The sequence below is a fragment of the Luminiphilus syltensis NOR5-1B genome (genome assembly GCF_000158175.1).
GTDB lineage: Bacteria > Pseudomonadota > Gammaproteobacteria > Pseudomonadales > Halieaceae > Luminiphilus > Luminiphilus syltensis.
This window is the reverse complement of the sequence record NZ_DS999411.1, coordinates 774,267-889,609: the sequence shown is the minus strand read 5'-3', so window position 1 is coordinate 889,609 and position 115,343 is coordinate 774,267. Positions and strand designations below refer to the sequence as shown.

General features: G+C 56.5%; 90 protein-coding genes (2 of these 90 cut by a window edge). 48 read left to right on the top strand and 42 right to left on the bottom strand.

Annotated features, from left to right (window positions below; translation table 11 throughout):
• Positions 1 to 872, bottom strand: the 5' portion of a protein-coding gene (locus tag NOR51B_RS03940; RefSeq protein WP_009019504.1) for an alpha/beta hydrolase. It extends 73 nt beyond the left edge of the window; the window shows 872 of its 945 coding nt (coding positions 1-872); its start codon is at positions 870 to 872; the stop codon falls past the left edge of the window.
• Positions 847 to 1,956, bottom strand: a complete 1,110-nt coding sequence (locus NOR51B_RS03935; protein ID WP_009019486.1) for an MBL fold metallo-hydrolase — start codon at positions 1,954 to 1,956, stop codon at positions 847 to 849. The genes NOR51B_RS03940 and NOR51B_RS03935 overlap by 26 nt, the downstream gene beginning before the upstream one ends.
• Positions 1,957 to 2,032: 76 nt before the next feature.
• Here NOR51B_RS03935 and NOR51B_RS03930 point away from each other — a divergent pair, with 76 nt between their 5' ends.
• The 5 genes from NOR51B_RS03930 (at position 2,033) to NOR51B_RS03910 (ending at position 7,768) form a co-directional block, all read left to right on the top strand.
• Positions 2,033 to 3,640 (top strand): glycerol-3-phosphate dehydrogenase/oxidase, encoded by a 1,608-nt coding sequence (locus NOR51B_RS03930; protein WP_009020212.1) that lies wholly within the window; start codon positions 2,033 to 2,035, stop codon positions 3,638 to 3,640.
• Between the two features lie 312 nt (positions 3,641 to 3,952).
• Positions 3,953 to 4,471, top strand: coding sequence for a diaminobutyrate acetyltransferase (ectA, locus tag NOR51B_RS03925; RefSeq protein ID WP_230198397.1), 519 nt, complete (start codon positions 3,953 to 3,955; stop codon positions 4,469 to 4,471).
• A gap of 59 nt (positions 4,472 to 4,530) precedes the next feature.
• The gene (ectB, locus tag NOR51B_RS03920) at positions 4,531 to 5,832 is read left to right on the top strand and encodes a diaminobutyrate--2-oxoglutarate transaminase (RefSeq protein ID WP_009019881.1); all 1,302 of its coding nucleotides are present in this window, start codon (positions 4,531 to 4,533) and stop codon (positions 5,830 to 5,832) included.
• Between the two features lie 29 nt (positions 5,833 to 5,861).
• Positions 5,862 to 6,251: an ectoine synthase gene (locus NOR51B_RS03915; protein WP_009020913.1), complete on the top strand. Its 390-nt coding sequence runs from the start codon at positions 5,862 to 5,864 to the stop codon at positions 6,249 to 6,251.
• 11 nt (positions 6,252 to 6,262) lie between these two features.
• Complete coding sequence (locus tag NOR51B_RS03910) at positions 6,263 to 7,768, top strand: aspartate kinase (protein ID WP_009019083.1); 1,506 nt, start codon at positions 6,263 to 6,265, stop codon at positions 7,766 to 7,768.
• A gap of 3 nt (positions 7,769 to 7,771) precedes the next feature.
• Here NOR51B_RS03910 and NOR51B_RS03905 read toward each other — a convergent pair whose 3' ends face one another.
• From NOR51B_RS03905 to NOR51B_RS03890, 4 genes are all read right to left on the bottom strand, one after another.
• Positions 7,772 to 8,326 (bottom strand): chalcone isomerase family protein, encoded by a 555-nt coding sequence (locus NOR51B_RS03905; protein WP_050759412.1) that lies wholly within the window; start codon positions 8,324 to 8,326, stop codon positions 7,772 to 7,774.
• Positions 8,323 to 8,862 (bottom strand): DUF2878 domain-containing protein, encoded by a 540-nt coding sequence (locus NOR51B_RS03900; protein ID WP_009020375.1) that lies wholly within the window; start codon positions 8,860 to 8,862, stop codon positions 8,323 to 8,325. The genes NOR51B_RS03905 and NOR51B_RS03900 overlap by 4 nt, the downstream gene beginning before the upstream one ends.
• A 77-nt stretch (positions 8,863 to 8,939) precedes the next feature.
• Positions 8,940 to 10,307 (bottom strand): aminotransferase, encoded by a 1,368-nt coding sequence (locus tag NOR51B_RS03895; protein ID WP_009021657.1) that lies wholly within the window; start codon positions 10,305 to 10,307, stop codon positions 8,940 to 8,942.
• 131 nt (positions 10,308 to 10,438) lie between these two features.
• Complete coding sequence (locus NOR51B_RS03890) at positions 10,439 to 11,275, bottom strand: LuxR C-terminal-related transcriptional regulator (protein ID WP_009021594.1); 837 nt, start codon at positions 11,273 to 11,275, stop codon at positions 10,439 to 10,441.
• Between the two features lie 191 nt (positions 11,276 to 11,466).
• On the opposite strand from NOR51B_RS03890, the gene NOR51B_RS03885 reads away from it, so the two are divergent.
• Positions 11,467 to 12,654 (top strand): acyl-CoA dehydrogenase, encoded by a 1,188-nt coding sequence (locus tag NOR51B_RS03885; protein ID WP_009020776.1) that lies wholly within the window; start codon positions 11,467 to 11,469, stop codon positions 12,652 to 12,654.
• A gap of 69 nt (positions 12,655 to 12,723) precedes the next feature.
• On the opposite strand, the gene NOR51B_RS14815 is transcribed toward NOR51B_RS03885, so the two are convergent.
• From NOR51B_RS14815 to NOR51B_RS03845, 8 genes are all read right to left on the bottom strand, one after another.
• On the bottom strand, positions 12,724 to 14,679 hold the full coding sequence (locus NOR51B_RS14815; RefSeq protein ID WP_009019561.1) for an acyltransferase family protein: 1,956 nt from the start codon (positions 14,677 to 14,679) through the stop codon (positions 12,724 to 12,726).
• Positions 14,680 to 14,710: 31 nt separating this feature from the next.
• Entirely contained in the window at positions 14,711 to 15,190 is a 480-nt protein-coding gene (locus tag NOR51B_RS03875; protein WP_009021595.1) for a MarR family winged helix-turn-helix transcriptional regulator, read from the bottom strand.
• A gap of 5 nt (positions 15,191 to 15,195) precedes the next feature.
• Positions 15,196 to 17,202, bottom strand: coding sequence for a tetratricopeptide repeat-containing sulfotransferase family protein (locus tag NOR51B_RS03870; protein ID WP_009021198.1), 2,007 nt, complete (start codon positions 17,200 to 17,202; stop codon positions 15,196 to 15,198).
• Positions 17,203 to 17,271: 69 nt separating this feature from the next.
• A complete protein-coding gene (locus tag NOR51B_RS03865) occupies positions 17,272 to 19,941 on the bottom strand; it encodes a TonB-dependent receptor (protein ID WP_009020395.1) in 2,670 nt (889 codons plus the stop codon).
• Between the two features lie 294 nt (positions 19,942 to 20,235).
• A complete protein-coding gene (locus NOR51B_RS03860) occupies positions 20,236 to 21,069 on the bottom strand; it encodes a M48 family metallopeptidase (RefSeq protein WP_009020872.1) in 834 nt (277 codons plus the stop codon).
• Positions 21,070 to 21,136: 67 nt separating this feature from the next.
• Positions 21,137 to 22,141: an NAD(P)H-dependent glycerol-3-phosphate dehydrogenase gene (locus NOR51B_RS03855; RefSeq protein ID WP_009020871.1), complete on the bottom strand. Its 1,005-nt coding sequence runs from the start codon at positions 22,139 to 22,141 to the stop codon at positions 21,137 to 21,139.
• Positions 22,128 to 24,494 carry a glycerol-3-phosphate 1-O-acyltransferase gene (locus NOR51B_RS03850; RefSeq protein WP_009020337.1) on the bottom strand — a complete coding sequence of 789 codons (2,367 nt, stop codon included), beginning with the start codon at positions 24,492 to 24,494 and terminating at the stop codon, positions 22,128 to 22,130. Before NOR51B_RS03850 ends, NOR51B_RS03855 begins: the two co-directional genes overlap by 14 nt.
• 15 nt (positions 24,495 to 24,509) lie before the next feature.
• Positions 24,510 to 26,516, bottom strand: coding sequence for an HAD-IB family hydrolase (locus NOR51B_RS03845; RefSeq protein ID WP_009020715.1), 2,007 nt, complete (start codon positions 26,514 to 26,516; stop codon positions 24,510 to 24,512).
• A 188-nt stretch (positions 26,517 to 26,704) separates the two neighbouring features.
• On the opposite strand from NOR51B_RS03845, the gene NOR51B_RS03840 reads away from it, so the two are divergent.
• From NOR51B_RS03840 to NOR51B_RS03820, 5 genes are all read left to right on the top strand, one after another.
• Positions 26,705 to 28,045, top strand: coding sequence for a Na+/H+ antiporter NhaC family protein (locus tag NOR51B_RS03840; protein ID WP_009019505.1), 1,341 nt, complete (start codon positions 26,705 to 26,707; stop codon positions 28,043 to 28,045).
• A 95-nt stretch (positions 28,046 to 28,140) separates the two neighbouring features.
• Positions 28,141 to 29,076: a hypothetical protein gene (locus NOR51B_RS03835; protein WP_009019550.1), complete on the top strand. Its 936-nt coding sequence runs from the start codon at positions 28,141 to 28,143 to the stop codon at positions 29,074 to 29,076.
• Positions 29,073 to 29,918, top strand: coding sequence for an HAD-IIB family hydrolase (locus NOR51B_RS03830; RefSeq protein ID WP_009018880.1), 846 nt, complete (start codon positions 29,073 to 29,075; stop codon positions 29,916 to 29,918). The genes NOR51B_RS03835 and NOR51B_RS03830 overlap by 4 nt, the downstream gene beginning before the upstream one ends.
• A complete protein-coding gene (locus tag NOR51B_RS03825) occupies positions 29,911 to 31,131 on the top strand; it encodes a glycosyltransferase family protein (protein WP_009020838.1) in 1,221 nt (406 codons plus the stop codon). The genes NOR51B_RS03830 and NOR51B_RS03825 overlap by 8 nt, the downstream gene beginning before the upstream one ends.
• An 18-nt stretch (positions 31,132 to 31,149) precedes the next feature.
• Entirely contained in the window at positions 31,150 to 32,886 is a 1,737-nt protein-coding gene (locus NOR51B_RS03820) for a sugar phosphorylase (RefSeq protein ID WP_009019588.1), read from the top strand.
• Between the two features lie 31 nt (positions 32,887 to 32,917).
• Here NOR51B_RS03820 and NOR51B_RS03815 read toward each other — a convergent pair whose 3' ends face one another.
• Positions 32,918 to 33,703, bottom strand: coding sequence for an NRDE family protein (locus NOR51B_RS03815; protein ID WP_009019677.1), 786 nt, complete (start codon positions 33,701 to 33,703; stop codon positions 32,918 to 32,920).
• Between the two features lie 124 nt (positions 33,704 to 33,827).
• Positions 33,828 to 34,751, bottom strand: a complete 924-nt coding sequence (locus NOR51B_RS03810) for a GGDEF domain-containing protein (RefSeq protein WP_009020157.1) — start codon at positions 34,749 to 34,751, stop codon at positions 33,828 to 33,830.
• Between the two features lie 407 nt (positions 34,752 to 35,158).
• Between NOR51B_RS03810 and NOR51B_RS03805 the strand changes: the two genes are divergently transcribed.
• Positions 35,159 to 35,515, top strand: coding sequence for a putative quinol monooxygenase (locus tag NOR51B_RS03805; RefSeq protein ID WP_040481739.1), 357 nt, complete (start codon positions 35,159 to 35,161; stop codon positions 35,513 to 35,515).
• Positions 35,516 to 35,522: 7 nt separating this feature from the next.
• Here the strand turns inward: NOR51B_RS03805 and NOR51B_RS03800 are convergent, their stop codons facing one another.
• Positions 35,523 to 35,927, bottom strand: a complete 405-nt coding sequence (locus NOR51B_RS03800; protein WP_009020378.1) for a RidA family protein — start codon at positions 35,925 to 35,927, stop codon at positions 35,523 to 35,525.
• 177 nt (positions 35,928 to 36,104) lie between these two features.
• Here NOR51B_RS03800 and NOR51B_RS03795 point away from each other — a divergent pair, with 177 nt between their 5' ends.
• A complete protein-coding gene (locus NOR51B_RS03795) occupies positions 36,105 to 36,491 on the top strand; it encodes a diacylglycerol kinase (RefSeq protein WP_009018934.1) in 387 nt (128 codons plus the stop codon).
• Positions 36,492 to 36,573: 82 nt separating this feature from the next.
• The gene (locus NOR51B_RS14810; RefSeq protein WP_009020895.1) at positions 36,574 to 40,134 is read left to right on the top strand and encodes a sulfatase-like hydrolase/transferase; all 3,561 of its coding nucleotides are present in this window, start codon (positions 36,574 to 36,576) and stop codon (positions 40,132 to 40,134) included.
• A 142-nt stretch (positions 40,135 to 40,276) separates the two neighbouring features.
• Here the strand turns inward: NOR51B_RS14810 and NOR51B_RS03785 are convergent, their stop codons facing one another.
• Entirely contained in the window at positions 40,277 to 41,788 is a 1,512-nt protein-coding gene (locus tag NOR51B_RS03785; RefSeq protein WP_230198396.1) for a sulfatase-like hydrolase/transferase, read from the bottom strand.
• A gap of 79 nt (positions 41,789 to 41,867) precedes the next feature.
• Here NOR51B_RS03785 and NOR51B_RS03780 point away from each other — a divergent pair, with 79 nt between their 5' ends.
• From NOR51B_RS03780 to NOR51B_RS03750, 7 genes are all read left to right on the top strand, one after another.
• On the top strand, positions 41,868 to 43,310 hold the full coding sequence (locus NOR51B_RS03780) for an amidohydrolase family protein (RefSeq protein WP_230198395.1): 1,443 nt from the start codon (positions 41,868 to 41,870) through the stop codon (positions 43,308 to 43,310).
• Between the two features lie 87 nt (positions 43,311 to 43,397).
• Positions 43,398 to 43,973 carry a 1-acyl-sn-glycerol-3-phosphate acyltransferase gene (locus NOR51B_RS03775; RefSeq protein WP_009019441.1) on the top strand — a complete coding sequence of 192 codons (576 nt, stop codon included), beginning with the start codon at positions 43,398 to 43,400 and terminating at the stop codon, positions 43,971 to 43,973.
• Positions 43,974 to 44,193: 220 nt separating this feature from the next.
• Positions 44,194 to 45,567 (top strand): MmgE/PrpD family protein, encoded by a 1,374-nt coding sequence (locus NOR51B_RS03770; RefSeq protein ID WP_009019855.1) that lies wholly within the window; start codon positions 44,194 to 44,196, stop codon positions 45,565 to 45,567.
• Positions 45,568 to 45,646: 79 nt separating this feature from the next.
• On the top strand, positions 45,647 to 46,315 hold the full coding sequence (locus tag NOR51B_RS03765) for a nitroreductase (protein ID WP_009020717.1): 669 nt from the start codon (positions 45,647 to 45,649) through the stop codon (positions 46,313 to 46,315).
• A gap of 158 nt (positions 46,316 to 46,473) precedes the next feature.
• Positions 46,474 to 47,229 (top strand): SDR family NAD(P)-dependent oxidoreductase, encoded by a 756-nt coding sequence (locus NOR51B_RS03760; RefSeq protein ID WP_009021043.1) that lies wholly within the window; start codon positions 46,474 to 46,476, stop codon positions 47,227 to 47,229.
• A gap of 374 nt (positions 47,230 to 47,603) precedes the next feature.
• On the top strand, positions 47,604 to 48,917 hold the full coding sequence (locus NOR51B_RS03755) for an SLC5/6 family protein (protein WP_009021000.1): 1,314 nt from the start codon (positions 47,604 to 47,606) through the stop codon (positions 48,915 to 48,917).
• Between the two features lie 58 nt (positions 48,918 to 48,975).
• Complete coding sequence (locus NOR51B_RS03750; protein ID WP_009019478.1) at positions 48,976 to 50,358, top strand: MmgE/PrpD family protein; 1,383 nt, start codon at positions 48,976 to 48,978, stop codon at positions 50,356 to 50,358.
• Positions 50,359 to 50,419: 61 nt separating this feature from the next.
• Here the strand turns inward: NOR51B_RS03750 and NOR51B_RS03745 are convergent, their stop codons facing one another.
• The 4 genes from NOR51B_RS03745 to NOR51B_RS03730 form a co-directional block, all read right to left on the bottom strand.
• The gene (locus NOR51B_RS03745) at positions 50,420 to 51,679 is read right to left on the bottom strand and encodes a cytochrome P450 (RefSeq protein ID WP_009019845.1); all 1,260 of its coding nucleotides are present in this window, start codon (positions 51,677 to 51,679) and stop codon (positions 50,420 to 50,422) included.
• 44 nt (positions 51,680 to 51,723) lie between these two features.
• Complete coding sequence (locus tag NOR51B_RS03740) at positions 51,724 to 52,323, bottom strand: OmpA family protein (protein ID WP_009020774.1); 600 nt, start codon at positions 52,321 to 52,323, stop codon at positions 51,724 to 51,726.
• A 173-nt stretch (positions 52,324 to 52,496) separates the two neighbouring features.
• A complete protein-coding gene (locus tag NOR51B_RS03735; protein WP_230198394.1) occupies positions 52,497 to 54,107 on the bottom strand; it encodes an EAL domain-containing protein in 1,611 nt (536 codons plus the stop codon).
• Positions 54,108 to 54,280: 173 nt separating this feature from the next.
• Positions 54,281 to 55,873, bottom strand: a complete 1,593-nt coding sequence (locus NOR51B_RS03730) for a phytoene desaturase family protein (RefSeq protein WP_230198393.1) — start codon at positions 55,871 to 55,873, stop codon at positions 54,281 to 54,283.
• A gap of 275 nt (positions 55,874 to 56,148) precedes the next feature.
• On the opposite strand from NOR51B_RS03730, the gene NOR51B_RS03725 reads away from it, so the two are divergent.
• Complete coding sequence (locus tag NOR51B_RS03725) at positions 56,149 to 56,403, top strand: hypothetical protein (protein ID WP_009019844.1); 255 nt, start codon at positions 56,149 to 56,151, stop codon at positions 56,401 to 56,403.
• 314 nt (positions 56,404 to 56,717) lie between these two features.
• Here NOR51B_RS03725 and NOR51B_RS03720 read toward each other — a convergent pair whose 3' ends face one another.
• The gene (locus NOR51B_RS03720) at positions 56,718 to 57,785 is read right to left on the bottom strand and encodes an LLM class flavin-dependent oxidoreductase (RefSeq protein WP_009021405.1); all 1,068 of its coding nucleotides are present in this window, start codon (positions 57,783 to 57,785) and stop codon (positions 56,718 to 56,720) included.
• A gap of 190 nt (positions 57,786 to 57,975) precedes the next feature.
• On the opposite strand from NOR51B_RS03720, the gene NOR51B_RS03715 reads away from it, so the two are divergent.
• Entirely contained in the window at positions 57,976 to 58,476 is a 501-nt protein-coding gene (locus NOR51B_RS03715) for a low molecular weight protein-tyrosine-phosphatase (RefSeq protein ID WP_009021734.1), read from the top strand.
• Positions 58,477 to 58,648: 172 nt separating this feature from the next.
• Here NOR51B_RS03715 and NOR51B_RS03710 read toward each other — a convergent pair whose 3' ends face one another.
• On the bottom strand, positions 58,649 to 59,056 hold the full coding sequence (locus NOR51B_RS03710; protein ID WP_040481737.1) for a cysteine rich repeat-containing protein: 408 nt from the start codon (positions 59,054 to 59,056) through the stop codon (positions 58,649 to 58,651).
• A 644-nt stretch (positions 59,057 to 59,700) separates the two neighbouring features.
• On the opposite strand from NOR51B_RS03710, the gene NOR51B_RS03705 reads away from it, so the two are divergent.
• The 15 genes from NOR51B_RS03705 (at position 59,701) to NOR51B_RS03635 (ending at position 76,164) form a co-directional block, all read left to right on the top strand.
• Positions 59,701 to 60,126 carry an NADH-quinone oxidoreductase subunit A gene (locus NOR51B_RS03705; protein WP_009019267.1) on the top strand — a complete coding sequence of 142 codons (426 nt, stop codon included), beginning with the start codon at positions 59,701 to 59,703 and terminating at the stop codon, positions 60,124 to 60,126.
• The gene (locus NOR51B_RS03700) at positions 60,126 to 60,770 is read left to right on the top strand and encodes a NuoB/complex I 20 kDa subunit family protein (RefSeq protein ID WP_009020460.1); all 645 of its coding nucleotides are present in this window, start codon (positions 60,126 to 60,128) and stop codon (positions 60,768 to 60,770) included. The genes NOR51B_RS03705 and NOR51B_RS03700 overlap by 1 nt, the downstream gene beginning before the upstream one ends.
• Positions 60,771 to 60,865: 95 nt before the next feature.
• A complete protein-coding gene (gene nuoC / locus NOR51B_RS03695) occupies positions 60,866 to 62,614 on the top strand; it encodes an NADH-quinone oxidoreductase subunit C/D (RefSeq protein ID WP_154647591.1) in 1,749 nt (582 codons plus the stop codon).
• Between the two features lie 26 nt (positions 62,615 to 62,640).
• Positions 62,641 to 63,132 carry an NADH-quinone oxidoreductase subunit NuoE gene (gene nuoE / locus NOR51B_RS03690; protein WP_040481736.1) on the top strand — a complete coding sequence of 164 codons (492 nt, stop codon included), beginning with the start codon at positions 62,641 to 62,643 and terminating at the stop codon, positions 63,130 to 63,132.
• On the top strand, positions 63,125 to 64,441 hold the full coding sequence (nuoF, locus tag NOR51B_RS03685; RefSeq protein ID WP_040481735.1) for an NADH-quinone oxidoreductase subunit NuoF: 1,317 nt from the start codon (positions 63,125 to 63,127) through the stop codon (positions 64,439 to 64,441). Before nuoE ends, nuoF begins: the two co-directional genes overlap by 8 nt.
• Positions 64,441 to 67,194, top strand: coding sequence for an NADH-quinone oxidoreductase subunit NuoG (gene nuoG, locus NOR51B_RS03680; RefSeq protein ID WP_040481733.1), 2,754 nt, complete (start codon positions 64,441 to 64,443; stop codon positions 67,192 to 67,194). The genes nuoF and nuoG overlap by 1 nt, the downstream gene beginning before the upstream one ends.
• Entirely contained in the window at positions 67,191 to 68,144 is a 954-nt protein-coding gene (gene nuoH, locus NOR51B_RS03675) for an NADH-quinone oxidoreductase subunit NuoH (protein WP_009019495.1), read from the top strand. The genes nuoG and nuoH overlap by 4 nt, the downstream gene beginning before the upstream one ends.
• A 3-nt stretch (positions 68,145 to 68,147) precedes the next feature.
• The gene (nuoI, locus tag NOR51B_RS03670) at positions 68,148 to 68,675 is read left to right on the top strand and encodes an NADH-quinone oxidoreductase subunit NuoI (RefSeq protein WP_009021012.1); all 528 of its coding nucleotides are present in this window, start codon (positions 68,148 to 68,150) and stop codon (positions 68,673 to 68,675) included.
• The gene (gene nuoJ, locus NOR51B_RS03665) at positions 68,672 to 69,181 is read left to right on the top strand and encodes an NADH-quinone oxidoreductase subunit J (protein ID WP_009019750.1); all 510 of its coding nucleotides are present in this window, start codon (positions 68,672 to 68,674) and stop codon (positions 69,179 to 69,181) included. The genes nuoI and nuoJ overlap by 4 nt, the downstream gene beginning before the upstream one ends.
• Positions 69,181 to 69,495, top strand: coding sequence for an NADH-quinone oxidoreductase subunit NuoK (gene nuoK, locus NOR51B_RS03660; protein WP_009021510.1), 315 nt, complete (start codon positions 69,181 to 69,183; stop codon positions 69,493 to 69,495). The genes nuoJ and nuoK overlap by 1 nt, the downstream gene beginning before the upstream one ends.
• The gene (gene nuoL, locus NOR51B_RS03655; RefSeq protein ID WP_009019252.1) at positions 69,492 to 71,327 is read left to right on the top strand and encodes an NADH-quinone oxidoreductase subunit L; all 1,836 of its coding nucleotides are present in this window, start codon (positions 69,492 to 69,494) and stop codon (positions 71,325 to 71,327) included. The genes nuoK and nuoL overlap by 4 nt, the downstream gene beginning before the upstream one ends.
• Positions 71,324 to 72,823, top strand: coding sequence for an NADH-quinone oxidoreductase subunit M (gene nuoM, locus NOR51B_RS03650; RefSeq protein ID WP_009020840.1), 1,500 nt, complete (start codon positions 71,324 to 71,326; stop codon positions 72,821 to 72,823). Before nuoL ends, nuoM begins: the two co-directional genes overlap by 4 nt.
• Positions 72,820 to 74,271 carry an NADH-quinone oxidoreductase subunit N gene (locus NOR51B_RS03645; protein ID WP_009019749.1) on the top strand — a complete coding sequence of 484 codons (1,452 nt, stop codon included), beginning with the start codon at positions 72,820 to 72,822 and terminating at the stop codon, positions 74,269 to 74,271. Before nuoM ends, NOR51B_RS03645 begins: the two co-directional genes overlap by 4 nt.
• Positions 74,272 to 74,303: 32 nt before the next feature.
• Positions 74,304 to 74,720 (top strand): CBS domain-containing protein, encoded by a 417-nt coding sequence (locus NOR51B_RS03640; RefSeq protein WP_009020311.1) that lies wholly within the window; start codon positions 74,304 to 74,306, stop codon positions 74,718 to 74,720.
• Between the two features lie 49 nt (positions 74,721 to 74,769).
• Complete coding sequence (locus tag NOR51B_RS03635; RefSeq protein WP_040481730.1) at positions 74,770 to 76,164, top strand: dicarboxylate/amino acid:cation symporter; 1,395 nt, start codon at positions 74,770 to 74,772, stop codon at positions 76,162 to 76,164.
• A 71-nt stretch (positions 76,165 to 76,235) separates the two neighbouring features.
• On the opposite strand, the gene NOR51B_RS03630 is transcribed toward NOR51B_RS03635, so the two are convergent.
• From NOR51B_RS03630 to NOR51B_RS03615, 4 genes are all read right to left on the bottom strand, one after another.
• On the bottom strand, positions 76,236 to 76,610 hold the full coding sequence (locus NOR51B_RS03630; RefSeq protein ID WP_009020672.1) for a response regulator: 375 nt from the start codon (positions 76,608 to 76,610) through the stop codon (positions 76,236 to 76,238).
• A gap of 89 nt (positions 76,611 to 76,699) precedes the next feature.
• Positions 76,700 to 82,528 carry a response regulator gene (locus NOR51B_RS14805; RefSeq protein WP_050759411.1) on the bottom strand — a complete coding sequence of 1,943 codons (5,829 nt, stop codon included), beginning with the start codon at positions 82,526 to 82,528 and terminating at the stop codon, positions 76,700 to 76,702.
• A gap of 11 nt (positions 82,529 to 82,539) precedes the next feature.
• Positions 82,540 to 83,334 (bottom strand): substrate-binding periplasmic protein, encoded by a 795-nt coding sequence (locus tag NOR51B_RS03620; RefSeq protein WP_195891464.1) that lies wholly within the window; start codon positions 83,332 to 83,334, stop codon positions 82,540 to 82,542.
• Between the two features lie 5 nt (positions 83,335 to 83,339).
• On the bottom strand, positions 83,340 to 84,368 hold the full coding sequence (locus NOR51B_RS03615) for an HD domain-containing phosphohydrolase (protein ID WP_009019946.1): 1,029 nt from the start codon (positions 84,366 to 84,368) through the stop codon (positions 83,340 to 83,342).
• Positions 84,369 to 84,842: 474 nt separating this feature from the next.
• On the opposite strand from NOR51B_RS03615, the gene NOR51B_RS03610 reads away from it, so the two are divergent.
• The gene (locus NOR51B_RS03610; RefSeq protein ID WP_009019583.1) at positions 84,843 to 86,414 is read left to right on the top strand and encodes a cation:proton antiporter domain-containing protein; all 1,572 of its coding nucleotides are present in this window, start codon (positions 84,843 to 84,845) and stop codon (positions 86,412 to 86,414) included.
• A 95-nt stretch (positions 86,415 to 86,509) separates the two neighbouring features.
• Here the strand turns inward: NOR51B_RS03610 and NOR51B_RS03605 are convergent, their stop codons facing one another.
• The 7 genes from NOR51B_RS03605 to NOR51B_RS15895 form a co-directional block, all read right to left on the bottom strand.
• Positions 86,510 to 88,201: a serine hydrolase domain-containing protein gene (locus NOR51B_RS03605; protein ID WP_050759410.1), complete on the bottom strand. Its 1,692-nt coding sequence runs from the start codon at positions 88,199 to 88,201 to the stop codon at positions 86,510 to 86,512.
• Positions 88,202 to 88,286: 85 nt separating this feature from the next.
• A complete protein-coding gene (locus NOR51B_RS03600) occupies positions 88,287 to 89,894 on the bottom strand; it encodes a tetratricopeptide repeat-containing sulfotransferase family protein (RefSeq protein WP_154647589.1) in 1,608 nt (535 codons plus the stop codon).
• A gap of 97 nt (positions 89,895 to 89,991) precedes the next feature.
• Positions 89,992 to 92,517, bottom strand: a complete 2,526-nt coding sequence (locus NOR51B_RS03595; RefSeq protein ID WP_009021112.1) for a TonB-dependent receptor — start codon at positions 92,515 to 92,517, stop codon at positions 89,992 to 89,994.
• A gap of 83 nt (positions 92,518 to 92,600) precedes the next feature.
• A complete protein-coding gene (locus tag NOR51B_RS03590) occupies positions 92,601 to 93,812 on the bottom strand; it encodes an MFS transporter (protein ID WP_230198392.1) in 1,212 nt (403 codons plus the stop codon).
• Between the two features lie 2 nt (positions 93,813 to 93,814).
• Positions 93,815 to 94,687 carry a carbon-nitrogen hydrolase family protein gene (locus tag NOR51B_RS03585; RefSeq protein ID WP_009021028.1) on the bottom strand — a complete coding sequence of 291 codons (873 nt, stop codon included), beginning with the start codon at positions 94,685 to 94,687 and terminating at the stop codon, positions 93,815 to 93,817.
• Between the two features lie 46 nt (positions 94,688 to 94,733).
• A complete protein-coding gene (gene pdxR / locus NOR51B_RS03580) occupies positions 94,734 to 96,614 on the bottom strand; it encodes a MocR-like pyridoxine biosynthesis transcription factor PdxR (protein WP_009020220.1) in 1,881 nt (626 codons plus the stop codon).
• A 120-nt stretch (positions 96,615 to 96,734) separates the two neighbouring features.
• Positions 96,735 to 96,833, bottom strand: a complete 99-nt coding sequence (locus NOR51B_RS15895; protein WP_230198492.1) for a hypothetical protein — start codon at positions 96,831 to 96,833, stop codon at positions 96,735 to 96,737.
• A gap of 238 nt (positions 96,834 to 97,071) precedes the next feature.
• Between NOR51B_RS15895 and truD the strand changes: the two genes are divergently transcribed.
• Entirely contained in the window at positions 97,072 to 98,046 is a 975-nt protein-coding gene (gene truD, locus NOR51B_RS03570) for a tRNA pseudouridine(13) synthase TruD (RefSeq protein ID WP_040482302.1), read from the top strand.
• Positions 98,047 to 98,067: 21 nt separating this feature from the next.
• On the opposite strand, the gene NOR51B_RS03565 is transcribed toward truD, so the two are convergent.
• Both NOR51B_RS03565 and NOR51B_RS03560 read right to left on the bottom strand, forming a co-directional pair.
• The gene (locus NOR51B_RS03565) at positions 98,068 to 98,781 is read right to left on the bottom strand and encodes a DNA-3-methyladenine glycosylase I (RefSeq protein WP_009020008.1); all 714 of its coding nucleotides are present in this window, start codon (positions 98,779 to 98,781) and stop codon (positions 98,068 to 98,070) included.
• 45 nt (positions 98,782 to 98,826) lie between these two features.
• Complete coding sequence (locus NOR51B_RS03560; RefSeq protein ID WP_081443885.1) at positions 98,827 to 99,435, bottom strand: pseudouridine synthase; 609 nt, start codon at positions 99,433 to 99,435, stop codon at positions 98,827 to 98,829.
• A 325-nt stretch (positions 99,436 to 99,760) separates the two neighbouring features.
• On the opposite strand from NOR51B_RS03560, the gene NOR51B_RS03555 reads away from it, so the two are divergent.
• Positions 99,761 to 100,597 (top strand): putative RNA methyltransferase, encoded by an 837-nt coding sequence (locus tag NOR51B_RS03555; protein WP_009020562.1) that lies wholly within the window; start codon positions 99,761 to 99,763, stop codon positions 100,595 to 100,597.
• A 286-nt stretch (positions 100,598 to 100,883) separates the two neighbouring features.
• Entirely contained in the window at positions 100,884 to 101,645 is a 762-nt protein-coding gene (locus NOR51B_RS03550; RefSeq protein WP_009020697.1) for an SDR family NAD(P)-dependent oxidoreductase, read from the top strand.
• Between the two features lie 382 nt (positions 101,646 to 102,027).
• On the opposite strand, the gene NOR51B_RS03545 is transcribed toward NOR51B_RS03550, so the two are convergent.
• On the bottom strand, positions 102,028 to 102,735 hold the full coding sequence (locus NOR51B_RS03545; protein WP_009020497.1) for an HAD-IA family hydrolase: 708 nt from the start codon (positions 102,733 to 102,735) through the stop codon (positions 102,028 to 102,030).
• A gap of 16 nt (positions 102,736 to 102,751) precedes the next feature.
• A complete protein-coding gene (locus tag NOR51B_RS03540) occupies positions 102,752 to 103,066 on the bottom strand; it encodes a high-potential iron-sulfur protein (protein WP_009020455.1) in 315 nt (104 codons plus the stop codon).
• Positions 103,067 to 103,378: 312 nt separating this feature from the next.
• Here NOR51B_RS03540 and NOR51B_RS15765 point away from each other — a divergent pair, with 312 nt between their 5' ends.
• Together NOR51B_RS15765 and NOR51B_RS03535 are read left to right on the top strand one after the other, a co-directional pair.
• Complete coding sequence (locus NOR51B_RS15765) at positions 103,379 to 103,504, top strand: hypothetical protein (protein WP_009019342.1); 126 nt, start codon at positions 103,379 to 103,381, stop codon at positions 103,502 to 103,504.
• 739 nt (positions 103,505 to 104,243) lie between these two features.
• Positions 104,244 to 107,393: a TonB-dependent receptor plug domain-containing protein gene (locus NOR51B_RS03535; RefSeq protein ID WP_081443883.1), complete on the top strand. Its 3,150-nt coding sequence runs from the start codon at positions 104,244 to 104,246 to the stop codon at positions 107,391 to 107,393.
• Between the two features lie 102 nt (positions 107,394 to 107,495).
• Here the strand turns inward: NOR51B_RS03535 and NOR51B_RS03530 are convergent, their stop codons facing one another.
• The gene (locus NOR51B_RS03530; RefSeq protein ID WP_154647588.1) at positions 107,496 to 108,152 is read right to left on the bottom strand and encodes a hypothetical protein; all 657 of its coding nucleotides are present in this window, start codon (positions 108,150 to 108,152) and stop codon (positions 107,496 to 107,498) included.
• Positions 108,145 to 109,617 (bottom strand): M28 family peptidase, encoded by a 1,473-nt coding sequence (locus tag NOR51B_RS03525; RefSeq protein WP_009021573.1) that lies wholly within the window; start codon positions 109,615 to 109,617, stop codon positions 108,145 to 108,147. The genes NOR51B_RS03530 and NOR51B_RS03525 overlap by 8 nt, the downstream gene beginning before the upstream one ends.
• Before the next feature lie 420 nt (positions 109,618 to 110,037).
• On the opposite strand from NOR51B_RS03525, the gene NOR51B_RS03520 reads away from it, so the two are divergent.
• From NOR51B_RS03520 to NOR51B_RS03510, 3 genes are all read left to right on the top strand, one after another.
• Entirely contained in the window at positions 110,038 to 110,697 is a 660-nt protein-coding gene (locus NOR51B_RS03520; RefSeq protein WP_009021127.1) for an alpha/beta hydrolase, read from the top strand.
• A gap of 470 nt (positions 110,698 to 111,167) precedes the next feature.
• Positions 111,168 to 111,371, top strand: coding sequence for a hypothetical protein (locus tag NOR51B_RS03515; protein WP_009021294.1), 204 nt, complete (start codon positions 111,168 to 111,170; stop codon positions 111,369 to 111,371).
• Positions 111,372 to 111,540: 169 nt separating this feature from the next.
• Positions 111,541 to 111,981 (top strand): c-type cytochrome, encoded by a 441-nt coding sequence (locus tag NOR51B_RS03510; RefSeq protein ID WP_009019595.1) that lies wholly within the window; start codon positions 111,541 to 111,543, stop codon positions 111,979 to 111,981.
• A gap of 125 nt (positions 111,982 to 112,106) precedes the next feature.
• On the opposite strand, the gene NOR51B_RS03505 is transcribed toward NOR51B_RS03510, so the two are convergent.
• Positions 112,107 to 112,298: a hypothetical protein gene (locus NOR51B_RS03505; RefSeq protein WP_009021225.1), complete on the bottom strand. Its 192-nt coding sequence runs from the start codon at positions 112,296 to 112,298 to the stop codon at positions 112,107 to 112,109.
• Between the two features lie 1,983 nt (positions 112,299 to 114,281).
• Here NOR51B_RS03505 and NOR51B_RS03495 point away from each other — a divergent pair.
• Positions 114,282 to 115,343, top strand: partial view of a hypothetical protein gene (locus NOR51B_RS03495; RefSeq protein ID WP_009019637.1) — the 5' portion only. 720 nt of this gene lie beyond the right edge of the window; only the first 1,062 of its 1,782 coding nucleotides appear in the window; its start codon is at positions 114,282 to 114,284; its stop codon lies beyond the right edge, outside the window.

The following is a 115,343-nucleotide window of genomic DNA, read 5'->3' as shown; positions in this document are numbered from 1 at the left end:
AGGGTATCCAGCCAGTCAGTGACTTGTTGAAGAGCGCGTTGGAAAGCCTCGGTTGGGCCCTCCGAAACCGCAAAACCATGGGCTTCATCGCTGTAGTGATGGCTGCTTATTGCCACGCCGGACTGGCGTAGGGATTGTGCCAGCCGTTTACCGTCATCGCGGATGGGGTCCCGCTCTGCTGTAATAATCAGCGTGGGTGCAAACCCTCGCCAGTCGCGGCGCTTGCCGAAGAACAGTGTATCGAGTGACGGGTCGGCGGGTGCGGTGCCCGCCAGGTACATATCGACGAACCAGCGCATTACGGGCGCCGTCAGTGGGCGGCTCCGTGCGTGTTCCCTGTAGGAAGGCAGTCCCGCCGAGTAGTGCTCGCAGGCCGGATAAATCAGGAGGTTACCGGCGAGCCTGGGGTCTCTTCCAATACGAATGGCGGTACTTCCGGCAAGATTGCCGCCGGCGCTGTCACCGGCGAGAACGAGGCGACCGTTATTGGGTGCCAGCTTGTTCAGGTTGTCGATGATCCATCGGGTCGCCGCGTAGCAATCGTCGTGTGCTGCGGGCCAGGGGTGTTCGGGTGCAAGACGGTAGTCGATGGACATCACCGTGCACCCGGTAGTGTGGCTCAGCCGGGCGCAGTAGGGGTGGTGAGTATCCAGATCACCGATTACCCAACCGCCGCCATGAAAGAACACAATCAGAGGTTTGTCCGCAGAGCCGTGGTACATGCGAGCGGTGATCGGCGCTGGATCTGCCGGTATTACAAGCGTGCTGGTGTTAATCGCAGGGTTGATATGGCCACGCCACGCTCTTTCGTTGGTGTGCCGGTAATACAGCCTGACAATCCTGGCTTCAAGTCGCTTGAGGAGCTTTGTCATCAGTTTCGCTGCTTATGATCCGGGACTCGGGAATTTGTCGATACCAGTGCACACCGTCTTCGTCGGTGTGCTTGCTGATGTTGCCTCGATGCAGCAGCAGATTGAGGTGGGCCAGTGCCTCCCCCGCTGCCATGACGTTGACGCTGTCTGGCAACGCCCGACCGAACAGGCACTCGAAACAGTCAACCGCCCGGCTGGGTTCCTCGAGCAGTTCGTACAGTGACTGCAAACTCGTGCGGTGGAAAGCAATCAGTTGACTCAGCCGGATATGCAGACCTTTAAAAGGTGACTGATGCGAGGGGAGCACCAACAGATCATCGGGCAGTAAATCGGTCAGCCGGCGACAAGAGGCCATCCATTCGCTCAGGGGATTACCCTCGGGCTCGGTGGGAAACACCGATACGTTGGAGGTGATACGCGGCAGGATCTGGTCGCCGGAGATCAATAGCTTTAATGCGGGACAGTAGAGACAGGCGTGTTCCGGTGAGTGGCCGGAGCCTACGATCACCTGCCAGTAACGACCGCCAATCGTCAGTGTTTCGCGGTCAACAATACGTTGATAGCTGTGGGGTAGCGAGCCAATCATTTTGCCGAAGCCGCCAAAACGGCGCCGATAGTCATTCAGGGCAGCATCGTCGAAACCGGCACCGCGGTAAAAGTTGACCGCGGTTGCGGGAGCCTCCTGGCCAGTGTAGCTGATCAGATTCCAGCAGGTCAGGTATTCCTCCCGGGTCATAAGCAGTGGGCAATCGAACCGATCACATAACCAACCCGCCAGGCCCACATGGTCCGGGTGCATGTGGGTACAGATCACACGCTTGATCGGCCTGCCCCCCATTACACCTGAAAACAGATTCTCCCAGTGTTCCCGGGCTTCGGGTGTATCGAGACAGGTGTCAACCACCGTCCAGCCGTCCTCGTCCTCCAGCAGCCAGATATTGATGTGATCTAGCTCCATTGGCATGGGTAGCCGAACCCACCAGATACCATCGGCAACCTCGAAAGGCGCGCCCTCTTCCGGATGCAGATTGTAGCCCCAGGGGTACTGGAGACCGCGGTACTTTTCATTGGTTATGGTCAGCATGGCGCTATTCTACACGTCGCGGATGCGATTAGAGCCCATCTCGTTAAGCTAAACTGTTGGTCCGAAGGAGGGGGTAATGACAAGCGAACGCGATGCCATGCTGTCACGCCTCGCAGGTGGATCGGTAGACGTACTGGTCGTCGGCGGGGGTATTAACGGAGCGGTGGCTGCTGCAGCCCTCGCGGGACACGGTGTCCAAGTGGCGCTGGTTGATCGCGCTGATTTTGCCAGTGGCGTCAGCTCCCACTCCAGTAATCTGGCCTGGGGGGGAATAAAGTATCTTGAGTCCGGTGAATGGAGGCTGGTGCGAAAGCTCTGTCTCTCCCGTAACCGGCTGATGGACGCGTTTCCCTCTACGGTACGGGAAATCCGGTTTTTCACCAGCATCCAGCGCGGTTTCAGGATGTGGTCGGTGCTGGTTTGGCTGGGCGCCCTGCTCTACTGGTTGATGGGCAATTGCCGTATGTCGGCCCCGCGATTTCTCCGGCGCAAAACCATTATCGCTGAGGCCCCGGTGATTAATGCGAGCGAGGTCGTCGGCGGTCTGGAGTACTCGGATTGCTATCTGTTCGACAATGATTCCCGCTTTGTATTCAATTTCATTCGCAGGGCCATGGATGCCGGTGCTACTGCGGCCAACTATACCGAGGTCACCGCACTGGAGTTCTCCAGTGACCAGCAACACTGGCAAGTCTCGCTTCGGGATTGCGAGGCGAACCGGGATTTGCAGCTCACCGCCAAAGTGGTCATCAATGCCACGGGCCCCAATGTGGATAGGCTCAACGCAACGGTCGGGGTCGACACCGAGCATCATCATTTATTGTCAAAAGGCGTTCATCTAATCGTCGATCGAGTGACGCCGCTGGCAAAAGTACTGACTTTCTTCGCCAGTGATGGGCGATTGTTTTTCGTCATCCCGATGGGGCCCAAGACCTGCATTGGTACTACCGATACCCAAGTGGCGCGGGCCGAGGTATCGGTAAGCAATGAGGATCGGGATTTTGTCCTGGCCAATGCCAACGCGTTGCTGGAGCTGCCCGAGCCGCTGACTCGTGACGACATCATCGCCGAGCGTGTGGGTGTTAGGCCGCTGGCCATTGCGGGTGCCGACACGAGCCGTGACTGGGTTCAGCTTTCCCGGAAGCATCAGCTCGAGATCGACGACGATCGCCACTTTATCAGTATATTTGGCGGCAAACTGACCGACTGCCTGAATGTGGGTGAGGAGCTCGTGGCCGCGGTGTCGCAGCTGGGTGTTATCACCCGGTCGCCGGAGCAGCGTTGGTACGGCGAGCCTGACGCCACCGACCGGCGGCGATTCCTCGAGCGAGCGCAGCACCTGGCGCTGGATGAACTCACGGAAGATGGGGTTTCCGAGCCGCTTTCGCTCCGGTTTTGGCGCCGCTACGGGAATTACGCCAATGAACTGCTCGATACCATTGGTGAGCATCCTGACAAGGCGAAACTGGTCATCCCCGAGGCCGAATACACCCATGCCGAATTGGAACTCATGTCCCGTCGAGAAATGATCGTGCATTTCGATGATTTTCTGCGCCGGCGCTCAAAGATCGCGCTGGTGGTCCCGGGCCGTTCCCTGCGCAAGGAAAGCACGTTGCGGGGCGCGGCTCGATTGCTGTTTGGCGATAGCGCTGCAGCGAAGCTTGCTGAGTACCTCGAGGGCTGATACTTCGGCCAGCACCGCAAAACCACGTTTTTTATCCGAGGGCCGGGTTGACGCTGCTCCCGTTCGCTATCCACGCCTGCGACCAGACCTTCCGCGATTACTGATACCTCGAAATCACCGATAAAAGTAGTTTTTGGGCGAATAATTCACTTTGAAGGTAGTTTATAGACCGTCATCCGAAATTTTGCTGCTATAAGCACGAATATTGCGTATTTTTGAACCAAAATTGACTCGTTGAAGTAACAAGCACAGTTGATTTTTTTTGTTAATTCGCTATTATGCGCAACCGAAATAATTTGGAGACAAACTATTTTGTCGTCTGGTACCGCCAGTCTAGACATTGAATTTAGGCAGCCCACCGCAGAAGACGGTGCGGCGCTTCACAGGCTTATTGCGGCCTGCCCGCCCCTGGATACGAATTCGACGTACTGCAATCTGATTCAATGCAGTCATTTCGCAGGTTCGTCCGTGGTGGCGCAGAGCGGCGATGGGCGCCTGCTGGGGGCGATAACCGGGCATCTGATACCCGAGCGCCCCAACACACTGTTCGTGTGGCAGGTGGCGGTGCATACGGACGCCCGCGGTCACGGTCTGGGGGTGCGCATGTTGGAAGCGCTCGTTAAGCGGCTGCAGCCCCACGGCGTCGAGTACATGGAGACGACGGTCACCGACGATAATCATGCGTCGTGGGCCATGTTTGGTCGTCTGGCAGACAATGCGGGTGCCGAGTTGCACCGAAGCGTGTTCTTTGATCGCGACCGGCATTTCGAGGGCGCTCACGACACCGAGTTCCTGGCGCGTATAGGGCCTTTGACGGCGACCGCACCCTAAAACAGTCTCACCACATCCCGCAAGCACTTATTTATCAGTCCCAAGACAGGAGAGTCACTATGGGTATTTTCAAGGAAATGGAATCAGAAGTACGCAGCTATTCACGAGCGTTTCCGGTCATTTTTGACCGCGCGCAGGGTGAATTGATATACGACCGCGAGGGCAAGACCTATCTGGATTTCCTCGGCGGGGCCGGAACCCTCAACTACGGGCACAACAACCCCCGCTTCAAGGACGCGCTGCTTCGCTATATCGAAGACGATGGCATCACCCATGGCCTCGATATGCATACCCGTGCCAAGGCGGAATTCCTCGAGGCCCTGCAGAAGCATATTCTTGAGCCGCGCGACCTCGATTACGTGGTCCAGTTCACCGGACCCACCGGCACCAACTGTGTTGAAGCAGCGCTGAAGATCGCCCGCAAAGTGACCGGCCGTGAAAATGTCATCAGCTTCACCAATGGTTTCCACGGCGTCAGTATGGGGGCGCTCGCCACTACGGGTAATTCCCATCATCGTGGTGCAGCAGGCACCACCCTCGGTGGCGTGACCTTTATGCCGTTTGATGGCTACCTCGGTGAGGGCATCGATACCACCGAGTACCTCGACAAAGTATTGAGCGATGGCAGCAGTGGCATCGATTACCCCGCGGCGGTGCTGGTCGAAGCGGTACAGGGCGAGGGTGGCATTAACGCGGCCAGCCTCGACTGGCTGCGCAACCTGAGCGAAGTCTGCAAGCGCCACGAGGTACTTCTCATTCTTGACGACATTCAGGCCGGATGCGGTCGAACCGGTCAGTTCTTCAGCTTTGAAGCCGCCGGCATCAAGCCCGACATTGTGACGCTGTCAAAGTCCCTCTCGGGCTATGGCCTTCCTTTCGCGATCACCTTGCTCGCGCCTGAGCTTGACCAATGGAAGCCCGGTGAACATAACGGGACCTTCCGCGGCAATAACCTTGCCTTTGTCACCGCGCGTGCGGCTATCGAGCACTACTGGACCGACGACGCGTTCGAGCAGTCGATCCAGAAAAAAGGCGAGTACATCCGCCAGCGCTTCGACGCCATCAACAAAAAGTATGCCGGCGGTCAATTTGAGTTGCGTGGCCGCGGCATGATGCGCGGTTTGGCCTGCGATTCGGGCGACCGCGCCGGTGCGATCTGTAAGGCCGCCTTCGAGCGCGGTCTGATCATTGAGACCAGTGGTGCCGACGACGAGGTGGTCAAAACCTTGTGTCCGTTGACGATCAGCGATGCCAACTTGCGTCGCGGCCTCGACATCCTCGAGGCTTCGTTTGCCGAGGCGTGCGCCGATATGGCCATCACCGAGTCCGATGCCGGCGATAGCAAGGCCGACGCGGCGTAACCGGGTAGCCAGCAGGGAGGAGCAAAACAATGATCGTTCGACATTTGAAGGAAGCACAGGCCACCGATCGTCGCGTGGTTGATCCCAAGGGCAACTGGGAAAGCACGCGCTTGCTGCTAAAGGACGACGGCATGGGCTTTTCGTTTCACATGACCACCATCTATGCGGGTAAATCATTCCGCATGCACTATGTGAATCACCTGGAGTCGGTCTATTGCGTCCGGGGCAAGGGCAACATTAAAACCCTGGATGACAATGTGGTCTATGAGATTGCGCCGGGCACCGTCTATGCCCTCGACAAGCACGATGAACACATTCTTACCGCCGAAACCGAGCTGGAACTGGCTTGTGTCTTCAATCCACCGGTGACGGGTCGAGAGGTTCATAACGCCGATGGCGCTTACGAGCTCGAGGAGTAAAGGTTACCGTTATGACACGTAAAGACAGCGTTGATGCTGTGGTCGATCGCACCCGTTTTTCACCGGAAAAGGGCTGGGGTGCTCACACGGTCGAAAAAATCGGCGGCACCTCGATGAGTGAATACGCGTCCGTCCGCGACAACGTGATTTGCGCGGGTGGTGGTCCTGAGCAGGCCATTGGTCGGATGTTCGTGGTATCGGCCTATGGCGGAGTGACGGATCGTCTGCTGGAACACAAGAAAACCGAAGAGCCCGGTGTTTTCGCCAGCTTCCGCGAGGCCAGTGACGGCAGCACATGGCGCCAGTCGCTTGACGCCGCCAAAGTCTATCTGGACCAGATCAATCGGGAGTTGTTTCAGACCGCATCAGGCCTTGCCGATGCCAATGCGTTTATCGACAAGCGCATTGAAACCCTGCGGGGTTGCCTCGAAAATGTAGAAACCCTGTGTCGCCACGGGCACTTTTCGCTGGATAACCAGCTCGACGCGTTGCGCGAGATGCTGGCGAGCCTGGGAGAGGCCCACAGCGCCTGGAACACGGTTCAGCTGTTGCGTCGCGACGGTATCCCCGCCGAGCTGGTGGATTTGTCCGGCTGGACTGATGAAGGGGATTGCGACCTCGATAAGCGGATTGTGGACGCACTTGCGCCACTCGACATTACCCAGTGTGTCCCCATCATTACCGGCTATGCCCAGTGCGCCGAAGGGCTGATGGATCGTTTCGACCGCGGCTACAGTGAAATGACGTTTAGCCGGGTCGCGGTGCTTACCGGTGCCCGGGAGGCGATTATCCACAAGGAATATCATCTCAGCAGTGCCGATCCGAAGGTGGTCGGTGCCGACGTTGTGGTTCCGATTGGGCGCACCAATTATGACGTGGCGGACCAGTTATCAAGTTTGGGAATGGAAGCGATCCACCCCCAGGCGGCGCGAGGCCTCAGGGAGCAGGATATTCCCCTGCGAATCAAAAATACCTTTGAACCCGAACATACGGGCACGCTGATTACCGCTGACTATGTGAGCGCGACGCCCCGTGTGGAAATCGTGGCCGGTAGGCGTGGGGTCTATGCGCTGGAGGTGTTTGACCAGGATATGGTCGGTGCCATTACCAAGTACGATCAGGCCATCCTGAAGGTACTCGAGCGCTATCGCGTCCGAGTGGTTTCCAAGGACATCAATGCCAACACCATTACCCACTTTGTCGCCTGTAATCTGAAGACGCTTAAACGGGTGGTACTTGAGCTCAACGAGGTATTGCCCGGCGCTGAAATTGATCAACAGCAGGTGGCTATTGTGTCTGCGATCGGCAGCGATATGAAGATCAAAGGCGTTCTGGCGCGAACTACACTGGCGCTGGCGGAGGCAGGTGTCACGGTGAGTGCGGTGCACCAGTCCCGACGGCAGGTTGATATGCAGTTTGTTGTTGCCGAGAAGGACTACGACGCTGCGGTGTCGGCGCTACACGCCAAGCTGGTGGAGGTTGAGGATCACGGCCGGGCTATTGCCCTGGCGTCGTAGGCTTCAGGACGCTTTGCCTAACAGGGCGGCCCGGATTTCAGGGCGAGAGGTATCGGGCGACAGCCATATGGCGGTGAAATGCTCCGCAAATAGTGGGTCGTCGATGGATCCTATCGGCTGTTCGTTGAGATAAAACACACTCACCTGATCTTCATTGACCCTCAACGTCAGGCGATCACCATCGGTGACGTCGGGAAAGAAGGTGCGCAGCGACTCGATCCAGTCGAGCTGTTTGGGATGGCTCAGATTCTGGCTGGCCCACTCTTTCTGCGTTCGTTGTAGCAGGTCGGCGCCCGATACCTTCCTGAGATATTCGATGTCGAGGACCAGTGGGCGAGTCCCGCGTTCATACGTGCCATCAGCAGTAAACAGACGACTGTCGTAGACATCAAACAGAAAGACCGAAAGCCTGGCCTCGCCGACCTGGGTAAGACCTGCGGCAGGATCTGACACGTCGTTGGGTTCGCTGGTGTCGGCGGCGAGGACGAACGATACCTGCATTCCGACACCGGCGATTGCCAGGCTGAATACAAGTCCAAGGTATTTGCGGATATTCACAGATAATCTCCTGTTAACGCGCTTCGTCGACTAATCCAAAACAACAGCGGCAGAAGCGCCGCCCACACCGGGACCAGAATCCACAGGGTCGTGGCCGTGCCCAGTGGTAACGCAACGGCCCCTGCCTGGCTACCCACCCAGTAATTGAAGGGGACGGCCGCTGCCCCGGCCACCGCTGCCAGCCAGAGGTGTTTGCCAAGGTAGGCGAGGCTGCGGCTCAACGTGGTGGCAAAAGCGAACCAGACGAGCATCAGCCACAACGGCAGCACCACACCATCGCCGAAATCAAAGACGCCGCTAACACTGAGCGCGGTATCGACCGTGACACCTATCAATATGACCGGTGCCAGGCGCCGCAGTTCCCTGACGGTACTTTTCACAAGTAGCAGGTGCAGGGCGACGAGCAGCAATGCCAGCGGCAACCACACGTCGCGGCCCAGAACACAGGCAAACCAGAGCGTCTGAAACCAGACCGCATTGAACACCACGCGGTCGGTCAGGTCCCTGTTTCGTATTACAGAAATGAATTCATTCACGACGCAGTTTACGCAGCGGCGTCCCGGGCGGATCCACCCTTGCCGCTGGGTCCCGTCGTGACTGGCAGGGCTATCGCTCAGCTGATTCCGAACTGCCTGGCGGTCTTATCCAGTGCTACCGTCAGCTTTGCCACCAGGTTGTCGATTTCGTGGCGCTCGGTGACAAACGGTGGCGCCATAATCATCGCGTCGCCGGTCTGGCGTACCATCAGCCCATCTTCGATGGCGACGTCGCGACAGTACACCGCGGCGGCAGAGTCCGGCGCGATTCGGGTGCGTGCCGCTTTATCGTCGGTGAGCTCTACGGCGGCGAACAGCCCCTTGCTGCGGACCTGTCCGACAATCGGGTGATCGACCAGCGATTGCAATTGCGCATTGAAGTGTGGTGCCAGATCCCGGGCGGAAGACTCAATAATACCCGTGTCCTCATAAACGGCCATCGTCGCCAGCCCCGCGGCGCAGGACGCCGGGTGCCCGGAATAGGTCAGGCCGTGGGCAAAGTCGCCGGCACCGTTGAGCAGGACGTTGCTCACCTTGTCGGCAACCAGACAGCCGCCGAGTGGCATGAATCCGTTGGTCACGGCCTTGGCAAAGGTAACCAGATCGGGCTCGATATCGTAGGTCTCAAAGCCAAACCAGTTACCCGTGCGCCCAAAACCGCAAATGACTTCGTCGGCGATAAACAGGATATCGCGTTCTTCAAGAATCTTTTTCACCGCCGGCCAGTAGCTGTCGGGGGGGATAATGACGCCGCCCGCACCCTGAACAGGTTCGGCGATAAACGCGGCGATATTCTCCTCACCGAGCTCGTCGATCTTGTCGGCCAGCGCCTGGGCAGCGTGGAGACCAAATTCCGCTTCGGACATATCCCCACCGCACTCGTACCAGTGGGGCTGCTCGATGTGATGGACATAATTGAGGCCCATGGTCTGCTCGTGCATAGACTTCATACCGCCCAGCGAGCTCGCGGCGATAGTGCTGCCGTGGTAGGCGTTATTGCGGCTGATAATGTGTTTTTTGTTGGGTTTGCCCAAAAGGTCGAAGTAGCGATGGACCAGCTTGATTTGAGTATCGTTGGCTTCAGAACCTGAATTGGTGAAAAACACGTGCTGGAAACGCTCGGGTGTCAGTTCACACAGCTTTGATGCCAGTTCTACCGCGGGCTGGTTGGAGCACCGAAAGAAGTTGTTGTAGTAGGGGAGCTCCTGCAACTGATCGAATACGGCCTGCTTGATTGAGTCCTGGTCATAACCGAGATTGCAGCACCACAACCCCGACATGGCATCCTGAATCTTGTTGCCATCAGAATCGTAAAGGTAAATATGCTCCGCACGACTGATGATTTTGCCACCGTGGGCCGCATAGTCCTTGAAGTCCGTGAATGGATGCAGGTGGTGAGCCTGGTCAAGGTTTCGCAGGGTCTGGGTATCAAGCTTTGCAGTCACGGTTTTCTCCTCACTTCATCACGCTAAAAGCGCATGGTTTCATAGATGCTCGGCATCGCCACTTACCCATCAGGGGTGGCGGGCGGGTAACATTCCAGGTATCGGCGGTCAGTGACAGGCTGAGGGAGCGATCATGGCTTGCTGGGTTTGGCGTGATAAGCCACCAGAGGGTCGGGGTCGCCCCCTTCCGGATTATTGGCCAGTGCATCCATGAATAAATAGAACAGCTCCGCCTGGGATCCCACGTCGAGCTTGGCGTAGGCGTGCTTGCGATGCAGCTTGACCGTTTCCGACGAAATGCCCAGTTTCTCGGCAATCACACGGGTGCTGTTACCCAAAAGCACAAGCTCGGTGACCTGCTGTTCCCGGCGGGTCAGGACGCTGGAGCCGAATGCAGCCAGAGAATCATGCAGATGCTGGCGCAGGTCGCGCGCGCGCCCGGGGCCGCTGTCAGTAGCCCAATGCTGTTGGCACAGGGCAGTTACCGCCGGGTAAATAGCCGTCAGGAGGTCGGCGTCGCGCTTTCGAAAACGCCTCGCTTTAGAGGTCATGCCCAGGGCAATACTGACAAAGCCGCTACCCAGCAATGGTACGTTCAGGCCGCACTCGTCCTGGTAGCCGCAATTGCGGTACCAGGTCTTATAGTATTCGCTGTCTTTAAAGCCCCGAGGCGCGAGCTCGCCCAGGCGAAAAACACCAAAATGACCTTCGATGGCCGTCACCCGATAAAAGGGGTCGAGCAGGAACGGCCCACGGATATACGTGTCCAGCGTGGTCTTGCCCAGCGCCTCTACGGGCTGGGCGAATTCGACGATCGGTAACTGCCCCTCGCGATAAAACAGCAAGGATCCGTCATCCGCGCCCGACAACTGCTTGAGCATGCCAACCAATGCTGCAGAGAAGGGCTCGTGGCCCAATGTGGGCACAACCTGGGCAATTTGCTCGGCGAATTTCGCTAATGTCGACATAGAACACGCAATGACTATCGATTCGTAGCTCTAGTGTACGACATGGGCCGGCTAACGCCATGGCAATTCCCCGCATTCGGTTTTTGTGCGAGAGACGGCGCTTTTGCAGGATGGGACGGGGCAGATATTTCAGGATTAAAATATCTGCTAATATTGTTTTTTTTGATCAGCATCAATGACAGGAGCGGGCAATGGGCGCAGGCAAGCGTGTTTGGCAGAAATTAGACTGGCAGGACCCGTTTCTGCTCGAAGCACAGCTCACCGATGAGCAACGCATGGTCCGGGATTCCGCGCATCAGTATGCCCAGAGCAAGTTATTGCCCCGGGTAAAAGATGCCTTCCAGAAGGAGCTTACCGACCCTGAGATCTTTCGCGAGATGGGCGAAATGGGCCTGTTGGGCAGCACTATCGACGGTTATGGCTGTCCGGGTGTCGATTATATTTCCTACGGTCTTGTGGCCCGGGAAGTGGAGCGCGTCGATTCCGGGTACCGCTCGATGTTGAGTGTGCAGTCCTCGCTGGTGATGTACCCGATTTACGCCTTCGGTACCGAGGCCCAGCGCGAAAAGTACCTACCCAAGCTGGCGACCGGGGAGTGGATCGGCTGTTTCGGTCTGACTGAGCCCGATTACGGCTCAGACCCCGGCGGCATGGTTACCCGGGCTCGAACGGTCGATGGCGGCTACTCCTTGAGCGGCGCCAAAATGTGGATTAGCAACAGCCCGATCGCCGACGTTTTCGTCGTCTGGGCCAAGACCGATGACGGTGTTATCCGCGGTTTTGTGCTTGAAAAGGGCATGCCCGGTCTGTCCGCGCCCAAAATTGAAGGCAAATTGTCGCTGCGCGCCTCCATTACCGGTGAAATCGTGATGGAGGACGTCGTGGTCGGAGAGGACGCCCTCTTACCGGATGTTGAGGGCCTAAAAGGGCCGTTTAGCTGCCTGAACAACGCCCGCTACGGCATTGCCTGGGGCGCACTCGGTGCTGCGGAAACCTGCTGGCATGCGGCGCGTGATTACACCATGGAGCGCAAGCAGTTCAATCGGCCGCTGGCGGCGAATCAGCTGGTGCAATTGAAGCTCGCGGATATGCAGACCGAGATTTCGCTGGCGTTGCAGGGCTGTCATCGGGCCGGTGTGTTGATGGATGCCGGTCAGATTGCCCCGGAGCTGATCTCGCTGATCAAGCGCAACTCCTGCGGCAAGTCGCTGGACGTGGCGCGCAAAGCCCGAGACATGCTCGGTGGTAATGGTATTTCGGACGAATACCCGGTCATGCGGCACATGATGAACCTCGAGGTGGTGAATACCTATGAGGGAACCCATGATATCCACGCGTTGATTCTGGGTCGTACGCAGACCGACATTCCCGCCTTTTGATGGATGTTGCCGCTTAGAGCGGTCCTGGTAGCAACGCATATTCCTCCCCGACCACTCGGTCCGGGGCAGTTACTTCGCGGTTAAATCGCGATACCAATCGGGATAGCGTTCGAGATAGCGCCGGCCCAGCAGTTGCGCGTAAGGGAGCGTCAGGTGATGCCGGTCGACAAACATCGGGTGGCCCTCCGGCGTTTCTGTTTCACAGGACTGTACGTCGACTGGAGAGGTGCACACCAGCCCCGCCTTATCGATATACAAGTCGCCAAGCGCCATGAAGTCTTCGTAGTACACGGCGCCGCCATCATTCTTCGGGTCAGCGTAATATTTTGATAACGCTCCGGGTCTGATGCAGGCACGACTATTACCGAACCGGTTAATAAAGAAGGCGCATTCCCGCGTGGTGCTGATCAGGCCGCCCATGAGCGCAATCTTTACCGAGGGTTGCCGCGTCTTAATGGTCTGCAAGATGTGCAGGATGTCGGTCTTATTCCTCGCAAATGGGGATTTGGAGCTGTAGAGCACCATCGACCACTCCACAGATTCCAGCGATTCCCAAAGCGCATCTATGCGTTTCTGGCAGCTATCGCTCGCGGCCACCACCCAATCTTCCTCCCGGGTGAACACGCCCTCCGGCGTCATCTTGCCGCACCCGCCGACGCCACCGAAATAGACGATGCTCGGCGATCGACTCGCAGGTAGCGCCGTGGTCAGGAAGTTGAAAGCATCCTTCTCATGGGAATTACCAAACACCAGGATGGGTTCGACAAGTGAAGCCGGGCAGCGGCTGGGATCATCGAGCTGATCGATGCGGCATCCGGCATCGATGAGGCTGTCGCGCTCGCGTTTATAGTGTTTGATCGCTGCCGCATCCAGCTGCACCTCCTGATAGCCGAAGCGCGCGGGTTGGAATGCGATGAAGGTGAGGCAGGCGGCCAGTAACACCGCGATGACAATACTGCCGTAAACCGTCAACCGGCCGTTATCGGATTGGTACGAGTGGCGCTGATAAAAGCGTCGCTCGACACCGTAGTACAGCACCAGGGTAGCGAGCGTAATGATAGCGGCAAGCGCCAGTCGGCTGGGCGTGGTGAGAGGCGTCAGATACCAGCTGCTTAACAGGGCTATCGGCGGCCAGTGGGCGAGGTACAGCGAGAACGAAATTTGCCCCACCCAGCGTGCCGGTCGATTGGATAGCAGCGGGCTGGGCTCGTCGGCATTGGCTGCGACCAGAACCAGGGCGGCGCCGATGCTGGGGATCAGTGCCTGCCAACCGGGAAAACTGCTGCCATCCTCCAGGACCACAAAGCCAATGCAACACAGCGCCAGACCCGCGGAGCGCACCAGCTGCTGAGAAAACAGGCTGATGTGCAGCCGTTGCCAGAGTTCCAGTGCCACGGCGCCAAGGCAGAACTGCCAGGCGCGGAAGGGCAGCAGGTAAAACGCGGCGGGCTGATCGCGGTCGGTAAAATAAACACTGAGTCCAAAGCTCAGCAACAACAAGGCGACCAGGGTGGTTATGTAGGCATTTGATGACGGTCTACAACTTCTGAACAGCAGCCAGAGCAGCGCAGGCCACAACAGATAGAATTGCTCTTCGACACCCAGCGACCACAGATGAAGCAAGGGCTTCAGTGCGGAATCGGCGTCCCAGTAGCCCGCCTCGAGATAAAACAGAATATTCGCGCCACTGGCGATCGCCGCCACGCCGGATTTTGCAAAGGCCTCCAGCTCGAGTGGCTGAAGCACAAACAGCGCGGCCAATGTGGTTGCGAACACCGTCGCCAGTATCGCGGGAAAGAGTCGTCGAACCCGGCGGCCATAAAAGGCACCGAAACTGAACTCGCCGCTGATGAGTTGGTCTTTGAGAATCCCGGTGATCAAAAATCCGGAGATAACAAAAAAGATATCGACGCCAACATAGCCACCGGCGAAGCCTGATACCTGCAAATGAAACAACACCACACCGAGGACAGCAATAGCCCGCAGCCCGTCGATGTCGGTCAGGTTGGTACGGGGTTTAACCAATTCGCTCAGGTCCTTTCAGCTTTTTTGCGAGTCAGAGAACCTCATCACCTTCGGTGAGTAGCGGTGAAGCGTCCAGATCCTCGGCATCCATCATGGTGGCGATGCGCTCAAGTGCGGCCATAATCAGGTGCTGTTCCCAGGCCTCAATGTCGGAAAAGCGATCGTTAAAGCTGTCCTGCAACGGCTTGGGTGCAGCATCCAGCTTTTTCTGTCCCACCTCGGTGAGGGTGACAATGACCCGGCGCCGATCTATGGTGCTGCGCTCGCGATGCACCATTCCCTGCTTTTCCAGACGATTGAGCAGCGTGGTGACGGTCGCCAGGCTCAGGCTGACCGATTTGGCGATATCCGAGACCGTCGGCTCCTTGAGGTCGTCGATAGTCCGCAGGGCCATTAACTGGGGGGTGGTCAGTCCGGTTTTTTTCTCCAGTTTTCTGGAGTGCAAATAAGTCGCGCGAATAATCCGTCGCAACAAAATCAAAACCTGATCCTGTAAGTCCATTTCCGTCATGGTGTTTAACTCTCTTCGGATAATCGAACCAGATGGGATCCCAGCGCCTCACGCAAAGGATCCAGCCAGGGTGAGTAGTTTCGCCACTGGTGCTGGCCTTTATCCGAGACCGGTTGGCGAACCTGCTCTGAACTCGGTGTTTTTACTGCGCGCTCGGTTTCCCAATAGTGCAGGCACTGCTCTTCGAAAGGCAGGCCGCAAAACTCCAGTAATCGCGCGACCTGCCCCGGTAAATCCTCAATAACGTCTTCGTTGTTCACCTGGAGAATCTGCCCGGGCAGCACTGACTGCCAGTGCGACATCAATTCAACGTAGTCGCGATAATAGCGCCCAATATCAGCAAGCTGGTAGCTGAATTCCTGCCCCTCCGCGAATAGCTGCTTAAAGCCGCTGAAGCAGCACGCCATGGGATGCCGGCGGGCGTCAATAATCTTGGCGTTGGGCAGAATCAGCTTGATCAGACCGATGTGCCGGAAGTTATTGGGCATTTTGTCAATAAAGAACGGTGCGTTGCCGCGGTGGATACGGGTGTCGGCGATGAAGCGTGTTCCCATAGCGCGCAGTTCGTCGGCATCGATGTCCGCCAGAATTTCCGGGTATGTGGTGTCCTCTGAGCGACGACGCAACTGCTGCGCCATCGAAAGGATATTGGGTAATTCCTGGGTGCCGTCGACCTGGCTGTGTGACGATAGGATCTGTTCGAGAAGTGTGGAGCCTGCGCGGGGCAGGCCAACAATAAAAATCGGGGCCGGATCGGCGTCGCCGCTGCCTGCTTTTTGTTCAAATAGAGCCCTGTCAAAAAACGTGGCCATTGACTGCATATCAGCGTGCATATCGTCGGCGTCGTAATAGGATTGTTGCCGTTTGGCCGCATTGCCCGCGGCATACTGGGTAAAAGACTCGGCGTATTCACTCCGGTCCTCATAGGCTTTACCCAGTGCAAAGCGCACAAAGGGTATGTGGCCTGGATCGAGTTCATCGCCGCGACATAAAGCTTCCATCGCATTGATGTCTGCGTCGTCAAAGCGGTAGGTCTTGAGATTGGACAGGGCGTACCACCCCTCGCCATGACCGCTGCGGACGGCGGTTGCCTTTCGATACCGGTTGATGGCCTCCTCGGCACGTCCAATCGTTTTTAGCGTGTGACCGAGCGAGGTCAATGTCGCCGGGTCGTTGGGCTGTTTCTCAAGAATCCGCTCAAACCCCGCCAATGCAGCCTCAAAATCACTCACCTGTAACGCTTCTATGGCAGCCAGAGATTGAAACTGAAGATTTTCCGGATCGCTGTTAGCGAGCTTGTTGGCCCTGCGACGCGCTTCATCGTGATTGTTTTGACGCCTTGCAAGCTGAACGCAATCCAACTGTACACGCTGGTTCGCGGGCGCGATTTTTTCCGCGGTAGTCAACAGCAGCGCCGCCTCATCGAGTGCTCCCATTTCAAGCGCGATCCCGGCGAGCAAACGCATGCCCTCGATATGCCGCGGGTTCTTCTGCATGAAACGTTTGCAAAGTTCTTCGGCTTGCAATCGCTTGCCGCGTGCTTGCAGATCCATCACTGCCAGCAGCGGGGGTGGCAGCGCCCTCAAATAGTCGATTTGTTCGGCTATTTGGTTTAGGCCATTGCGTTGGCCCAGTTTTTGAAGCGCATGGAGCTGTCCTTGCCAGCTTGCGATCAATGAGGCGTTCATTCTGGTGGCACGTTGATAGTACTTAAGCGAGAGTGCTGTAGCTCCCATTTGCCGTTGGCAGTGCCCGAGTTCTTGAACCGCTCGGCTGTGTTCGGGCTGGATTTTCAGTAGCTCGGCAAGGGTTTGCATAGCGGAGTCAGGTTGGCCGTCGGTCCGTTGAATCACGGCGTAGAAATACAGTGCCTCCGGATGCTTGGGCTGATCGGAAAGCCAGGCCTTGACCGCATTCCGCGCCTTGTCCCGATCCCCGGCCCGCAGCAGGTTTTGGATCGCCGCAAGACGTTCGCTTTCAGAATCCATGGCGGCAATGGGATCTGTGGTCATGATTGTTCTCCGATGCAAAAAAAATGCCCCGCGCGGGGGCATTGATCATTGCACTATGTGTCGTCGCAGTTAGAAGTTGTACGACACGCGTAGACCCATGGTGCGTGGTCGAGCGTACGTTGCCCGGCCTCTGTCGTTGACATAGTTGCGCGACAGTTCCGCACGTTCATCGGTGAGGTTATCGACAAACGCTGTTGCGCTCCAATCGTCGGCGCGCAAACCCGCGGTGACCCCCATCATCGTCCAGCTGTCAATCTTGTCGCGGTTGATGCGAATGATGTCACTGTAAGACTCGTCCGAATAAGACACATTGCCCATCACGTGAGCGGTGTAGTCGCCCATTGGCCACTCGTAACGCGCGGTCAGCGTGCCCTGAAATTCCGGGGCGAACGCCATGGTATCTCCGGCTCTGACGTCATCGGTTGGCACGAGCACTTCGGTGATCTCGGTATCAAGGAAGGAGAACGCCCCCGAGATCGTCAACCCCGCAACCTTCGGCAGCCAGGTAATATCGCCTTCGAGACCGCGAACCTCGGAATCTGCCGCATTGTCGGAGAAGAACAGGTTGACAATACTGGTATCGAAAATAGTCGTTTGCAGACCGGAAATCTCTGACTGGAACAGCGCCCCATTAAAGCGCAGCGTGCCGCCCATCAAATCGGTTTTCCAACCCAGCTCGTAGTTTTTCAGCTCATCGGAGCCAACGCCATAGGGCACGGTGTATTCGCCGCTGGGGTTGGTCTGACCACCGGGCCGGTTGAGTATGCCGGGACGGAAGCCTTCGGAGTAGGTGGCGTAAAACAGCATATCCGCGTTGGGCGTCCACTGTCCGGTCAGTTTGTAAATGGTGCCGTTGTTTTCTGATTCGCCCGGCGCCAACAGCGCGCCTCGCACGTAGTCAGGTACCTCGACATCGGGGTTATCGAGATCCGCGAGGGTGTAGACCGGCTGGTCGTCACGGCACAGGAAAACGGCGGTGTCACGGTATACACCATCGCCGTCATACAGATCTGAGATATTGGTACCCCCGCGCTGGCAGTCGATCTGGTAGAACGGGTTGCCAAAGCTGCCATTGGCGCTGCCGTCCAGGTCGCTGGTTACCTCATAACGTCGCGCACCGACAATGACTGCAAATTCGTTGCCGATATCGAAGGTGACTTCACCAAAGAAGCCCAACTGCTCATCGGTTCTCAGGATGTCATTACGGAAAACAGCCGCCTCGGGGAACGGGTCATTGGTTGACAAGAATCCGTCGGGATACGAGAAGTTTTCCGGAAAGGCGTCCCCGGGATTCCCATAGAGGGTTGGGAAGACATTGCTGGGGTACGAAAAATCTACCCGCTCTTCCAGGTCAAGCTCGCTGTAAAAAACGCCGACGGTTGCGCGAATCGGCTTGGTGGCGTCTGTCGACACGCGGAATTCGTGGGTCTGGATTTCGAGCTCGGAGTCCATGGTCGTGAACAGGTTTGGCGCGTAGCAGGTACCGGTGGGTGTCGGGTTGTAAGCGGGATAACTCACCTCGGTATCGCAAAGGTAGTAGGGGATGTACTGGCTCACGTAAAGGTAGTCGGTGTAATCGATTCGGCTGGAGACTTCCCGCTTGGTGAACGCTCCGGTATAGACCAGCTCGAGCTCATTAATGGCGCCGGTTAGTGTCCAGGCGGTATTCTGGAGGTCGTCCTCGAGAAACGACTCTTCATAACTACGAATTTCCATCTCACCAAGACTGGGGTCGGCGTAAAACACACCTTCGGTTTCCAGTTCCTGTTGTGTGTGGGCAACCAGCAGATTCCAGGTCGGGGTGATGTCAAAGGATGCGCTGATGCGCCCGCCGGTGTAGGTGGCGTCGTTGAAATCGTCCTCAACCAGGTCGCTGTTGTCAGCAGCCCGGAAATCAACATTGCTGAGATCTGCGCCCGCCTGGAATCCGCCTCTGGCGTCACTGACGGGCACACCATTGGAACGCACCGTGCCAGCCGGGCGGAACCGAGCGGACTCGCGTTGATCAATCGTACCCGGGACGTTGTCGATGTAACCGCCCATATCGTCGCGGTATACCACCGCGCGCATGGCGAAACGCTCATTAACCGCCCAGTTGAACACGGCCTCACCGTTGTAGCTGGCTTCGCCGTCTTTCATGGTCGACGCCTCAGCCTTGATCTTGCCGTAGGTCTCGGTGAAATCCGGCTTGTTGGTGATCATCCGCACGGTGCCGGATTGGGAGCTGGCGCCGAAAAGCGTGCCCTGCGGTCCGGCCAATACCTCCACTCGCTGCAGGTCGGCGGCGTAGATATCGAGGTTGCGACCGGGCTGTGCCAGAGGCTGTTCGTCGAGGTAGAAGGCGACGTTGGGTGCGAGGCCCGCGACACCCGCGGTACTAAGGTTCGGCGTAGTGGAGGCGACACCCCGGATATAGATGGTGTTCTGGCCGGGGCCGCTGCCGCCGGCGGTGACGCCTGGGAGCTGGATCAGGTAATCCTCAAAATTCTGTACGCCGAGCTGTTCGAGCTTCTCGCCGGAGACGGCCGAGACGGTAACGGCGATGTCCTGGGTGCTGGCGGAGCGCTTGGTGGCAGTCACTACCACTTCTTCAAGTTGCTGCGCGACCGCTTCATTGGTAATCAATGCGGGGGCAAGAACCGCGCTCAGTGCTGAGGCGAGTCGACGTGGGCGAGAGGGGAAAGAGAGCATGGTTAGCGGGTCCTTGGTCAGAATACGGTTAGCACCAAAAATTTGCATGCAAACGGCAAATTTCCAGCGAAAAGAGTAATTTGCCGGATTATACAGGGGTTGATGGCGGTTAGATCAACCTGGAATAGTTTTGGCACTAATTACTATGGGCGTTTTTCATAGCCATTGGAGCTATTTCGGGGCGAATGACTTTTCCGGTTTAAGTCGACTATCGATAGGGCAGGCCAGGGTTCTGGATCAACGGATCTATAACGCGCAAAGCCCCGATGCTGTTGGGTTTGCGGCCACTTCAGGTTTTATTGGCGGGGGGCTGAGGCGGAGAGGCCGCCTCAGCGTGAACCACTAATTGGCGGTTTGCCGAACAATATCCACCGGATGTACCGCAGCCTTGGTGCGAGTCGTATTTAGCGCCCGCATCTCGGGAATCATCCCGTCAAGGGCCGCCTGGCGGTTCTCCGGGGCTGGGTGGGTACTCAGGAACTCGGGCGGGCGCTCTTCACTGAGATCGCCCATTTTTTGCCACAGGGTGACTGCTGCCTCGGGGTCATAGCCTGCTTCAGTAGCGAGACGCATACCGATCGTGTCAGCTTCTGACTCGGCGGTGCGGCTGTTGGGTAATTCGAGCGCGTATTTGGCCGCCAGCGCCGCCCCTGTCATCGCCAGACCGCCATTGTCGGAGCTGACCCCCACGGCGACCACGCCAAGGCTTGTGGCCATTGCTCGAGACATGCGCTCGGCGGTGTGGTTGGCGAGGGCGTGGGCTATCTCATGCCCCATGATTTGCGCGAATTCATCGTCGGTTAGCTTGAGCTTTTCAAACAGCCCTGTGTAGGCGGCCATTCGTCCACCCGCCATGCACCAGGCGTTGACGGTCTCCGGATCGTCGATTATGGCGACACTCCACTTCCAGTCGGCGCTGTGGGGAAACGCTTCGATCGCCGTCGTCACCACCCGCCCGGTAATCCGGGCCACCCGATCGACCATCGCGGGGTCGTCTACCAGCTTGGCGTCTTTGGCCAGCTCCCCTACCGTCGACAAATAGGCGGCTTCTGACTGCACAATGGCCGCCTCTGGCGATATCAGCATCAGCTGGCTGCGCCCGGTGGGACTGGTGCTGCACCCCATTAGGGTGGCGATAAAGAGTGCCAGCGCAATAATCCGTTGCCTGTAACGCATTCCAGTGCTCTCCTTGTTTAAAGCTCTTGTTAGTCTAACGCTTTGGCCAATGGTGGTGCCCAGGGATCTAACCGGGTGCATGCTCGGCGCCGGCGGTGGTCCTGAGCAGTCCCCGGTAAGCGGACTTGGCGTTGGACTCCCCGATAATGACTTTGTAGACGTCTTCACTGATGGGCATGGAAATGTTGCGCTCGCGGGCAATCTCAATCACCGTTGGCGCGCTTTTCACGCCTTCGGCAACCATATGCATGGAGTCGATAATGTCGTCGATGGCGCGGCCTTTGGCCAGCTCGACCCCAACGTGCCGATTCCGGCTCTGGGCACTTGTGCAGGTTGCAATCATATCACCCATTCCCGCGAGACCGGCGAAGGTAAGCGGCTCTCCGCCCAGCGCCGTGCCCAGTCGTCCCATCTCAGCGAGGCCCCGGGTTATCAGCGCGGCGCGAGTATTGTCTCCGGCCCCAAGCCCGTCCCCCATTCCCACGGCAATGGCAATGAGATTTTTGAGAACACCACCGAGCTCGCAGCCGATGACATCCCGGTTGCTGTAAACCCGGAAAAGACCGCCATTGAAGAGTTCACGCAGGTACTCCGTGACGTCGCTATTGTCGGTAGAAATCACACTGGCCGCGGCTTGTCCGGCGAGAATTTCCTTTGCGAGATTGGGTCCGGTTAGTACCCCGGCGGTGTGCCCTGGCGCGACCAGTTTGCAGATCTCGGTCATCCGCAGTCGCGTTCCCTTTTCCAGCCCCTTGGTCAGACTGACCAGCGGTACCTCCGGTTTCAGGTAGCCGCTGATCGATTCCAGGACACTGCGGAAGCTGTTGGACGGCACGCCCATGACCACAACGTCGGCATTGGCAACCGCCTCCTCAAGATCTGCGGTGGCGGACAGCTTGGGGTTGAGGGGCAGCTCGCCCAGATAGCGCGAGTTTCGGTGCTCGCGATTGATCTCATCGACGGTTTGGCTATCCCGCGCCCAGATCACTGTTTTGGTATTGCGACTGACCAGCGATGCGACGGTGGTCCCCCAGGACCCGCCCCCGATAACGGCAACATTACAGTCTTTCATGGACAGAATCCCTTAGGGTGAGCGCACCTCGGCTGGCAATACTGGAGGCGCGAATGTACTCGATACGACGCATCAGCTCATCGAGTCGTGCCGCGTGTTGTTTTCTCGCCTCGATAACGTCGGGTCGACTGGCATTCACCAACTCCCGAGACTGGAGTACCTTAAAGGCGGTGCTGAACAATAGCTTACCCACCGAGGCGTCGCTACTGATGCGGCGTTGAAGAAAAGCCTGTTTACCAAAACTCATACAGTGTTCGACACAATCCTGCTCCGAAAATTCATCTTTCGGCCACTCCGCCAGTACGGTTGCCGCAATGGCATAGGCCTCGATGAACATCTGTAGTGAGCGATGGGCCACCAATGGGGTAAAGCGTCCAAGCAATTCCCGTAAACCGGTTTTTCCCTGCTCGAACAATGACTGCCAGTCGGGTGCGATACGCTCAAGTTCCCCTGCAATTTCCCGGCGGAAGACATCGCTGGGTGGGTAAAAGAACTCAAACTTGAACAGATCGCGCAAGTTATCCACTTCCGCCCAGAATACCGCTTCAAGATTGGCACCGTCGTTGGCGGCATCAATCGCGGCCTGCAAGGCCAGCTCGGTAATCGCCTGATTGACGAAATAATGAACAATGGTATTGCGGTAATAACTGGCCACCGGTGCCTGACCGTCGACAATGCCGTAGACCACCTGGCGCCCCCCATCGAACCGGCTGATGATGCCCTCGTCGATCATGAGTTGCAGCTGGGTCTCCATGTTTTCCGCGTACTGTTTATCAAAATCAGGCGAGTGTCTGAGTTCGCGCGCTGCACACCAGGACACCAGCTGGTCGACGTCTGCGATGACCTCTTCCTCGGTCAATGCGCGGGGAAATACAGCGAGTAGACTCATGCTGATGAGCGCCGGCAGGGTGATGGGTGTCACCCGGTTGACTTCTACCGCGACCTGGAAGGCGACTTTGGATAGCGCCAGTTTGTCGTCGGGGTCTGGCGCCTCCGGTAATATCACTGGTTCGCCGAAATCAACGTAGATTTTGCCCATGGGCTTCGCAAGACTGCGGATATAACCCACCATCCAGCTAAGTGATTCAGGCGCCTTGGGTACCCCACTCTGTTCGCGGGCATATTCCTCCGCATCGCGCAGCAGATCGTAGGTCACCGCAACCGGAATAATATGGATATTGCGCGCCCCCGAATGGCTACAGCCCTCGAGTACGTATTTGAGAATGCCAAATTTCGGTGGCATCAGCTTGCCCAGACGCGAACGCGTGCCTTCAAAGGACCAGGTCAGCGGGAATCGCTTCTCCATCAGGTAGCCGATGTATTGACGCAGGGTGGCTTTATAAACCTCGTTGTCGGCGAAACTGCGTTTTATAAAAATGCCCCCAGATCGGCGAAGCAGGAAACCGAGGCCGGGAAAATTAAGGTTGGCACCGCCGAACATGTGCGGCATGGGAAAGTCATTTTCAAACATGATTTTTGGGACCGCAAACCCATCGAGATAGGTTTTGTGGGTCCACAGCAGCGCCGAGGGATATTCGCGCACCATGGCCCGTATTCGCTCGAGGTCGCTTTTGTCGTAGCGCAGTTCGGGTTCGTAACCGAGGCTCAGGCAGAGATTGCTAATCTTGGCAAAAACATCGAGCCAAAAATGATTGGGCACGGAAATCATCTCGCCAAAATAGTCATTGACCTCCCGCTGCACCTCCGCGAGCGGCACCTGCCGCTCATCGGCAATGGCGCGTAGTTTTTCCTGAAAATCGGGGTTGTTGCGAAGGCTATGAACCACATAACGTGGAACCTTATAGCGGCCACCGCGTAGCTTTCGCTCGCCCATATCGAGCACAATCGCCGCCTGACGGGCAACGAAAATCGAAAAATCGGCGGGCCTCGCGGCGGGCTCTTGCTGATATTTATTTTTAAATCGCGCACTCAGATCATCGAGCGATCCAGGCTCACCCAGCACGAGACGCATTCGCTCTGGACGCTTTTCGGCGAGGTATTTTTGCCGCCATAGCGAGGGTCGGTAGTCACTGCCGCGAAGAAAGTCGACCAGTCGCGGTCCGGACTGGATCGAGCGCCTACTGTGTACCCAGGCAATACGCAGCGGGGCCACGACCGCATTGGGCAGTCGCACGATGGCTCGGTCCAGCGCGCCCACATTGAGCGGCTTACGATCATCGCCGAGCTCAAGGGGTATGACTTTGCTCGGGACGCCGGACTTATCATGACGGCTGATCCAATCTTCGAGAATGCTTCGTTCGAAGCTGGACCGGGCATCGATGATGAAAATGACGGCTTCGGCCCCCTTTGGCCACGGCGATTCAGCCAGTTTTGCTTCGGGGAACTTCGGCATTATCTGCTAGAACTCCTAGCGATTCTTGGGTTTCACCTTCGCGGCTGTTTTTTTCCGCGGCGCCTTAGCCGGCGTCGATTTTCGCGCGCTGGACTTCGATTTTACAGCTGAACGGCTTCGGGTGTTACCTGCTTTTGCTTTCGCCGGCTTTTTGACGCTGGTTTTCTGCGCCGGTGACTTTTTGGCAGCCGCCTTCTTTTTCACAGGCGATGCGGCAGCACTCGAGGACTTTGCCTTTGCTTTTGTCTTGCGTTTAACGGGAGCCTTTTTTACTTTTTGTGCCGATTTTTTATTAACAGTCGCTTTCTTGGCAGTCTTTTTTCGGGTTGCCGCTTTTGAACTGGCTTTGCGTTTTTCTGGTGAAACGGTCTTCCGGGATTTAGGCGCCGCTTTATTGCTCGCTGCTGGCACCTCTTCCATCAGTGCGTTCTCGTCGGTGTCTGCGGGAGTACCGCGACTGCGTTTAAGTGCAGTTCCCGCACTTTTTATCAGGCCAACTGCCCCGCTCAATCTAGGCTTACGCGCCGGCTTTTCAGGTTTTTGATCGGTCCGGCGTTTGCTGGCCTTCATTTCAGCAATGGTTTCGACGACCGACAGTTCGGGTTGTCCCAGAGCGTGCAGGAATTGATTGCGAACCTCGGTCAGGTGTCGGTTGATCGACCCCGGCTTCCAGTCAGCGGTGGGGATGGCTGGCAGTATCTCTACTTTTACTTTCCCGGGGTGGAATAGGAAGTCGCCTTTGGGCGCGATGTCGCCTGCATTATGGATGACGACCGGAACCACGGGTACACCGGCCTGCATTGCCATATGAAACCCACCTTTTTTGAAAGGTGCTAATTTTGGGGTGGGTGTTCTCGTGCCCTCGGGGGCTATGACGACGGAGCGCCCTTCATCGTGTAGCGCCGTAATTAGCGGTTTCATCGCTTCGATGGCACCCGCAGCGTCGCTGCGGTCGATAAAGACAAGGCCGCTGTACTGCATAGCGGCGCCAATCAGGGGCATATCCTTGATTTCTTTCTTGCCGATTCCAGAAAAATCCCGGCGCAAGAGACTCGCCATGATGATGACATCGGTCTTGCTTTGATGATTGAACATGAAAACCGCCGGTCGATGGGTCCACAGGTTTTCCTCGCCCGAGACATCGAGTTCAAGCCCGATAATCGCACTGGCGGTATCGGCAAACAGTGAGGCGGAAAAGTTGAAACCATCACGCTTTTTACCGGAAAGCGCGGCAATGGGTAACCCGGCGACCACACTGGAAATCAACGATCCGGTGGCTGCCATCGAGCGCACGACCTGACCGGGTTTTACTCCTCCCCGGCTATCAAAAGTCGCCAGTGGCCAGCCTCGCTCCCGCGCAACCCGCTCCAGTTTTGATTTTGGGTTGAGCGCGACGGGTCGGCCGACGCGCTCGAGCAGCTGAATATCATCGGTACTGTCGGAATAAAAGAAACTGCGGTCGAGGTCCGCGCCCGTCTTGGCGGCAAAGTCCTCAGCGGCGATGACCTTGCCCTCGCCAAAACACGTCGGTCGAATCACCCTGCCGGTGAATTTGCCGTCTTCCACTTCGAGGCGGGTGGCATAAAGATGCTCTATATCGAGATCCCGTGCTGAGGCCTCGACCTGATACGGGGTCGCAGAGCTGACGATGGCAATCGAGTGGCCTTTGCGCCGATGCGCATCGATCAGGCGGCGGGACTCGGGGTAGATCAATCGTGCGATGCCTTTCTCGAACAGGCGTTCTCCGGTTGCACGATAGTCATCTTCCGTGCTTCCCACCATGAACTGGGCATGGACGGCCATCATTGCAGAAAAGCCCATATTACCCATCCCAAAGCTGACCAGGGCGCGGGAGAGTTCGACGAACTCGCGATAGCTGAGATGGCCGTTGGATAATTGATCGCGAAGAAAAACCATGGCCGAGTAGCCCGCGATAATGGTGCCGTCGAAATCAAAAATTGCCCCTACCTCGGGTCCCGAGCCAACGGCATCTATCTCCTCCAGCAGTTCTTCAACACTCAAAACCCTAAGCTCCTGTTACTGATCAGCCGACAGCGGGTTGGTATCCGCGCAGACGGCCTTTGAAAATACACCGCGGGCTTGGTGGCGGCAAATAATCCTTGCACCGAGCCGCCAATCCCAGTGTTATAGCCACTGGCGTGTCGAATCCCGGCACTGGTTAACGCGGCGCTCTATTGGGGACTGTCAAAATGGATTACGGGATAATCAGCCTGGTGCCCACAGCACTGGTGTTGTTTCTGGCGATTTGGAGCCATCGCACCCTGGAATCGGTTATTGCGGGATCGCTTCTGGCGTTTCTGATCATGGACGGCATCAACTTTATTGAATCGCTGTCGAGCACGATCATGACGGTGGTTGGAGACGAGGTGACCGTCTGGATCGTACTGGTGTGTGGACTTTACGGACCCTTTATTGCGCTGCTGGTAAAGGGCGGCGGTTCTTATGCCTTTGGCCAAATGCTCACCCGCCGGATTCACAGTAAAAAAGCCAGCCTGCTTACCACCTGGGTATTGGGTCTTTCCATTTTTCTCGATGATTACCTCAATTCCCTCACCGTGGGTGCCACCATGAAGTCGGTGACCGACCGTTTTCGGGTCTCACGGGAAATGCTGGCCTATGTGGTCGACTCCACGGCGGCGCCGATGTGCCTTCTGGTGCCCATCTCGAGCTGGGGTGTTTATTTTGCGGGCTTGCTTGAAAAAAACGAGGTTGCCGCTCCGGGTGAGGGTATTGCCCAGTTTGTCGCCGCCATCCCCTACATGTTTTACCCGATAGTGGCGATTATTGTTGTGCCGCTGGCGGTCACTCGCGTGATTCCCCTGCTCGGCCGTATGCGGACCGTGGAGTTGCGGGCCGAAGAGACGGGGGATCTCGGCATTGTGGAGGATGTAGCGTTGACTGTTGAGCCCTCCGAGCGCGGTGGCGTGAGTGTGTTTTTCGTCCCGATTTTTGCCCTGCTGTTTTTTACCGTAGTCCCCGAAGTCGATCTTCTCCGCGGGGTGATTATCGGAATTCTGGTGACGCTGGTGCAGTACACGGTAATGCGGATTATGCCGCTGGGAGAGCTGCTGGATACCTGTATGGACGGGCTCAAGTCGATGATTCCCGTACTGAGCATGCTGATTGCACTGTTTGTGTTTGTGGAGGCCAATATGGCCATCGGCATGACCGAGTATGTGATCAATGGCGTGCGTCCCTACCTGACCGCCGAGCTGTTACCGGTGCTGATTTTTATCACCATGTCGGTGGTGTCCTACACCACCGGTTCCAACTGGGGCGTTATTGCGATTGCCATGCCGATTGCGTTTCCGCTGGCGCATGCTCTGGACGTCAACATGGCCCTGGTCATCGGTGCCTTGTTGTCCGCCAGCGGCTTTGGCAGTCACGCCTGTTTTTATTCCGATTCCACGGTGCTTTCGGCACAGGGGGCGGGCTGTAGAACCTATGACCACGCCATCACCCAGCTGCCTTACGCGCTACTCGCCGCCGGTATTGCCGCCGTGTTTTATCTGATAGCCCCTCTCGTCTGAGTGATGGCCCGTATCAGTGCGCATCGGCTTGCAGTGGATTGGCGTGACCGCGGTTACCGTAATAGCATGGTTCAACGTGATACGTAGCGAGTGCCATGACAGCGGTCGGTGAGAAGCAGGACGGCAATCTCGAATTGATCTTCGAGCAGTTTTTGCAGAAGGAAGACTTGCCCGAACGTTATGCCGCCACGGCGCGGCAATGGTTTCTTCCGCTGGCAAGTCAGATCGCCGCCGCGCAACTCAAGGCGGGTAAAACACTGCTGGTCGGTGTCAATGGCAGTCAGGGGTCAGGCAAGAGCACCCTGTGTGCGCTGCTTCGCGAGGTGCTTCAGTCCCAATACGGGCTTTCCGTCGCAGATTTGTCGATCGATGATTTCTATTTGACCCACGCAGAGCGTCAAACCCTCGCCAGGGACATTCACCCGTTACTGGCGACCCGCGGGGTGCCGGGAACACACGATGTCGACTTGCTCACCACCGTGCTCGAGCAACTGATATCACACGAGGGTCCTGTACGTGTTCCCCGTTTTGACAAGGCCACCGACGATCGCGTTGCGCCCGACCACTGGTCGCTTTTTACGGCGCCGCTCGATGTGGTGCTTGTTGAAGGCTGGTGCATGGGTATCACGCATCAGTCGCCTGTGGAGCTGGCGACGCCGGTCAATGCACTGGAAGCCGATGACGACGGCGATGCGGTGTGGCGACACTGGGTCAACGAACAACTCCTGGCACAGTACGAACCCCTGTATGGGCGCTTCGACTTTTGGGTGATGCTGCAAGCCCCGGGATTTGACTGTATCCATCGATGGCGGCTGGAGCAGGAAAACAAGCTGCGGGACCGTCTCGGTAAGCAGGCGGGCAGCCCCCACATTATGTCCGAGGCTGCCATCGCCCGTTTTATTCAGCACTATCAGCGTCTCACCGAGCACGGGCTACGAACCTTGCCGGATCGGGTCAATGTTCTGTTCAGGCTGGATGAAGAGCGCGAGATTATGGATGCCCGCCACTTCCGCGAGCGGACACCCGGATGACGCCACTGGTGATCTATACCGATCTCGATGGTTCATTGCTCGATCATCACACCTATTCGTTCGCCGCTGCGGAACCCTTGCTTGGCGAACTCGCGGCATCATCGATTCCCGTTGTACCCTGCACCAGCAAAACACGTGCCGAGTTATCGGTTTTCAGACACCGACTTGGCAATGCCTACCCTTTCATCATTGAAAATGGCTCTGCCGTCTATTGGGAGGCAGCCGATGGCTCGCGTACTGCTGCCGATTCTGAACGCATCGATACCCTGTATCGCCACCGCTTTGTACCGGCTCGGGAGCACTGGCGGCCGATACTGGAACAGCTCGGTCGTGACCTCGATGGTTGCTTTACACCCTTTAGCGCGATGCAGGTCGCCGATGTGGTCGAGTTGACCGGTCTTTCCGCTGAAGAGGCGGCGGCGGCCATGCAGCGCGAGTTCGGTGAGGCGGTACACTGGCGGGGTAGTGATGAACAGTTGCAGGCGTTTTCGAAGGCGCTCCGTGAGCACGGTGCCGCCGTGCATCGCGGGGGGCGATTCATTCACGTCATGGGTCCTTCCGACAAGGGTAGGGCCCTGCAATGGCTGAATGATCATTACAATGATCCGGGTGGATCGGCGCCAATCAGTATTGCCATTGGCGATGGTAACAACGATGTGCCCATGCTCGAGGTCGCCGACTACGCATTGCTGATTCGCTCGCCGGTCAATCCATTGCCCGCGGTAGACCGGGACTCGGGTCTCTTTGTCAGTCAGGAACCCGGGCCTGCCGGTTGGCAGCAGGGACTGCGCGATATTTTTGCGCACATCAATTTTAGCCTTGGAGGCATAGTCGATGGCTGATTTCCATCAGAACGGCACGATCACCACGCTGCACAATCTGAATACACGCCCGTTGCACGAGATGGAACGTGAAATGACCCAGTTCAGTATTCGCAGGCCATTGGGGCTTATCCTGCCGTCGCTTTACTCGGAGCTGCAAACCGAGGCACTCCCGAATATTGTGCAGCAGCTCAGCGACGTGCCCTATCTGTCCCAGGTGGTTATCGGCCTCGACCGCGCGAACGAAGACGAGTACCGCCATGCCCTCGAGTTCTTTTCGGTTCTCCCACAACACCATCGCGTGTTGTGGAACGACGGGCCGCGACTGCGGGAAATCGATGGGGAACTGAAGGAATTGGGGCTGGCACCGAGGGAGGCCGGGAAAGGCCGCAACGTCTGGTACTGCATGGGCTACGCCCTGGCCACCGGTCGCGCTGAATCGATCGCGCTGCATGACTGCGACATTATCACCTACGATCGCGCCATGCTCGCGCGGCTCCTCTATCCCGTTGCCAATCCGATGTTTAACTACGAGTTTTGTAAAGGCTTTTACGCGCGTGTTTCGGACAATAAACTCAACGGTCGTGTCTCCCGTTTGTTGGTCACTCCGCTGATTCGCGCCTTTAAGCGCGTGATCGGCAATACCGCTTACCTCGATTATCTCGATAGCTTTCGCTACATTCTCGCCGGAGAGTTCGCTTTCCGTCGTGATGCCATGAACGATCTGCGTATTCCCAGTGACTGGGGATTGGAGATTGGTGTGCTGTCAGAGGTTTATCGTAACTACAACAACAATCGTCTGTGTCAGGTCGACATCGCCGATAATTACGATCATAAACACCAGAATCTGTCCGTCGATGATAAGGCTGCAGGGCTGTCGCGGATGTCTACCGATATCACCAAAGCCATGTTCCGCAAGCTGGCGACCCAGGGTCACGTCTTTGAGCAGGAGGCCTTCCGTACCATCAAGGCGACTTACCTGCGAATTGCCCTGGATTTTGTTGAGACCTATCGCAACGATGCGATCATGAATGGACTGTCCTACGACATCCATAACGAAGAGAAGGCCGTGGAACTGTTCGCCAACAATATTATGGAAGCGGGGCAGGTATTTCTGGAACGACCCATGGAGCGCCCGTTTATTCCCAGCTGGGGGCGAGTGCGCAGCGCCATTCCCGATATCTATGATCGTCTGGTCAAGGCCGTAGAAGCCGATGTCCGCGAATTTTCATAGCCTTCCAGGAGCCGGCTGATGTTACCGAATTTGCAACAACGCGTACTGCGACACCTCGAGAAGATCTATGAGACGGTATCGCTCGAAGCCAGTTTGCCGTCGATTGCCCTCGACCTGATTGCTGAGATGCGCCTCGATCCCGGATCGGAGGCACCGGAGGCGCACCGTAACCTGTGGAATCAGACCGATATCGCCACCATCACTTATGGCGATACCTTTGTATCAAAGCATGAGGCACCACTGAAAACCCTGCATCGATTCCTCAAGCAGCACCTCGAGGGCGCGGTGAACGTGGTGCACATACTGCCCTTCTTCCCCTGGACTTCTGACGATGGCTTCGCGGTCAAGGATTACACCGAGGTCAATAAAAAACTGGGTAATTGGGACAACGTGCGCCTGATCGGCCAGGATTTTCGCCTGATGGGCGACCTGGTGATCAACCACGGTTCCGGCGAGAGCGAATGGTTCGATAATTTCATCAACGATAAGGATCCCGGTCGGGATTATTATTTTACCGCGTCCCCCAATGACGACCTGAGTGAGGTGGTCAGGCCGCGGACCTCACCGCTGCTTCGCCCGGTCGATACGGTCAAGGGAAAGCAATGGGTGTGGTGTACTTTCAGTCACGATCAGGTCGATTTTGATTTTCGTAACCCCAAGGTGCTTCAGGAGTTCGTTCGTATCATCCGCTTGCATCTCGACAAAAACGTCGAAATTTTCAGGCTCGATGCGGTCGCTTTTTTGTGGAAAGTTGCGGGTACAACGTCGATTAACCTCGAGGAAACCCACGAAATCATCCGCCTGTTACGCACCTTGATTGAACATGCGTCGCCCAATTCGATGGTAATTACCGAGACCAACATCCCCAATCGTGAAAATCTCTCCTATTTCGGTAACGCCAACGAGGCCCACGCGATTTACAACTTCTCGCTGCCGCCGCTTCTGGTTTATACCCTGCTCAGCGGCAACAGTCGTTACCTCTCCCAGTGGTTGATGACATTGCCACCGGCGCAGTTTGGTACCACCTATTTCAACTTCATCGCCTCCCACGATGGTATCGGCCTGCGGCCCGCCGAGGGGCTGCTCAACGACGATGAACTCGATGGCTTTATCCACGCCATGCAATCCTTTGGCGGTGTGGTGTCCTGGCGCGCCGGTGGCGGTGGCATGCGCAAGGCGTATGAAATCAATATTGCACTGTTTGATGCGCTGCAGGGTACCCTGGAAGGCCGTGATGAGCTCGGCTTTGAGCGGTTTATCTGTGCCCACGCGGTGATGCTTGGCCTCGAGGGCATTCCCGCGTTTTACATTCATAGTCTGTTGGGCACGCGCAACGACCACAAGCGACTCGAGCAACTGGGCTACAACCGGGCAATCAATCGGCATCAGTGGCATCTCGAGGAACTGGAAGTCCTGCTGGATAATGAGGACACCGAAACCCGGCGGGTCTTCGATCGCCTCCAGGAGTTAATCAGGCTGCGCACCCAGCAGTCGGCGTTTCACCCCAACGCCACCCAATACACGCTGCAGCTTGGCGGCGCCCTGTTTGGCTTCTGGCGCCACAGCAATGATCGGCGTCAAAGTATCTTCTGCATTTACAACATCTCGAATCAGCCGCAGCCGCTGTTTATGACCGACCTTAATATGGTGGTCGGGGATAGCTGGCGGGACCTTATTTCCGGACGTGTGGTTGAGGAGTCGGAGCCGGAGTGGACACTGACGCCCTATCAGGCGGTGTGGATTACCAACCGGTAATTTTAATTTGGAAATTGCTTGGCAGATAAGCCTAGATGTCGTTTGGAACCTGCCAGTCCAGCGCTGAAGTCTCGGGCGGCGAGCATTCTCCACTTTGCGGGTAGCGATATTCACTGAACCGGATCTCGCGCCCGCGGTTGACAATCACGATGCTACTCGAGCGCGTGCCATACCCCTCTGAGACGATAAATCGAGGCGCCAGTAGTCGCTCAAGATCGAGGCCGACCCCGGTGTCGGGTAGGTTGCCGTCTTCGGGTTGGGTGCGATCTACCAGCAGCGGCTGCAAACGTGGTGCTTCCAGTGTGGTCTCAGTCGCCAGGATCCGAGTCAGCCCCTCACACAGCCCGCGAACCTTGGGCCAGTCATCGTTCAGGCTGCCATTGGATAGGCCATGAACCCCGGGGGATACGGTTTCGAGCGTACCCAGTCGATTGCTGGTGAAATAAAGTCCCTCGTCTAGACTGCCAAACAGCAGATTAAAACCCTGAAACTGATCAAATTGATCGCGGTATGACGCCAGCCAGACTGCGGGGCTCTGCGCGCTCGTCAAAAAGTCGGTGACAATGTCGCCGCGGGAGCGTGGTCCGGATACCCGGGGCGGGGGTTCGCGAACATTGGTCAGGGCGGCGAAGCGCCCTCCCCGGGTCACTCCCAACCAGGTCCCCCCGGCATCGAGGTCGCGGCCGGCTGCGATTCCCGGGTGATCGTCCCAAAAATGCAAGGGTGCTGTCGGTCGGTCGTAAAATTCGTCCCGATTGGCGAGCAGCACCAACGGGAAATCAGGATTTGCGCGGTAGGCGATAGCGATCAGACACATTGGGGAACGCTAGCACAGAAAAGCCCTTCGCTTTGAGCGTCTTACCCGCGATGAGGCGGTTAAGACGGCCTGTACCGATATAACGACAGGCAGGATTAGTGGCGCTGGGACCCGCGTATGATTTTTATTCCACCCGTCCTGTTCCCTTGGCTTTGGCGCGGTACATCTGCGCATCGGCCTCATTGATCAAGGATTCTTTAGAGGGATGTGCAGGGTCGAGTTCTGCCACACCAATGCTGAATCGCGGCGGTTGCCTGACAATAAAACCTTCATCCTCGGCATCGAGGAAATAGCTACTCGCCGGCTGATGCGCAAGCCGATTGCGGAGACGCCGTGCGGCGAAAATCGCCTGATCCCGACCCGTTTCGGGCAGCAAAATAACGAATTCATCGCCACCCAGACGATAAACTGCGTCCGTCTCCCGGCACTCTGCCCGCATCAGGTCGGCCAGCGTACGGAGAACGTGATCGCCCACCAAATGGCCGAGCTGATCATTGATTTCCTTAAAGTTATCAGCGTCGAGTAGCATAAGCGACAAGCGAGAGCCGTGCCGTAGCGCGCGAGCAATTTCTCGGTCGAGGTGTTCATCGAGCGCCGTCCGGTTCAGTAGCCCGGTCAGGGGATCGTGACTACTGCTGGCTTCAAGCTTATCCAGTCGATCGAACAACCTGAGTCCCTTGGAGACGCATAAAGCCGCGCGCTCAAGAATGGCCAGTTCCGAAGCGCCGTAGTGCTCTTGACGTGACAGCGTCACGGTTCCCAGCATAACGCCCTGCACTACCAATTGGTGGCTGCTGCTGTGCTGGCACTGTGTTCCCGCCGTCCAGTGGGGTTTTTCGCCAGGACCACTATAGTGCGCGCCATCGGCCAGCTTGAGCTGATGTGCCCAGGAGTAGAACTGGTTCAGCAACTGGTTTCTATTATCGGCGGTCGCTGTATTCTCATGGAGGTCAAGCAATTGCGCCATCGCTTTGGCACCCAGATCTTCTACCGCTATACCGCAACCGACGCTATCGGGACTGCCCTCTATGGATACAATGTTTTTCATGTTGCTGCCTCATCTGTGACGTGCATACGGCTAGCAATCCCTCTGAAATAATCGAACCTTTTGCCACAATAAACTCATAATGCACCAGGATATCGGCCTGTTCAACGAGTTCATTGCCGCCGGAATCCGTGGCTAATAAACTCGTCATCACGTGTGTCTTTTTAGTCGTTGATTAACTTACCGGCGATTGGCCGGCGCGCAAGTTGTCTTGCAGTGAATTGGTTAATGCTGTTAGTTCAGACCCTGGAGGAGTGCGTCGCCGCTATCCAGCCTGCTGCTGTAATGGGTTCTGATAAATGTGGGCCCGTGGCCAGCGATCGTATTTGAATTCACTCCGCTCAGGCGGTGATACGATGCACAACGTCGGGGATATTCTCTGGCCTGAGTCCTTTCGATGGAGAGTAGCGATGACCGTCATAATCTCGGGATACCTCGATTTTGAAAACCCCGAGGATGTTCCCAAGTTAATTGCAAGCGCGCGACCCCATATCGAAGGCGCTCTGAGTGAAGAGGGCTGCATCGCTTATTCCTGGACCGAAGATCACCTGACTCGCGGCAGAATTTGGGTGTACGAGGAATGGTCTTCTTCCGAAACTTTATCGGCACACCTGAAAAGCCATTGGTATACCGATATGGCCGGGCATTTGGCCAGCTACTCCATGAAGCCCGGTGCCGTGGTCAAAAAATACCGCGTTGATCTTGAAGAGCCGGTATATGACGAGGATGGCAACCCGAGAGGTGACTTCTTCACCGCCGATGGTTAGTCGCGTACTAACTATTTACGGTCTTTCCGTCAACAAGCGCCGTTGCCTCTATCTCAATCTCCAGCTCTGGTAGTGCCAGCGAAGACACCTCGACAATCGTATCCGCCGGATAGGGTGCCGAAAAATACTTTTGCCTGAGGGCGATGATGTCCTCAAAATGCGACATGTCGGTGAGGTAGATGGTGACCTTGACGACCTGGTCGAGACTCGACCCCGCGGCTTCAAGTACCTCCTCCAGGTTGGCAAAGGTCTGCTCGGCCTGGCGGTGGAAATCTCCCACACCGGCGAGCTCGCCTTCTTTGGTGATGGCAGCTTGACCGGAGACCATGACCATATCGCCAATACGAAACGCCTGGGACAGGCAGAAAGGCTCCATGGGATCGGGCGTGGTTTTGATTCGGACTGCATCCATTGTTGATTCTCCGCATTTTGATAAGTAGTCGTTGAGAATAGACCTTTTTGGCGATGAATAAGAGCCTCCTTTTGGCCCTGTGTCGTTGCAAACCGTGGCGTTCTGATAAATCGCGTTTGTTGCCGGATCGCCGCCTTCGCAGCTTCTATCGATTGATAATGATGTTAATCTTCAAAGATGGAGCAGGATTCAGAAAGCGGCGCGGGGTCTTTAAAGGGCAAGCGGGGCCTTTCACGCCTGATCAACGCCAGTCGTTATTCGCTAATGGGATTGCGAACGGCATTTGTCAACGAGGATGCTTTTCGCCAGGTCGTATTTATCAACATGCTTCTTCAGCCGCTGGCGCTCTGGCTGGATGTGAGCCGTGCGGAGCGCGCTTTATTGATGTTGGCCCCGTTGCTGTCACTGGTCATAGAGCTTCTGAATACCGCCATTGAAAATACCGTTGATCGTATTTCCATGGAACTGCACCCGCTGTCGAAGGCGGCCAAGGACGTTGGCAGCGCGGCGCAGATGATTGGTCTCTTGATCATCGTTGTCGTCTGGTCGGTAATTTTGCTGTGAACCCTTAGCTACACTGGTTTTAAAACCTGCTCACTGCCGTCATCGGTCCCGCGAGCCACCTGAATCGTCGAATCACAAATTTATGTCACTTATTCTTACCGTTGCCACCCTAGCCTTAGCTGCCGTTGCGTTGTGTTACCGGGCACTCGGTAGTCGCTGGCTCGCCGCCCTACTGGCAGGAACGGTATTTTCATCGTTGTTGCTGGTGCTCGTTTATCTGGCGGCGGATCAGCTCTCGGGCGATGGCATCAACGAAGCGGTTATCTACCATCTCGACGTCGATATCCTCTCAGCAGGTCTCGGTGCATTTATCGGCCCGATGGCCATTGCTCTGGTCGCGATGGTCACGATTGTTCTGCTAAGCCTCCTCAGTTATCGCCTGATGCGGACTGACGCTACCTTGGGCCGACACAAGTTTCAGGTCGCTGCGGCGTTTGGTCTGGTCGGCCTGTCCTTTTACCTGAATCCTGCCAGCGCTGATCTCTACCGCCTTTATGAATCGCGGAATATCGTAGCGACGGCGGTTGTCCCGCCTGAGTTCGTTCAGGAGGTGAAGTTAGGGAGCGCAGGTCCGCAGAAAAACATTGTCCATATTTATCTCGAGTCGGTGGAGCGCACCTACTTTGACGAAACCATTTTTCCGGGTCTGGTGCCTAATTTAAAAAGACTGGAAAAGGAGGCCATCAGCTTTACCGCGATCGATCAGGTCATTGGCACCGAGTGGACGATTGCTGGCATGACCGCTGCGCAGTGCGGGATACCCCTGCTCGCCGGTGGCAATACCATGTCGGGCGCGGATCAGTTTTTACCGGGGGCGAACTGTATGGGTGACATGCTTCACGAGCAGGGCTATCACCTCAACTATCTCGGCGGTGCTGCGCTGGATTTTGCGGGTAAGGGCAATTTTTATACATCGCACCAGTTTGATGATGTCCAGGGGCGAGAGGAGCTCGTCGGCACACTAGACGACCCGGAATACCTGTCATCCTGGGGCCTTTACGACGACAGCCTGTTCGCCATTGCGGAAGAGAAATTTGATGCGCTCGCCGCTGCCGATGCTCCCTTTGTCTTTTTTATGCTGACGCTCGACACGCATAACCCTATCGGCCACGTCTCAGAGCGGTGTGAGGAGGTCGTATATGGCGATGGCAGCAACCCTATCCTCAACGCCGTACATTGTGCCGACCAGATGGCAGCCGAGTTTATCGAACGGATTCGTGGCAGCGACATCTTTGACAACACATTACTCGTGGTCAGCTCCGATCATCTGGCGATGACCAACAGCGCGACCGAGCTGCTGGAGACCGGTGATCGCAAGAATCTGCTGATGTTTTTTGGCAACGACCTAACGCCCGCCAGTGTAAACACCCGCGGTTCAACCATCGATGTGGGCCCCACCATGCTCACGCTTGCGGGCTACGATGTGGAGGCGCTGGGATTTGGTCGTGATTTGCTTCGCTCAGGCCCGAAGCTTTTTCAAAAAAAATCCCGCTTCAATAACTTCCTCAGCAGAGCTCGCGGATACTTCCTCTCCTTGTGGTCGTTCCCCGGGGTAAGCGATGGCGTAACGCTTGATTCAGCGAGCGAAATGCTGGTGCTGGGCGACCGCGAGGTCCGCTATCCGGCGCTATTCCTGTTAAACGAAGATCTGAGCGTTTCCCAGATTCTCTTCGATTTCAATGGCCGCCAGTCGCTGCAGCAGTCGGTATCACTGCTCGAATACGACCAGCCGTTGGTATGGGTGGATGACTGCCATATCAATGCCTGGTTCGCCGATGGTGAATTTGGCTCCCGAGGCCAGATTTGCGCGGTTTACGGCAGTCTTGGCAGCCGCAAGAAAGGCTTCTCGATTCTCGCCGATGGGGAGACCATCCCCTTTGATACCTTCGAGACCTTTTTCGATCGCACCTCTATGACCGGTGGGCTCTCTGATGCACGGCGCGTTGAGCTGGAGCACTTGAGAGAGTACTCAACGACCAAGTTCAATACCGCGGTACCCGACACCAACCTCCTCGGTAGTTACATCATCAAGTCGGCGGGCGGACATCGGGCGGGAAGCTCCTATCTGCAGAATACGGCGTCGAAGCTGAAAACCCTGGTGCCTCGGGGCGTTTCACTGCTCGGGATCAACAGCCCTGGCGAGCCTGTGTTGCTCGCCAATGTGGATACCTGCTCGGGCGCCACGACCACCCAATGGGGTGGTCGTGGTGACTTTGGTTCGGTGATGAGTGAGATGGGTGGCCTGTTTGGTGCGTTCGTCGTAATCGCCCACGACAGCGCGCTGTGCTCCCCTTTCGATTTTGAGTTTCTGTTCCAACGTACGGGTTTGAGCCGGTGGAATGAAATTGGTTGGCGGGAGCCCTATATCGGCATTATCTCTGGCAACGGTGCGATCACCGAGTACGTCGAGACGCTGGAGCAGGGAATGGTTGTGGAAATCGAGGATTTTGTTCGGCCGGTACCCCTGCACCGGCAGCAAGATCACCAATATCTCCCCATGGTGTTACATGCCGATGGCTGGTTTGAAGATCAGACCTATCGTGCCCCGAGCGACACCTTGACTCATTTCAGCGATGAGCATGAGTTGTTTGAGATCACGCTGTCCCGGGACGACTCCGGTGCGCTGGCCTGCGTTGCTGACCCTGCGACCAGTTATCACCGCGTTTTTGGACATGAGGCTGGCAGCGGGGCGCTGGCTGACGTTGTCGCCGAACCCGAATCGGTTGTCGCTTCCCGTTGCTCTCTATCACTACTTGAGAGTTGGCTTGCAGCGCATCCCGATAAGAAATTGGTGCTTGATGTCCCTGAAGATCGGGTCGCGATTCTGGAGCAGGTATCCGAGCAGCATGCCCACTGGCTGCCGCAGGTGATTCCAATGGTCCATACGCCCCTGGAATACCATCAGGCGACCGGCATGGGCTTTGACCAGGTGATATGGACGCTATCGAGTTACGAGTACGCTAACCGGCATGTGCTGGGCCATATCAAAGGCATGAATCTTTACGGACTGGCGATTCCGTCTGACCGCGGTGGTAAAAATCTGGCTACAAGAGCGCGTGAGGACGCAGGGGTGTTGTCCTGGGTCCGCACGGTAAATAAACGCAAGGCGATTGAGCGGCGTCAGGCCGCTGGCGTGGCTTCGGTATTTACGGATTGGGCCATCGAGAAGGAATGGGTCACCTTCGAGCTCCGTTCTGCGGGTTACGAGATGGGACGATCCTACGCACAGCCGAATGGGGGCGCAGAGCCTACCTATCTTAAGCGCGGCCTGACGTTGATCGGTTTCTCCATAGCCGGGACGCTTGAAAAAGTGGCCTACATCGACTCCTGTAATTACAGGATGACCGACACCGTTGCACTCGATGAGTCTTTCGCCAAAGCGATGGCCGAGCGCGCTGGGGACTTTGAGACGTTCGCGATACTGGCGCATGACAGTGCCCTCTGCGCGGAGACCGATCTTGATAGCCTCTTCGGGGATTCACCGCTGGCTCTATGGCCGCAGATCGACTTCCGGGAGCCCTATATTGGAATCGTACCCACCGAGGGAGAGGTGGAAGAGTTGTTCGGCGGGGAATCGCGAGCCATTACCCGAACGCTGGTGGTCAGGAGTGCCGATTACGGCACTTTGGACGCATTGCAGTAGCGAGCTGAGACCTATTATGCTCCGCCTCACCACGGTGTGGTGTCTTTTAGCGGCGCCTTGGCACAGCGCAGCATGTGAATGGGGTGATGGGGAGTCCGAGGTGCTGGTATGCCGTTTGCAAGACAGCGTAGAGCGCGGTGAGTCAGTCGTCGGGAGCGCCGGTATCGGCCTCCAGTGAGGCCTCAAAGTCTTCCACCACTTGATACAGCGGTGCATCAACCCAGGTATCCGGTAGGTAATTGCCCTCGGGGACTTCCTCCTTGGGGTCGACGATCAGATTGTAAATGGATGGGTACGCGAGATCACGAATCGCGTAGCTATCAGTGTCCATGTCCTTGAAAAGAATTTTCCAGTTACGCCATTTGGCGCCAAAGAGTTCGTTGCCCACGTAGACCATCACCGATTCCCTCGGAGAGTTTTCGGTCTCGCCAAGAAAAAAGGGCAGCTGGTCTAAACCATCCAGGATTCGATCATCAGGGAGTTCGCTGTGGGTGGCGGCGGCGAAGGTTGGCATCAAGTCGACCAGATGCACGATATCATTGGATACGGTTCCAGACGGTATCTTTCCAGGCCAGCGAATCAGAAAGGGAACCCGCAGTGAGCCTTCCCAGGGGGAAAACATGCCGCCCCGCCAGGGCCCGGTGAACCCCCAGGAGCCGGGTATCCCCTCGCGACCGTTGTCAGCCGTAAATATAAACAGCGTATCTTCCGCGATATCGAGCGCATCAATGGTGTCGAGCAGGTCGCCGACATAATCATCGGTTTGCGCCAGGACATCTGCAAAGTCGCCATGCCCCGTACGGCCGCGATAATCCGGATGTGGCTCCACCGGTTCGTGGGTTTGGGTGTAGGAAACCAGGGTAAAAAAAGGTTTCTTGGCGGCGGCCTTGCGTTGGATAAAATCGATGGTTTTGTCGGTTATCTCGCGATCAATCAGGCGGCGCTTGGCCCGATCATAAACTGCGAGCTCTTTGGGTTTCTCGCCCCGGGTCGACTCCATGACATAGTTGAAGCGTGCCCCTGGAAAGCCTTCACCGTCATACTGCGTGCTATCTGGCCAGAAGGCACGATCCGACGAACGAGGAATGCCATACCATTCGTCGAACCCCTGGCCGGTAGGGTAGCGACCCTCGGTATCACCCAGATGCCACTTGCCAAACCAGCCCGTTGCATACTCGGTTTCGGTGAGCATTTCCGCGATTGTGACTTCCCATTTGGTGATGCCGTACCAGACACTGCGATAGGTCCCATCGGTGCGCAGGCGGGTTCGTGCGGCATAACGCCCCGTCATTAATGATGAGCGCGAGGGGGTGCATTCCGGCTCGACGTTGAAATTGGTGAGCCTGAGCCCTTCTTCTGCAAGGCTGTAGATATGGGGTGTCGGTGCACCCCGCAGCGCACCACCGCCATAGGCGCCAACCTCACCCCAGCCAAAGTTGTCCATGAGCACCAGTACGATGTTCGGATGTTGGCTCGCGGCCGCCGATGGGACGGCGACGGCTGCTGGGAAAATAGTAAAACAGCCCAGTGCCAGGCCTCGAAGCGCTTGCGGCGTCCACATCATTCCAGTCGTCTCTGCACAAGGGATATTGATGATAAGGTTACGCTGTGTACCCATGAAATCAAGGCGACGACCTGCCGACGAAACCTTCACGCTGTGGCAAACTCATAGCTGCCTTCGCCGGGATGTCTCTGCGTCTGGGCGTGGTGTTTTCAGCAGATAGGATCAGTCAGTGAATAAAATAGTCACCAGAGTCATGTGTATTTTGCTCGCCACACTGGCGGGTGTATCGCTACCTGCGTGGGCCCAATGGGAGGCGAGTAATCGCGCCGATCTCGTTATCCGCGGTGGCTGGCTATTTGACAGCCAATTAGGCGCACGCCGCGCGAACCCGGGAATCTCGATTCGGGACGGCAGATTTGTATCGGTGAATAGCGTCGGTGGCTCGGTCAGTAATGCCATGGTCCTTGAACTGGAAGACGATGACACGCTGATTCCGGGCATGATCGATTTGCATGCCCACTACAACCTCGACCTCGTCGATAAAGGACGCGTAGAAGAGGTCGCGAACAACGCTACGGTGTTGTTGGCCAACGGCGTGACCGCGACATGGTCGGCCGGTGAATACTATCCAGAGCGCGTTATTGCGCAGCGTGATCGTATTGATGCGGGGGAGGCCATCGGGCCGCGCCTGTTCGCCTCCGGACCGTATTTTGGCTCTTTTCGGTGTGAATACAATGTGGGTGTCCATGAGGACGAATGCATCGGCTGGCCCAACGACATCACCGACGCTGAAATCCGTAGCGAGGTCGATTATTGGGCCGAGCAGGGCGTCATCAGTATCAAGATCAAACAGGCGTCTCCGGGAGAGATGGCGGTGTTGATTGATCAGGCGAAACGACACCGCATGACCACGGCGGCCCACCTCGCCAATTATGAGGTGGAGTACGACGTCGAGTTGCGCGATGCAATCCTGATGGGGCTTGATCGTGTTGAACACCAGTTGACGTTGGGTAGTGGTGGCGAGCGCAGTGCGGAAATGCCGCAAATGATTGAGATGATGCTCACTCATCAGGTTTATTACGATGCCAATCTACAAATGTATGGCGGTATTCTGGAGCGCAGAAAGTACCCGGAAATGATCTGGGCGGATGAGGCGAGGTATTTCACGCCTTATGCGCGCGAGCTACTTGAAAAGCGTGGCGAACCGCCACCCGAATCCGACGCTGAAGAATACGCACAGCGCGTTCGGGAGGTAAAAGCGCTCTACGATGCTGGCGGCGAGGACCTGCTTATTATTGGTACTGATGAGCCGGTTTATACCAGTCTGCTACCCGGGTTTGCCTACCATCGCGAGCTGCTGGCCATGTCTTATGCCGGCATCCCGAATGCCGCCATTCTAAAAGCCGCCACGATTAACGGTGCACGTGCGCTGGGCATAGACGACCGGGTGGGGTCGATCGAGGTGGGCAAGCTCGCCGATCTTTTTGTGGCGAAAGGAGACCCGCTCGCGGACATCAAACGTGCGCGGGATATCCGCTGGGTGATCAAATCCGGAACGGTTTACGATCCCAGCGAGTTGCTCGACTCCGCGGAGGACAGCATTGGCCCCGCGGGTCCCGATGACCACGCTGCCTGGGAGCTGAAGTTACGCGCCCTGCGAGAAGCCAATTAACCTTGCGTAGCGCCTATCTGCCCATGCGGCATCGGCGACCCCGTTTCGTGCTTTAATGCCCGTGACTTCATAGAGGTATGACACATCGTGAAATGGCAGACGCTGGGTGAGGCGCTGCCTCGAACCCGTAATCCGCTGACCCGGTTTATCGGACGCGGGGTTTTCCGGTTGTTGGGTTGGCGGATAGAGGGCGAGGTTCCCAACCGCTCGAAAATGGTCGTCGCGCTCGTACCCCATACCTCCAACATGGATTTTATCGTCACCATTGCGGTGCTCTGGGGTCTGGGATTGCAATCCGCGTTCATGATGAAACGGTCATTGTTCTGGTTTCCGCTGGGTCGTGTCCTTTCAGCCCTGGGTGGCATGCCTGTCGATAGAAGCGCCGCCAATGGGCTCGTACAACACATGAGTACCGAGTTTGCCCGTCGTTCGCAGCTGATTTTGGGTATTACCCCTGAGGGTACGCGCGGAGCCGTCTCTGACTTCAAGTTGGGTTTTGCCAGAATTGCGCAATCGGCACGGGTGCCGGTTCTTCCTGCGGTGCTCAACTACGAGACCTGCGTGGTGAGGTTTGGTGAGTTGATCGAGGATGTATCCGATGTCGCGATCACGGTCGTCAAGATTCGCGACGCGGCGATGCTGGGTATGCCGAAAAATCGGTGATCGTCGCTGCGATCGATAAGACTATCCGAATCCCTAGTGTTTGTAGGCCCGACCTTTCGCGGTAATCCGCCGTGGCCGCTGCTCGTCTACTACTTTGAAAATAGTTTTCGTGTCAGGCCGCTATAACGACCAAAACACCGTCAAGATGCTATCTGGATTTGCGTCCAGGGCCGCAGACAGGCATAACAACACTCTTATTTTTTGAAAGGCGGTCCAGACCATGGGTGTGACAAGCGATTTGGCGAAATTTGCGGTGGACATAACTTACGAAAGCCTGCCGGATGATGTTGTCGAAACCATTAAGTGCGGCACGCTCAATATTCTCGGTACCTGTCTTGGTGGTCTTGAGACGCGTAACGGTGGCCTGCACGTAGAGCTTGCCAAGGAACTGGGTGTTGCGCCCGAGTCTTCCTCAATCATCGGTGACGGTACGAAGGTGTCGGTACCTTTTGCAGCCTACGCGAACGGCAGTCTGGGATTCGCCCTCGATTACGAAGATATGCTTTATTACATCTACCACCCGGGCTACATCTGTTTTGCGGCCGCCTGCGCCGTTGGCGAACCCAAAAATATTACGGGCAAGGATTTTATTACGGCAATGGCCGTGGGCTATGAGGTGGGTGGCCGTATTGGTATCGCGATGCAGCCGTCGGCAGAGCGATCTGCTGAGGTCTGGGGAGAACAGTACACGCCGATCGGTGCGGCGGTGACCGCCGGAAAAATTCTGGGCCTAAGCGCTGAAGAAATGGAAGTCGCAATGGGTATTGCCGGCACCTACAGCACCGTACCTTCGGTACATAAATATTTTGGCATGGTTTCCGAGACCCGGCCCATGCGGGAAGTCAAAATGGGTTGGGGTTGGATGTGTATGGCGGGTGTTATGGCCGCGCTTTCTGCCAAAAAAGGGTTTGCCGGGGGTAAAGGTATCCTGGACGGTGAACAGGGTTTCTGGGTGATGGCGGGCAGCGATCGCTGCGATTTCGACCGGATGGTGGAAGGACTCGGGTCGCACTGGATGACACCCGATACCGAGTACAAGATTCATCCATCGATTGGCTTTAATCATCCCGCCTACTGGGCGACGGTGGAGCTGGTTGATGGGCACTCGATAACGCCCGAGGATGTTGCCTCGGTAGAGATTCAAACCTTCTGGTCCGCGTCGATCGGTGATACCGACCCAAGGCGCGAAGTAGACGCCATGTTTTCTATTCCCTACACCGTCTGCTCGACGATTATGCGTCTGCCGCTAACTCCAGACCTTTACTCGGAAGACACCATCAATAATCCTGAGTTAAGGCGACTGCTCAGTGTTACCGAGGTCCAGTCGGATCCCGAGGCCGATGTTTTATTTTCCGACGAGCAGCGGCTTAAGCAACGTGTTGCGATCACGATGAATAACGGTGACTGCCATGAGCGGGTGATCATCTTTCCCGACGACAAACCCGAGTACGGAAGAAACGAGATTATCGGAAAGTTCAGATTGCTCGCCTCAACGCGGTTGAGTGAGGCTGTTATTTCCGAGGCAGAGAAGAGAGTATTGGAACTGGAGTTGGAGAGCGATGTGGCCGAGCTGATCAAGTTGACCAGCGGATAAAGGTCGAACTTCGGTGAGGTGTCAGGCAATGCCATAGGTTTGGCATTAAATTTTCTGGTTAATCAGGTGTTGTTGAACTATGGGTAAACAGTATTTCGAAGATGTTGTGCAGTCGCGCCATTGCGTGCGTGCGTTTAAAAAGCAGGCGGTACCGCTGGAGGTGTTGAGGGAGGCGCTGGCCCTGGCGGGTAAGGCACCCTCCAATTACAACATCCAGCCATGGCATGTGGTGCTTTGCGAGGGGGACGCCTGTGAAGACTTACGCCAGGCCGTCAGTGAGGCGGGTGCGCGAGCAGACTTCACCCTGGATTTTCCGTTTGAAGGCGATTATTCCGGTGTTTACGAGGCTCGCCAGGCCGACCATCTGCAGAAACTTCAAGAGTGTTTCGGTATCGACCGGCTCGACGATGAAGGCCGTAACGAGATTTATATGAGAAATTTTCGGTTTTTTGATGCACCGAATGTTGCCTTGTTTTTTATCGACCCCAAGTACTCGCTGCGCGAGGCGATCGATGTAGGTATGTTTGCCCAAACCTTCATGCTGGCGCTGGAAAGTCTTGGCGTTGGCTCCTGCCCGCAAACCGCGCTGGGTTTCCACTCACAGTTGATTCGCGAGAAGACCGGCGTGGGTGACAACCTGAAATTGTTATTTGGTATGTCGATTGGTTACTCGGATGAGGAGTCTTCAGCGTACGACATCAATATGGGTCGCGCTGAAATCGACGATTTCTGCACCTTCCTCAAGTAATCAGGATTTTGACGGTTGATAGTCTGGCGCGACTATCCTCGGTATCAAAGCTCCTTCAGGAGTTTCCACCAATCAGCTGATGCGGGAGCTGACGCTAGCAGAAGTTAGTCATTTGCGCTGATGACTTTTCACTGATCCGTAGTTAACCGAGGTGAGCGATGCGACTTAAAAATAAAGTAGCGATTATTACCGGAGGTACGGAAGGTATTGGCTTGGCGTCAACCCGTCGGTTCCTCGAGGAAGGTGCCAAAGTGGTCATCGCGGCGCGAGACCAGGAAAAAGGAGACCGCGTTGTCGGGCAACTTGCCAGCAGTGACGCAGAGATCAGCTTTTTCAGGACCGATATCACCGTCGCTGCCGATGTTCGGGCGCTTATTGATTCGACGGTTGCAAAGCATGGCAAGCTGGATGTGCTCTACAACAACGCGGCGGTATTCTGGCCGGCAGAGGATGGCGCCCTCGCTGATTTGGATGAAGCCATCTGGGACGAGGTGATCGCCATCGATCTCACCGGTACTTTTCTCTGCACTAAATATGCGGTGCGGGCGATGAGGGAAAGCGGTGGCGGCTCGATTATCAGTACGTCTTCCACGGGTGGGATCCTGGGTTTGGGTAATACGGCTTATGGCGCTGCAAAAGCCGGGGTTATCAGCCTGATGAAGAACGTCGCCACCCAATGTGGCGGCGACAACATCAGGGCGAATACCATTGTTCCCGGTGTGACGGAAACGCCTATGGTCGCAGGTCTTTTCTCCGATCCCGAGGCCAAGCGCCAATGGACAGCATTAACGCCGGTTGGCCGGTTCGGCATGCCCGAAGAAATCGCAGCTCTGGCCGTCTTTTTGGCGTCGGACGAGGCGGGTTACGTGACCGGTGCCGAATACGTCATCGATGGTGGGTTTTCCGCGCAATAGGGATTTATTGTGGCTAGTGTCATGAGCCTATGTCGGGCTCTCGATGCCCTTTCGGACTCGATGCATGATTTCTGATACCAGGATGGTGATTGGTTTTTTTATGCACTGAGCCAGTATGTTGCCAGTGGCCTGGGCTAACGCTTTTGTTACGCCTGTCTTGAAAAAGGCTATGAAGCATGGTGTGGTGCAGGCTCAAGGTTGAGACCGTTGACGCTTCGGGATCGTGGATGCCCGCGGTGCCGTGAAGCCGAATTCTTATCCGGCGCGCAGGTTTTACTTTGGGAAACGTTTTACGATTGACAGGTTCTGCGATCAAAAGGTCGCTTGGCGAATCATCAAGCTTATGGCGCGAATTCTGAGAGGATGTAATCACGATGAGTGAAGATCAGGTACAGGTACTCAATCAGGCCCAGGCGGCGGTTTCAGACCCTGATGATCCGCTGTCACCGGTTTCGCCAGAGCACAAGCAAAACGCGTTACCGCTGCTGATTACGGCCTTTTGTTGGGGCTTTCTCGCCACGGGAATGATTGTTGGTGGCAACCTGATCACGAAAACCGATACCGCCTCGTTTCTTTGGATTACCTTTTTCGGCAATTTAACCAGCCTCGCTATCGGTTGTGGCGTGGGTTATGTCGGCTATAAAACGGCGCTAAATAGTGGCCTGATGTTCCAGTTGACCTATGGTCGGCTTGGCGCCTGGCTGCCGGTGGTTATGATTGTTTTGATGGCTTCCGGATGGCACGCCGTTGTTGCCGGTGCGATCGGTTATACCTGGACGAATGAGAACGCGGGGACACTGTATCTACTGGCGGCATCCGCTGCGGGCCTGCTGATCACCTTCAGCACTTATTTTGGTATTAAGGGGATCGAAAAGATTAGCGTGCCAGCGGCCGTCGCGCTGTTGGTCACGGGTGTTTACAGCCTTTTCGGCCAGATCGCTGATGCCGGTGGCTGGGGTGAATTTTCCGCTGCCGCAGATGCCGCGTCGGATGGCTCGATTACCAACCTCGAAGGGCTCAGTCTGGTCGTTGGCTCCTGGATCGTGGGTGCCGTGGTGATGTCCGAATACACGCGTTTCGCCAAGCGCACCTGGGTGGCATTGGCCTTCCCCTTTGTCGCTCTCATGCTTGCGCAATGGTTTATGCAGATTCTCGGAGCGGTAAGCACCATCGTCATGCAAAGTTATGACTTCACCGTGTTTCTCAAGCAGCAAGGCGCATTGTTTGGTGCAATGGGTATTATCGCCATGACCCTGGCGCTCTGGACCTCTGGAAACGCCAATCTGTACTTCCCGGTAATACAGTCCGCAGTGGTTTCGCAGCGATCGCCACGGGTTATGACGCTGGTGCTGGGTCTCTTTGGAACGCTGCTGGCCTTCGGGGTATACGCCTACTTCGAATCGTTTATTAGCTTGCTGGCCAATATCGTGCCACCACTGGTCGGGCCCGTGCTGGCGAAGTTCTATTTATGCCAACGCATGGATGTGTCGCGCTTCTCTGATCCGACTGCCGCAGCACCCGGCTGGGTCGCGGTGCTGGCTTATTTTCTCGGTGCAGGGTCAACCCTGGTATCCCCCGATTTCATGATGCCTTCGCTCACAGGCTTGCTGGTGGCGATGTTTGTCTATTGGTTGCTGGCTCAGTTCACAACGCCGAAACAGGCAGCCCAGGAATCGAGCGTTCTGTGAGATCGAGATAACTCACAAGTGTACTCAGCACCGACATAACACACGATAAGAGGTGACTATGAATAGCACGGGAACCCTTGCCGAATTTGCGGCCGGTATTCAGTTCAAGGACCTGCCACCAGAGGTGGTGGATCGGCTTAAGTTACTCACCCTCAATATTGTAGGAAAGGCGTTTGCGGGATCGGCGACCAGTCTGGGTGCGAAGTATTTAAAGCTCGGTCAGGCCATGGGAGGCGGGAGCAGCGATGCCCGCGTGATTGCCTCTGACATCACCCTCAGCTGTCCCGCCGCGACCTACGTCAACAGCGGCTATGCCACGGCGCTGGATTATGACGACACACTGCATTGGGCGTTAATTCATCCCGGGAACGCAGCGGTGACGTCAGGGCTGGCGGTGGGTAGCGCCCATAATCGATCGGGGAAAGATTTTCTCACGGCATTGGTGCTCGGGTATGAAGTGGGAGGACGCATCGCGCTTGCAGCGCAACCGTCTGTGGAACGTTTCAAGGATGTGTGGGGTCTGGGTAATCAATCATTTACGTCCGCGCCTGTGGTTGGCCGATTACTGAATCTCAGTGCCGACCAGATGTACAGCGCGCTGGGGATTACCGGGGTTTACTCGGTAGTGCCCTCAGCCTGGACTTACCTGGGACCAGGCACCCGGCCCATGCGCGAGGTGAAAATGGCCTGGGGTTGGAGTGCCATGGTGGGTGTTACCGGCGCTACTGCGGCCTCCCTTGATCTCACCATGCAGCAGGAGCTGAGTATTTTCGACAGCGAGGAGGGCTGGCACCTCATGCACGGCGCCGACAAGATGGAGTCGGAGAAGATGACCGATGGATTGGGTGAGCGCTGGGACGTGCTCACAACGGCCTACAAGGCTTATTCTGCCTGTTACCTGATCTTTGGTGTATGCGATGCGGTTCAGGTCGCGATCGGCGATCGTAGCATTGGTCCAGAGGATGTTGAAAAAGTCGTTGTCAGTGGTGGTGAATGGATTACTAAACGATTGTCGGACACGTCACCGGTGGGTCCGGTAGACGCCCAGTTTTCAACCGAGTGGTGCGTATCGATGATCATCATGCAAATACCACCGGGACCCGAATGGTGCTCCGATGAAACCATGGCGAATCCGGTTGCGCGAGCGCTTACAAAACGGGTGGAGGTAGCGTTCGATGAGCACGCCGACGCGGCCTGGCTGGATGATGGCAAATCACTCAACTCGGTAACGATTGTTCTCAAGAACGGCGAAGAATTAACCGGCGCGGTGGATGAGCCCAAAGGCGAACCGGGTAATCCCATTACCGAGAGCGAAGTTCGTGAGACTTTTCATCGTCTCGCGGCCTACGCTGTTGATGCTGATCGCGCGGCGAAAATTGAGCAGGTGATCGATCGCCTGGATACGCTGGAGAATATTTCCGAGCTGACCGAATTGCTATGAGGCGTTGCGATCACTAAGCCTTGCGCGCAGCGCACTTAACCCTTCGCTGTGCCAGATCGGTTCATCGCCTGTCAAAGTCGATGACAATTCTTTTGTAACCCCGGGACGCGAAGCTGGGTAGGTGAGACAAGTCGCTCGCGGCGTCGTCCAGCCGTAGGTTGGTCAATCGGCTGAGTAACACCTCAAAGGCGATCTTGGCCTCCAGGCGGGCGAGCTCCGCTCCGGCGCAAAAGTGAGGACCAAAGCCGAAACCCATGTGGGGTTTGGCCATTGGTCGATCGATATCGAAGGTCTCCGGGCTGGGGAAGACATTGCCGTCCCAGTTGGCGCCTGCCCATAGAGGGACCACCATCTCGCCTTGCTCGATGGGAAGATCACCGACCGAGGTCGATTCAGTAGCGCGCCGGAACGTGCATTGGATCGGAGGGTCCCAGCGCAGCGCTTCTTCGACCATCGCCGGAATATCTCCGGGGTTTTCCTGCAGCCGTTGCATCAGAGCCGTGTCGTTCAGCAAAACGACCAATGCATTACCGATCAGGTTGGTGGTGGTTTCGTGTCCGGCGAGCAGGATCTGGTCAATGATCGGTAGCAGCTCTTCGGTACTTAGCGGTTTTTCGCCGTCGAGTTCAGTATTAACCATGACGCTCAGCAGGTCATCGGTGGGGTGGGTTCGACGCTCCTCAATGCGCGGCACGAAGTAGTTGTGCAGTTCTACCACGGCATGGGCCACTTCCCGCCGTCGATCGTGACTCAGCACGTCGATGTTGCCGGAGATCATCAGGTCACCCCAGTTCTTGAAGGTCCAGATATCAGCGCGGTCTACCCCGAGAATATCGGCAATCACAGTCACCGGGAGCGGTACCGCGAAGTCGGGTAATAGATCGAGCTTACCTTTATCGATGAATTTATCGATAAGGTCATCGGTGATCTGGCGAATCTCGGGTTCGAGTCGACGCACGCTCCGCGGGCTCAGCGCTTTACTGATGAGTTTGCGATGACGGGTATGGGCGGGGGGGTCGGCGGTAAACAGCGCGTTAACAATGGGGTGGGCGTGGGACAGTATTTCCTCAACATCATCCTGAACGGGATCACTACCGACACCCATGTGTCGCGGCCCATGGCCATCTTCACTGATACTGGACGAGAACGTTTGGGTATTTCGTGCAAGTGCAGCAAGGTCATCGTAGCCTGCCACAACCTTGCCAATAGCATCATCGGCAGCGACAGACCCACCCTCATGCAGGCGTCGATACAGCGTGTAGGGGCACTCGATGTGTTCCGGATCAGAGAGGTTGACGGTAGGTATCGATGGCTTTGTCATGGGCTTCTCTTATTGCTATCGGCACGCGAGTGCCGGGTTTGAAACTACTTCATGGCGATTTGGGTCGCAACATTGGATGGCTGGGTAACCGCCACATCTTCGGCCACCAGTGGCCAGACCGTTAACTCGATGCGACGATTACCGGCCCGGCCCGACTCCGTATCATTGGTCGCGATCGGTTTGGCGTCGCCAAAGCCCCGCACGACGAGTCGCCAGGAATCTATGCCCACTTTTGAAAGATGCGTTCCCACCGCCAACGCGCGCTGTCGCGACAGGTACAGGTTGTAACCGGAGTCACCGAGGCTGTCGCTGTGACCGCCAATAAAGATCAGGCTTTTGTTGAATTCCTGCAAAACGGTGGATAGATCGTCAAGTAAACCAAGCATGTTGGACTTGAGCAGAGCACTATCGCTGGCAAAGGAGGCGGTACCGGGCATCACAATGAGCAAGTGGTCATCCCGTCGCTCCACACTGACGCCCTCACGCGCCAAAGCCTGCAGGCGTGCGGTTTGGACATCGAGGTAGTAGCCGATCGAATCCGTATCGACAGGGGAATGTTTCGCAGCCGTCTTACGGCGAACCGCGGTCAGTTCGCTATCGCTTTCGATGACCCGAATACCCGCCTGCGAAAAAATACCCTGCATGCCCTCCGGTAATCTCAGCGATGAACAAGCCCCAAGGCTGAGCACTAAGACGAATGTGAGAGCCACTTGGGCGATAAAATCAGGATGCGAAGGGGAACGTGGCAAAGCGAAATCCAGTGAAGGCAGTGGTGCCTATCTTACGGCAAATGTGTCGTTTGATAAGACTGAAATCGTTACCCGCTCGTTTTGAGATAGGCCTTGAAGTCGGCGGCGCTGAGGGGTTTGCTGTACAGGTAGCCTTGACCCATTTGAACCCCCTGTTCTCTCAACCACTGGGCCTGATGCTCGGATTCAATGCCTTCGGCAACCATGTCCAACTCAAGGGAGCGGGCCATCTCGATGACGTGGGGAATAACCGAACTGGTTACCGCTCGGGTCTCAATGGCATCCACAAACGCCTTGTCGAGTTTGAGGGTGTCGAGTTCGAAACTTTCCAAATAGGACAGGCTGGAGTACCCGGTGCCAAAGTCATCGATGGCGATTTGATGGCCACGTTGTCGCAGCGCACTGATCAGTGCTCTGGCTTCCTCGCTATCGATTAATCCGCGTTCGGTAATTTCGAGTTTAAACGTAGCGGCGGGCAGGCGCGCTTTGCGTAGCTCGGTCTCCAGCAGATCTGCAATGGCGTTATCCTCGAGGTCCAGCGGCGACAGATTGAGGTTGATACGCAGATCGGACTGCTTGCGCAGTAACTTACCGAGATCACCGATCGCCCGACGGAATACGTTGTGGGTGATGCCGCCGATAATGCCCTGTTGCTCCGCGATCGCCACAAACAGGTCGGGTCTGATCATCTCTCCATCGGATCGCTCCCAGCGAGCCAGGATCTCGGCGCCGACGCAGCGACCGGTGTTGAGATCGACGATAGGCTGGTAAACCGCATCGATACCGTCGTGATCAATGGCGCTGCGCAGCTCTGCCGTGAGACTCAGGTGCCGCTTCGACAGGTGTTTCACAAAGAGGAACCACAACCCCATGAGCAGCAGACCCAGTACGCCGGCCGCTGCCAGGGTCTTTGCATAGCGCGAAAAAAAATGTCCCGAGGACTGCACCGCGACCACGTCCATGGGGAAAATAGTATCGAGTGAGAAGCGAGCAACAATGGTGTTGCTTTCGGGCGCGATGTTGAGTCCGCGGGAGAGAGTTGTCGGCTCGGGTAAGACGGCATCGGGTGGCGAGTTGGCGAGTAACAGTCCATCAACCCACAGCCCGGCGCGCTGCTCACCCGAGAGCCTTTGATCGAGCACTAAGCGGGTATCGATGGCGAGATCATGCTCACCCAGCCGCATAATAAACAGCTCCACATTACCCAAGGCGGTATCGGGACCGGGCCACCACGCGACGACACCGTTGGGATAAATCTTACTGGCCTTGGGTGGCTTCAACGCATTCCCTTGAATAAACCCCACCCCGCACTGACGTTCCGCGGCACGCCAGGAACCCACGGCGCGAACATAGGGCCGTGCAATGGCCTCTTCCTGCATCGTCCGGATGTGTTTGTCACTACAACGAGCAACCGTGCTGTTATTGAGCATTTCCAGCAGCGTTCGGGCATCGGTGAGCACGGTTTCTGCTCGTTGTCCCAATCGTTCGGCCAATGCACCGAGCCGTGCCTCCTCGGCGCCGATCGACTGGCGCCAGGCATACCAGCCCAGCGCGCTGAGCAGTCCTATCACGCCCACCATGGCCACCATCAGCACAATCATCAGTGCTTTTTCGCGACGTGCGCCGGCGGGTGTGTCATAGGACTGTGTGGGCATAATTCCGGTGTCGAGTGAGTGCATCGAATGGCTTTCGTCAGGCAGTATACGTAGATTGGAAGGGCTTTTGGCGGCTAGCTGGCAGTGACAGCGCCCTGTCGCGCGCTGCCGTCATTTATATGCTCGGTGGGAAGTGACGCCGAGTAGTCAATTGACCCGGTGGATTGGCGGCAATGGTTGGCAATACCCGTTTTCGATCACCGCTTGCGAAAATCCCTGATGATCACCGAGGCCGCATTTTTTCCAGGAATACCGGAAACACCGCCGCCGGGATGGGCGCCCGAACCACACAGGTAAAGCCCCTTCATGGGCATACGGTGATCCGCGTAGCCACCGACCGGCCGCAGGGAAAAAATTTGGTCCAGCGACAGCTTGCCGTGGAAAATATCGCCCCCCACCATATTGAGTTTGCGCTCGATATCGAGGGGTGAATTAATCTGACGCCCGACAATCGCCGATTTGAAATTGGGTGCATACGCGGCGACGGTATCGATGATCCCGTCGGCCACAGTTTCCTTGACTGTGTCCCAACCTTCCCCGTCCGGTAATTCACGCCGGAAGTGCTGACAAAACAGACTCATTACATGGCAGCCCTCTGGTGCGAGAGAGTCATCGAGTAAGGTCGGTACGCACATCGAGACAACGGGCTTGCGCGCCCAGCCACCGCGTTTGGCGTCCTCGTAGGCCGTATTGATGTAATCGAGGGAAGGGCAGATATCGATGGTGTTCTGCATCGCGACGAGGCCGGTCTGGTCGTGTTGTAGGGAATCGAATCGGGGCAGCTCGCTCAAAGCGACGTTCATGCGGAAGGTTGCGGATTCGCTGCGGTATGACTCAATGCGGGTCCGAAAATGTTCGGGCGCCAGAGCGGGGTCGATGAGCTGGCCGAACAACACCTGGGGGTGAGCGTTGGCGGCCACCGCGCGGGCGCTGAACTCCCGGCCGTCTTCGAGTACTACGCCCGTGGCTTTGTTGTTGCTGATGACCACTTCTTTGACCGCGGCGTCGGTCAGGATAGTCACGCCCGCGGCCTGCGCTGAGTTGGCCAGCGAATCGGCGATGGCGCCCATGCCACCCTTTGCATATGCCCAGGCACCGGTGCGGCCATCCACCTCGCCAAAGACATGATGCAGAAGCACGTAGGCCGTGCCCGGCGTCCAAGGATGGGCGTAGTTGCCAATAATGCCCTCAAAGCCATACATGCCTTTGATCGGGTCGCTTTCAAACCAGCGATCGAGCACGTCGCCAATCGACATCGTCATCAACTCGCTGAGTTCGATTTGTCGCTGGGTACTTAATTTTCTGAATCCATTGGCGGTTTCCAGCAGACGCCAGATATCCGAGAGCCCACCACCAAAGTTGGGCGGTATGGTTTTGGCGACACCGCGTACCAGTGTGCCCATATCCCCAAGCATGGACTCGAACTCGGGATAGGCCTCGGCATCGGCTTTTGAGAATCGGCTGATGACCTCCTGCGCTCGCGCGGTATCCCGTGGCAGGTACATATGATCGTTTTCTAGAATCGATAACGCGCCGCCGGGTCGGTGCAGCAAGGTAAGGCCGTGTCGGTTGAGCTCGAGATCCTTGATCACGGAGCGATCCAGCAGGCTTACCAGGTAGGAAAACACCGAATTGCGAAAGCCGGGATGAAATTCTTCTGTGAGGGTGGCACCGCCGACCTGGGGGCATCGTTCAAGCACGAGCGTTTTCAATCCCGAGCGTGCGAGGTAGCCTGCGCACGTCAGGCCGTTGTGACCGGCACCAATAATGATGGCGTCATAATTATCCACGGCATTCCCCATTGCTGTTCCTGTCCCGGCTAAAGGCAGAAGACGATTTCATTTTTGTGAGTTCGTAATTTCAGGCATTGTGCGGTAATTATCAATCGGTGAACAAAAATCACTGGTTTGTCGGGTGCACGACCTGAGCGGTGTCCTGAGAGTTACCGTGCACACGGAGAGACAGGGATAGCCCGCTTATTTTGGGTTTGCCTCGCTTCATTGGCCTGTGGGAGACTCCACGGCTGCTCGGCCCTGTTGGCCGTCTTACATTGGGAGATTGAAAAATGGTTAAAAATTTATTGATGGTTGTTGCTGGTGGCATTTTCGCTGCGTCCGTCGCTCAGGCACAGGATATGCAGAAGCTCGTTGATTCCGTAGATACCGAAAAAGCCGCAGAGGCTGTTGATATGGAAAAGGCCAAAGAGGCGGTGAGTACCGACGGCGTCGACTACAAAAAGGCGGCAGAATCCGTTGATGTTAAAAAGGCCAGTGAAGCTGTCGACATGGAAAAGGCCAAGGGCGCTTTGATGGGCGAGTAAATAACGCCGCCAGCGTTCTGAGAGGACCATTGAAGAGGCGGTGCCAGTTACTACGCCACTTTCTGATCCTCGAAACGGCCGTGAGGCTGTTTATAGCGGGTCATAGCGGGAAGATTTTCCGAAGTGAAGAATGGCAGGACGACGGGCGGTCTGTGGGTAATTTCTCGGGCTGAACAGGTCTGCAGCCTTTTTTAGTGAGGCGCCTTGGTGCGAGCCCCGGTAGCGATTCGTGTGCAGGTGTCATTCGGTTTGTCGACAGAGCCCTGGTTTCTCAATCTGGGAAACAGGCTTTGAGCTCCAGGACTGGGCTATTTTCAGCGGATGCCTGCTTTTTCCAGTAGCGGGATCACCTCGCGTGCAAATTTTTGGGTGCCCGCATAGTAGTCCAGAAAGCTGAGCAGAACCCCGTCCATACCCTGGCGATTCATCTCGATAATTGCCTCGGCGATCGAGGCGGGGGTACCCACCAGCGGCGTCGATCCACCGCTGAGACAGAACATATCAAGGGTGTGTGAATCAAAGGAATTGCTGTCCATCGAGAGACCGGCTAACCAGTTACTCAGCGCTTCGCGATCGGCCTGCTCAAGAATACGTTGCTTCTCCTCCTCAGCCGCCGCTTCGGTGTCACCGATGATCAGAAACAGCGCCGCCACGCAGCGGACCTGCCTCCCGACTTTCGCCGCGCGCTGCTTGATGTCGCTGACCATGCCACCGCTGGCTTCAACCGAAGGCGGGCACATAAACGACCAGTCACACTCGGTGGCCACCAAATTCCTGCCTGCCTCAGAGGTCCCCGCGTTGATAATGGGCGGATAGGGTTTGGAGTGAGGCATGGGGGAGATCCAACCCTGATGGATCTGGTACCACTCGGACTCGAAATCGAAGGTTCCCGGCTCGCACGTCCAGAGGCCCTTGATGACCTTAATGTAGTCGGTGGTGCGTTCGTAGCGCCGGGCGTGGTCTGCGATATCTAGCCCCATCATCTTGAACTCGGTCTGGTTCCACCCGCTGACCACATTCAGGCCCCACCGGCCGCCGCTCATATAATCGAGTCCGGCACCCATCTTGGCGACCAGAAAGGGGTGGTATACCGGCACATGTACGGTGGAATAAACGCCGATCCGTTGGGTACGCTGCAGCATACTGGCGGCCCAGGTGAACGTCTCGAAGTTGGTGCCCTGATAATTGGTCTCGCCGCCCATGCCGCGCCAACGCGCTGACGGAAACAGGAAGTCAAATCCCTCGGCCTCCGCCAGCTGGGCAATGCGTACGTTGTACTCAAACTCCCACTCCTCGGGATGGGGCTTGTAGGTGCTCATAGACATGCTGAAACTGCAATTGGGCATAAACAGGCCCAGCTTGATGGGTGGCGTGGTCGTCACAATGGCACTCCCGCAACAGCTGTTGTCGTGGTTCGATTACTGACAGTAGGGTGAATAGAAGCACAAGTTCGTGGGTTGGCGCGAACGGTCGCTTTCAGGACTAGCTGCCGTTGGCAGGCGGGCGAATCGGAGGCTATTCCGCGTGTCAGGGGTGTCTTATAGTTCTAATGAAGATTCAGGAAATTAACCCATGGATACTGATTCGCACGATCAAATAGGCGTTCTCTTTGTTTGTCTTGGCAACATCTGTCGATCGCCAACAGCAGAGGGCGTATTTCGGGTGCTGTGCGAACGCGAGGGCGTTGCCGACCAGCTGCGTATCGACTCGGCGGGTACGGCGGGGTGGCATGTGGGCAAGCCGCCTGACTCCCGTACTATCGAGGCCGCAAGTAAGCGAGGTATTGACTTGTCATCCCTGCGCGCTCGACAGATATCGAGGGGTGACTTCATGGCTTTCGATTTGGTGCTGGCGATGGACTCGGACAACTACGACAGCCTTGTCGCGCTCCGCCCAGCGGGCTTTACCGGAGAGCTCGAGCGGTTTTTATCGTACGCGGTTTCGAGCGCGCCTGTGGATGTGCCCGACCCCTATTACGGGGGAGACGCGGGGTTTGAGCAGGTGTTCGATCTTATCGAGGAGGCCTCGGAAGGGTTGCTCGCGCATCTGAAAGCGATGGCCGTTGTGAAATAGGCCTTTGTGTCGCCCGAGCTAGCGGAATTTTATGCCAAGGGCGATGTTGTCGACGCTGGTAAAACATCCTGCAGATACACGTCTACGGGATCGAGACGCCATTATCCGCATAATGTTGAAGGCCCTCGGTCGCGGTGAAGAACACCGCGGCCAGGAGCTTGGTTTCCCTTGATTACTGCGCCACGGTGTTGGTCAGTGCCGCGCTGCAGGTTTCGCCAAGCTCAGCCTGGTTGGTATCGAGACAAGTCAACACGCGCCCTTCGCCCAGTGCCACGTCGCCGCAAAGCGTCTCGATTTCGCTACCGCAGCTCTCAGCAAGATAGGTGATTGCCATAGACAATTGCTCGAGCAGTGTCGCCGCCTGGTAGAGCGCGTAACCGCACTGGCCTGAAATCTTGTCCTCATGGGCGGCCACACAATACATGAGACGACCCTGCCCAGGCGTTACCTGGCTGCAATAGGTTTCAAGATCGGTTTCGCAGGATTTTATAACGTAATCGATCATGGATTCCTGTGCAGAAGTGGTGCTGGCCATCAAACACAAGAGAGCAGCAGTCACCAACGATTGGAATATTTTCATTTTTTCATCCTCATCATCAAAAGAAACCCCACACGTTTCCTGGGGCAGTAAAGATCAGTACATCATTTAACAGGTGGATCGATCACCGAGTGCCGGACCACTAATGTCCAGTGTCGGGTTCAGCAGTAGATCAACACACTTGACTTCGACATTCAGGTGCCGAGAGCCTAGCAGGAACTGACCGGTGTTTCCCACTTCTCTGAGGGCCTAAGCGATGATTCCAACAGGAAATCGATAGTCTCTACCCTACACTGGCACGTAGATATGTAGACACCACTGCATATTAACGTTTGCCCGATTAGGCCGCCGATGACGGAGGCGGTATCGCTTGGGGCCGGGTTGATCTTGCGATCTTTTTCTGCCTCCGGGGACTTCGTGCCACCGTATTTGTTGCTGGAGTAATCAACCCGCGCGCCATTCGACCCTGCTTTTGAGCGGCTTGCTTGCGTTTGTTTACAAACCCGTCTAGATTCGATTGTGCCGTCGGTAGGGTCATTGATTAGCGAACGACGTTGCTCGTTCCTGCGCAACACGCGAAAGGCAGTGCCAGAACCCGAATGGCTAAGGACAGTGTGCAAAATGTTAATAACAACAGCATGTCTTATTTCGGCTGCGTTGGGCTCGCCCTTGCTGGGTCCCTATAAATGACGGACACCGTCGGCTACTGGCCGTTTGTCGTCTATGCCTTTGGGGTGTTGGTCCTCGTTGCTACCATGCTGCTGCTTTCCTGGATCCTCGGTCAGCGCCGTGCCAATGACGCGACGAACATGCCTTTTGAATCCGGGGTTGTCCCTGTCGGTACGTCGCAGGTGCAGATGTCCGTGGAGTTCTACCTCGTGGCCATTCTGTTCGTCATCTTCGATCTGGAGACCGTATTCATTCTCGCCTGGGCAGTCGCCTTCTTTGAGCTCGGCTGGTTTGGGTTTGTTGCTGTATCACTGTTTATTCTTATTCTTGTAGTGGCCCTGATTTACGAGCTCAGTACGGGCGCACTGAACTGGGGTAATAAAAAGCGCGCACCGGCAAAACCTCACGAGCGGCCCGCGCCAGACCTGAGGGAAGCCATGTAATGGAGTGGAATCTGACCCGCCCCGAAGACACCATCGCCACGTCACCCGGCACGGCGTCGGTGGATATGGCGGAGCAGATCCGTCGCAACGTCATGTTCGCACGCCTTGAAGATCTCATCGCCTGGGGTCGTGCACATTCCCTGTGGCCTTTTAATTTCGGCTTGTCCTGCTGCTACGTGGAAATGGCGACGTCGTTTACCAGCCGCCACGACATCGCACGCTTTGGTTCTGAGGTCATCCGTGCCACGCCGCGACAGGCCGACCTCATGGTGATATCGGGGACCGTATTTCGCAAGATGGCGCCTGTGGTACAGCACCTCTACGACCAGCTGCTGGAGCCCCGGTGGATCATCAGTATGGGCTCCTGTGCCAATTCCGGAGGCATGTACGACATCTACAGCGTGGTCCAGGGCGTGGACAAGTTTATTCCGGTCGATGTGTATGTACCGGGTTGCCCACCGCGGCCAGAGGCACTGATGCAGGGGTTGATGATGTTACAGGACGCAATTGGCAAGGAGCGCAGGCCCTTGTCCTGGGTTGCTGGCGATCAGCAGGTGGTGAAGCCAGAGATGCCCGTGCAGCGCGATCGTCTAATGGAGGAGCGCAGTCAGCAGACGATACTGCGAAGCCCGGACGAGACATAAGCGATATCGGTTGCAGGGCGATGCTCTCAGGGGCACGGCTTCACCGGTGGGTCATACGATAACTAATGAGGCCTGACCAGCCCGCAGGAGAGCGCATGGTAAATGCGGTCGTAACAGCAGATTCGGGTGCGCTGGAAGAACTTCTGGCTACGCTTCCCGATGCTGGTATGGCACAGCAGATCACGGCGGACGGGACTCCCACTGTCTGGGTTCCCCGTGAACGCCTGCTTGATGTGCTGCGTCATCTGCGACCTGGCTTTCCCATGCTCCTCGACGTTTTTGGTATCGACGAACGGTTACGACAAAACAAGCCTTTACCCGCGCAGGACTTCACCGTTGTCTACCATCTTTTCTCCGTGGAACGGCGCGAGGAATTTCGCGTCAAGGCGTCGGTGAGCGAGGCCGATGCGGTAGTGCCCAGCGCCACGCCCGTGTGGCCGGCTGCGAATTGGTACGAGCGCGAGGCCTGGGACATGTTCGGGATCGAGTTCTCCGGCCACCCGAACCTGCGACGAATTATTTTGCCACCGACCTGGGAAGGCTTTGCGCTGCGCAAGGATCATCCGGCCCGCGCCACAGAGATGGAACCCTTCAGCCTCGACGAGGACAAGCAGGTGGTTGAGCAGGAGGCGCTGCGCTTTCGCCCCGAAGAGTGGGGCATGGATCGCGCGTCCGACGACAGCGAATTCATGTTCCTCAATCTGGGCCCGAATCACCCTTCGGTGCACGGCGTTTTTCGTATTGCGCTGCAGCTCGACGGGGAAGTGATCGTCGACGCGGTACCGGATATCGGCTACCACCATCGCGGCGCCGAGAAGATGGGCGAGCGCCAGAGCTGGCACACGTTTATTCCGTACACCGACCGCATCGATTACCTCGGTGGAGTGATGAATAACCTCGCTTATGTGCTGTCAGTGGAGAAACTCGCGGGCATTGAGGTGCCACCGCGGGTGAAGGTTATTCGCATTATGCTCGCGGAGCTGTTCCGTATTTCCAGCCATCTCGTGTTCTATGGCACTTTCGTGCAGGACGTGGGACAGATGTCGCCGGTGTTCTATATGTTCGCCGATCGTGAGCGGCTGTTCGGTATTGTTGAAGCTATCACCGGCGGTCGCATGCATCCGGCATGGTTCCGCATTGGCGGCGTCGCGCAGGACCTGCCGAAAGGCTGGGATACCCTGGTGCGCGACTTCATCGACAGCATGCCCGCGCGACTCGACCACTATCAGAAGATGGCCATGGACAATTCCATCGTCAAGGATCGTACCGTGGGCATTGGCGCCTACAGCGGCGAAGAAGCGGTGGAGTGGGGTATAACCGGCGCCTCGCTGCGCGCAGCCGGTGTCGATTTCGATCTTCGTCGGGATCGGCCCTATGCCGGCTACGAGGATTTCGACTTCGAGGTGCCCCTGGGCCACCGCGGTGACAGCTACGACCGTGCTGTTGTGCGGGTAGAGGAAATTCGCCAGAGCCTGCGCATCATCCGCCAGTGCCTCGATAACATGCCCGAAGGTCCCTACAAGAGCGACCATCGCCACACCACGCCACCACCAAAGGAACGCACACTGGGTGATATCGAGACGCTGATTCATCATTTTCTTAACGTCAGTTGGGGTCCCGCCATTCCTCCGGGAGAGGCCTGCGTACCCATCGAGGCCACCAAGGGTTTCAATAGCTACCATCTGGTCAGCGATGGCGGCACCAGTTCTTACCGAACCCGTATTCGTACCCCGTCCTTCCCGGCGCTGCAGCAGCTGCCGCTGATCTCCCGCGGTCTCCTGATTCCGGACTTGATTGCGATTATCGCCAGTATCGATTTCGTCATGGCCGATGTGGATCGCTGAGGTGAGGATATGAGGTGGCATTGCGCATGACTGAGCTGATTCCAGCATTGAGCGATAGCGAAATCGCGGCCATCGACGCGGAGATCGCTCACGTGCCCTATCGCTCGGCGGTCGCCATTGACGCCCTGAAAATTGTACAGGCGCACCGGGGTTGGGTATCCGATGAGAGCCTGCGGGCCATCGCGCGACACCTGGAAATGTCGGCCGAAGAGCTGGACGGCGTCGCCACTTTTTACAATCTGATCTTCCGCCAGCCGGTGGGTGATCGGGTCATTCTGCTGTGCAATTCGGTGACCTGCTGGATCAAGGGCTGTGACAAGGTCCAGGCGGCGATCACCGAGAACCTCGGTATCGGCCTCGGCGAAACCACCGCCGACAATGCGTTTACGCTACTGCCCGTGACCTGTCTTGGTGCCTGCGACCGGGCGCCGGTGATGATGGTGGGGGATGACCTTCATCAGGATCTTGACCCGGCAGAGATTGAAAAGGCGCTTTCAGGGGAGCCGAACCGTGACTGACGCACCGACGCATCCACTCACCCGCAACGTTCGACCCGATCGACGGCCCACGGATATGGCGGCCTACGAGGCGAATGGCGGTTACAACAGCCTGAAGACAAACATTGGGCAGCGCACGCCTGCCGAGTGTCTGGAGATTATCAAGGACTCCAATCTGCGCGGCCGCGGTGGCGCGGGCTTTCCCACGGGTATGAAGTGGAGCTTTGTACCAATGGACAACGCCACGCCCGGACATAAGTACCTGATCTGCAATGCCGATGAAATGGAACCCGGGACTTTCAAGGACCGGCTGCTGATGGAGTGCGATCCGCATCAGCTGATTGAGGGCATGATTCTTTCCGCCTATACCCTGCAGGCCGACATTGCGTACATCTTTATTCGTGCCGAGTACCACAAGGCCATCGGCCTGCTCCGCGAGGCGATCACGGCGTGTCACGAAAAGGGCTACCTGGGAGACAACATTCTCGGCAGTGGTTTCAGCCTGGAGATGCACGTACACGTGAGTGCCGGCCGCTATATCTGTGGTGAAGAGACCGCGCTGATCAGTTCCCTCGAAGGCAAGCGTGCAAACCCTCGTGCCAAGCCGCCGTTCCCCCAGGTCAGTGGTCTATGGGGGCGTCCCACTATCGTCAACAATGTGGAAACCCTGTGCAACATTCACCATATCCTCGAATTCGGCGCCGATTGGTTCCAGGCCCTGGGCAAGGGCGAGGATGCGGGTACCAAGCTATACGGGGTCAGCGGTCGCGTAAAAAATCCCGGCTGCTGGGAGTTGCCCATCGGTACCAGCATCCGTGAAATCATCGAGGATCATGCGGGGGGAATGGAAGACGGCTACTCACTGCGAGGCTTTCTTCCCGGTGGCGGTTCAACGGACTTCCTGACACCCGAGCATCTTGATCTCGCCATGGATTACGGAACCATTGGCAAGGCCGGCAGCCGCATGGGTACCGGCACCATGATCGTCCTCGACGATAAAACCTGCCCCATCGGCTTTATTCACAATCTGACCAGCTTCTTCGCCCGGGAATCCTGCGGTTTCTGTACCCCATGCCGGGACGGCCTGCCCTGGAGTGCCCAGGTGCTCGAATCGCTGGAGAACGGCGACGGCCGGCCCGAAGATCTGGAAACACTGGCCTATCAGATCGATTACATCGGCGCGATAGGCAATACCCATTGCGCGCTGGCGCCCGGTGCCATGGAGCCCGTGCAGAGCGCACTGAAATACTTCCGTGAGGATTTTGAAGCCCATATCAACGAGGGGTGCTGCCCCTATGAACGCAGTGCCAGCGGAGGTGCCGTCAGCTAATGCCGAAGATCCGCATCGACAATCAGGAGTACGAGGTCCCCGAGGGTGCCAACCTTCTCGAATCCTGTCTTTCCGCGGGGTTGGACCTGCCGTATTTTTGCTGGCACCCCGCCATGGGTTCGGTCGGCGCCTGCCGCCAGTGTGCTGTGGTGCAGTACCAGAATGAAGAAGATACCCGCGGACGGATTGTCATGGGCTGTATGACACCGGTGACCGAGGGTGCGATTTTTTCCCTCACTGGCGACAAGGCCAGTGGGTTTCGCCAAGCAGTGATTGAATCGCTGATGCTTAACCACCCCCATGACTGCGCCGTCTGCGCCGAGGGTGGCGAATGCCACCTGCAGGATATGACGGTTATGGTGGGGCATCGCGACCGCCGCTACCGTGGACTTAAAAAGACCCATCGCAACCAGTACCTCGGTCCTCTCGTGCACCATGAGATGAACCGCTGCATTACCTGCTATCGCTGCACACGGTACTACCGCGATTACGCCGGCGGCACAGACCTTGCGGCTATGGCCAGTCACGACCACGTTTTCTTTGGCCGCCACGACGAGGGTACGCTTCAGAGCGAGTTCGCGGGCAATCTCGTCGAGGTATGCCCCACCGGGGTATTCACGGATAAAACCCTGGTCGGCCAGTACACACGAAAGTGGGACCTGCAGTCGGCGCCGTCGGTGTGCGTGGGCTGCGCTGTGGGCTGCAACACCGTGCCCGGAGAGCGCTACGGCAAGGTCAAACGCGTGCACAATCGCTTCAACGCCGAAGTGAATGGTTATTTCCTCTGCGATCGCGGGCGCTATGGTTCAGGTTACGTCAATAGCGATACGCGGCTGCCTTATCCGGGAATGCGCGGCGCGGAGGGGCGGTTTACAGCGCTGAACCACCACGATGCCCTCGCCGAATTCGAGCGGCTCACCGTCGGTCGTCGCGTCGCTGGAATAGGATCGCCGCGCGCTTCGGTGGAAGCCAACTTCCTGCTGCGTAGCCTCGTGGGTAGTGATAGCTTCGCGCCCGGGGTCTCGGAGCAGGAGCAGCCATCGCTGCAGCGCGCTACGGCGCTTATGCGGTCTACACCGGCACGGGTACCTAGCCTCGCAGATATAGAAAGTGCCGATGCAATACTGGTACTTGGCGATGACGTCACGCACACCGCTCCGCGCGTCGCGCTTGCGCTGCGCCAGAGCGTGCGCAACCGCGCCTACGAACTGGCCGCTGATATGAAATTGCAGCCCTGGCAGGACGCTGCAATCCGTAACCTCGCCCAGGAGCAACGCAGTCCTTTGGTCAGTGTGACCCCGGGCAGTACGCGGCTGGACGATGTCGCCGAGCGCACCCTGCACCTCGCTCCAGGTGAGATCGCCGAGTTTGCTTTTGCGGTTGCAGCCGCGCTTTCCGGTGGCGATTCCGCGGGTAATCCTGAAGCGGCGGCGGTGGCGCAGATGTTGAGAGACGCACGTCGCCCGCTTATCATTGCCGGCACCTCCCTGTGCGAGGAAGCGCTGCTCGATGGCGCCGCAGCTGTCGCCGGGGCGCTGGTTTCGCGAGAAGCCGACGGTACCCGTGCGCCTATGTTGTCGCTGGTCGTACCCGAGGCCAACAGTCTGGGTCAGGCGCTGCTCTGCGGTGATGATGCGCCGGATCTGGCGACGCTGACGGCGCGCGCGGAAGCGGGTGAGATCGAAACCCTCATCGTGCTCGAGAATGATCTCTATCGCCGCGGTACGGGTGAGGAGATTGACCGATTGCTCGACGCGGTTACCACTGTGATCGTGCTTGACGGTATGGACAGTGCCACCTGTTCCCGCGCCGATCTCGTACTACCCGCTGCCTCTGCTATTGAGTCCGAGGGGACTGTGGTCAGCATGGAGGGGCGCGCCCAGCGTTACTACCCGGTTTTTGTTCCGGGCGACGAACGCCACTCTTCGCTCTACTGGCTGCTGTGCTGCCTCAAGGCCGCGGATCACAAACACTTCGTCGACATCAATCACGTGGATGAAGTCATCGCAGCCTGTGCCTCGGCGGTACCGGCACTGGCCGGGATTGTCGATGCGGCCCCAGGCGGCAGCTATCGCAGTCACGGTGTGCGTATCCCGCGCCAACCCCATCGCTATAGCGGACGTACTGCCATGCGCGCCAATATCAGTGTGCACGAACCGAAGCAGCCCCAGGATGAAGAATCGCCGCTCGCCTATTCCATGGAGGGCCTGAATCGCGATGAACCAGGGTCGCTGCTGCCCTTCGTGTGGTCACCCGGTTGGAACTCGAACCAGTCGCTGCACAAGTTTCAGGACGAGGTGGGCGGTGCCCTGAGCGGCGGAACCGCCGGTGCACGCCTTATTGAGGCCGCGGGGCCGACAACGGTTCCCGAGGCCGCGACGCCAAGTTCTATCGACGCCGCTACTCTGGAACTGATTCCCCGACCGGCCATCTTCGGCAGTGATGAGCTCAGTGCGCGCAGCGCCGGGGTTCGTGACCTGATGCCCGATGCCTACCTGGAACTCAGCGTAGCAGATGCAAAGACGCTGGGTGTTGAGGCCGGGGATGGCGTGGTGTTGGGTGGCAGTGACACCGCCTTTGAAGTGCGAATCGATCCATCGCTCAGGCGAGGCTGTGTCGCCTACGCGCCGGGGCTTAACGGGTGCATTGGCCTGGTGCCCCGCAGTGGTGTGTCTTTAAGCATGGCACCCGACTGGAAACGCCGGGATGCCGACCTGATTGCTCGCGATGGCCAGGAGGGCAGCTTGTCATGACCGAGCTGTCGACCACATTATTTGGCCTCCTGATTATCGGTGCTGCGGTCGGCGGTGCCGCGGTGCTCACCTGGTTTGAGCGTCGCCTACTGGGTATCTGGCAGGATCGCTACGGGCCGAATCGCCTCGGGCCATTCGGAATCTTTCAGGTACTCGCGGATATGCTGAAGCTGCTCACCAAGGATGACTGGGTGCCACCTTTTGCCGACCGCTTCGTGTTCATACTGGCACCGACAGTCATCGTGATTGTAATGATGCTCGGATTCGCGGTTATCCCCTTCGGCCCTGAGCTACAGGTGATCGACCTCAATATCGGCTTGCTGTTCTTTCTGGGAATGTCGTCACTGGCGGTCTATAGCGTGCTTCTTGGCGGGCTGGCCTCGAACAACAAATATGCGCTGCTCGGTGGTTTGCGCAGCGCCGCACAAATGGTCAGTTACGAGGTCTTCATGGGTTTGTCGCTCATGGGTGTGGTCATGCTCGCGGGCAGTTTCAGTCTGCGTGACATCGTTCTGGCCCAGGAAGGGCTGTGGTACTGCATTCCCCAGTTCCTCGGCCTGGTGACCTTTACCATCGCCGGTATCGCCGAAAGTCACCGGCTGCCCTTTGATCTGCCGGAGGCCGAGCACGAGCTGACGGCCGGCTTCCACACCGAATACGGCGGTATGAAATTCGCCATGTTCATGCTCGGAGAATACGTCGGGCTTATTCTGATCTGCTGCATGATGACCGTGCTGTTCTTCGGTGGTTGGATGGGGCCGTTGCTGCCTCCCATCGTCTGGTTCTGCATCAAGGTGTTTGTGCTGATCTGTTTCTTTGTACTCCTGCGTGCCGCGATACCACGGCCGCGCTACGACCAGCTTATGGGCCTGGGCTGGAAATACATGCTACCGCTGACGCTGATCAATTTGCTGTTCACGGGCGCGTTTTTACTGGTTATGGAGAGCTAGCAGATGTGGGAAGCGATTCGCAGCCAGCTCGTGACGATGTGGACCATCCTGCAGCACACGTTTACGCGTTCGGAAACCGTGCAGTACCCCGAAGAGAAGCCGTACCTGGCACCGCGCTATCGCGGCAGGATTGTGCTGACCTGCGACCCGGACGGCGAAGAGCGCTGCGTCGCCTGCAATCTATGCGCGGTGGCGTGCCCTGTGGACTGCATTGCCCTTCAACAGGCCACCAAGGAGGATGGTCGCTGGTACCCGGAATTTTTCCGCATCAATTTTTCCCGTTGCATTATGTGCGGTATGTGCGAGGAGGCTTGCCCTACCAACGCCATCCAGCTCACGCCGGATTTTGAGATGTGTGAGTACGACCGCCAGAGCATGGTGTACGAGAAGGAGCATCTTCAGATCGCCGGTACCGGTAAGTACCACGATTACAACTACTACCGTGTGGCCGGCATGGCCATCGCCGGCAAGGATAAGGGCGAGGCGAAGAACGAGGCGCCGCCCATCGATGTGAAGAGTCTGATGCCATGACCGTGCTGCTCTTTTATCTGACAGCAGCCCTTGCCGTGTTTGCGACGGTGGTGGCGCTGACCCGCGCCAACGCCGCCCATGCGTTGATTTACCTGATACTTTCTTTGCTCGCCGTTGCGGTGATGTTCTTCATGCTCGGTGCGCCTTTTGCAGCGGCACTGGAAGTGCTGATCTATGCCGGTGCGATTATGGTGCTGTTCGTATTCGTGATCATGATGCTGAACCTCGGTGACGCCGGAGAGGAACAGGAGCGCGGCTGGCTCGATGCTCGTCTGTGGATTGTGCCGGGGCTACTGACCACGGTGCTGTTGGTGGAGATGTTGCTTGTATTCGGCGAGTCCGGCGTGACCACCTCCGGCCACAGCGTATCTCCGAAGGAGGTCGGTATCTCACTGTACGGCCCCTACGTGCTCGCCGTGGAATTGGCGTCCATGCTGCTGATGGCGGCACTGGTCGGTGCTTATCATGTGGCCCGGCGCTTTATTGACCGCCCGGGAGACATCTGATGGACGGCCTGCTGATACCCCTTGAGCACGTGTTGCTGGTTGCCGGCATCCTGTTCGCCTGCGGCCTCGGCGGTCTCATGCTGCGGCGTAATCTGCTGTTCATGCTCATGTCACTGGAAGTCATGCTGAACTCGGCGGCGCTGGCGTTTATTGCTGCCGGTGCACGCTGGCAGGAGGCGGATGGCCAGGTCATGTTTCTGCTGGTGCTCACGGTGGCAGCCGCAGAAGTGGCAGTGGGGCTTGGTCTGGTACTGCAGATCCAGCGCCGCTACCGCACCCTGGACATGGACGCGGTGACGAGGTTACAGGAATGAATCTGGCACTGGCCGCCATCCCGGGACTCCCAATGCTGTCTGCGACGCTGCTGATTCTCTTCGGCCGGCAGATTCCCCGTTCCCTGGGCGCGGTGCTGGGGGCGGGCTCGGTCGGTCTCTCCGCGGTGCTGGTCGCGGGTCAGCTGCTGGCTTATCTCGATACCCCTACCGTGGTTACCGCGACCCTATGGACCTGGATGTCGGTGGCGGATTTCAGCGCCGCCATTGCCTTCCACATAGACGGACTCACCGTAGTGATGATGTCGGTGATCACCGGTGTGGGCTTTCTCATTCACGTGTACTCCGTGGAGTTTATGTGGGAGGACGAAAGCTTCAGCCGCTACTTTGCGTACATGAACCTGTTCGTTGGTTCGATGCTCCTGCTGGTGATGGCCGATAACCTGCTGCTGCTCTTCCTCGGTTGGGAAGGAGTGGGCATGTGCTCTTACCTGCTGGTCGGGTTCTGGTACAAGAATCCTGCCAATGGCGCGGCCGCACGCAAGGCCTTCGTGGTCACACGCGTCGGCGATGCCCTCATGGCCCTCGGTCTGTTCGTACTCTTTACCGACCTCGGGACCCTGGATATCCAGCCGCTGCTGCTAGCGGCGAATCTCAACTGGGAGGTGGGCGGCACAGTGCCGGTACTGGCTACGGCGCTGCTACTCGGTGGCGCGGTGGGTAAGTCGGCGCAGCTGCCGCTGCACACCTGGCTACCCGATGCCATGGCCGGTCCCACACCTGTATCGGCGCTGATTCACGCGGCGACCATGGTGACCGCAGGAGTCTATCTGGTGGCACGGCTTCACGGCCTATTCCTACTGGCTCCGGCGACGTTGACTGCAGTGGCCTGGGTCGGTCTGGCCACGCTGCTGCTGGCGGCGTCTGCGGCATTGGTGCAGCAGGATATAAAGCGCATTCTGGCCTACTCGACCATCAGCCAGATCGGCTATATGTTTCTGGCCCTGGGTGTGGGTGCCTTCAGCTTTGGTATTTTCCACCTGATGACACATGCCTTCTTCAAGGCATTGTTGTTCCTCGGCGCCGGTGCCGTCAGCCACTGCCTTCATCATGAACTCAATATTTTCCGCATGGGTGGCCTGCGCACGCGGCTGCCGGTGGTGTTTCTCAGTTTTCTCATCGGCAGTGCCGCGCTTGCCGCGCTGCCCTTTACTGCCGGTTTCTACAGTAAGGATGGCATTCTCCTGTCGGCGTTTACGGCGCCCGGAATCGGCCCCTGGCTCTGGGCGGGCGGCCTCCTCGGCGCACTGCTCACGAGTATTTACAGTTTCCGCCTCTTGTTTGTGGCATTTTTTGGCGAGGCGCAAACCGAGCCTGATCGAAAGCCCGGTCTGCCCATGGCCATCCCGCTATTAATCCTGTGCGCGCTGTCTCTGTTGGGTGGGCTGATTAGCCAGCCTCTTGACGGTGTGCTGCCAGACGCAGGGCACCCGCAAGTGCCCCACCTGATCGAGTGGATCAGCATTGGTGTTCCACTATTGGGCGTGGCCTATGCCTATTACGCCTACATCGTCCGGCGTCCGAGTTCGTCACCGGCTGAGGCAGGCGGCGATTCTCCGGTCGAGGGTTTCCTCTTTGCCGGCTGGCGGGTCGACGCGCTGTATAACTTACTGCTGGTGACTCCCTACAGGACGCTGGCCCGCTGGTGCCAGGGAGAGCCGATCGATCACTTCTATAACGGCGTGGTTTCCCTGAACCGGCTTTGTCACCGAGGACTGGCGGCGCTACAGACCGGTGAACTTCGCTGGTATGCCACCACCTTTGTTATCGGTCTGATCGCGGTGGTTGCGATTGTTCTGAGGTCGGCACCATGAGCCTTTCACTGCTGATCTTCCTGCCGTTACTCGGCGGTGTGGCCGCCTGGCTGGCCGAGCGGGTCAATCCTGACCTGCCGCGCTGGATATCGTTGCTGACCTGCCTGTTGGTTCTGCTGGTGCTTACCTCCAGTGGGCTGTCAGCCTTGGCTGATCCGGCAAGCAGTCAGTGGCTGCTGTACTCCCAGACCGACTGGATACCGCGCTTCGGAATTTCCTTTGAGCTGGCTCTCGATGGATTTAGCCTGCTCCTGCTGGTGCTCACTTTCGTACTGGGTTTGATTGCCGTCGCGGCGTCCTGGTCGGAGGTCGAGGAGCGCCACGGTTTTTTCCAGGCCAATCTGCTGTGGACACTCGCCGGCGTTGCCGGTGTGTTTCTGGCCATGGATCTGATCCTGTTTTTCCTCTTCTGGGAAGTGATGCTGGTACCCATGTACCTCCTGATCGCGATCTGGGGCCACGAAAACCGCGGTTACGCGGCCATGAAGTTCTTCATTTTTACGCAGGTATCGGGTCTGCTGATGCTGCTGGCCATTGTGGTCCTGGCGTGGCAAGGCGCGGCGCTGACCGGCAAGCTCAGCTTCAGCTACGGCGATCTGCTGGGGCTCGATCTGCCTCCGGAGCTCGCGTTCTGGCTGATGCTCGGATTTTTCCTGGCCTTTACGGTCAAGCTGCCGGGCTTTCCTTTTCACACCTGGCTGCCCGATGCACACACCCAGGCACCGACCGCGGGCAGCGTGTTGCTGGCGGGTATTCTTTTGAAAACCGGTGCCTACGGGCTGCTTCGGTTCACCGTGCCGCTGTTTCCCGAGGCGTCGCAGACCCTGGCGCCGGTGGCCATGCTGCTCGGGGTTGCCGGTATCATTTATGGCGCGTTACTGGCTTTTGCGCAGACCGATTTCAAGCGTCTCGTGGCCTATTCGAGCGTTAGCCACATGGGCTTCATACTGCTGGGCGTTTACGCCTTCAACGAGCTGGCACTGCAGGGCGCGGTAATGCAGATGGTGACCCACGGGGTCAGCACCGCGGCGCTGTTCATGATGGCCGGTGCATTGCAGCACCGTTTGCACACGCGTGATATGCGCAAGATGGGTGGGCTCTGGCAGCAGGCACCGCGCATGGGCGCCTGCGCGATGTTTTTTGTGCTCGCCTCGCTGGGCCTGCCTGGACTCGGCAATTTTGTGGCCGAATTTCTGGTGCTGCTCGGTCTCTTTGCCGTAGCACCGTGGATGACAGCGGCGGCCGCCGTGGGCATGGTGACCGCGGCGATCTATGCCCTGTGGTTGATGCAAAGCGCCTTCCAGGGGCAGCCCGACGACGATCGGCAGATGGCTGATTTCGGTGTCCGCGAAATGACCACTATGGCCGTCATGATGGTGGCGCTGCTGTGGATGGGTCTTTACCCGCAGCCGATACTCGACCTGGCGGCACCCGCGGTGCAGAGCGTGTCCAACCTGCTGCCGGCAAATACCCTTGTCGCCGGAGTCGCCCCATGACGCCGTCTGCTGACTTCAGTCTGATCATGCCGGTAATCGTGCTCGGTGTGGGCGCAACGGCGGTCATGCTGCAGGTCGCGGCGCGGCGTTCGCCCGAGCTGACACGCTTCTCGACGTTGCTGGTACTGATAGCGGCATTGGCGTCTTCCGTCTGGATCGGAAGCCCGGAGCCGGGCATTGGGCAGGCGGTCACACCGCTGCTCCAGGCAGATGATATGGCGCGCCTGTTCGCCGCGCTGTTCTGCGCCTCCGCGGCCCTGTGCGTCATGCTGTCCCGAGATTATCTGCCGGGTCTCAGCGACCAGGGCGATGAGTACTATCTTCTACTGTTGCTGGCGACCCTGGGCGCTGTGGTGCTGGCCTATGCCAGCCATGTGGCGTCACTGCTGTTAGGGCTCGAGCTGATGTCTGTTGCCCTTTATGCGTTGATCGCCTACCCGTCCCGTGTGGCGCCGGCGGCAGAGGCGGCGACCAAGTATCTGGTCCTTTCGGGCGGTGCGTCGGCCACCTTATTGTTTGGTTTTGCGCTGCTCTATGCGGCGACCGGCAGCCTGGCGTTTCCTGAGATCGGTGCGGGTTTGCAGAGCGCAACATTGGGCAGTGCGGTAACGGCCATCGCCACGGTGCTCGTGATAACGGGAGTGTGCTTTAAGTTGTCTGCGGCGCCGTTCCACCTGTGGACGCCCGATGTTTATGAGGGCTCCCCGGCTCCGGTAACCGCTTTCCTGGCCACTGTGGCCAAGGCAGCGCCGTTCGTCGCACTGATTCGCTTCCTGTTCGACGCGCAATTATTCGATCTGCCAGGCGTGGTTGAGGTGCTGGGCGTGCTCGCCGTGTTGAGCATGCTGGTGGGTAATTTACTGGCACTGCTGCAGCGCAATGTGAAGCGCATGCTCGCCTACTCATCGATTGCTCATATCGGTTATGCACTGATTATCTTTACTGTGGCCGCTGATCCGGTAAACCGGGCGCTCGCCGGCGAGGCGGCGGTTTTCTACCTGGTCGCCTACGTGCCGACAACCATCGCCGCCTTCGGTCTTTTGGCGTTGGTCAATCCGGGCGGGGAGGGTCAGGACCACGCTGAGGTCCAAGATCTGTCCGGTCTGTTCTGGCGCGATCCGATGCTCGCCATATTGATGCTGGTAGCGCTGCTGTCCCTGGCGGGCATTCCACTCACTGCAGGTTTTATCGGCAAGTTTTACCTGTTTGCGGCAGCGGTCTCGGGGTCGCACTGGGTGTTGTTGGCAGCGCTTGTACTCGGCAGCGCGATTGGTATCTATTATTACCTGCGGGTGATTTTCCAGATGAGCCAGAAGCCCGCGGAGCACGAACTTACCTGGACCATGGATGGGGGCATGCGCGCCGTCGCGCTGTTATTGACTGTGGCTATACTGGGCCTTGGCATCGTGCCGCAGGCCCTGATGGAGTACATTCGAGGGATGTTTTAGCAGCAGGCGCCGCCGGCGTCGGGAGAATAATTATGCTGAAGTCTGTGAACCTCCGCGATTACATGTTGAAAAATCCGGTGACCGTTAAGCCGACGGACAACGTTTTCGAGGCGATGAAAAAGATCAGTGAAAATAAGATCTCCGGTCTGTGCGTGATAGAGGGGGACGGCAGTCTCGTGGGGGTACTCTCCGAGATGGATTGCCTGCGCGCGGTACTGGCCGCGATTTACAACGAACATAATTTTGGGCCGGTTAGCGACTACATGACCGCGGAAAATCTGGTGATTGCGCATCCGGGAGAAGACATTGTCGATGTTGCCGAAGATATGCTGCGCCAGAACAAACGGCGCCGGCCGGTGGTGGAAAATGGCAAGCTTATCGGGCAGATCACCATACGCCAGCTGCTCAAGGCGGTAGCCGAGTTTAGAGCGACCAGCGCCCCCCACTGAAGACCGCTCAGTAAATCCTTTTGCCAGCACCAGTCATCGGGTGGTCAATATGTCGTTCTCTCGTCAGCCATTGGGTTATCTCGAATATCTCAACCCCCGCTCCCTCAAGTACCTGAATTCGCATCTGGTTTCACTGGTCGAAGGGCGCCTTTGGCTGAAGGTGTTGTTGGGTATGTTTGCGGGCCTTCTGGTCGGCATATTGCTAGGCCCGGGGGCCGGATTCGTGTCTGTGAGCACCGGACTGGTGGTTGGCAACTGGCTCGCACTACCCGGTCATCTGTTTCTGGCGGTGATCCAGATGATTGTGGTGCCTCTGGTTTTTGCGTCCGTCATCCGTGGATTGGCTGCCAGCGAAAACCTCGAGCAGTTGCGTCGCCTGGGGCTCTGGGTGACCGGATTCTTTGTCGTAACGACTGCCGTTGCAGCGTCCATTGGCCTCGCATTGGCCGCCATTCTTGGACCCGGTCGTAGTCTGGCAGGGACCGTCGCTAAAGCCGACAGTGGAGCCCCGGACGTGCCGGTCACTGCGGTTCCGGGCGTTGCAGATTTACCGCAGGCATTGGTTGGTTTGTTGCCGGGAAATCCGCTCAGCTCCATGGCACAGGGAGAGATGCTCCAAGTCGTGCTCTTTTCCGTGGTCATGGGGGTGGCGCTGGTCTCCATGCCGCCGGTGCAGTCACGCCCATTGTTGGACCTGCTCGAGTCGCTGCAACAGGTCTGTATGACGGTGGTTCGCTGGGCAATGCGTCTGGCGCCGTTGGCGGTTTTCGGGCTTATGGCCAGGCTGACAAGCCAGATTGGTTTTTCCGCCCTCGCGAGCATGGCGTTTTACGTCATTACCGTCATTACGGGGCTTCTGCTGATGCTCGCAGTGTATCTGGTGCTGCTTGCGCTCTTTGGACGGCAGCGTCCCGTCGCTTTCCTGAGGGCATCCCGCGAACTGTTACTGCTCGCGTTTTCGACCTCGAGCTCCGCCGCGGTGATGCCTCTGTCGATCAAAACCGCCGAGGAATCCCTTCAGGTGAGGCCCTCTATTGCCCAGTTTGTTATTCCACTGGGTGCCACGATCAACATGACCGGGACAGCGCTGTATCAGGGCGTCGCGGCCATGTTTCTTGCCCAGGTATACGGCATCGATATCGGATTGGGCGGCATGCTGCTCGTTGTCGCTATGGCAGTCGGTGCGGCGGTGGGATCACCGGGTACACCGGGCATCGGTATTGTTATCCTGGCGATGGTACTCACTACGGTTGGCATCCCCGCGGAGGGCGTTGCGCTGATTATGGGGGTCGACAGAATTCTGGATATGTGCCGGACCTCGCTGAACGTCGCCGGTGATCTGGTTGCGGCGAGCATCATGGATCGCTGGCTGGATTATGGTGATACGCAAGTCGATACGGTGCAGCAAGATCAGGAGCCAAAAGTATCAGATGCCAATGACTGAGCTTGCGGCTATCAGCGCTGGAGACATCGCCAGCGGGAGGCTGCCACTTTGCGAAGGCGGGGAACTACGGGTTATGGGCTGAGAGCTTTCGCCACGGTTTCCAGAAGTGCCTCAGGATTGATGGGTTTCTGCAGCGCTGCGTAATATGAGCCCTTGAGATCCTCGCCAAGTGCCTCCACCCCTGCTGACGAAACAATGATGACGGGAATTTCAAAGGTCATCGGATCACTGCAGAGATGCCACAGTACTTCTCGACCAGTCATTCCGGGCATAAGGAGATCGAGAAGAATCACGTCAGGCTGGGGCTCCGTTGCGGCGATCTTCAGCGCTCGTTCGCCATCTTTTGCCGCTTCAACCCGGTAATGCGAGTTCAATATGCCGCTCATCAGCGCAATCTGCTCCGCGGTATCGTCGACTACAAGTACGGTTTTTCGGCTGTCATTCATATCCTTGCTCCTATCTTTTTTGTGGCGCATCTTTAGGAAAGTATCTATAGAAGTGGCAATGGAAAGATTTTCACAGAGCCGCTTTGTGCTTAGGCCAAAGCAGTATCAAGTGCATCCAGGTACTCTAGCGCTGCATCGAAATCATATTCCTCCATGGCAGCATTTACCTTTTTGAGCAGAGGCTTATGTAGGACTAATGAGGGTTCAACCGACAATTCTTCGACGACATCCGACGCTTCAGTATCAAAGTTTTCGAGAAGATCCCGTAACCTGCCCAGAATCGCTTTGATCTCTTCAGGTGAACGCCCAGAACCGTTGGCGGTTGCCGATTCCTCAGGCGCGGTGATCGGCCCGAGTCCCACAAGCACCTGGGCCAATAACGACTGAACAAAGACCAGTTGTTCCCGCAGCGCGTTATTAGGTTCTCCGGCATCGCAGGCATGTTCAAGCTTGCCGGCCTCCGCCTGCAGTTCTAATGCACCAATATTACCTGACACCCCCTTAAGCGTGTGGGCAAGGCGGGTCGCAGTGTCTTGGTCTCCCGCATCGAGGGCTGCTGAAAATTCCTTCTCGAAGTTAACGTTGCCGTCTCGGAATTTACCCAATAACCGTCGATACAGCTTCATATTACCACCGGTAGTACCGAGGCCCCGGTTGGTGTCAATACCCGGGAGCTCGGGCAGCGCTTCCTCTTCTATCGGTAGTTCTGCGCTCGCTTCGGGTTCGGCGACTGGATTGGCAGGGGAGATCCATTTCGCCATGGTCTTGAAGAGGTCCGCGAGATTAATAGGCTTGGCGATGTGGTCGTTCATGCCCGCTTCGATGACTTTTTCCTTGTCACCCACCATGGCGTTGGCGGTCATTGCCAGTACGGGAAGGTCCTTTGTGGCTGGGTTATTACGAATATGACGTGTCGCCTCATAACCGTCCATAACGGGCATCTGGCAATCCATTAGCACCCCATCAAACTGGTGCGCGGCAATCAGGTCGAGGGCCTCCTGGCCATTATTGGCCACCTGAACAGTCATACCATGGGTTGTGAGGATTTCCACCGCCAGCTCCTGGTTAATCTCGTTATCCTCAACCAGCAACACCTGAGCCCCGCGCAACTCAGCGGCGAACTCTTTAACCGCTTGCTTTCTGTCTCCGCCCCGCGGGTTCTCTGCGACCTCTCTACCCATTGCCCTCATGATTTCATCGAGTAGCGAAGATGCGGTAGCAGGCTTCGTCAGAAATCCAGAGATTGCGAGACCACCGGCGCCTTCCTGCATTTCCTCACGGCCGAAGGCCGTGATCATTATGATCTTGGGCTGATTTTTTAGGGTTGTATCCTCTTGGATCAACTGGCCAGTCTGGACGCCATCCAGCCCCGGCATGCGCCAGTCGAGCATCACCAGTTTGAAGGGCTCGTCTGCGTCAGCCGCTTTGATCATCTCAACGGCCTGCCTGCCCCCGGACGCGGTCTTGATCTGAAAACCAAGAGATTCGAGTATCGCCGCGAGGATCTCCCGGGCCGACTGATTATCATCAACAACGAGGATTGGCAGCGGTCCGAGATCGTCGGGAGCAACGGTCGGCTCGGGTATTTCACCCTGCTGCTTCTCAAAACAGGCCGTGAACTGGAAATCACTGCCAACTCCCGGCTCACTCTCTACCCAGATCTCACCATCCATCATCGCGACGAGCTGTTTACTGATGGCGAGACCGAGTCCTGTACCGCCATACTTCCTGGTGGTCGAAGAATCAGCCTGAGAAAAGGACTGGAAAAGCCGCGACTGTTGCTCCTTGTTCATGCCGATACCGCTGTCCCGCACGCTGAAGTGCATACGGACCTCTGCGTTACTTTCCTCCTCAACCCGCACAGCAACCACGACCTCACCATCCTCAGTAAACTTAACGGCGTTATTGCCAAGGTTGATAAGGATCTGGCTTAGCCGTAACGGGTCACCAATGAGCGCGGTGGGCAGATCCGGCGGCACATCGAGGAGCAGCTCGAGACCATGATCCTCCGCTTTGAGGCCAACAAGACTTACCAGGTTGTCCATTACATCGTCGAGACGGAAGTCCACTGCCTCGATATCGAGCTTTCCTGCCTCGATCTTCGAAAAGTCGAGAATATCGTTGATAATCCCGAGCAGCGATTCTGCCGAGCGATGCACTTTTTCAATATAGTTGCGCTGCTTGCTGGTGAGGTCTGTCTGCAGTGCGAGGTGGGACATGCCGATAATGGCGTTCATCGGCGTGCGGATCTCATGGGACATGTTGGCGAGGAAATCACTTTTCGCCTGATTGGCGTCGTCGGCGATCTCCATGGCATGGTTCAGTTCGGTGACGTCTGACAGCACCGAGCCCACTGCAAAGCACTCTCCTTTGGCATCAAAGACCGGAAACTTGTAAGAAAGGAAAACTCGCACTTCCCCTTCGGCGTTCTTAATTCGTGCTTGACCCTGAATAACATCTCCAGATTCGACGACGGCACTATCTTCCTGTTCCGACCTCTCAGCGAGTTCTGCAGGAAGCAGTTCACGGGTTGTGAAGCCAACCACTCCACTCCGGGTCAGGGACATCACTTGCCTCCAAATCTTATTGACAAGCAAGTATCTGCTATCGAGGTCCTTAACTGAAATCGCCGCGGGGGAATTATCGAGCACCGTCTGAAAAAGATACCGGCTCTCGCTGAGCTCCTCGGTGCGGGCCTCTACCTTGTCCTCGAGCTCATCACGCGCAAGCAGCAACGCCTTATTGGCCCTGGAGGCGACCCAGGTTGTGAGCCCAAGAAGACTCAGCGCCAAGGTCAGTGATATCCCCAGCACCGCATAAAGAATGTTTTCGGCAAGCACATATGAATCAAGAGCTTCTGACTCATCGATTTCCGCAGCGATGCCAATATCAAGCTCTGGAACCCAGACCCATGCCGACAGCACGCGACGACCCCGATAATCCCGGGCACCATCAGGAATGGCCCCCGTCTCGCGCTGCAGGGCGGCCTGAAACATTGCCGTTGTCGGCCATCTGGAGGGAGAACGATTGGGCGTAAATCCCTCTGTCAGATCGCCACCCGGGTCGGTCAGTCGCAGGTATGCCACTGTTGAGCCGCCCTTGGGTAGCCGTCCTAATTCGGCCAGTTGCTCTGAAAAGCGGCTGTTCGAAAGCATTAATCCGCTCTGGTCAAATGCGTAGGTTTCACCGCTCTGCCCAACCACCGCATTGCCCAGACTTGAGGTGAACTCAGCACCGGGATCAACTGTGGCGACGACTGCTGCTATGGGACGACCGGCGTGATCAATGATAGGCGCTGCAAAATACATTTCGCTACGGGAGGCACCGGTCTCGTCGGTCAGGCGCCGGGGAGGAATAAAAGTGGTGTTGCCTGCAAAAACTGTTTGGCGTAGCTCGGGCATCAGATGGCTAAGCCCGGGGTCACTGTCAAAGACCGATGTGCCATCGCGGAGCAGAACTGTTAGGCGTGAGGCGTCTTCTCTTGAGGGGATGAGATCCGAGAGTACTCGCTGCTTCTCGACCCCTTCGACAAAGCCATTCTGCGCAGATGAATGCATAGTAAATACGGTCTCCAGAAAAGGCTCATTGGCAAGCCGGCTGACGAGCCGCATTTCCGCTCTCGCCCAGCGCTGCATGGACTCCGATGCGGCCCTCGCCACCGTGGCCAGGGTATCAGCGGCCCGGGCGCGGACGATGCGCTCCTGTCGAGTTAACGCATACTGGGCTGCAAGGAACGTAAAGGCCACAACACCAATGACTGCAAACAGCGTCAGATAGCGGAGTCGGCCGGATTGATAGAGCTTCTGTATATCGCCGCCGCGACCACTCAACCACCAGAAGCCCCCCATAAAAATTAGAATGAGGCCAATTGCCAGCAGAATATTTTCGAGGCGCGGTAAAAGGCTGCTTTCATCAAGTGAACCGCTGCCCTGGCCCGATAGGGTGTCCGTCGACTCAGCGACATCAGCCCCAATCCATCGTGCCCGGTATTCGGCGCGTGCTGCCGGTGAAATATTGTCTATTAACCGGTTCAGAATGGGGATCAGTTCGGGCCAGTCATTGCGGACACCCATAGCCAGTTGATAACTGTATTCTGTTCGAAAGTTGACCCGAATATTTTCCAGATTCAGTTCATCGACGATGTACGCCGCTGAGTATTGGTTGGCGAGCATAGCTCCAAGCTCTTTGCGAGCAACCTTCTTTAGGCCCTCGGCAACAGAGGCCACCGCAACAAAATTGGCTTCGGGGTAACGGTCCCGGGCCCACTCCTCAACTGCGTATCCCCCTACGACCCCTATGGACTGATCGCCGAGGTCGCTGACCCGCAACAGATCAGGGGCATCATCGAGGGTTAATACCGCCGTGGGCATACTGAGGTAGGGCTTGGAAAACAACAGGTAGGATTCGCGTTCCGCGGTGCGGGTCAGGCCTGCAAAAATATCGACCTCCTTGCGCTGGGCACGCTTCAGGACATCCTCCCAGCTCAAGCCACGAACAGGATTGAACCTCACCCCCAGGGCACTGCTTGCCGCCCGCGCGTATTCAGCGACGATACCCGTGTATTCACCCCGGTTATTCACAAATTCGAAGGGTGGCCAGTTGGCATCCCGGCCCAGAAGCATGCCAGGGTGATTACGCAGCCAGGCAGACTCTTCAGGACTTAGCTTGAGGGTGGAGCTCGATGCTGCGAGGGTCTCGGCATCGACCCACCTGCTCATAATTGTCTTGCGCTCGCCGTTTGTCAGCGAGCTGATCGCTTTCGACAGGATGTCCCGCAGGATGGGTTGTTCCTGGCGTACCGCCATGCGGATTGGCATCAGGGAATTACCCGTTCCCAGCTCCCGCAGATTCTGTAGGCCACGACGATCGGCTTCTTTCAGCACAGCACTTTTCGTCGCAAGAATGCCATCAACTTCTCCGGCCTCAAGCCGATCCAGCGCCACCGCCACCGATTTGACGCTGACTACGTTCAGGTCAGGGAACGCATCCAGAATAAGACCGTCTTTTGGAGCGTTCTCGGGCAGAGCGATGCGTTTGTCATACAGCTGATTCACCCCATTTAAGGGGGATTCAGCCAACACATAAGCAGCGATTTCAAGGTTCATGTAATGACTGGTAAGCAGCCGACCTTGCAATCGCGAAGACACCTGGGTAACTGCGGGTATCAGGTCGATGTCCCCATCGACCAGTTTTCTCTTGAGAATGGGGTTACGCACCGGATCCGTCAGTTGAAACTCGAGGCCGGTCTTGCGCCGCAATGCATCGAGGACATCGACAATAGTCCCTTTGACTCGGCCCTGATCATCTATAAACAGATGCGGGGCCCAATCCATCTCGCGACCCACGCGAATCACTGGATTCTCTTCAATCCATCGCCGCTCCTTTTCAGTCAGCACCAGCGGCTGCCAGTTCATATCGAGTACCAGTCCGGATTCGATCAGATGCTCTGCCGTCTCCCGCAGCGTATCGACGGCACTGGACAGTTTGTCCCAGTTGCGGCGGTATTCCCGTGAGGACATCAGCGCCTGGGCTTCCTCAAGCCTCCCGGCGTCATAATCATCAAAGGCACGACTCTCAATGCCGTGAAGCGAATCGGCGGCTTCAAGAAGACGGCGCATGGCTAGCTGATCCGAGGACTGGTAGTCGCGTTCGAGTTCTCCCAGCGCGGCGTCAAAATTTTCAGTGGCGGACCGATAGCGGTCGAGCCAAAACGTGTCTCCGGTATAAACATATTGTGATGCTGACCCGTAAAGCACCTCGTTTTGCAGCTCAATGGTCTGAACAAGCTGAACAAGGCGAACGACGTAATTCTCTGATCGGCCGCCTTCGGTACGATCCTGAGCAAAGGCTGCACAACTGATAGTGACTGCGAGCAGCAAAAGAGCGGCCAGCAGATTGCGCCTCTCGCCCCTCGACACTCGGCTCTCCATCATGGCAACGACACTCGAGGCGTAGCCAGGCGGAATCCGTTGTCGAGAAGTATTTGGTCGTATTCCGCAGTGTCGATAAAGCGCTTTATCTCTGCATCCAGTCTTTCTACCAACTCCCGGGCGTTGCTATAGCGCTTGGAAACCGCCATGGTTACCGGCAAATGGTAGACCGATGGTGAGACCACCTTGAAAGCTTGACCTACACCGAGTTCCCGCGCCTGAAATAAAAAAGACTCACGATTATGAATGGCAACATCGTAATTGCCCGCCAGCAGTCCGCGCAGCTGTTGATAGGAGTCACGCACGAACACTCGCTGAATAATCTCGGTGCCGTCGAATTCGGGCCCGTAGGTCCAGCCGCTTATGACCCCAACAAGAAGGTCATCGAGGATTTTGAGATCACCGTTGAAGTTCAATGTGGTGTCGGCCCGAATGATCAGGTCCTGAGATTCGTGGATATGCGGCGTTTTGGTGAAGTACGCGCTGCGCATTCGCTCCCGGGTTGCGCTGAGATTTGGCTCCAAGTCAGCGCGTCCTGTTTCAAGATCCGCGATGGCCACCGGAATACTCGGTGCCTGCGTGACGTGGATGGAGTATCCCAGTCGATTCAGAACGGCGCGGGCCACATCGATTGAAATACCTCTGAAGTCGTCACCATCGCGGTAGTAAAATGGCGGGAAGTCCTCGGCAACAATGAGACGCAATACCTCGTCGCTTTTCTCAGACTGCGCCAAGGCGGGGAATATCCACAGCACCCCGGTTGCGGCAGCAAGATAAAGAAGAGCCCGTAACAAATTTCTCACCCGTCGTACTGTTTTTTTACCTCGAGGAACTGATCGAGCACCTCGGGCAGCAGCTTGACCAAATCGGGATCGAATTGTGATCCCGCATTATCTTCGATCATTTTTACGGTTTCTTCCACCGACCATCCTTTCTTGTAGGGGCGGACGCTCGTGAGCGCATCGAATACGTCTGCGACTGCGACGATCCGACCAACGAGTGGTATCTCCTCCCCCCTGAGGCCCTTGGGGTAACCTTTGCCATCCCAGCGTTCGTGATGGGTAAGTGCCACGGTACGCGCCATCTGCAACAGTTCCGAGTCGTCGTCGCCGATTATCTCTGCGCCTATCTCAACATGGCGTTGCATTTCCACCCACTCGTCCTCGTCGAGTTTTCCCGGCTTTTTCAGTACCGAGTCCGGAGTACCGATTTTGCCAATATCATGCATGGGCGCAGCCTGTAACAACATTTCGGCATCGGCCTCGCTCATTCCAGCCGCGACGCCGAGAATACGCGAAAAATTACTCATCCTTATAACGTGCAGTCCGGTGTCGTCATCCTTGAACTCGGCGGCACGGCCCAAACGCTGGATGATTGCCAGCCGCGTCTGATTGATTTCATCGGTCTTTTCCCGGACTTTTCTGTCAAGCTCGCGATTCTGATTACTGAGGGCCAGGTGGGTTGCCAAGCGCGCTTTTACTACCGGTGGACTGAAGGGCTTGGTGATGTAGTCGACGGCACCGAGTTCCAGCCCATGCAACTCATCTCCGAGTTGATTCTTCGCTGTGATGAAAATGATGGGTATATGCCTGGTGGTGTAGTCCGCCTTGAGCTGCCGACAGACTTCATACCCATCAATCCCGGGCATCATGATGTCGAGGAGGATAATGTCGGGCTGTGTTTCACGTGCGAGCTTGATGGCCTTTTCGCCGTTGATGGCAGCTCTGACTCTATACTCGTCCTTTAATGTACCTACCAGCACATCAATGTTCTCAGGCGTGTCGTCGACGGCCAGGACCGTTTGTTTTGTCGTTGCGTCTTTGGACACGATGGTTTCTCCACTTACTCATACAAACTTTTGTCGTCAGTCAGCGGAAACTCGGGGGGAGGGGGGGAGTTAACCCCGAAGCGAGCTCCCGTAATTAGTTAGCCACAGCTACACTCAGGTGTATACCTTCCGTTCGGCTTGTGAAGCACCTGCAGCGTCAATGGGCTGACAGGGAACGAGAGGGTGCGGGTATTGCCCGAGGATTATACTGTCGCATCGGCTATTCGAGTTTTCAGTCAGGTAGTGGCGCATGCCAGGCGACACTGCTGGGTTGCCTGATCCAAATATTGATGGAGGGCTCCTGTATGTTTGGCAGGTGTAGCCTGTGAAATCAGCGAATAGAGCTCTCTGCTTGGGTCGGGGTTGTATGAGGTAGAGTGGCGAGCCGCATAGAGCTAACTCCGAGCCATGTAGCCGTTGGGTCCGATTTGAAATCGTCGCCAGGCAAAGCCATTAGCACAGGGGCATTAGCACATGGAATTATCGTGGATCGGGGTCGCCCTGCTGTTCGGGCTTATCGCAAAGAAGCTGGGCCAGGCGCCACTGTTGGGGTTTCTGCTAGCGGGCTTTGCGCTTGCAGCACTCGGTGTCAATCCCGGATCAACCCTCGATGAGCTGGCCAACGTCGGCGTGCTCTTGTTGTTGTTTGCCATCGGTCTGAAGCTCGATATCCCGTCGCTGGTACGCCCCCATATTTTTGTCGCTTCCCTGCTCCATACCGCCGCCATGGTGCTGATCGGCGGCGCCCTGATCTATGTGCCGGTCTTGCTGGAAATCGGTCCCTTCGCAGGTCTGTCGCTTACCGCCATCGCCATTCTCGGTTTATTTACCGCGTTTTCGAGCACGCTTTTCGTGATTAAGGTTCTTGAGGAGCGAGAAAATATGACGGCCCTGTATGGCAGGGTCATTATCGGATTTCTGGTGATGCAGGATCTGGTTGCGGTAGGTTTGTTGGCGGTTTCGAAGGGGGTTATTCCCAGTCCCTGGGCCCTGGGATTGCTCGCACTGTTACCGATGCGGCATGTTCTGGGTCGACTTCTTGAATGGTGTGGCCACCGCGAATTGTTGGTCCTGGCCGGATTGACGCTCACTCTGGGCGGGGCGGCGCTGTTTGACGTGGTCGGGCTGAAGGCCGACCTTGGTGCTCTGGTGGCTGGCGCCCTCGTAGCCAAGGCGCCCAAAGCCAAAGAGCTGAGTAATGTGCTCCTGGGGCTAAAGGACCTGTTGTTGGTAGGGTTCTTTCTCACCATTGGTCTCAATGGGTTACCCGGTCTTGACGGCGTTGCGGTGGCCTTTGGCCTCCTGCTCATTCTCCCCATCAAGGCGCTGCTATTTCTGCTGCTGCTGATGGCGTTTGGTCTGCGTGGACGCAGTGCCATGCTCGCGTCCCTGGGCCTCACGCCGTATAGCGAGTTCGGCCTGATTATCGCGGCAATGGCGGTTTCAAAGGGCTATATGGATGCGTCCTGGATGGTCACCCTTGCCGTGGCGATGGGGATCAGCTTTGTTCCCCTGTCGATGCTCAACGACCGCGCCTTCGATCTTTATCGTCGACTGCGCCAGCGCCTGAATCGACTTCAGCGTGAGACGCTTATTCGCCCGGAGCGCACCGTGGCGATTCCGGAAGCCACGGCCCTGGTCTTTGGAATGGGTCGGGTCGGCGCCAATGCCTACGACACTGTCCGCACGCAAGTTGGCGATACGGTGGTCGCTTTTGATGTGGATGAGGACGTTGTCGCTGAGCAGCAGAAGGCGGGCCGGCGAGTCTATGAAGAGAGCGGCACCGACGCGGATTTCTGGGAACGCCTGTCGGTCGATCGAGCCCAGGTAACACTGGTTATCCTCGCGATGCACAGTCACCAGGAGCATCTCGTCGCCATCGAGCAGCTTCGCCTTGAGGGCTTCACGGGTTTTGTCGCCGCCACAGCGTATTTCGACGACGACGCTGAGGCACTTCGCGCGCAGGGTGCCGATTTGGTGTTCAACATCAATCGGGATGCAGGGCCGGCCTTGGCGAGTGCCGCCATGGCGCGAGCAGGGCTGTAGCTAACGGCGACGCCGCACCGAACTGCGGTGCCCCAATTGTTGACCAGACCTCTGGTAATTGTCGAAATAGCAAACAGCGGACTCCAACTCGGCGATTACAACGCAGGAGCAGAGTCGCACAGTGGAGTAATCTGGTGAGCCGCTTCTCGTCCACTCTGCCAGCGAAAGACATAGCCGTCGGAGATGTAATAGTAGATGACCCCGTTTGGGAACATCGCCACGGTAATACCACTGACCCCCGACATGAATGGTACCCATAGCGGTGTAGGGCAACCCAGTGAGTCAGCTGCATTGAATGCCCAAAACCCATTGTTATAGCGCAGTGCTTCGCTACCAGCAGTGAGGCCAATGTCGGTTGGATCGCGCTGCAGCGACGCACTCAGCATGGCCTTATCCAACTGAGCCTGGCCCGCGATGTGCCCGCCATGATTAGCCAGCCAATCGGCGAGACGCACGAGGTCATCGGCCTCCACCGTTAGCCCGTAACCGGTGAATGAGTGCGAGGCCTCATCATAGGTTCGTTTACTGTCATCGAGAAGGGGACTCAATTCAAGCTTCCGCCACAGTGACGTGGCGAGGACCGAGCGGTATAGATCGGCTTTGGGCTCGTGCTTGTTCAGGAAGGCCTGCAGCGCCGCACCCAGCACGTAGGTGTCCGATGTGTGATAGACAAACTGTGTTGCGGGTGTTGTTTGCCGTTGGAAGTAGTTGCAGGCAAAGGTTAATTTCTCCCGATGTGTATCGGCGAATATGAAATTTTCGTGTTCCTCTGAGGCCTCGTCATCGCCAGCAACGGCTGACACATAATTGCCCGTTGCCATATCGAGGGTGTTCTCAATGGTCACCCCACGCCAATGTTCAGAGTCACATTCGGGAAGCAGAGACGAAATCGTCTGCTGCGAGAGCTGTGGATAGACATGCTGCATACGTAGGGTAGCGACAGCTGCAAAGAGGGACTTCGCGACGGAGTAGGTCGGTATGGCAAGCGCATCACAGTACGGGTACGGGCCCGCGCGCGTGAAGCAATCACTGCGGTAGTGCACGCCGTTGACGACCATACCCAGCACTGTCGTATCCTTTTTCGCGATACCGTCAGCGGTGGCCAGGTTTTTGGCGTCCACGCCTGGGTAGTCTTCGGCCAATTGATCCAATGGGCGCACAGGAAGTCGATTGCCGCGATGCTCGTACAAGCGCCGGAATTGCGCTTTGGCCTCGACTGTTCCTGCAGTAAATAGTGCCGGTGCAGTTCCCCAACCGTCGAATTGAAAGTAGCCACAGGTCTCGCTGCTGAATTGATACGAAGCTTGTGAAGCTCCGCCCTCGTTGTTCATTCGCCAGGTGAGCACTCCGTTGTGCGTGCAATTTCCAGCGCGCTCCTGAAGCGAAAAGGGTATGGAGGCAAGGCTCCAGCCCTGATCACTCGGATCACTCCATACCTTACCTGGCTGTAAAATGAGCTCCCAATAAGGATGTGAGCTGCGTTGTACACCCTCAGCCAGTGGCAGGAGATCGCTGCCTTGCTGGGAAAACTGGAAGCTTATATTGGGTAGCTCATGCAGCATCGCACCCACCGATAGCTCCCGGTTGTAATAGTCCGCCCAGATTCTGAAACCGCCATTAAACCGTGGGGATTCCAGAGTCAGCATGCCAGATAAACGCGTCTTGGGAGCGCGAGCACCGGGGGGCATGGCAAAGTCGCGCATTGAACGGAGTGACGCGTTCCCGAGCTCGGTGGCGAATGATGCGCTGTTGGGGTCGGCGGGAATGGTCGTTTTGGTGGAATCCACTGTTGTGTCAGCTTGTGCCATCGGAAGTAGAGAGCAAAGCGTAAAAAAGAGGGAAAAACACCATCTGGATTGATCGCTTATGGACTCAGGATACATCGATACCGGCGTCCTCGAAAATGCGGACGAGTGGCGCCAGCTGCTCTCGATAAAGCCGCCATTTGCCAACAGAGCTTTGGTAAACGGGTTGGCGTATCTGCACGGTGCTGGCTGTCACAGAGGCGCTTTTATTGTTGTAAAACTCCAGACACTGCTGCTGCCAATCGAGCCCACAGAAAGCCAGAAGCTCCCGTGATTCGTGTTCAAAATTATCAACCAGCGTCTCGTACTGAACGCTGTGTACAGCGCCAGGGTAAACCGAATCCCAATGGCTCATGAGTTGATGGTAAGCAAGGTAGTAATGACCGAGCTCCTCGAGGTCGTAGGAAAACGGGTAGGCATCTACAAATAGCTGCTTATAGATCGCGTAGCAGGTATCCAGCGGATGGCGCCGAAGGCTGATAATTTTTGCGTTGGGCAGTGCGAGTTTAATCAGCCCAAGATACAAGTAGTTAAGGGGCATCTTGTCGATAAAGCGCGGCGTGTGTCCGGTAAAAGGGCGAGTACTCTCAATGTAAGCATCGCCCAGTTTGCGAAAGTCGAGCGACGCGGCAGCCCGCACAAGGGCGTCACGGTCCCCGCCCGAAGACAATCCAGCCTGCTGCGCAGCTTTTGTCATCTGCAGGGCAAAGTTGTTGAGTTCTCCGGCGGCAAAAACCTCTGAGTGGCTCGATAACACCCGTTCAACCAACGTCGTGCCCGTGCGTGGTAATCCCAGTACAAAAATCGCCTCGGTATTGTCGCTACCGGTTGTTGCGGATGATGCACGCTCTGCATTAAAGATCTCAGTAATACTGACCATGGTGTCAATATCGCGATTGATGTCGTAGCGCATATTGCGCCGCTTCAACGTCGCGCCGCGGTTGAGATACTGAAAAGAGCGTTCGTACTCCGACAGGTCTTCCAGCTCCTTGGCGAGAGCAAAACACACCTGCACCTCACCGCGAGTCTCACGTATACCGCGCTCTAGCACGTGCTCCAACTCATCGACATGATTGTCAGTATCGGTCTGTCGACGCAGCTCCGAACGTATTTTATAGGCCTCATAGTCCTCTGGATTTAAGGCTACGGCTCGATCGAGGTTATGTTCTGCGGCGCTCACGTCACCGAGGGAGCGCTGAAGTGTTGCCAGGTTGTAGTAATGCTTTGCCTCGCCAGGATCTAGTTCAACCGCTCGCTGGTAAAGCGTTAAGGCCTGCTCGCGTTGTCCAACCTGTGTCATGAGCAGGGCGAGGGTCGAATACTGGTAAATACCTCTGAGAACCCGGGACGCGAGAACATCGATGAGGGGAATCAGCTCATCGCTGCGGTTGAGTCGCGCAAAACACTGCGCCCTCTGAAGCAACCAGGCCGTATGGTCTGGCTCCAGCTCCAGCGCCTTATCGATGGCTGTGAGCGCCACCGCAGGGTTGTTTAATTTAAGTGCAAGGCGACTGGCGGTGTGCCAGCCCGATGCGTACTTCGGGTATGTTTTATTCAGCTGAGAACAATGCTGCAAGGCTTGTTTTCTGTTGTCCGCGCGCATCAACTCCCAGACACGTATTTCTAGCGCTTTCATGGCGTTAGGGTGTGTACCCTGAGGTTCGGTTGACGTCATAGTCTTTGCATTATTGGCCAGAAGCTCAATAAAACCAATGTGCGCATCCAGCGACTCTCCGATGATTGCACCAGAGAGTCGACGTGGTCGTTGGGGTCTAGAAGCGGTACCCGAGTCTCAGACCGATGGTGCGCGGTTGCACGATGAATTGTCGATTGCCATTGCCATACCAGTTCTCGAAAGTACCGGTGTCAAAACTCCAGTTGCTGCGCGGGAAGCTACCAGTGGGAGCTGCCTCGTCGGTCAGGTTGCGCACATAGAGAGTGGCTTGCCAGCTCTGGGTCTGCAGCGACGCCGTTGCGCCTAGCAACCAGAAATCATCAAACGTCTCATTCTCCGGACTTGACTGGTTAATAAAGTTCTCTGTTTTGCTCTGATAGTAGGCATTGAATGCGGTCACCAAGTCCATGTCCCCAGTTATTGACCATCGATTGTCAATGTTGAAGCTCAAGGTGTTCTCCGGCGCCCCCGGTAACTGCGCGCCCTCGGAGGCCACTACGCCACCTGTTTGCGGGCTGATGAAGTCCTTTTCGAGTTCTGCAGATACATAGGTATAGCCCAGTCGATAGTGCAGGCTGTCGGTGAGATAGCCCTCGAGTTCGAGTTCCACGCCAGAGGTGGAAGCTTGGTCGCCATTTGCCGCCAGGAAAAATCCGTAGAACGACGAGACCGTGTTCAACTGCGGATCTTGCCAATCGACATAGAATAGCGACGCCGTGTAGCGAAGACGAGGATCTCCGCCTTTGATGCCTATCTCGTAGTTATCTACAGAGTCTGATTCGAAGGTGCGAATAGCTTCTGCGTTGGGTTCGCCAAAGGGGTCGCCGTTCTCTAAGCTCGGGACCGCCTGTGCACCGCCGTGCCGATACCCCTGGGAAAACGTACCATAGACCATCGTATCTTCGTTAAGGTCCCAGGATGCGTTAAGTTTAAACAGGATATCGTCATCGTCGTCTGTAGATTGCGGCGCCATCGGTGACGTGGATCCCGGCGGTAATGGAAAGCCGAGAATCGTGTCGTTTACCGTTTCGTTATCGAACCAGCGCACCCCGCCGGTGACTCGTATGCTTTCGGATAAATGAAAGGTCAGCTCACCATAGACAGCGAGCTCTTCATACTTGGTATCGCGGACATACTCAAAATCGATCTCGCTCAAATCACCTTCGTAAAAACGAGGCCAGAAGCCGCCATAAATACCTCCGGTGGTGCAGACGGGATCTCCCGTATTACGACAGGCGTTCTTGAATAGGTTCATACCAGGATTGTGGCTGAGCTGATAGACACTGGTGTCCTGGTCAATGTAGAACACGCCGCCGATCCAGTCGATGATGCTATCAGAGCTATTGGATACCAGTCGAAATTCCTGAATCACCGCTTCGTCGTCGTAGCCACGCTCGGCACGCTGAATCGGCCGCGGCCACTCACCACCATAGAAGAGCGAGTTCCAGTCCCGGCTGGTGCCATCAACTTCACCACCGCTCGACCAGAGCCCACCGTTATCACTCTCACCCACGCCTTCGTTGTCGTAGGTGGAGGTGGTTGACGTGAATGTGGCAAAGCCCAAATCCCACTCTACGTCGAGACTTGCCATATCAACGTCTCGGGATGAAGGCTCGAGGATCACTTGACCGCTGTCATCGTCGCCATAGGCAAAGGCCAGCTCGGAACCCGCGGGCTGATTATTGTCGCCAAGTGTGGTGGAGCGGCGCGCGCCCACTTCGTCGCTCTGTGCCTGGTAGTTAAGCTGTATCGACAGGTTTTCTGTTAATTCACCGCGCAGTGAAAGACGATAGAAATCGATCTCCACATCGTCAGCATCGTCTACGGATTCGAAGCAGCCTACGTTGAATAGAACCGCGTTGTCTGATGCTGCTCGCGGGTCAACACAGTCTCCATTGACATTAACCAGCGGTTCGCGAAACTCGTTCAACTGATAGGCATTGACGTAATCAATGACGCCATCATCGTCAATTCGGCTGTAGGCGGCGCGTAACGCGAAGGCATCACCCAGCGGGATGTTCACCATCGCATCGATGCCGATATTTTCACCCGAAGAGCCAGATGTCTGCCCGTAGTCCACTTCCAGCTCGGCATCGAAGGCTTCTGGATCGGGTCGGTTGCCGATGTAACGCACTGTACCGCCAAGAGAACCTGACCCGTAGAGAGTACCTTGCGGGCCACGCAATACTTCTACTCGCTGGATATCCTTAACCAGAAAATTCGCGAACAGTGGTGTGTTGTCGTAATAGGTGGCGACCGTAGGCACGGCGTTGAGCATGATGTCACCGTTTGCGCCGTTGTCCACATTGAGGCCACGAATAACAATGCTGTTGACCGTGCCGCCGTTGCGGTAGCCACGATCAACGACCGTGATGCCGTGCATCGCTCTAAGCACATCGTTCTGGTTGACGGCGTTCAGCAAGTCGAGGCTTTCACCGGAGATTGCCGAGATATTGTAGGGAATATCCTGCACGCTGGTTTCGCGCCGGGTAGCAGTCACAAGGACTTCTTCAATCGTGTATGACCCGTCTTCCTGGGCTTTTGGTGCGGCTGGCAATGTGATGCAGGCCGCAGCGACCGCGATGGCTAGTGCGTTACGTCGTAGCGTACAAGTGTTTTGCATCGGTCTTTCCCCAATCTTTTAAGATGTCAAAAAAAAGTACCGCAAAGCACCGCGTGCGCGTAGAGCCAGTCACCACATGGTTGCTAGTCCAGATTAGCGGGGCTTGCACTGGGGGCGCGGGGAGTAATGGTTTCGGGTGTGTCTTTGATACGAGCTGGAATGAGTGACGCAGCGGCGCTAATCGCCAGCCCAACTACTGCAAGGTAGATAAGTAGTGTGTAGTTGTTGTCACCAAGCAAAAAACCACCGACGAGAGGGCCGGTGGCAAGGCCCATCTTGGAGGCAAATCCACCCAACGCGGCCATTTGGCCGGTGCGGTCAAACGCTGAAACAAGGCCGAGAAGATACGACATGACAAAGGCCCAGGTAATGCCAATAACTGAGTTGGCAAAGAAAAATATACTTTTGCTTTCACTGAATAACAGTGCCCATGTCGCCCCGAGGGTCAGGACAATACCGGCAGCTAGAGGCAGAAAGCGGCCAAAACGGGTATGGAACACAATGACCAGTGCAGCGCCTAAAAGACCAACCCAGCCTGAAGCGGCCAGTACGACGGTAATGAAGTCCAATGTAAGACCAGAGTGCTTGCCGAGACCGATGATAAAGGCGAAGAGACCGTTGTTCGCAGCCTGAAACAGAAATATAGAGATTAATACGAGCGCAATTGGCAATCCCGGCAGGGACGATGGGGCCTTGTTTTTTGGCGTCTTACTTTTCTCGTCTACGGGATACTGATCAAGGAAGGGAATCATTGTTAGTGTCGCGAGACTGAACGCGATCAGGGAAAAGAACAGAACATCGGTGCCAAAGATCGGTACCAGACGAGGAATAAAGAGGTTGCCAACACCACCGAGTCCGAATTGTATGAATAGCAGTACACCAAAGGTACGATCGGGATTTTCTGTTCTGGCAATGACGGAGAATCCCGTACCCACCAGCGCTCCACCAATGAAGCCGTGAGCGAAGCGAATGGCGATCATGGCGTCGGGCAGTGACACCAGCATCGAGAGCAGATCCATAGCGATCAATGCAAGGAGTAGCCCGTAGGCGACTGGCCGCCAGCGCAGGCGACGGATTATGAATACGATAAGCAAGGCACCTACGGCGGCACCGTAAACATTGGCAGATGCAGCGAAGCCCGCTTGGCGGTCCGTGAAGTTCAGCCCTTCTTTAAGTCCGTCAACGATCGCGGGCATGATGTTGACGTAAAAAAGACCCGCGGTTGCCAGGAAGGCAAGGAATACCCGTGCGGCCATACCATTTTGCACCGCGACCCAGCGCGGTCTTGATGACACGGTCACTCCCGCGTCTTCCGGCCCGTTTCTGCCTCGGCTACCTTGATAGGCCCCAAGGCATCCAAGGCTGGTGAGGAGTAGCTCTTCTCATAACAGGGGAAGGGCACGGTTGAGTCCCGAAAGCTTTTCAGCGGTTGCCCAAGGCCATGCCAGCCATTTGCCCTCACATCGCGGACGTAGCTGAGGTCAAGTCGTAGCGGTATGATTTCGCGGTCCCTGCCTGCGCAGTGAATCACTTCGCCGCCGGGTCCAGCCACAATAGATTGGCCAACCCCCAGTGGGCCTGCGACATTCACATCGAAGAAATAGCATTGATGACTTGCGGCGTGGGCGCGAACCATACACTGCTCAACTTCGCGGTCGATGGTGCTGGTGAGCGTCGGGTGAATGATTACCTCGGCCCCCATGCAGCTTAGGGCACGAAGTGTCTCCGGGAACCACATGTCGTAGCAAATAGAGACCCCAAAGCGGCCTACGCCGGGCACATCAAAAACAACAGCTTCGGTGCCGGGCGTAACTCCATTTTCGTAGGGAAGCCAGGGGAACTGCTTTCGATAGCGAGCAATAACTTCGCCGTCCGGGTTTATCACCGGCGCGGTATTAAAGTATTGCCCACCGCTCTTTTCCATAATCGAACCCGGAATCAGCCAGATACCGTGGCGCTTTGCTATTTCGCTGAAACGGGCCTCAAATTCACCGCCGGGCATGGGCTGTGCAAATTTCAAATTACTTCCCAGCGCGTTCAGTTCTCCTAGCACCACCATATCGACCCACTGATAGCGTCGGGCGACCGCATCAATCTCTGCTTCAATAGAGTCGGTGTTGTCACCATTGATGGCCTCGAGCTGTAGGCCGGCAATTCCGATTTTGCTCATCTGTATCCCCTGTGGCTATAGGCCACACTAGCCTTATCGAGCGATATTACGTAGGTCCAGATACAGGTGCCGTTATAGACCAGGCGGGCAAATCTGAGGAGCTGCCGGACGCCTCGTCATCCGCTGCCTGGAAAAACGCGGAGTCGACAACTTGCCCGTCCGCATTGAAAAATCGGATCTGCTGGTTGTCGATGACGATCGAATACACTTTTCCTTCCGCGTAATTCCAATGACTCCATTGACGAAACAAGCGATCGTCCTCAATGCGCCATTGACCAGTGTCCTGCTCCTCGTTAGAGAAGCCCAACACCCCGGTCATGGTTCCATCCCGGTGGTACTTGATGGTGCAGGGCGCGCCGTCTACTTCCCGGTAGAGAATGGTTGCACCGCTGATGGCCTCAACGAGTTTTTCCCCTTTAAGCCACTCACCGGTTGTTGTGGAAAGGTGTTCTACCTGCGTCTTTACCTGCGAGCGAATTAACTCAACGAGCCGAGTCACCCCTGGTCGAATCTGTTCAATCTGCAGGCTGGTTATACCCATACGGAAACAGTTTTCCGCGTTTTCACTATCACCGTAATAGTGACGGACTGATTCTATGAGTATTCCCTGCCGGGATGCGGCACCCGCAAAGGCCTCAACATCGAAGTCTTCTGGCGTACGAACCCAATAGGTGGTGCCCCCAACTTCTGGCGAAATCTCCATGGGCACTCCACGCATCCAGTTAAGCGCATCACGCAGAGCCAAGCGCCGCTCCTGAAAAATACGACTGAGTCGCATCATCAGCGAGTCGTAGTGTCCCAGCGCGAGGAAGTAAGCAGTGGTGCGCTGATTGTTGAGTGGCGGGTGATTCATCACGGTCCGTCGCAGCACGCGGGCCCGTTGTATCAAGGGGGCGTCTGCAACAATAAAGCCTAGTCGTAAACCAGGGGCCAACACATTTGACAAGCTGCCGACATAAATGACCCGCCCCGTCTCGTCCATACTCCGCAGCGCCGGCTGGGGCTTATCCAGATAATTGATTTCACATTCGTAATCATCCTCAATAACAAGGAAGTCATACTCCTGCGCGGCGTTTAGTAGAGCTGTGCGGCGTTCCGGTGACATACAGACCGCTGTCGGAATCTGATGGCTGGGTGTGACATAGACCAGATCGCATGCATCGAGACAGCTGTTCACAACCATGCCCTCGGCATCGACAGGCTGGTGGAGCACTTTCGCACCGTTTTGCGCGAGGAGGGACCTGAAGTCGCTATTGCCCGGCTCCTCGACCGCCGCTGTCACGCCTTGGTCTGCAAGCAGATGACTGATGAGATAGAGGCTATTCTGTGTACCCAAGGTGAGCAAAATCTCGTCCGATCGCGCGTGAATACCACGTCGTGTGAGCATTTTTGTGCGAATCTCATCGAGCAGCATGGCGTCATCCGCATCACCACTGCCAGTAGACCAGGCGCCAACATCGTTAATGCTTAGGGCGAGGCGGTTGGCCTCGCGCCACTCAGCTACGGGAAACAGCGAGCGATCGAACTTGCCGTCAATAAACGGGTAGGGGTAGCGACTCCAGTTGGGTAGGTCCTGAACAAACCCTGGGCCGAGAGTCGCAGGACGGCGCGTGCGGCGCGCCCACAGCGCGGCTTCTTCGGCGTCGACAATAACTCGTGGGCTGCTGTCTTCAACGCGCATTTTGGGTATGACGTCGCTGACAAAAATACCACTACGCGACCGGCTGAGCAGATAGCCTTCGGCGATCAGTTCCTGATAGGCGTAGACAACCGTATTGCGCGCGACATCGAGTTGCTGCGCTAACTTTCTACTCGAAGGGAGTTTCTGACCGGGGGCAAGGGCGCCAGACAGAATGCCTTCTACCAGTTTTTGCCGGATCTGGTTCTGCAGGTTGAACGCGCTGTCGGGATCCAGATAGATCAGCATTTCAGACACGGAAGCAGTCGTTAACGCGGTAATTGAGCGTAGATAGTTCGTTGCAGGGACATGGGTCAGCCTAAAGGGGAGTCACGATTTAACTATATTAGCAGTGAATTTCAGTTCGATTCATCCGGCATTCGCATATCTGCAGCGGTTGATCATACGATCGGCTTCGTCCAACACGAGGGTCTTGAGGTCTTCCAGCTTGTTTGTGCCCTTCTGCAGATGATCCTGGGTGCCGCCGCACGTGCCGACAACGATGTGATTGTGACCTAGTGCTCGGAACGGTAGGGAAGACGGACCTTAACGGAGGTTGTCCGTTTCTCATGGATTCTGTTCTGTCGCGCTGTCCGCTGGGTGTGATACAAGAGCGTGCTCAGCGAGCGTGCCGACGCGCCTTTCGGCAGTGTCAGCACGCACTTTGCTGCTGCGGCCCAAATCCGAAGACGTGATTAAACAGATAATGAACGCGAACTCACTGCCAGACTGGACGCGCGCCTTTGGGGAACCACTGCTGTCCGTGCGCCTGCGTTTCACACCCGAAGATTTTCAGGTTACCGAGCACCTTGGGTGGGAGCGCAGTGGTGATGGTGAGCACGATTACCTGTTTATCGAAAAGACCGGCGCCAACACAGAGTGGGTCGCGCGACAGTTGGCACAACACGCCAAGGTGCCGGTTCGGGATGTGGGCTACGCCGGCCTGAAGGACCGGCATGCGATCACTCGGCAGTGGTTCAGCGTGCCTCGCTGGCATGCTCCCGACTGGGGTCTGTTGAAGGTGCCTGGTGTGTCTGTCACTGCGTGCGAGCGGCACCTGAGAAAACTCCGCCGGGGTGCCCACAAGGGCAACGAGTTTCAGATTGTATTGCGTCTTGAATCAAAGCCGGATGTTGATGCATGGGCCCAGCGTATAGCGCTTATACGCGCGCGGGGCGTGCCGAACTACTTCGGCGAGCAACGCTTTGGGCGCGGTGGGGGCAACCTGCGACTTGCCGCTGATTGGGCGGCGGGAAAACGCCTGCCCAGAGACAAACGCGGTATGGCGATCTCGACGGTTCGGTCGTACCTTTTTAATGAGGCGCTGTCTCGTCGGGTGGAGGCCGGTACCTGGAGTCAATTCGTTGCGGGGGATATGGCCAATCTCGATGGTTCCGCCAGTGTGTTCGAAGTGGCTAGTATTGACGATGAGCTGCGCCGACGATGCAGCGAAATGGATGTGCACCCCGCCGGTATTCTGGCGGGGGAGGGTTCCGAGCTTGGGCCTGAGGAGTGGCAGAAGGCCTTGAGTAAGGGCCGTGTCGAACCGGGCACCCGGAGTCTGCGCTTGCCGGTGCGAGATATTGTCAGCACGCTGGAGCCTGAGGGCATTGTCTTGCGCTTTAGTCTCGGTCGGGGTGCCTACGCCACTGCGGTATTGCGCGAGTTGTGCAGCTGGTAAGGGTGAAGCGCTCTCTCGGTGTCATTGGTTATTGCTGGTTGCCACACCCCCGCGATTCTGACCGATACCAAAAGAGACGATCCGGCTGAGTTCCGACAAACTTCTCCCGGATTGATGGCGCAAGTCGTTGAAGTAGTTTTGTGCGGCCTGTTGCGCCCGGCGGCTGCCAATACCAGAATCGACGATCTCATGATTGCGTAAAAATGCCTCAACATCAGCCGTCAGCAGGAAGGTATCCACACCCAGTGTCCGCAGGGCATAGGGGCCGGTGTTACCGCCGAGGCGACTACCTTCTCGCTTGAGGTATTGCCAGAGGCTGACAACATCGTCACTGGGCCAGTCGGCTATGAATTGGCCGAAGCTTTTGTCCTCCCGACGCTCGGTTTCAGCAATCATGGCGGCATTGTCCAGAACGGTCCGAACCTTGTTGTAGTTGCGGATGATCGCCGGATCCTGTGCCTTACGATCGAGCATGTCCTCGGGCATCATCAGTAGCCTGGGTATATCGAAATCCCAGAACACTTCTTCGAAGTTCTTCCATTTTTGATCCACCACGCGCCAAACAAACCCCGATTGAAAAACCTTACGCGTAAATTCGGCCAGATAACGATCCGAGCCGAGCTTCTTCAGGCGCTGTTTGCTCGCGATTCTGGGCAACATGGCTTCAACGGCGGCTTCACCGCCTTTGCGTTCGCAGGCTCTCTCGTAAAGGGCGTCGTAGTCTGGGTACGTCATGCAGGGATTGTACTGTGAATGTGGCGAGTGAACCCGCGGCTAGCATCAAGGCGAAATTTCTCGGTATTGCCCTGGCCGAAGATTGGACAAGACGTAAGGGCCGGTAGCGTAGCGATGAATACTCAGTACGCGATTACCATATCGTCCGAACATGCGTCGTATCTGGTGGTAGCGCCCTTCCGTGAGCGTCACATTCGCCTCATGGCTATTAATAAGGTGCAGGCGTGCGGGCCTTGTAGTGAGGCCTTCGTAGGCGAAGAAAATACCCGCTTCAAAACCCGCGATCTGCTCACTGGTGATGGCTTGCTCGGTCGTGACACGATAGTGCTTGGCGAATTTGCTTTGCGGCAATGAGAGCCTGCGCGACCATTGCCCGTCATTGGTGAGCAGCACCAAACCTGTTGACTGAATGTCCAGGCGCCCAACGATATGCAAGGTGTGCTGGAACGGTAGGTCGAGAATATCGATGACTGTGCGGTGCCTGGCGTCCCGGGTCGCGCATACCACGCCGCTGGGCTTATTGAGCATGATGTAGTGGGGTGTATTTGTCGGTAGGCCAACGCCGTCTACTGCAATCCTAGAAAATGGGTTGATCACCTCAGCGGCGTCTCGCGCCAGAACACCATCTATCGTAACCCGCGCTTGCGCCAGCATTAAACGTACCGCTTTGCGTGGTACGCCAGTTTGTTTACTGAGGTGTTTGTCGAGTCTTGGCACTCGGCAAGGATACATCGATCTGCAGCAGAATCGGCTAATTGCCGCCACTACCGCGGCCCAGGCGCTCGTGCATCGCGTTACGTTACCGTGTGGCACTTTCCAGAAGGTACTTGTTGAGGTGTGCTGGATCTCAACGACATCTCCCCGATCGCTTCTCGCCTCGGCCCGGGATAAGATAACGTGCGATGTGTCGGCTCGTTTCGCTTGAAGTGGTGTTGAGCTGTTAACGGTCGACAAGCTGACCTGAATATTCGGAATAACCATGCGGTTTCGTCCTCTTGCTGTCCTGCGTTGTCCGCTGGATCACCTGCCTCTGGAAAGCGAGGGCGGCGTTCTTCGCTGCGCGAATCAACACAGCTTCGATATCGCAACGCAGGGTTACGTTAATTTACTGGGGGCGCAGCACAAGCGATCACGCGACCCCGGCGATACCAAGGAGATGGTCGCAGCGCGGCACAGGTTCCTCGAAGCGGGCTACTATCAGCCGCTATCAGACCACCTCGTTCATTGGCTACAGTCCGAACTTCAGGCTGATTCGCTCGTGGTTGATGCCGGCTGTGGTGAGGGGTATTACCTGCGAGAGCTCAGGCAGCACTTTCTTGATGCGGGTCAGCCCGAGCCCCGCATCGTCGGTTTTGATATTTCCAAGTGGGCCGTTCAGCGCGCTGCACGACGTTTTCCTGCCACCTGGATGGTTGCCAGCAATCGCAATATTCCGCTCGCCGACAACTCGGTTGATGTGGTGTTGGACGTATTCGGGTTTCCGAACGTTGAAGAATTTTCGCGGGTGCTCAAATCTTCGGGGTTTTTGGTGCGGGTTCAGGCTGCGCCGAAGCATTTGCTTGAACTGAGACGAATTATCTATGCCAAGATAGAGTCCAAAGATGTCGTTAACAGCGAGCCGCCGGGATTCGCCCGCCACAGCGGCGCTCGAGTTACTTATGATATTGATCACCTGGGGTCGGAAGGTATTGGTGATCTTCTGCTGATGACCCCGCATCTTTTTCGTGCGTCGGCGGAGGGTAAGCGACGCGCCGCAGGTTTGCAGGTATTGGCCGTTACCGTCGATGTATCGGTCGATGTTTTTCAGAGGCTATGAGCTTTAGTTGCTGATCAAAGCGAGTCAGGATCAGGCGGGCCCCCGCACAACCGAGAGGGTAGCTCTTTGTCGCCGATCACAAACATCATCGGTATTGCCACCAAAATCGCAGGCAGCGGAACACGGAAGCAAGCCGCCCAAAACTACGTCATAATCGACGGCGTCGAGTTGCTCAAAAGTTATCGTCAGGTGTTACCCTGTATGAAGATTTAGTCGACACAAATTCGGGGTTTTGCGTGCTTGCCACGCGCCCTCAAATACCGCAATAAGGATAAGGAGAAGAGTAGTGAGTCAATACAGATTTCCGGATGGAGTAGCGATCGTTTTTGGCGGATCGGGCGGTTTGGGTTCTGGCGTCGTGGAGCTGATGAGCCGCAGTGGCACCGATGTGGCCTTCACCTACCACAAAAACAAGGAAGCGGCTGACGCTGTGGTCAAAAAGGTAGAGGCAAACGGCCAACAGGGAATGACGGCGAGCGTTGATCTGCTCGACATTGCGGCCGTTCAGTCGTTTGTCGATTCGGTGAAGGAGCGCTTTGGTCGCATCCACTCCGTGGTGTTTGCAACCGGCGCCTTCCTCAATATTCTGCCGGTTATGGACGCCGAGCCCGACGTTTTCTACGAGACCCTCGATACCGACGTAAAAGGTTTCTACCACATTCTGCGGGCGGTCGTTCCAGAACTGAGAGAGCACGGCGGCTCGATCACTGCGCTGACCACTGCGGCCATCCACAAATACATCAGTACCGATGGCCTGTCATCGATTCCCAAAGCGGGTGTTCAGCACTTGTGCACCGCGATTGCGCGGGAAGAAGGACACCACGGCATTCGGGCGAATTGCGTGGCTGTTGGCCTGATTGCTATTGGCCTGTCCCAGGAGATCGACTCACCTCCGGGCGGCATTCTCGACCAGTGGACCAAGCAGACGCCGCTCGGAAGAGCAGGCGCACCGCAGGAGCTTTTCGATACCGTGGTATTTCTCGCGTCGGAGAATGCGGGTTATATCAGTGGGCAGTCGCTACCTGTAGATGGCGGTTACTCGGCTTAAAACGCAGGGGTAGCACGGACACAGGCTCCACCAGGGGCCTGTGTATTCAGGGGCCTGTGTATTGCAGATGGTTTAAAAGCACCGTTTCCTCCGGTGCCTTTACCCGTCGGTTACCGCCGCTTCGTGTCGCTGGGTCAAACGCTTGAGGGTCGCGTTTATCGAAGCACAGTCGTGGGTCTGATCCGGCCCAGTCCCCAAACGAAACCCTCCCGCCGTTGGCGACGATTTTGCTCTTCATCAAAAACGGGGACTCCGGCGTTCATTAACACCACCATAAGCTGCGCCGCCGTGAACGGCAGGACAGAATGCTCATTGCGCCGACGTCCGCGCTATCGCATTGACGATCAGGTCAGGGTTCGTCCGTACCCAGCAGACGCAGCGGTCATAATAGGTTGGCATTGGTGGGTATTGGCATCGCGCCTGGAAGATCATCGCCGTGGCCCCACAGGGAATGCGCTCGGGTGATTGCCTGGTAGATATCGCGCGTTGCTAACACGTTGTTTTCCACCATCGCATATTCCCCCGCATAAAGGTAACACTGGAGTTCGGCTTTTAGAGCCGCGGACTGGCCCAGCGGGGTATCTTCCACCGCAATGACGTTGACGGGGTTCTCTTCAAGTATGCTCAGGGCGTGATGATAGATGGCCGGATCGGGTTTATCTGCCCCCACGTCATCCTCGCTCAAGACCATATCAAAAGTGCTTTCGTCGATACCAACAGTGCGTTCCAACAAAAGATCGACGAGCGCCGAATCTTCTGTAGTAACCCAGCCGAGGCGGATGTCGTTGCGCTTGCAAAAACCAATGACATCCGCGATACCGGGCCGCAACTGCAGACCTCCCTCGGCAATCCTGGTGAAGTGCTTGCGCTGCATGGTGAAAGCCTCATCTGCGAGGCCCATTGGTGCTTCGTCGCCCAAAGCGAGCTCCAGACGGCGAATTTCTCCGGGGATCCTCAGGAGTGAGCAGTACGCCGCTACATTCCAGTAGAGATCAAGACCCAATTCTTCAAAGGCCGCGTTGTAGGCCAATCTTTGCAGGCGCGACGTTTCAACGACGACGCCCGTGGAACCCAGCAAACACGCTTTCATAATTAAACTCCCCTGATCACGCTACCCACCCGTTACACCAGCCGCTTGCATGTACACGCTTTCCCGCGAATAGGGGGCACAGACCGAATTCATCATCGATCTCTTCATACAACGAACAGCTGGTGCATTGTTGCTGTGCACCGTCTGCTCCTGCTTTTTTAGACCACTTTGCGGTGTCAACGGCGGTGTGATCCGCTTTGTAGCCCATGGCTACCGCAATACCCTCGTCTTCACTTACCACTTCCTGCGCATGACTGAATCGGGCAATTAAAAGGCCCGCGCCGGCAACGGCCGACGACTGTAAAAATTTGCGACGATTAACGTTTTTCATCCTGAACTCTCCATCTAAATGTCATTTTGGGAAGATACGGAGGGCGCTGAATGATTGGCTCACCGCTGTTCAGCTTTCGTCCCGATCGCATGCACCATATTGGTGCGCATGAGAATTATTTGCATTCCGTTTTTCATTGGTAGTTGATTGGTCGGCGTTCACGTTTTGTCGGATTCGATGTGCTCGACACGCCATGATTGTGACAATCCATTTTTGCAAGGCACGTCGTAGTCACTCTGCAAACCTGCTTCCGGACGTTGCAGGTCCTTACCTACGTTTCATAACACAGTAAGACTGTGAAGGAGTTTAGAAATGGAGAATGCTGCGCTGCCACTACTCAATTTGTTGATTCTGGGATCCGTTTTTGTTTTTGGTCTTAGAGAACTGGGCAAGCTGAAAATGCAAGCCATCGAAGTGCGCGAGACAGACAGACGGTAATAACTGTGCGCACATTTGTTTGAACCGTGGTCGTTGGACTCATTCGGCACCGACCACAAACCAGAAACCCCCCGCCGTCGCCGGGGGTTTTCTGTTAGCTAAGGCCAGGCGATAAGCCTGACGCACCATTAGGCTCCGGTGCTTCGACCCTCTGGGTATCACCGCCGCTTCGCGCCGCTGGTGCCACGCGGCCCTCAGTTTCCGTTTTTTTAATCGGCGACCCCTATCTTTTCCAGGGATCTATGCTTTTCCAGGGATCTATGCAGCCATAGTCGTGCTGCTGAAAAGCACGGGTATGACTTCCAGTAGAGCAAGTCGATGAATCACATCTCCCGTGAGTCTGGCGTGTCTGGTCAAGGTCTCCGGCAACTTCACCACAAGTACGAGATCACCATATCCGATCCGAGATCTACCATTGGTGAAGCTTCAGGTCCAAACACGAACGCCGTCTCCGGTTATGTTGTCGTTTCGAAAGCTTTTTTCAGAATCGAAGAATTTCAAGCACGGCTTCCAGTGAATCGGAACGGTCAGTTATTTGTGTGAAATTTACCTTCAAGAAAGTTTGCGTTTAACGTTTTACTTATCTATACGTTCTTATGGGTGTGTCGATATCGTTTTTTCCTGCATGTTGACGATCGATTTAAGCCCGCTTAACGGGGGTCTGTGTCCCAGCAGATCAGATAAGAATAGATAAAAAAGCGCTTCTGCAGAGGTGCTAAAACGAGAAGGACTCATCAATATGGTATTCAGAAAGAGAAACATGTGCTCTGCTGTCGCCTGGTCGTTGACCCTGGCCGCAGCCACATCGCTCGCCCAACCTGTAGTCGCCCAGGATGAAGGCGCTGATGCAGAAGACGCAATTTCAACATCGCTCGTCGAGCCTGCAGCGAGCCAGGATGAAGACGCCGCTTCAGAAGAAATGGTTGTGGAAGAGGTTGTCGTTACCGGCTCCAAGCTCCGTCGCAACCAGTTCAATTCCATTTCTCCCGTTCAGGTAATCGGTGCGGCGGATTCGGTTCGCATCGGTATTGCCGATACGACCCAGATGATCGCTGAATCACCTTTCGTTTCAGGCACGCAGCTTGATGGATCGGTCAACGCGGGTTCTACAACCGGTGCCGTCGAGGGCGTGTCGGCCAGCGGGCCTGGGTCTGCGACTGTTGCACTTCGTGGCCTCGGACCTGAGCGAACCCTGATGCTGGTGAATGGACGGCGCCTGGCACCGTCTGGTGTGCGTGGCGCACCGGTGGCGCCCGATCTAAACCTCATCCCCAGTGCGATGATCGATCGGATTGAGATCCTGACTGATGGTGCATCGTCCATTTATGGTGCTGACGCGGTAGCCGGTGTGGTCAATATCATGCTGCGAGACCAGTTCGAGGGTCTGGAGATCCGAGGTTTTGGCACGGCTCCCGAACAATCGGGTGGCGAAGAAACCCAGTTCAGCATCATCGGTGGCGCTTCGAACGATAAATCCAACTTTACAATCGCCGCTGAGTACTTCAATCGCGAGCATATTTTCGCGCGCGACCGCACCGACTGGAACAACTGCCTCCTGGATATTGAAGTCGATCCAGACAGTGGTCAGCGTTACCAGCAGTGCCTGGATAACCGGCCGGATAATGGCGTATTCTTGTTCAGCCAAGGCTTTGTGTACGACACTCCTGGAGTGACCGATATTGGTCTCCCTGGGTGGTCCAGTAATGCCGGCGCGGCGGACTACATTGGCCGAAGCGGTTTCAATGCCCTCGTGGGCACCGCCGCGGAAACACCGTACAACTTGCAGCAGGAGGAGCTCGACACGCAGTTGCAGGGCGATATCGAGCGAATTAATTTGTACGCGACAGGTTCATTCCAGTACACGCCTCAGCAACGACTCTATATCGAAACCTCGTACTCGCAACGTACCAATACCGACATCTTCACCTCGGAGCAGGCTTTCCCGGCCATTCCAGCGATGATTCCGATGGTAGACGCGGACGATAACTTCATCATTGATGAAGGTACCGGCACCATCGCCATGACCGACAACCCGCTAAACCCGTTCGATGAAACGGCGTTGCCTGTTTACTCACTGGCAGGCCTGACACAGCGGCGTGCGACCGATATCGATAATTTGCGCTTTGTGATCGGTAGCGATGGTGATTTGCCGTTTGCTCAGGACAAGGGCTGGTTCTTTGACGTCTTCGCCTCCTACGAGGAGAGCTCAGGTAGCTCCACCCAGGCGGGCATGTTCGAGCCTCACATCCGTGAGTCTATCGATACGCTGCGTATGGGACCGGACGGCGTTACTTGTGGTTTGCCCCGCACAGCGCCCGGTTTTGGCTTTATCACGCCTCGCGATTGTGTGCCGGTTAACTACTTTGCCGATTCGCTCTGGACAAATCGTGGTGGCAACAAGCGCTTCGCCACACAGGCGGAGGAGGATTTCCTGTTTGGTAACGTCATCAACACGACCACGCTGAAGCAGACCCATTTCTCCGGTCTGATCACTGGTGATTTGTTTGAGATGCCAGCGGGTACGGTTGGTCTGGTAATAGGTGCAGAATGGCGGGAAAACTCCATCTCCTCAGCCAATGACTTCGTGCGTGCACAAGGCTTGTCTGCCTCGGAAGCATCGGACCAGGAAGGCGATACAGTAGGTACGACCGACATTTGGGACATTTACGCTGAGACCGAGTTGCCGCTCGCCGAGTGGGCTACGGTGAACCTGTCGGGGCGCTATACGGAAGAGAAGAACTTCGGCAACGAGTTCACTTACTCCGTTAAGGGCCAGATCATGCCGACCGATTCGCTGCGTTTCCGCAGCACCATCGGTACGACATTCCGGGCACCGAACCTGCGCGAACAGTTCCTCGCTGATCAGGCAGGGGTCATTCCCGGCGATGCCGATCCCTGTGTGGTACCAAACGTGGCCAATGAAGGCCAGGTTTATATTCCCGAAAATGACACACGCGACCAGCTCGTGCTGGATAACTGTGTACTCGCAGGCGTAGATCCAACAGCACTTGGTCTTCAGGCTAACGTATTGATCCCAACAACCCAGGGTGGCTCTTCAGATATTGGCGCCGAGACTTCGGATTCATTCACCCTCGGATTCGTGTATACACAGAACTTCACGGATGCCTTCGAATTGGACTTGTCGGTGACTTACTTTGATATTGAAGTAGAGGATACCGTCGAGGAACTCAATCCGGAGGTTATCCTTGATCGCTGCTACAGCGACGATCCCGATCTCGCAAATGCGCTTTGTGATCGCGTCATCCGCCGCGGGGTCAATCCTTCCAACAATACCGTTGCACGGGTGGATTCGTCGTTCGTCAATCTCGGGCTGGTCACCTCATCGGGTTATGACGTGAACGTGAGATTCCAGAATCGTTTTGAAGTTGCCAACACCTATGTCGACATGGGTTGGTCGCTTACCGGCACGATTTACGATGAGTTGCTCGAGCAAATTGATAGTGAGGCGCCAGTGGAAGATCGCGTTGGTGAGGCTGGTTTTCCTGAGCACTCCTGGATCCTGCGCGGTGACTTCGGAGTTGGCAATTGGCTGGCTACCTATCGCGCTCGACTGATCGGTGAGTTTTCCCGGGATGCTGAGAACCTTCAGGATTCTCCAAACTTACCCGACAGGTCGGCGTGTGTTGCGCTGGGTGGTCCGGATGATTGCGTGCGTGCTAACGCAGGCGGATCAGAGACCTACCACGATCTCTCACTGTCCTATGACGCCGACGGTTGGAGCGCCACGGCTGGTGTCCGTAACGTTTTCGACAATCAGCCGCCACAAATTGACCAGGGTTCTGGTCCGTCGCGCTTTAACCACCTGGTTCAGGCAGGCTACGACCTCTTTGGGCGTCGTATGTTCCTGAACGTCACCAAGCGCTTCTAAAGAGTCGATTTGAAGCTCAACGACGGCGGCTCAGCGATGAGCCGCCGTTTTTTTTGTCTCTGATTTACTTTTGCCGCGCGGGTAAAAAATGGCAAGGGGAGGTTAGCGTACGCGACGAACCCTGATTGTGCGTTTCATCTCGTTGAGCTGCAATCGGTAACCGCCGATCGAAGACTCAATTATGTCGACAGTCGGATTGCGATCGAGGGATGCCCGGATATTCTGAACGTCACCGCGGATCTGACGCCAGACCTGTCCATTTTCCAGATACACCTGCAGTTGCTTGTAACCGACGGTTTCAAATTTTTTGACCGACAGATTTCTCGCCTCCTTCAGGCTGGCGAGATGTTCGGCCCGGGTACGGGTTGATGCCTCTACCTGCTCTGCGCCAATCGCGTCTTCTGCTGCCTCCGCCTGTTCGTCCTGAAGCCTACTGTCGGCGATTTCCGCGATGGCGGTATCGGAGGAATCTTCAGACGCTATTTTTCCGGCTGCGACGGCGGTTACTGACGGGTCAGATAATGGTTTCGCCTCCTGGTTGCTCGCTGGTTTAGGAGGGGCCGCTATCTGAGACGCCTCGATCGGCGCGGATGTCCCCGAAAGTGCCATTACAGCGGTCTCAAGACAGGCAATGCGTCCCTCCGAGTCGTCGATCTGGGCGCAGCGCGCGATGAGTGCTGCTCCATCCGTCTGTGCCGTAGAGGACGTGGCCGCAAAGCTGGCGATGCAGAGCATTGTCATTGTGGAACGTTTAATCATGTTGGCCTCTCACTCCATTTTTCCAGTCTTCCCACGCGCCAAAATCCCGCATATTTTGTTCGATACCGGCATTTTCGATCAGCGCCTCCACTTCGTCGTGGCTCTGACGCGGCAATTGGAAGTCGGAATTGGCGAAGCCCCAAACCAGCGCCGCCGCAATGGCGGAGTTCAGCTTGAGTTGCTGCAAATCCACCTTATCAAAGGTATCGCTGGCAGCATGGTAGTTGGACGCGTAATTGGCATCTTGCTGTGCGGCGATGAGGTTAGGGACGCCCTCAATCATGAAGTCAAAATTGTCCGTGCCCACCAGCGCCGCATTGACCTGCTCGAAAGGGCCGAGACCCGCAACCGGCTCAAGATAGCTGTCGACTTCCGATATGAGCTCCTCGCGACCGCTGGTAAAAAACCCGGTAATTCGCCCGGTCCCAATGTCGAAAGAGGTGGCGATGACGTGGTTATCCAGCTCACTCTCATGAAGCTCTGTGTATTTCCACGATCCCATCATGCCCTGTTCTTCGCCGTTCCACAGGGCGAAGCGGATCGTGCGCTCAGGTTGAAGACCCAATCGTATGATCTGGCGGGCGATATCGATCATCAGCGTGGCATTGGAGCCGTTGTCGAGTGCCCCGGTTCCCAGGTCATGGGAGTCCAGGTGGGCGCCCATCAGAACGATCTCCTCGGGTTTCTCACTACCTGGAATCTCGGCGATGACATTTCGCGCCTTGTAGGCATAGCCCGAGTCAATGTCCAGAACTACGGACATGCCCAGAGATTTACCGCCGCGAAGCAGGCGCAGGGCGCGCTTTGCGTTTTCGCGCTCCATCGTCAACACAGGCATCCGATTTTTGGCCCCGAGCGTTGGCACACGATACAACAGGTTTTTGGGCCGCGAGGACATATAAATGATGCCCTTAACACCTGTTTTGAAGGCGAGCTCATCCGCGGCCGCAGCAGCGCCATACTCTGCAAACAGGCCCGACAAGCCTACTTCGTCGTTGAGTACAGGGGTTTCGATAAGCACCCATGCACCTCGAGCTGTTTTGCCTAACCTTTCGAAGTCAGCCCGAGTGCCGGTGCCACCATCCATCAGCGGACCTTCCAGCGGCTTACCTCCGGTTCCTGCAGAGAAGGGTTTGGCTATCACGCTTGGAGAAAAGCTGACATCACCGTCTATGCGGGCGATGATCGATCGCTCTTGCCACTGCATCGGCATCTCGAAAGACTCGGCGGAGACCGAGACGGAAGCCGCTTTGAATTTTTGGACGGCCCAGTCGACAGCGCGCTCGTTTGCAGGTGAGCCTGTGGGACGTCCACCCACCGTATCGGTCAGCTCTTGCAGATCTTCGACAATGGGTGTGTGCCCCAGCATTGCGGCAATAAGGCGGTCCACTTTGTCATCGGCAGCGAACGACTGGGTCGTTGCAGTCAGGCACAGGGCCACCAGAAGAGTTTTGTTGTGGGCCATATTGCTACTCCTTCTGAAGTGCGGTCTGGGTGAAATAAACGGTCGTCGCTTTGGATTGTAGCCGAGAAGGGCGATTGCGTGTTTCGCAGTTTCAGCGACCAGAGGCGCGGGAAGCAGACACTTATTTTATGCTCACCCTGACCCTGTTGAGGCGCGCAGTCAATCGCACAACTTGGCCCACGCCTGGACTGACGGGAATGACCCCAGCGGGCTTTGGCCTGCTAAAACCCTTTCGGGGCACCGCCGCTTCGCGCAGTTGTGCCACACGCTCCAGGCGCGCGTCTATGAAATGGCGATACACGGAACTTACATCTGAGCGACAGATAGACGTCTTTCTGTGCGAGCCGTTTTTGTCGAGAAGCGGATACTCAGCAGGTATATACTTCGACGCTCGCAACAGAGCCCTTAAGCCGAGGTGATATGTCGTTACTCCCGTGCATCCAGAAGGAACCGAAAACACCGGCGAATGCCGCAGTAATATGGTTGCACGGTCTGGGTGCGGATGGCAGTGATTTTGTGCCGATCATTCCCGAGCTTGGCTTTCCAACGACCATGGCGGTACGCTTTATATTCCCCAACGCACCGTCAATTCCGATCACCATCAACGGTGGTTACCAAATGCCGGCCTGGTATGACATCACGGCAATGGATGTTGAAAGGAAGGTAGATACAGATCAGCTGGTCGCGTCTGCGGAGCAGGTCCGCCTGTTGATCGATCGGGAAATTGATCGGGGTATTCCGAGTGATCGGATTGTGCTGGCCGGTTTTTCACAGGGCGGTGCGGTTGCTTACCAGACTGCCTTAACCCACATGTACCCGCTGGCCGGATTGCTGTGTTTGTCTACGTATTTCGCGACCGGTGACACGATTACGCCAAACTCTGCCAACCAGCAGATACCCATAAAAATATGCCACGGCACCCGGGACCCCATGGTTGGCGTGCAACTTGGTAAAGCGGCGTATCAACGATTAACCGCCATGGGCTATGCGGTGGAATACCGTGAATACCCCATGGAACACGCCGTGTGTCCCGACGAAATTGCGGATATATCGCGCTGGTTACAACACGTGCTTGCCTGATTTTCCGGCCTGTCGTTGTGGCATTTGACGTGGCTGGCCTGCTCTCCCACCGGCCCACTGAAACGGCGCGTATCCATTTAAGGAACTGAGCTGCCTCGCGCCCTGTTTCGCGCCGTTGGTGAGGGTTTTGTCGTTTGGTAGGACCAGGTGGATAGCCTAAAAGCCCCGTTGCCTCTGGTGCCTTGGCTCTTCATCATGACCGGGGGAAACCAGCATTCGTTAAATCGAAGTTGCGAAATTCGTGGAATGAAGATAACGCTGATGTCCTCCCCTGCAGGATAAATACCATATAGCGCGGGAGTTTTGGCTTGGGTCTTGACTGGGAAGCTTACGATCGAGCGTGCGCTGCGCGTTCAATTACGCACAGATTTGCGGGACGAATCTACTTCCGATGTTCCTGTCATGGAGTCTCAGCCACCGAATCCCCTTAAAACCTCTCACACGCTGTTTCAAGTAGATCTGGAAACTGGATGCGCGATAGACGCTCGAGTCTGCAGAAAAGCACGGAGAGTGGCGATGGCCTCCCCACGCAGGGTCAGCTTGATGTCTTCGCCTTGCTCAAGGGAGAGTTGGACGAACATCTGGCCGCATTGGAGGCGGTCATCGCCAGCGATTTGCCCAAGGTCAACGCCGCGCTTACCGGGAGTGGACTCGAGGCGATCGCGGACGGCTGATCCGCGATAAACCAGCTCAGGTTGGGAGCGCTGACCGGATACAGCCCACTGTCGAAACAGCTTTGACGGCTCAGCCTTTAGGCACTATGGTTAAAGCATGACGGGTTTTGAAGTGTGGCGAGCAGCTTTATTGCCGCCGCGGTAATCGTCCTGATTGGAGGTAGATCCGATGAAGAAATCGATGGTGCTGTTTCCTCTCTCCCTGGCCCTTCTCGTTCTCTGGGGCTGTGAGCCTAATGCGCGTGGCTTCGCGCTCCCCGAGGGCGATGTGGAACGCGGCAAAGCCACTTTCCAGCAGCTGGGATGTACCCAGTGTCACAGCATCTCAGACATTGCCTGGCAGGGTTCGGGAGATGATGTAGAGGTTCCGCTGGGAGGTGTCGTGCCGGGTCTGAAGACCTATGGCGAGCTTGTCACTTCGGTTATCAACCCCTCGCATCGCATTGCCCGAGCGTATCTCGGTGAGGACGTCGCGGTCGACGGTGAGTCGACGATGCGGCGCTACAACGAGTTTATGACTGTCCAGCAGCTAGTCGATATCGTCAGCTACCTGCAGACCGAATATGACATCGTTGTTCCCAGCAACCACTACGTCGGGAAGCGTTGGTAGGTCGGCAAGCATTGGTAGGCCGGAAAGCATTGTCAGGGCTCGCAGACGAAATGATGCTGTATTTGGCGGCTGGGACGGTGGAAGGAAACAACCTTCCAGTCGCCGGCCTCCAGCATTTCGCGGATTTATCGTTCTCGGCAATAGGCTTTCAGAAGCGGTCTGTCCGGCACCTGATCGACAAAGTCCTGCGGCAGGTCGTTGTCAATAAAACACATGAACAGCATACGTGCCTCCGGCGCTGCGTAGCGTCGGAGTATTTGTAACGTCGCGAGGAAATCTGTCGGATTGAAGTGGGTGAATACTGACTCCAGTGTCATCAGGTCGTATTGAAGGATAGGAAGTATTAACGGCCTATCGAGAGCAGACATCCTCACTGATTGAATTGACAGGACCTGCAGACCTGTCGAAGTTTCCATCTATTGACCCGAAAATCCTGTTCGCGGCGTTGGGCATGTTATTCCTATCCGGTCAATCCTGAACGAGCGCGCGCAACCGCTCGTGCCCCGCGGTTTCCCTTGCTTCCTTGCTAGTGGGGTGCTGTTGGTCTGGAATCCTTCCCAGCGAAAAGAGGCAATGTACCCCACGCACCTTCTCTTGATGCTGCGCATCGATTCACCTTGTCCCAGGTGGCGCCCTGGTCGGTGGCACCAGCAATGGCCGAGTCGGTGCTTCCTGTTCTTGCTGGGCCAGTTGGTCTACTAGGGTGGGGTAGTGTGTTTCGACGAGCCGGTAAAGCAGGGTCCGCTCGGGCCGATGGCGTTCGTAGGGGGTGCTGGCAGAGCTTTGCCAGTCTTGTGATTGCATCGCGGTTCCGCCTTGGATCTCCATCTTGCGGAACGGTCCAAATTGACGCAGCAGATTGAGTAGCGCCAGGTCCAAAGCGAGCAATAAGAGCTTTGTGGCACATCAGATTCGACGGTCTACGTATTCGGAGCGAGTGCGATGCTTTCCGGGGAGGATATGAGATATCGGTTAAAACAACTCCTGGCGCTGCGTCACGTTTGGTAGGACCAGGCGGATAGCCTAAAAGCACCGTTGCCTCCGGAGCTTTTACCCTTCGGGCACCGTCGCTTCGCGCCGTTGGGCCAAACGCTCCTGTGGTCGCGTTTGTCGAACCGCAGTCGCCAGTCTCATCCGGCCCAGCCCACAAACGAAAAACCCCCGCCGTTGGCGAGGGTTTTATCGTTTGGTAGGACCAGGCGGATGGTTTCGAGCGCGCTTGCCTCGCGCGCTCTCACCCCTACGGGGCGCCATCGCTTCGCTCTGGCGACCAAAATGCTTCTTTGGGCGCATTTTGTCGAACCGCAGTCGCCGGTCTCATCCGGCCCAGCCCACAAACGAAAAACCCCCGCCGTTGGCGAGGGTTTTATCGTTTGGTAGGACCAGGCGGATTCGAACCGCCGACCTCTACCATGTCAAGGGATACCGGCCACCACCAGACACGTTTGGACGCTATTAATGTAGCATTATTTATTATTTTGGGAAGACTTTTTTCTACATCTTTCACCGAAGCCGAATAAAACAGTTAGTGCACTACATAGTACATTTAATGTATGACGTGTCTGTTTGATTAATCCGGAGTTTGAGATGTTGGAGGCATTGGTAGGATCGTCTACTGCTGAGCGTGTTTTGCTTTTCACTTCGGAGCGAGAGCGGGGCTATCCAGCTGAAATCGCACGCACCCTTGATGTCGCTCCGAACCAGGTGCAAAGGGTTATGGGAAGAATGGAGCGCGATGGACTTTTGGTAGCCCAAGACGTTGGACGGACCAGGGCTTACGAGATCAATCCGCGCTTTGCATTTGGGTCAAAGGTCGTTGACTTGTTCAAAGAAGCGTTATCGCGATATCCCGACGATATTCAAGATAAAGTGAAGACGAAGAGGTGCGGCCCGCGCAGAAAGGGGAGCCCCATTGAATATTGGCGAAGGGTTCGATTAGCCTCCGAGAGACGGGCGACGAATTATCGATTTGAGCGGCTTTTGCAGTTGGTGAGGGCATGAGAGACGACAAGAAAGTCTTTAAAGAAAGCGAGCTGCTTTTCCCTTGGCAGCGACTTTTCCGATGTGCTCATAATGGCCATAGGGGATATTCGCAGTTTTTAACTCCAACAAACCATTTATATCGAGGCTCAATGAGTATCTTCCGATCCGACTGGTTAGAGTCGAAGGTAATCTCCACTTTCTCATTAGTGGGGCCTCGCGTGTTTCAGGCGCAGAAGTTTTTGCCCTGCACCACACCTTACCTCGGAGTTTGTCTAAAAAACCCATTTCAGAGATGACCAGTATGGCAGACACGATAGATGAGTAAAAAAGACAATGAATTTCGAAAATTTCAAAGGCTACTTCGCGACAAGTCCAGATCAGCGACACTTAAAATTAGAGAGAGTGGTTTGCCCCAAAAAGCTTCGCTTGCTGCCTCAACCACTACAAAGGCAGCTACCGAAACGTATCAAAACCTAGGGCTAGCCGATGTCGTCAAGCCTGCGTTTGATAGTGCTAGCGAGGCCTTTAAGTACGCTCGCACAAAAGCAGTTGAGGCAGATGAAAATTTTAATGTTTCGAGAACCGCAAAGTCTGTGAAGCATTCAGTTGCCCAAGGTATCGCTGAACCGGCAAAAAAATATTTAGACGACCGAGGGATTTCGGAAGCCGCTATAAACGTGGGAAGAAAGACCGGTGATGCCTATGGGACAGCGAGATATCACTTCAAACCCTATTTTGAGCCTGAAGATGCGCGTGAGCTCTTGGAGAACACACGCAAAGAGCTAACCTACATCACTGCTTGCATTTTACAAGTGAGCTACCGAGAAGCTGCAGGTTGGCTTAGTGAATTTAGCAGCCTGCTATCCGCAAAGATCGCAGGGCTTGCCGGAACGATGACGCTGTTTGGTTTAGTCAGCACGTTCGGCACCGCCAGCACAGGCACAGCTATTGCTAGCCTATCAGGAGCCGCAGCAACGAGCGCGACCCTAGCCTCCATCGGCAGTGTCGTCGGGGGCGGGATGGCGGCTGGCGCACTAGTAATGTCTGGAGTTGGCATATTGATTGGTATTGGGGCTTACAAACTTCTTGCGTCCACCGCCAGAGATTTCGATTCACTACCGGACGAAGATAAGCAACTAGTTAGTACAGCAGGACTGCTGCTGACCGCCATTCAAGAGCAACTTAATAGTGATCCTATCGAACTAACGTCTGAAGATAGTGCGCTGTTTCTTGAGCAATCATTAATGCCATTCCATGATTATCTCGTGCAGCACGCAGACGTGATTTGCTCGCGACTCGACACCAAAAATGCCATTGCGTATCGACAACATGTACTCAAGGATTTTAAGCCTACCGTTATCGACGGTTTCAGACATTAC

Coding starts and splice junctions, on each gene's coding strand:
- NOR51B_RS03935 (WP_009019486.1), bottom strand. CDS start 1,956: ATGCTGACCATAACCAATGAAAAGTACCGCGGTCTCCAGTACCCCTGG.
- NOR51B_RS03930 (WP_009020212.1), top strand. CDS start 2,033: ATGACAAGCGAACGCGATGCCATGCTGTCACGCCTCGCAGGTGGATCG.
- ectB (WP_009019881.1), top strand. CDS start 4,531: ATGGGTATTTTCAAGGAAATGGAATCAGAAGTACGCAGCTATTCACGA.
- NOR51B_RS03915 (WP_009020913.1), top strand. CDS start 5,862: ATGATCGTTCGACATTTGAAGGAAGCACAGGCCACCGATCGTCGCGTG.
- NOR51B_RS03910 (WP_009019083.1), top strand. CDS start 6,263: ATGACACGTAAAGACAGCGTTGATGCTGTGGTCGATCGCACCCGTTTT.
- NOR51B_RS03890 (WP_009021594.1), bottom strand. CDS start 11,275: ATGTCGACATTAGCGAAATTCGCCGAGCAAATTGCCCAGGTTGTGCCC.
- NOR51B_RS03885 (WP_009020776.1), top strand. CDS start 11,467: ATGGGCGCAGGCAAGCGTGTTTGGCAGAAATTAGACTGGCAGGACCCG.
- NOR51B_RS03875 (WP_009021595.1), bottom strand. CDS start 15,190: ATGACGGAAATGGACTTACAGGATCAGGTTTTGATTTTGTTGCGACGG.
- NOR51B_RS03870 (WP_009021198.1), bottom strand. CDS start 17,202: ATGACCACAGATCCCATTGCCGCCATGGATTCTGAAAGCGAACGTCTT.
- NOR51B_RS03865 (WP_009020395.1), bottom strand. CDS start 19,941: ATGCAAATTTTTGGTGCTAACCGTATTCTGACCAAGGACCCGCTAACC.
- NOR51B_RS03860 (WP_009020872.1), bottom strand. CDS start 21,069: ATGCGTTACAGGCAACGGATTATTGCGCTGGCACTCTTTATCGCCACC.
- NOR51B_RS03855 (WP_009020871.1), bottom strand. CDS start 22,141: ATGAAAGACTGTAATGTTGCCGTTATCGGGGGCGGGTCCTGGGGGACC.
- NOR51B_RS03850 (WP_009020337.1), bottom strand. CDS start 24,494: ATGCCGAAGTTCCCCGAAGCAAAACTGGCTGAATCGCCGTGGCCAAAG.
- NOR51B_RS03840 (WP_009019505.1), top strand. CDS start 26,705: ATGGATTACGGGATAATCAGCCTGGTGCCCACAGCACTGGTGTTGTTT.
- NOR51B_RS03835 (WP_009019550.1), top strand. CDS start 28,141: ATGACAGCGGTCGGTGAGAAGCAGGACGGCAATCTCGAATTGATCTTC.
- NOR51B_RS03830 (WP_009018880.1), top strand. CDS start 29,073: ATGACGCCACTGGTGATCTATACCGATCTCGATGGTTCATTGCTCGAT.
- NOR51B_RS03825 (WP_009020838.1), top strand. CDS start 29,911: ATGGCTGATTTCCATCAGAACGGCACGATCACCACGCTGCACAATCTG.
- NOR51B_RS03820 (WP_009019588.1), top strand. CDS start 31,150: ATGTTACCGAATTTGCAACAACGCGTACTGCGACACCTCGAGAAGATC.
- NOR51B_RS03815 (WP_009019677.1), bottom strand. CDS start 33,703: ATGTGTCTGATCGCTATCGCCTACCGCGCAAATCCTGATTTCCCGTTG.
- NOR51B_RS03810 (WP_009020157.1), bottom strand. CDS start 34,751: ATGAAAAACATTGTATCCATAGAGGGCAGTCCCGATAGCGTCGGTTGC.
- NOR51B_RS03805 (WP_040481739.1), top strand. CDS start 35,159: ATGACCGTCATAATCTCGGGATACCTCGATTTTGAAAACCCCGAGGAT.
- NOR51B_RS03800 (WP_009020378.1), bottom strand. CDS start 35,927: ATGGATGCAGTCCGAATCAAAACCACGCCCGATCCCATGGAGCCTTTC.
- NOR51B_RS03795 (WP_009018934.1), top strand. CDS start 36,105: ATGGAGCAGGATTCAGAAAGCGGCGCGGGGTCTTTAAAGGGCAAGCGG.
- NOR51B_RS14810 (WP_009020895.1), top strand. CDS start 36,574: ATGTCACTTATTCTTACCGTTGCCACCCTAGCCTTAGCTGCCGTTGCG.
- NOR51B_RS03770 (WP_009019855.1), top strand. CDS start 44,194: ATGGGTGTGACAAGCGATTTGGCGAAATTTGCGGTGGACATAACTTAC.
- NOR51B_RS03765 (WP_009020717.1), top strand. CDS start 45,647: ATGGGTAAACAGTATTTCGAAGATGTTGTGCAGTCGCGCCATTGCGTG.
- NOR51B_RS03760 (WP_009021043.1), top strand. CDS start 46,474: ATGCGACTTAAAAATAAAGTAGCGATTATTACCGGAGGTACGGAAGGT.
- NOR51B_RS03755 (WP_009021000.1), top strand. CDS start 47,604: ATGAGTGAAGATCAGGTACAGGTACTCAATCAGGCCCAGGCGGCGGTT.
- NOR51B_RS03750 (WP_009019478.1), top strand. CDS start 48,976: ATGAATAGCACGGGAACCCTTGCCGAATTTGCGGCCGGTATTCAGTTC.
- NOR51B_RS03745 (WP_009019845.1), bottom strand. CDS start 51,679: ATGACAAAGCCATCGATACCTACCGTCAACCTCTCTGATCCGGAACAC.
- NOR51B_RS03740 (WP_009020774.1), bottom strand. CDS start 52,323: ATGCAGGGTATTTTTTCGCAGGCGGGTATTCGGGTCATCGAAAGCGAT.
- NOR51B_RS03735 (WP_230198394.1), bottom strand. CDS start 54,107: ATGCACTCACTCGACACCGGAATTATGCCCACACAGTCCTATGACACA.
- NOR51B_RS03725 (WP_009019844.1), top strand. CDS start 56,149: ATGGTTAAAAATTTATTGATGGTTGTTGCTGGTGGCATTTTCGCTGCG.
- NOR51B_RS03715 (WP_009021734.1), top strand. CDS start 57,976: ATGGATACTGATTCGCACGATCAAATAGGCGTTCTCTTTGTTTGTCTT.
- NOR51B_RS03710 (WP_040481737.1), bottom strand. CDS start 59,056: ATGAAAATATTCCAATCGTTGGTGACTGCTGCTCTCTTGTGTTTGATG.
- NOR51B_RS03705 (WP_009019267.1), top strand. CDS start 59,701: ATGACGGACACCGTCGGCTACTGGCCGTTTGTCGTCTATGCCTTTGGG.
- NOR51B_RS03700 (WP_009020460.1), top strand. CDS start 60,126: ATGGAGTGGAATCTGACCCGCCCCGAAGACACCATCGCCACGTCACCC.
- nuoC (WP_154647591.1), top strand. CDS start 60,866: ATGGTAAATGCGGTCGTAACAGCAGATTCGGGTGCGCTGGAAGAACTT.
- nuoE (WP_040481736.1), top strand. CDS start 62,641: ATGACTGAGCTGATTCCAGCATTGAGCGATAGCGAAATCGCGGCCATC.
- nuoG (WP_040481733.1), top strand. CDS start 64,441: ATGCCGAAGATCCGCATCGACAATCAGGAGTACGAGGTCCCCGAGGGT.
- nuoH (WP_009019495.1), top strand. CDS start 67,191: ATGACCGAGCTGTCGACCACATTATTTGGCCTCCTGATTATCGGTGCT.
- nuoI (WP_009021012.1), top strand. CDS start 68,148: ATGTGGGAAGCGATTCGCAGCCAGCTCGTGACGATGTGGACCATCCTG.
- nuoJ (WP_009019750.1), top strand. CDS start 68,672: ATGACCGTGCTGCTCTTTTATCTGACAGCAGCCCTTGCCGTGTTTGCG.
- nuoK (WP_009021510.1), top strand. CDS start 69,181: ATGGACGGCCTGCTGATACCCCTTGAGCACGTGTTGCTGGTTGCCGGC.
- nuoL (WP_009019252.1), top strand. CDS start 69,492: ATGAATCTGGCACTGGCCGCCATCCCGGGACTCCCAATGCTGTCTGCG.
- nuoM (WP_009020840.1), top strand. CDS start 71,324: ATGAGCCTTTCACTGCTGATCTTCCTGCCGTTACTCGGCGGTGTGGCC.
- NOR51B_RS03645 (WP_009019749.1), top strand. CDS start 72,820: ATGACGCCGTCTGCTGACTTCAGTCTGATCATGCCGGTAATCGTGCTC.
- NOR51B_RS03640 (WP_009020311.1), top strand. CDS start 74,304: ATGCTGAAGTCTGTGAACCTCCGCGATTACATGTTGAAAAATCCGGTG.
- NOR51B_RS03635 (WP_040481730.1), top strand. CDS start 74,770: ATGTCGTTCTCTCGTCAGCCATTGGGTTATCTCGAATATCTCAACCCC.
- NOR51B_RS03630 (WP_009020672.1), bottom strand. CDS start 76,610: ATGAATGACAGCCGAAAAACCGTACTTGTAGTCGACGATACCGCGGAG.
- NOR51B_RS03610 (WP_009019583.1), top strand. CDS start 84,843: ATGGAATTATCGTGGATCGGGGTCGCCCTGCTGTTCGGGCTTATCGCA.
- NOR51B_RS03600 (WP_154647589.1), bottom strand. CDS start 89,894: ATGACGTCAACCGAACCTCAGGGTACACACCCTAACGCCATGAAAGCG.
- NOR51B_RS03595 (WP_009021112.1), bottom strand. CDS start 92,517: ATGCAAAACACTTGTACGCTACGACGTAACGCACTAGCCATCGCGGTC.
- NOR51B_RS03585 (WP_009021028.1), bottom strand. CDS start 94,687: ATGAGCAAAATCGGAATTGCCGGCCTACAGCTCGAGGCCATCAATGGT.
- pdxR (WP_009020220.1), bottom strand. CDS start 96,614: ATGCTGATCTATCTGGATCCCGACAGCGCGTTCAACCTGCAGAACCAG.
- truD (WP_040482302.1), top strand. CDS start 97,072: ATGAACGCGAACTCACTGCCAGACTGGACGCGCGCCTTTGGGGAACCA.
- NOR51B_RS03565 (WP_009020008.1), bottom strand. CDS start 98,781: ATGACGTACCCAGACTACGACGCCCTTTACGAGAGAGCCTGCGAACGC.
- NOR51B_RS03560 (WP_081443885.1), bottom strand. CDS start 99,435: ATGCTGGCGCAAGCGCGGGTTACGATAGATGGTGTTCTGGCGCGAGAC.
- NOR51B_RS03555 (WP_009020562.1), top strand. CDS start 99,761: ATGCGGTTTCGTCCTCTTGCTGTCCTGCGTTGTCCGCTGGATCACCTG.
- NOR51B_RS03545 (WP_009020497.1), bottom strand. CDS start 102,735: ATGAAAGCGTGTTTGCTGGGTTCCACGGGCGTCGTCGTTGAAACGTCG.
- NOR51B_RS03540 (WP_009020455.1), bottom strand. CDS start 103,066: ATGAAAAACGTTAATCGTCGCAAATTTTTACAGTCGTCGGCCGTTGCC.
- NOR51B_RS15765 (WP_009019342.1), top strand. CDS start 103,379: ATGGAGAATGCTGCGCTGCCACTACTCAATTTGTTGATTCTGGGATCC.
- NOR51B_RS03535 (WP_081443883.1), top strand. CDS start 104,244: ATGGTATTCAGAAAGAGAAACATGTGCTCTGCTGTCGCCTGGTCGTTG.
- NOR51B_RS03530 (WP_154647588.1), bottom strand. CDS start 108,152: ATGATTAAACGTTCCACAATGACAATGCTCTGCATCGCCAGCTTTGCG.
- NOR51B_RS03525 (WP_009021573.1), bottom strand. CDS start 109,617: ATGGCCCACAACAAAACTCTTCTGGTGGCCCTGTGCCTGACTGCAACG.
- NOR51B_RS03520 (WP_009021127.1), top strand. CDS start 110,038: ATGTCGTTACTCCCGTGCATCCAGAAGGAACCGAAAACACCGGCGAAT.
- NOR51B_RS03515 (WP_009021294.1), top strand. CDS start 111,168: ATGCGCGATAGACGCTCGAGTCTGCAGAAAAGCACGGAGAGTGGCGAT.
- NOR51B_RS03510 (WP_009019595.1), top strand. CDS start 111,541: ATGAAGAAATCGATGGTGCTGTTTCCTCTCTCCCTGGCCCTTCTCGTT.
- NOR51B_RS03505 (WP_009021225.1), bottom strand. CDS start 112,298: ATGACACTGGAGTCAGTATTCACCCACTTCAATCCGACAGATTTCCTC.